Origin of the sequence: Oceanitalea stevensii, assembly GCF_014837105.1 — a bacterium.
In the GTDB taxonomy this organism is placed as follows: domain Bacteria; phylum Actinomycetota; class Actinomycetes; order Actinomycetales; family Actinomycetaceae; genus Oceanitalea; species Oceanitalea stevensii.
Genome location: NZ_JACSPO010000006.1, coordinates 1 through 109,129, shown reverse-complemented (window position 1 = coordinate 109,129; position 109,129 = coordinate 1). Strand labels below are relative to the sequence as shown.

Annotated in this window: 82 protein-coding genes and 1 riboswitch; of the genes, 48 read left to right on the top strand and 34 right to left on the bottom strand. The window is 73.9% G+C overall.

The features are described from left to right. Positions 1 to 55: 55 nt before the first annotated feature. Positions 56 to 514, bottom strand: a complete 459-nt coding sequence (locus tag H9624_RS11545; RefSeq protein WP_251840039.1) for a Dps family protein — start codon at positions 512 to 514, stop codon at positions 56 to 58. Positions 515 to 766: 252 nt separating this feature from the next. Here H9624_RS11545 and leuS point away from each other — a divergent pair, with 252 nt between their 5' ends. After that, the gene (leuS, locus tag H9624_RS11540) at positions 767 to 3,676 is read left to right on the top strand and encodes a leucine--tRNA ligase (RefSeq protein WP_251840038.1); all 2,910 of its coding nucleotides are present in this window, start codon (positions 767 to 769) and stop codon (positions 3,674 to 3,676) included. 63 nt (positions 3,677 to 3,739) lie between these two features. Here leuS and H9624_RS11535 read toward each other — a convergent pair whose 3' ends face one another. Both H9624_RS11535 and H9624_RS11530 read right to left on the bottom strand, forming a co-directional pair. Continuing rightward, on the bottom strand, positions 3,740 to 4,255 hold the full coding sequence (locus tag H9624_RS11535) for a flavin reductase family protein (protein ID WP_251840037.1): 516 nt from the start codon (positions 4,253 to 4,255) through the stop codon (positions 3,740 to 3,742). A gap of 115 nt (positions 4,256 to 4,370) precedes the next feature. After that, positions 4,371 to 6,263, bottom strand: a complete 1,893-nt coding sequence (locus H9624_RS11530; RefSeq protein ID WP_251840036.1) for an HNH endonuclease signature motif containing protein — start codon at positions 6,261 to 6,263, stop codon at positions 4,371 to 4,373. A 114-nt stretch (positions 6,264 to 6,377) separates the two neighbouring features. Further along, positions 6,378 to 6,502, top strand: a riboswitch (SAM riboswitch). A gap of 284 nt (positions 6,503 to 6,786) precedes the next feature. Between H9624_RS11530 and H9624_RS11525 the strand changes: the two genes are divergently transcribed. Next, complete coding sequence (locus H9624_RS11525) at positions 6,787 to 7,761, top strand: LLM class oxidoreductase (protein WP_251840035.1); 975 nt, start codon at positions 6,787 to 6,789, stop codon at positions 7,759 to 7,761. A gap of 63 nt (positions 7,762 to 7,824) precedes the next feature. Here H9624_RS11525 and H9624_RS11520 read toward each other — a convergent pair whose 3' ends face one another. Beyond that, positions 7,825 to 8,445: a DEAD/DEAH box helicase family protein gene (locus tag H9624_RS11520; RefSeq protein WP_251840034.1), complete on the bottom strand. Its 621-nt coding sequence runs from the start codon at positions 8,443 to 8,445 to the stop codon at positions 7,825 to 7,827. 59 nt (positions 8,446 to 8,504) lie between these two features. On the opposite strand from H9624_RS11520, the gene H9624_RS11515 reads away from it, so the two are divergent. From H9624_RS11515 to H9624_RS11500, 4 genes are all read left to right on the top strand, one after another. Then, positions 8,505 to 9,404, top strand: coding sequence for a DegV family protein (locus H9624_RS11515; RefSeq protein ID WP_251840033.1), 900 nt, complete (start codon positions 8,505 to 8,507; stop codon positions 9,402 to 9,404). Positions 9,405 to 9,517: 113 nt separating this feature from the next. Then, positions 9,518 to 10,468, top strand: a complete 951-nt coding sequence (locus tag H9624_RS11510) for a ComEA family DNA-binding protein (RefSeq protein WP_251840032.1) — start codon at positions 9,518 to 9,520, stop codon at positions 10,466 to 10,468. Then, positions 10,465 to 12,831 carry a ComEC/Rec2 family competence protein gene (locus tag H9624_RS11505; RefSeq protein WP_251840031.1) on the top strand — a complete coding sequence of 789 codons (2,367 nt, stop codon included), beginning with the start codon at positions 10,465 to 10,467 and terminating at the stop codon, positions 12,829 to 12,831. Before H9624_RS11510 ends, H9624_RS11505 begins: the two co-directional genes overlap by 4 nt. A gap of 106 nt (positions 12,832 to 12,937) precedes the next feature. Continuing rightward, positions 12,938 to 15,223, top strand: coding sequence for an amidase family protein (locus H9624_RS11500; RefSeq protein ID WP_251840030.1), 2,286 nt, complete (start codon positions 12,938 to 12,940; stop codon positions 15,221 to 15,223). Positions 15,224 to 15,317: 94 nt separating this feature from the next. Here the strand turns inward: H9624_RS11500 and H9624_RS11495 are convergent, their stop codons facing one another. From H9624_RS11495 to H9624_RS11475, 5 genes are all read right to left on the bottom strand, one after another. Next, positions 15,318 to 15,827: an NUDIX domain-containing protein gene (locus H9624_RS11495; RefSeq protein WP_251840029.1), complete on the bottom strand. Its 510-nt coding sequence runs from the start codon at positions 15,825 to 15,827 to the stop codon at positions 15,318 to 15,320. Then, positions 15,824 to 16,822: a DNA polymerase III subunit delta gene (gene holA / locus H9624_RS11490; protein ID WP_251840028.1), complete on the bottom strand. Its 999-nt coding sequence runs from the start codon at positions 16,820 to 16,822 to the stop codon at positions 15,824 to 15,826. Before holA ends, H9624_RS11495 begins: the two co-directional genes overlap by 4 nt. A gap of 64 nt (positions 16,823 to 16,886) precedes the next feature. Beyond that, on the bottom strand, positions 16,887 to 17,846 hold the full coding sequence (locus H9624_RS11485) for a DMT family transporter (RefSeq protein ID WP_251840027.1): 960 nt from the start codon (positions 17,844 to 17,846) through the stop codon (positions 16,887 to 16,889). Positions 17,847 to 17,934: 88 nt separating this feature from the next. After that, entirely contained in the window at positions 17,935 to 18,195 is a 261-nt protein-coding gene (gene rpsT / locus H9624_RS11480) for a 30S ribosomal protein S20 (protein ID WP_110850608.1), read from the bottom strand. Between the two features lie 186 nt (positions 18,196 to 18,381). Next, positions 18,382 to 20,109, bottom strand: coding sequence for a BCCT family transporter (locus tag H9624_RS11475; protein WP_251840026.1), 1,728 nt, complete (start codon positions 20,107 to 20,109; stop codon positions 18,382 to 18,384). Between the two features lie 97 nt (positions 20,110 to 20,206). Between H9624_RS11475 and H9624_RS11470 the strand changes: the two genes are divergently transcribed. After that, positions 20,207 to 20,770, top strand: coding sequence for a hypothetical protein (locus tag H9624_RS11470; protein ID WP_251840025.1), 564 nt, complete (start codon positions 20,207 to 20,209; stop codon positions 20,768 to 20,770). A gap of 97 nt (positions 20,771 to 20,867) precedes the next feature. On the opposite strand, the gene H9624_RS11465 is transcribed toward H9624_RS11470, so the two are convergent. Continuing rightward, the gene (locus H9624_RS11465; RefSeq protein ID WP_251302837.1) at positions 20,868 to 21,008 is read right to left on the bottom strand and encodes a hypothetical protein; all 141 of its coding nucleotides are present in this window, start codon (positions 21,006 to 21,008) and stop codon (positions 20,868 to 20,870) included. A gap of 129 nt (positions 21,009 to 21,137) precedes the next feature. On the opposite strand from H9624_RS11465, the gene lepA reads away from it, so the two are divergent. Both lepA and hemW read left to right on the top strand, forming a co-directional pair. Continuing rightward, positions 21,138 to 23,012 carry a translation elongation factor 4 gene (lepA, locus tag H9624_RS11460; protein ID WP_307784957.1) on the top strand — a complete coding sequence of 625 codons (1,875 nt, stop codon included), beginning with the start codon at positions 21,138 to 21,140 and terminating at the stop codon, positions 23,010 to 23,012. Then, positions 23,009 to 24,247, top strand: coding sequence for a radical SAM family heme chaperone HemW (hemW, locus tag H9624_RS11455; protein WP_251840024.1), 1,239 nt, complete (start codon positions 23,009 to 23,011; stop codon positions 24,245 to 24,247). The genes lepA and hemW overlap by 4 nt, the downstream gene beginning before the upstream one ends. Before the next feature lie 245 nt (positions 24,248 to 24,492). Here hemW and H9624_RS11450 read toward each other — a convergent pair whose 3' ends face one another. Genes H9624_RS11450 through H9624_RS11440 form a run of 3 tightly spaced genes read right to left on the bottom strand, consistent with a single transcriptional unit; the run spans position 24,493 to position 26,810 of the window. Then, positions 24,493 to 25,125, bottom strand: a complete 633-nt coding sequence (locus tag H9624_RS11450; RefSeq protein ID WP_251840023.1) for a dihydrofolate reductase family protein — start codon at positions 25,123 to 25,125, stop codon at positions 24,493 to 24,495. A 49-nt stretch (positions 25,126 to 25,174) separates the two neighbouring features. Then, positions 25,175 to 26,191, bottom strand: a complete 1,017-nt coding sequence (locus H9624_RS11445; RefSeq protein ID WP_251840022.1) for an RNA polymerase subunit sigma-70 — start codon at positions 26,189 to 26,191, stop codon at positions 25,175 to 25,177. Positions 26,192 to 26,204: 13 nt separating this feature from the next. Then, positions 26,205 to 26,810 carry a dihydrofolate reductase family protein gene (locus tag H9624_RS11440; protein ID WP_251840021.1) on the bottom strand — a complete coding sequence of 202 codons (606 nt, stop codon included), beginning with the start codon at positions 26,808 to 26,810 and terminating at the stop codon, positions 26,205 to 26,207. Between the two features lie 75 nt (positions 26,811 to 26,885). On the opposite strand from H9624_RS11440, the gene H9624_RS11435 reads away from it, so the two are divergent. Then, positions 26,886 to 27,410 carry a DUF4825 domain-containing protein gene (locus H9624_RS11435; RefSeq protein ID WP_251840020.1) on the top strand — a complete coding sequence of 175 codons (525 nt, stop codon included), beginning with the start codon at positions 26,886 to 26,888 and terminating at the stop codon, positions 27,408 to 27,410. Between the two features lie 16 nt (positions 27,411 to 27,426). On the opposite strand, the gene H9624_RS11430 is transcribed toward H9624_RS11435, so the two are convergent. Together H9624_RS11430 and H9624_RS11425 are read right to left on the bottom strand one after the other, a co-directional pair. Continuing rightward, complete coding sequence (locus H9624_RS11430) at positions 27,427 to 29,733, bottom strand: DEAD/DEAH box helicase (RefSeq protein ID WP_251840019.1); 2,307 nt, start codon at positions 29,731 to 29,733, stop codon at positions 27,427 to 27,429. Continuing rightward, a complete protein-coding gene (locus tag H9624_RS11425) occupies positions 29,730 to 30,629 on the bottom strand; it encodes a DUF3097 domain-containing protein (protein ID WP_251840018.1) in 900 nt (299 codons plus the stop codon). The genes H9624_RS11430 and H9624_RS11425 overlap by 4 nt, the downstream gene beginning before the upstream one ends. A 138-nt stretch (positions 30,630 to 30,767) precedes the next feature. Between H9624_RS11425 and hrcA the strand changes: the two genes are divergently transcribed. The 8 genes from hrcA (at position 30,768) to era (ending at position 38,825) form a co-directional block, all read left to right on the top strand. After that, positions 30,768 to 31,784 carry a heat-inducible transcriptional repressor HrcA gene (gene hrcA, locus H9624_RS11420; protein ID WP_251840017.1) on the top strand — a complete coding sequence of 339 codons (1,017 nt, stop codon included), beginning with the start codon at positions 30,768 to 30,770 and terminating at the stop codon, positions 31,782 to 31,784. 46 nt (positions 31,785 to 31,830) lie between these two features. After that, positions 31,831 to 32,949 (top strand): molecular chaperone DnaJ, encoded by a 1,119-nt coding sequence (gene dnaJ / locus H9624_RS11415; protein ID WP_251840016.1) that lies wholly within the window; start codon positions 31,831 to 31,833, stop codon positions 32,947 to 32,949. After that, complete coding sequence (locus H9624_RS11410; protein WP_251840015.1) at positions 32,949 to 33,707, top strand: 16S rRNA (uracil(1498)-N(3))-methyltransferase; 759 nt, start codon at positions 32,949 to 32,951, stop codon at positions 33,705 to 33,707. Before dnaJ ends, H9624_RS11410 begins: the two co-directional genes overlap by 1 nt. A 121-nt stretch (positions 33,708 to 33,828) precedes the next feature. Beyond that, positions 33,829 to 34,869 (top strand): PhoH family protein, encoded by a 1,041-nt coding sequence (locus tag H9624_RS11405; RefSeq protein WP_251840014.1) that lies wholly within the window; start codon positions 33,829 to 33,831, stop codon positions 34,867 to 34,869. A 100-nt stretch (positions 34,870 to 34,969) separates the two neighbouring features. Continuing rightward, positions 34,970 to 35,989, top strand: coding sequence for an alcohol dehydrogenase catalytic domain-containing protein (locus H9624_RS11400; RefSeq protein ID WP_251840013.1), 1,020 nt, complete (start codon positions 34,970 to 34,972; stop codon positions 35,987 to 35,989). Between the two features lie 175 nt (positions 35,990 to 36,164). Further along, positions 36,165 to 36,617, top strand: a complete 453-nt coding sequence (gene ybeY / locus H9624_RS11395; RefSeq protein ID WP_251840012.1) for an rRNA maturation RNase YbeY — start codon at positions 36,165 to 36,167, stop codon at positions 36,615 to 36,617. A gap of 1 nt (position 36,618) precedes the next feature. Further along, positions 36,619 to 37,923: a hemolysin family protein gene (locus tag H9624_RS11390; protein ID WP_251840011.1), complete on the top strand. Its 1,305-nt coding sequence runs from the start codon at positions 36,619 to 36,621 to the stop codon at positions 37,921 to 37,923. Then, a complete protein-coding gene (gene era / locus H9624_RS11385; protein WP_251840010.1) occupies positions 37,920 to 38,825 on the top strand; it encodes a GTPase Era in 906 nt (301 codons plus the stop codon). Before H9624_RS11390 ends, era begins: the two co-directional genes overlap by 4 nt. 98 nt (positions 38,826 to 38,923) lie before the next feature. Here the strand turns inward: era and H9624_RS11380 are convergent, their stop codons facing one another. Continuing rightward, complete coding sequence (locus H9624_RS11380; protein ID WP_251840009.1) at positions 38,924 to 39,988, bottom strand: hypothetical protein; 1,065 nt, start codon at positions 39,986 to 39,988, stop codon at positions 38,924 to 38,926. Between the two features lie 226 nt (positions 39,989 to 40,214). On the opposite strand from H9624_RS11380, the gene H9624_RS11375 reads away from it, so the two are divergent. From H9624_RS11375 to H9624_RS11305, 15 genes are all read left to right on the top strand, one after another. Continuing rightward, positions 40,215 to 41,696, top strand: a complete 1,482-nt coding sequence (locus H9624_RS11375; RefSeq protein WP_251840008.1) for an alpha/beta hydrolase family protein — start codon at positions 40,215 to 40,217, stop codon at positions 41,694 to 41,696. Positions 41,697 to 41,752: 56 nt separating this feature from the next. Further along, on the top strand, positions 41,753 to 42,556 hold the full coding sequence (locus H9624_RS11370; RefSeq protein ID WP_251840007.1) for a PP2C family protein-serine/threonine phosphatase: 804 nt from the start codon (positions 41,753 to 41,755) through the stop codon (positions 42,554 to 42,556). Further along, on the top strand, positions 42,553 to 44,580 hold the full coding sequence (locus tag H9624_RS11365) for an FHA domain-containing protein (RefSeq protein ID WP_251840006.1): 2,028 nt from the start codon (positions 42,553 to 42,555) through the stop codon (positions 44,578 to 44,580). The genes H9624_RS11370 and H9624_RS11365 overlap by 4 nt, the downstream gene beginning before the upstream one ends. Continuing rightward, positions 44,577 to 46,082, top strand: coding sequence for a serine/threonine-protein kinase (locus tag H9624_RS11360; RefSeq protein ID WP_251840005.1), 1,506 nt, complete (start codon positions 44,577 to 44,579; stop codon positions 46,080 to 46,082). The genes H9624_RS11365 and H9624_RS11360 overlap by 4 nt, the downstream gene beginning before the upstream one ends. A gap of 8 nt (positions 46,083 to 46,090) precedes the next feature. Then, the gene (locus H9624_RS11355; RefSeq protein ID WP_251840004.1) at positions 46,091 to 46,801 is read left to right on the top strand and encodes a hypothetical protein; all 711 of its coding nucleotides are present in this window, start codon (positions 46,091 to 46,093) and stop codon (positions 46,799 to 46,801) included. A gap of 168 nt (positions 46,802 to 46,969) precedes the next feature. Continuing rightward, complete coding sequence (locus tag H9624_RS11350; RefSeq protein WP_251840003.1) at positions 46,970 to 53,146, top strand: Ig-like domain-containing protein; 6,177 nt, start codon at positions 46,970 to 46,972, stop codon at positions 53,144 to 53,146. Between the two features lie 49 nt (positions 53,147 to 53,195). Further along, entirely contained in the window at positions 53,196 to 54,191 is a 996-nt protein-coding gene (locus H9624_RS11345; RefSeq protein WP_251840002.1) for an AAA family ATPase, read from the top strand. 3 nt (positions 54,192 to 54,194) lie between these two features. After that, complete coding sequence (locus H9624_RS16940; RefSeq protein ID WP_251840001.1) at positions 54,195 to 55,466, top strand: DUF58 domain-containing protein; 1,272 nt, start codon at positions 54,195 to 54,197, stop codon at positions 55,464 to 55,466. Next, positions 55,463 to 57,721 carry a transglutaminase-like domain-containing protein gene (locus tag H9624_RS11335; RefSeq protein WP_251840000.1) on the top strand — a complete coding sequence of 753 codons (2,259 nt, stop codon included), beginning with the start codon at positions 55,463 to 55,465 and terminating at the stop codon, positions 57,719 to 57,721. Before H9624_RS16940 ends, H9624_RS11335 begins: the two co-directional genes overlap by 4 nt. Beyond that, positions 57,721 to 62,148, top strand: a complete 4,428-nt coding sequence (locus H9624_RS11330) for a type VII secretion EssC family protein (protein ID WP_251839999.1) — start codon at positions 57,721 to 57,723, stop codon at positions 62,146 to 62,148. The genes H9624_RS11335 and H9624_RS11330 overlap by 1 nt, the downstream gene beginning before the upstream one ends. 202 nt (positions 62,149 to 62,350) lie before the next feature. Continuing rightward, a complete protein-coding gene (locus H9624_RS11325; RefSeq protein ID WP_251302816.1) occupies positions 62,351 to 62,647 on the top strand; it encodes a WXG100 family type VII secretion target in 297 nt (98 codons plus the stop codon). An 82-nt stretch (positions 62,648 to 62,729) separates the two neighbouring features. After that, on the top strand, positions 62,730 to 63,911 hold the full coding sequence (locus H9624_RS11320; RefSeq protein WP_251839998.1) for an FHA domain-containing protein: 1,182 nt from the start codon (positions 62,730 to 62,732) through the stop codon (positions 63,909 to 63,911). A gap of 1 nt (position 63,912) precedes the next feature. Then, positions 63,913 to 65,202 (top strand): FHA domain-containing protein, encoded by a 1,290-nt coding sequence (locus H9624_RS11315; protein WP_251839997.1) that lies wholly within the window; start codon positions 63,913 to 63,915, stop codon positions 65,200 to 65,202. Between the two features lie 214 nt (positions 65,203 to 65,416). Beyond that, positions 65,417 to 67,174 carry a 2-isopropylmalate synthase gene (leuA, locus tag H9624_RS11310; protein ID WP_251839996.1) on the top strand — a complete coding sequence of 586 codons (1,758 nt, stop codon included), beginning with the start codon at positions 65,417 to 65,419 and terminating at the stop codon, positions 67,172 to 67,174. 92 nt (positions 67,175 to 67,266) lie between these two features. Beyond that, positions 67,267 to 68,496, top strand: a complete 1,230-nt coding sequence (locus H9624_RS11305; RefSeq protein ID WP_251839995.1) for an MFS transporter — start codon at positions 67,267 to 67,269, stop codon at positions 68,494 to 68,496. 51 nt (positions 68,497 to 68,547) lie between these two features. Here H9624_RS11305 and H9624_RS11300 read toward each other — a convergent pair whose 3' ends face one another. Both H9624_RS11300 and H9624_RS11295 read right to left on the bottom strand, forming a co-directional pair. Further along, positions 68,548 to 69,027: a GyrI-like domain-containing protein gene (locus H9624_RS11300; protein WP_251839994.1), complete on the bottom strand. Its 480-nt coding sequence runs from the start codon at positions 69,025 to 69,027 to the stop codon at positions 68,548 to 68,550. Beyond that, the gene (locus H9624_RS11295; RefSeq protein ID WP_251839993.1) at positions 69,024 to 69,557 is read right to left on the bottom strand and encodes a flavodoxin family protein; all 534 of its coding nucleotides are present in this window, start codon (positions 69,555 to 69,557) and stop codon (positions 69,024 to 69,026) included. The genes H9624_RS11300 and H9624_RS11295 overlap by 4 nt, the downstream gene beginning before the upstream one ends. Positions 69,558 to 69,692: 135 nt before the next feature. Between H9624_RS11295 and recO the strand changes: the two genes are divergently transcribed. After that, positions 69,693 to 70,424: a DNA repair protein RecO gene (gene recO, locus H9624_RS11290; protein ID WP_251839992.1), complete on the top strand. Its 732-nt coding sequence runs from the start codon at positions 69,693 to 69,695 to the stop codon at positions 70,422 to 70,424. Then, positions 70,421 to 71,200: an isoprenyl transferase gene (locus H9624_RS11285; protein ID WP_251839991.1), complete on the top strand. Its 780-nt coding sequence runs from the start codon at positions 70,421 to 70,423 to the stop codon at positions 71,198 to 71,200. Before recO ends, H9624_RS11285 begins: the two co-directional genes overlap by 4 nt. Positions 71,201 to 71,483: 283 nt before the next feature. Here the strand turns inward: H9624_RS11285 and H9624_RS11280 are convergent, their stop codons facing one another. Genes H9624_RS11280 through H9624_RS11260 form a run of 5 tightly spaced genes read right to left on the bottom strand, consistent with a single transcriptional unit; the run spans position 71,484 to position 75,045 of the window. Then, positions 71,484 to 71,975 carry a DedA family protein gene (locus tag H9624_RS11280; protein WP_251839990.1) on the bottom strand — a complete coding sequence of 164 codons (492 nt, stop codon included), beginning with the start codon at positions 71,973 to 71,975 and terminating at the stop codon, positions 71,484 to 71,486. Continuing rightward, entirely contained in the window at positions 71,968 to 72,369 is a 402-nt protein-coding gene (locus H9624_RS11275) for a Fur family transcriptional regulator (protein WP_504740253.1), read from the bottom strand. The genes H9624_RS11280 and H9624_RS11275 overlap by 8 nt, the downstream gene beginning before the upstream one ends. Next, entirely contained in the window at positions 72,366 to 73,271 is a 906-nt protein-coding gene (locus H9624_RS11270; RefSeq protein WP_251839988.1) for a metal ABC transporter permease, read from the bottom strand. The genes H9624_RS11275 and H9624_RS11270 overlap by 4 nt, the downstream gene beginning before the upstream one ends. Then, complete coding sequence (locus H9624_RS11265) at positions 73,268 to 74,044, bottom strand: metal ABC transporter ATP-binding protein (RefSeq protein ID WP_251839987.1); 777 nt, start codon at positions 74,042 to 74,044, stop codon at positions 73,268 to 73,270. Before H9624_RS11265 ends, H9624_RS11270 begins: the two co-directional genes overlap by 4 nt. 26 nt (positions 74,045 to 74,070) lie before the next feature. Continuing rightward, positions 74,071 to 75,045, bottom strand: coding sequence for a metal ABC transporter substrate-binding protein (locus tag H9624_RS11260; RefSeq protein ID WP_251839986.1), 975 nt, complete (start codon positions 75,043 to 75,045; stop codon positions 74,071 to 74,073). A 135-nt stretch (positions 75,046 to 75,180) separates the two neighbouring features. Between H9624_RS11260 and H9624_RS16935 the strand changes: the two genes are divergently transcribed. From H9624_RS16935 to dusB, 5 genes are all read left to right on the top strand, one after another. Beyond that, a complete protein-coding gene (locus tag H9624_RS16935) occupies positions 75,181 to 77,130 on the top strand; it encodes an ATP-binding protein (RefSeq protein ID WP_251839985.1) in 1,950 nt (649 codons plus the stop codon). Continuing rightward, on the top strand, positions 77,130 to 81,248 hold the full coding sequence (locus H9624_RS11250; protein ID WP_251839984.1) for an eCIS core domain-containing protein: 4,119 nt from the start codon (positions 77,130 to 77,132) through the stop codon (positions 81,246 to 81,248). Before H9624_RS16935 ends, H9624_RS11250 begins: the two co-directional genes overlap by 1 nt. A 131-nt stretch (positions 81,249 to 81,379) precedes the next feature. Beyond that, positions 81,380 to 82,768, top strand: a complete 1,389-nt coding sequence (locus tag H9624_RS11245) for a glycine--tRNA ligase (RefSeq protein WP_251839983.1) — start codon at positions 81,380 to 81,382, stop codon at positions 82,766 to 82,768. 178 nt (positions 82,769 to 82,946) lie between these two features. Further along, complete coding sequence (locus H9624_RS11240; RefSeq protein ID WP_251839982.1) at positions 82,947 to 84,128, top strand: YibE/F family protein; 1,182 nt, start codon at positions 82,947 to 82,949, stop codon at positions 84,126 to 84,128. A 103-nt stretch (positions 84,129 to 84,231) separates the two neighbouring features. Beyond that, complete coding sequence (gene dusB, locus H9624_RS11235) at positions 84,232 to 85,389, top strand: tRNA dihydrouridine synthase DusB (protein WP_251840117.1); 1,158 nt, start codon at positions 84,232 to 84,234, stop codon at positions 85,387 to 85,389. Between the two features lie 72 nt (positions 85,390 to 85,461). Here the strand turns inward: dusB and H9624_RS11230 are convergent, their stop codons facing one another. The 3 genes from H9624_RS11230 to H9624_RS11220 form a co-directional block, all read right to left on the bottom strand. Next, positions 85,462 to 86,289: an ABC transporter permease gene (locus H9624_RS11230; protein ID WP_251839981.1), complete on the bottom strand. Its 828-nt coding sequence runs from the start codon at positions 86,287 to 86,289 to the stop codon at positions 85,462 to 85,464. Then, the gene (locus H9624_RS11225) at positions 86,286 to 87,272 is read right to left on the bottom strand and encodes an ATP-binding cassette domain-containing protein (protein ID WP_251839980.1); all 987 of its coding nucleotides are present in this window, start codon (positions 87,270 to 87,272) and stop codon (positions 86,286 to 86,288) included. The genes H9624_RS11230 and H9624_RS11225 overlap by 4 nt, the downstream gene beginning before the upstream one ends. Before the next feature lie 167 nt (positions 87,273 to 87,439). Further along, positions 87,440 to 89,245, bottom strand: coding sequence for a glycoside hydrolase family 13 protein (locus H9624_RS11220; protein ID WP_372435137.1), 1,806 nt, complete (start codon positions 89,243 to 89,245; stop codon positions 87,440 to 87,442). A gap of 170 nt (positions 89,246 to 89,415) precedes the next feature. On the opposite strand from H9624_RS11220, the gene H9624_RS11215 reads away from it, so the two are divergent. Next, positions 89,416 to 90,954, top strand: coding sequence for an asparaginase (locus H9624_RS11215; RefSeq protein WP_251839979.1), 1,539 nt, complete (start codon positions 89,416 to 89,418; stop codon positions 90,952 to 90,954). 220 nt (positions 90,955 to 91,174) lie between these two features. Here H9624_RS11215 and H9624_RS11210 read toward each other — a convergent pair whose 3' ends face one another. After that, positions 91,175 to 92,188, bottom strand: coding sequence for a LacI family DNA-binding transcriptional regulator (locus H9624_RS11210; RefSeq protein ID WP_251839978.1), 1,014 nt, complete (start codon positions 92,186 to 92,188; stop codon positions 91,175 to 91,177). 174 nt (positions 92,189 to 92,362) lie between these two features. On the opposite strand from H9624_RS11210, the gene H9624_RS11205 reads away from it, so the two are divergent. The 3 genes from H9624_RS11205 to H9624_RS11195 all read left to right on the top strand — a co-directional run bounded on the left by H9624_RS11205 (position 92,363) and on the right by H9624_RS11195 (position 96,204). Then, positions 92,363 to 93,607, top strand: coding sequence for a sugar ABC transporter substrate-binding protein (locus tag H9624_RS11205; protein WP_251839977.1), 1,245 nt, complete (start codon positions 92,363 to 92,365; stop codon positions 93,605 to 93,607). Positions 93,608 to 93,689: 82 nt separating this feature from the next. After that, a complete protein-coding gene (locus tag H9624_RS11200) occupies positions 93,690 to 95,303 on the top strand; it encodes an ABC transporter permease subunit (RefSeq protein ID WP_251839976.1) in 1,614 nt (537 codons plus the stop codon). Between the two features lies 1 nt (position 95,304). Further along, on the top strand, positions 95,305 to 96,204 hold the full coding sequence (locus H9624_RS11195; RefSeq protein WP_251839975.1) for a sugar ABC transporter permease: 900 nt from the start codon (positions 95,305 to 95,307) through the stop codon (positions 96,202 to 96,204). A 6-nt stretch (positions 96,205 to 96,210) separates the two neighbouring features. Here the strand turns inward: H9624_RS11195 and H9624_RS11190 are convergent, their stop codons facing one another. From H9624_RS11190 to H9624_RS11180, 3 genes are read right to left on the bottom strand one after another with little or no spacing between them, the layout of a single operon-like run. Next, on the bottom strand, positions 96,211 to 97,398 hold the full coding sequence (locus H9624_RS11190) for an alpha-amylase family protein (RefSeq protein WP_251839974.1): 1,188 nt from the start codon (positions 97,396 to 97,398) through the stop codon (positions 96,211 to 96,213). A 4-nt stretch (positions 97,399 to 97,402) separates the two neighbouring features. Beyond that, entirely contained in the window at positions 97,403 to 98,014 is a 612-nt protein-coding gene (locus H9624_RS11185; RefSeq protein WP_251839973.1) for a GNAT family N-acetyltransferase, read from the bottom strand. Between the two features lie 4 nt (positions 98,015 to 98,018). Continuing rightward, complete coding sequence (locus tag H9624_RS11180; protein ID WP_251839972.1) at positions 98,019 to 98,438, bottom strand: pyridoxamine 5'-phosphate oxidase family protein; 420 nt, start codon at positions 98,436 to 98,438, stop codon at positions 98,019 to 98,021. 78 nt (positions 98,439 to 98,516) lie between these two features. On the opposite strand from H9624_RS11180, the gene H9624_RS11175 reads away from it, so the two are divergent. Then, on the top strand, positions 98,517 to 99,773 hold the full coding sequence (locus H9624_RS11175; protein ID WP_372435136.1) for a deoxyguanosinetriphosphate triphosphohydrolase: 1,257 nt from the start codon (positions 98,517 to 98,519) through the stop codon (positions 99,771 to 99,773). 34 nt (positions 99,774 to 99,807) lie between these two features. Here the strand turns inward: H9624_RS11175 and H9624_RS16930 are convergent, their stop codons facing one another. Both H9624_RS16930 and H9624_RS11165 read right to left on the bottom strand, forming a co-directional pair. Beyond that, positions 99,808 to 101,289 carry a PP2C family protein-serine/threonine phosphatase gene (locus tag H9624_RS16930; protein ID WP_251839971.1) on the bottom strand — a complete coding sequence of 494 codons (1,482 nt, stop codon included), beginning with the start codon at positions 101,287 to 101,289 and terminating at the stop codon, positions 99,808 to 99,810. Between the two features lie 4 nt (positions 101,290 to 101,293). Next, positions 101,294 to 102,001, bottom strand: coding sequence for a GAF and ANTAR domain-containing protein (locus H9624_RS11165; RefSeq protein WP_251839970.1), 708 nt, complete (start codon positions 101,999 to 102,001; stop codon positions 101,294 to 101,296). Positions 102,002 to 102,291: 290 nt separating this feature from the next. On the opposite strand from H9624_RS11165, the gene dnaG reads away from it, so the two are divergent. Both dnaG and H9624_RS11155 read left to right on the top strand, forming a co-directional pair. Beyond that, positions 102,292 to 104,307 (top strand): DNA primase, encoded by a 2,016-nt coding sequence (gene dnaG / locus H9624_RS11160; protein WP_251839969.1) that lies wholly within the window; start codon positions 102,292 to 102,294, stop codon positions 104,305 to 104,307. A gap of 122 nt (positions 104,308 to 104,429) precedes the next feature. Beyond that, the gene (locus tag H9624_RS11155) at positions 104,430 to 106,352 is read left to right on the top strand and encodes an amidase family protein (protein WP_251839968.1); all 1,923 of its coding nucleotides are present in this window, start codon (positions 104,430 to 104,432) and stop codon (positions 106,350 to 106,352) included. Between the two features lie 43 nt (positions 106,353 to 106,395). Here H9624_RS11155 and H9624_RS11150 read toward each other — a convergent pair whose 3' ends face one another. Further along, a complete protein-coding gene (locus tag H9624_RS11150; protein WP_251839967.1) occupies positions 106,396 to 107,169 on the bottom strand; it encodes an endonuclease/exonuclease/phosphatase family protein in 774 nt (257 codons plus the stop codon). Positions 107,170 to 107,226: 57 nt separating this feature from the next. Between H9624_RS11150 and H9624_RS11145 the strand changes: the two genes are divergently transcribed. After that, complete coding sequence (locus tag H9624_RS11145) at positions 107,227 to 107,793, top strand: nucleotidyltransferase family protein (RefSeq protein ID WP_251839966.1); 567 nt, start codon at positions 107,227 to 107,229, stop codon at positions 107,791 to 107,793. Between the two features lie 99 nt (positions 107,794 to 107,892). On the opposite strand, the gene H9624_RS11140 is transcribed toward H9624_RS11145, so the two are convergent. Beyond that, positions 107,893 to 108,549: an SMI1/KNR4 family protein gene (locus H9624_RS11140; protein ID WP_251839965.1), complete on the bottom strand. Its 657-nt coding sequence runs from the start codon at positions 108,547 to 108,549 to the stop codon at positions 107,893 to 107,895. Positions 108,550 to 109,129 lie beyond the last annotated feature (580 nt).

Here is a 109,129-nt window from a genome sequence, read left to right as displayed (position 1 = left end):
CAGCCGGATTCCTCCGCGGAGGAATCCGGCTGTCGGCGTAAGGGGGCGGGGGTGGTCAGCTGGCGTCGCCGCTGGCGGCGCGGAACATCCAGGCCTGCTTCTCGAGGCCGCTGGCGACCGTCACGAGGAGGTCGTGGCTCAGCGGGTCGCTCTCCTCGACGTCGTCGAGCTTGGACTTGATGCGGTCGGCGACCGACTGGAGGCGCTCCTCGAACTGGCGGATGACCTTGTCGTCGGGGAGGCGGCCGCCCGAGAGCGACTCGACCTGGGTGGAGCTCGCCACGGTGGAGGCGCGGCCGTCCGGCTCACCGCCGATCGCCACGAGCCGCTCCGCGACGTCGTCGGAGGCGAGGCGGACCTCGGCGGTGACCTCGTCGAGCTGGAGGTGGACGGAGCGGAAGTGGGACCCGTAGATGTTCCAGTGGGCCTGCTTGGCCTGCAGGGACAGGTCGATGAGGTCGACGAGGGTCTCCTGAAGGCTGGTGAGGACCTTCTCCGTGGGCTTGGCAGCCATCTGCTCTCTCCCTTCCGCGGCGCACGTCCTGTGCCCGCGATGACGATGACGAACGCTGTCGAGCATATGGCGGGGCCTGGTCGGCCGCCTCCCGCAGCCGCTGCGGTAAGGTGGCCCACATGTCGCGACGGGTCCTCCTTACGCAGCCGCGCTGACCACAGCGGGCGCCGACGGCGCCGCATCAGCGCGGCCCACCTCCCTGCGGGGAGGTTTTCTCATGCCAGGAGCGACCACCCCCACCGTGAGGATCACATGAGCACCGAGACCCCCGTCCCCGCGGAGCCCCGCTTCCGCTACACCGCCCGGCTGGCGAGCGAGATCGAGCAGGCCTGGCAGGACCGCTGGGAGGAGCTCGGCACCTTCCACGCGCCCAACCCGGTCGGCGACCTCGCCGGGGACACGACGGACTCGACGTTCTACGTGCTCGACATGTTCCCCTACCCCTCGGGCAAGGGCCTGCACGTCGGGCACCCGCTGGGCTACATCGCGACCGACGTCGTGGGCCGCTACCAGCGAATGAAGGGCAAGAACGTCCTCCACGCGCTGGCCTACGACGCCTTCGGCCTGCCCGCGGAGCAGTACGCCGTGCAGACCGGGCAGCACCCCCGGATCACCACCGAGGAGAACATCGCCAACATGCGCCGCCAGCTGCGGCGCCTGGGCCTGGGCCACGACGACCGTCGCTCCTTCGCGACGACGGACACCGAGTACGTCCGCTGGACGCAGTGGATCTTCCTCCAGATGTACCACGCCTGGTACGACGAGGACGCCGAGCGTCCCGGTGGCGGCCGTGGCGCGGCCCGCCCGATCAGCGAGCTGGAGGCCGCCTTCGCCGACGGGACCCGGCCCACGCCGTCGGGCCGGGCCTGGGCCGACATGGACGCCGACGCGCGCGCCGCCGCCCTGGACGCCCACCGCCTCGCCTACGTGTCCGACGCGCCGGTCAACTGGTGCCCCGGGCTGGGCACCGTGCTGGCGAACGAGGAGGTCACCGCCGACGGGCGCTCCGAGCGCGGGAACTACCCCGTCTTCAAGCGCAACCTGCGCCAGTGGATGATGCGGATCACCGCCTACGCCGACCGTCTCGTCGACGACCTCGACCACATCGACTGGCCGGACAAGGTCAAGACGATGCAGCGCAACTGGATCGGCCGCTCCGAGGGCGCGATCGTCACCTTCGCGCTGCCCTCCCGCGTGAGCGCGGGGGAGGCGCCCGGCGGCTCCGCCGAGCTGGCGCTGGACGTCTTCACGACCCGGCCCGACACGCTCTTCGGCGCGACCTTCATGGTCCTGGCCCCCGAGCACCCGCTCCTCGACGACGCCGTGCCCTCCGCCTGGCCGGCAGGCACGCAGGAGTCGTGGACCGGTGGGCACGCGAGCCCGGCCGAGGCCGTCGCCGCCTACCGGGCGCAGGCCGCCGCCAAGACGGACGAGGAGCGGCAGGAGGAGGGACGCGCCAAGACGGGTGTGTTCACCGGCGCCTTCGCGACCAACCCCGTCAACGGCGCCCAGCTGCCCGTGTTCGTCGCCGACTACGTGCTCATGGGCTACGGCACCGGCGCGATCATGGCCGTGCCCGGTGGCGACGCACGCGACTACGAGTTCGCCCAGGCCTACGGGCTGGACGTCGTCCACACCGTGCAGCCGCCCGCCGAGCACGTCGAGGGTGCCTGGACCGGCGACGGCGAGATCATCAACTCCGCCAACGACGAGATCTCCCTCAACGGCCTGGGGGTGGCCGAGGCCAAGGCCACGATCACCGAGTGGCTGCAGGCCCGCGGCCTGGGCGAGGCCCGCACGACCTACCGGCTGCGCGACTGGCTCTTCTCCCGCCAGCGCTACTGGGGCGAGCCCTTCCCCGTCGTCTACGACGAGGAGGGCCGCGTCCACGCACTGCCCGAGGAGATGCTCCCGGTCGACCTGCCCGAGGTCCCGGACTACTCCCCGCGCACCTTCGACGCCGACGACGCCACCTCCTCCCCGGAGCCCCCGCTCGGGCGGGCCGAGGACTGGGTCAACGTCGAGCTCGACCTGGGTGACGGCGTCAAGACCTACCGCCGCGACACGAACACGATGCCCAACTGGGCCGGTTCGTGCTGGTACGAGCTGCGCTACCTGGACCCGAGCAACACCGAGCGCCTCGTCGACCCGGCCAACGAGCAGTACTGGATGGGCCCGACCGGCGAGAAGTCCTGCGGTGGCGCCGACCTGTACGTCGGCGGCGTCGAGCACGCCGTGCTGCACCTGCTCTACGCGCGCTTCTGGCAGAAGGTGCTCTTCGACCTCGGGCACGTCTCGAGCGTCGAGCCCTTCCACAAGCTCTTCAACCAGGGCTACATCCAGGCCTACGCCTTCGCCGACGCCCGCGGCCAGTACGTGCCCGCGGACGAGGTCGAGGAGGTCGCGGCCGAGGACGGCTCCGGGGAGGTGAGCTACCGCTGGCAGGGCCAGGAGGTCACCCGCGAGTACGGGAAGATGGGCAAGTCCCTCAAGAACATCGTCACGCCCGACGACATGTACGAGGCCTACGGCGCCGACACCTTCCGGGTGTACGAGATGTCGATGGGGCCGCTGGACCTGTCGCGACCGTGGGACACGCGCGCCGTCGTCGGCTCCCAGCGCTTCCTCCAGCGGCTGTGGCGCAACGTCGTCGACGAGGAGACCGGGGAGCTGCTCGTCACCGACGAGCCGGCCGACGAGGAGACCCGCCGCCTGGTCGCGCGGACGATCACCGACGTCGAGACCGAGATGGCGGCGATGCGCGTCAACACGGCCATCGCGCGTCTCATCGTGCTCAACAACCACCTCACCGGGCTGGCGGCGAGCCCTCGCGAGGCCGTCGAGCCGCTGCTGCTCATGCTCGCGCCCGTCGCCCCTCACATCGCCGAGGAGCTGTGGCGGCGGATCGGGCACGAGGGGTCGCTGGCCCACGAGCCCTTCCCGGTCGCCGACCCCGCGCTGCTGGTCCAGGACACCGTGACCTGCGTGGTCCAGGTGGCCGGCAAGCTGCGCGACAAGCTCGAGGTGCCGGTGTCGATCGACGCCGCGGAGCTCGAGCGGCTGGCCCTGGAGACGCCGGGCGTCAAGCGCGCGCTGGGTGAGCGGGGGATCCGCAAGGTCATCGTGCGGGCGCCCAAGCTCGTCAACATCGTTCCGGCCTAGCCGGCCGTTCACGCGCCGAGAGCCGGACCCCTCCTCGCGAGGGGTCCGGCTCTCGGCGTCTGCTCAGGCCTCGAGGCGCGGGAAGGACCGGTCGAGGTAGACGAGCGGCTGGGCACCGTCCTCGCGGTGGGCGAGGACCGCACGCAGGGTGATGAGCAGGCTGTCCCCGACGGGGACGCGCTGCTCGACGACGCCCCGGACCCAGGCGGTGGTGCCGGGCAGGACGGGCTCGCCGGTGGGCAGCGAGCAGTGCTCGAGCCCGGCGAAGCGGTCGGCGCCGCGGGCGGCGAAGCGGCGGGCGAGGTCCTGCTGGTTCTCGCTGAGGAAGTTGACGACGACGCTCGGGGCGCTGTCGAGGACCCGGCGCGAGGTGGAGCCCGCGGCCACGGAGAAGGCCAGCATCGCGGGGTTCGCGGCGACGGAGATAACCGAGGTGGCGGTGAAGCCGGCGGGCCCGTCCGGGGTGGCGCAGGTGATGACGGCGACGCCTGCCGGGTGGCGGCGGAAGACGGCCTTGAACTCCTCGCTGTCCACCGACACGGGCAGGGCGGTGGGGGAGGAGGGCTGCTCGGCGGTCATGAACGGTCCTTCGCGGTCGAGTCTGGGGCTCTCCCCATTGTCGGCCAGCCGCGGCCGCCGTGGGCGCTCAGCGGGTGTGACCTCCCAGTCCTTGGACGCGCCCGAGCCACCCGTCTCAGAAGGGCGGCTCGGCAGCGTCTGCGCCGGCGGTGCCGGTCCGCACCCAGGTCACCCGGCCGTGGTGGTCGCGCTGGTAGACGTGCCCGCTCGGCGTGGTCCAGCGGAAGGTGCCGCCTCCGAGGTGCTCGAGGCGGAACTGGCCGAGGGTCTTGATCACGTGGTCGGGCCGGCATCCCGCGCCGAGGTTGACGGCACTCGTGGGGCCTTCCGGGAAGGGCACGACGTGGTCGAGGTCGCAGCTGTGGGCCGGGGTGGAGCAGCCCGGGACGACACAGCTGCGGTCACGGGCCCGGACGAACTCGGCCAGGGCGGCGGGCGGGCGGTAACGGGTACGGCCGACGTCGAGGACCTCCCCGCTGAGCGGGTCGGTGACGAGCCGCTGCCAGGTGCCTGCGCTCATCGCCAGCGCGCGGGCGACGTCCGGGGTGATGGGGCCGTAGCCCTCGAGCTCGGCCACCTCTGCCATCGGGAGAGGCGCGTCGTCGGCAGGGCTGTCCCCTGGAGGGTCGTGGACAGGGCTCGCCCCTGGGGCGTCGTCGGTGTCTCCGGTGAGGTGGTCCCAGCACTCGCCGTACGCGGGGAAGGCACCTTGTGTCTCCGGTGGGAGGACGAGGACCGAGAGTGGCACGTCCACCCGGATGACGGCACGCCTCCCGCCGATGGTGCCCACCGGCATGTGGAGCATCCTCAGGTAGTCACTGACGGGCTGGAGGTCGGGCGTGCCGGTCGCGGCCGACGGGGCCACGGGCACGCCGTCGTCGGCGTCGTCTCCCTGGGGGTTCCCGTCGCCCGCCCCCGCGGCGAGTGCCGCGTCCACTTCCGCCGCGGGTGCCGCGTCCGTGTCGCTCTGCTTCGGCAGCCCGACGTAGCCCTGCTCGAGGGCGGTGTGGCCCATGAGGGCGAGGACGTCGGCACGCAGCTGGTCGATCGTGCGGCTGTCGCCGGAAGCCTTGGCGCTGCGGGCAGCGGCCTCGAGGGCGAGGTCGAGGCCTGCGGCGTCCGTGGCGGGAAGCAGTGCGTGGATCGAGGCCATGCCGTCGGGCAGCGGACGCGGGTGGTCCACGCGCCGCTGCTCGCGCGCCCGGCGGTGCCGCTGCGTCGCCCGGCTGGGGTCGATCGCGATGACCGCCTTCTCCACGGCGCGCGCGAGCTGGCTGGGTGTCTGGTGCGGGGCGTCGGGCAGGACGACGCGCTGGACCTCCCAGGCGACGTCCGCCGGCTGCTCCGCCAGGTGGCGCGAGAGCACGGCAGCCTTGGCCGGGTCGATGAGCCCCTGCTCGAGGGCGTCCGCCGTCTGGTCGAGCTTGTCCCGGAAGAGCCGTGCGCGGTCGACCATCCGCCGCGCCGTGAACCGCGTGATCCCCAGCCGTGGGGCGAGCTCGGCGGCTGCCGAGTCGGCCGCGATCTTCCCGCCGGGGAGCGGGTGGTGCGGGTTGATGCCGGGACGCCCGGCGAGGCGGCCACTGAGCTCGGTGACCCGTGCTGTCGCCCACGAGGCGACCCGCTGGTAGCCGGCGACCATCTCCACCAGCGCGTACAGGTCGACGGTGCGTGGGTCGAGTGCCTCCAGCGTTTCCGCGAGGGCCGGTCCCGGGGCCAGGGAGGTGAGCAGGCCGCCCAGCTCTGCGCCGTCGTCGTCGTCGATCCCGACCGCGTTCACGCGCCGGCCCGCCGGGGCGAGCGGGTCGGGAGGGAGGGGAGGGAGCTCGGACGGGCCGTCGTCATCGACCGGGATCTCCTCGGCCCAGCGCTCGTCCGGACCGGCCCACGGCGGCAGAGGGTCTGGCGGAAGGGGAGGGAGCACGGCGGGGCCGTCGTCGAGCACGAGCCAGGGCGGGGGACCGGCGAGGTCGGCCGCGCTCAGCCACTGGCCCTGCGTCGCCGCCATCTCGCTCACCACCTCGGTGCCGTGAACCTGATGACTCCACCGTATGACCGACCACTGACATTCGACCGGGTGACAGTTGACACATGAAGTGTGGCGCCGCTAGCGTCTGCGACAGGTTCAGAGCACCAGTGCGTACCTCGAGTGCGCTAAGCCCCGGCTTGCTGGTCGGCAACCCGCCACGTGCGGTGGGTGCCCCGGGTGATGACCTGGTCCCGCGACCGTCGGGACAACGGAGCGCACCGCGAGGGTGCCAGCACGCGAAGGACGTACCAGGATGACCACGCACCTCAGCCCCCGGCAGATCACCAGCCGTTGCGGCAGCAGCATGTGCATGTGCGGTCGTCCGTGTATGTCGGTCTGAGACATACGGAAGCGACGCCCTCGGCGCGAGCCGCGCTGACGCGTCACCCCTGATCCAAGCCCCCGAGCCGCCGGCGAGTGACACGCCAGGCGCCGGATCCGGCGTATCAGGTCTCACGTCCTTCCCTGCGCCCCAGGCGCTGCGACCTCGATAGGTGCTGCCATGACTGCTGCGTTCCTGCCCACCCGTACCACCGCGACGACCTCGACCACCGCGACGATCGCCCTCGACCTCTCCGGCCTGGGCGCCCCCGCCCACGACCGTGAGGCGGCTGCCGGTCTGCCCGCCGAGCAGGCGAACCTCGTCCGCCTCGCCTCCTACGCCCGCGCCGCCCACAAGGGCGGGGTCTCCTTCGTCACGCTCGGCGAGGACTTCCGCCTCCGCGCCGACGCCGCGCCGCGCGCCAACGCCTGGCTCGACCCGGTGATCGCCGCCCGCCGCATCAGCCCCAGCGCCGGCGGCACGGGCCTCGTGCCCACCGTCCAGCTCGGTCGCGCCGACTCGGCCGTGGCCGCCGAGCTCGCGCAGTTCAACCGCAAGAGCGGCTCGTGGGCCGGCCTCCAGGTGGCCCGCGGCGAGCGGGCGCCGGTGGCCGCGCTGCCCCAGCTCGGCGACCTGCTCGAGGAGCTCGTGCGCAGCACGGAGGCGCGCTCCAGCCAGCGCCCCACCGTCGTCGTCCCGCTCGAGGAGGAGGCCGACCTCGCCGCAGCCGGTGAGCTCGCCGACGTCGTCCGCCTCCGCGAGGCCGACCTCAGCTGGGCGCGCGAGCTGCGCTTCGCCGTCCGTTCCGCCGCACGCGCCGCCGGCCGCGGCCCCGTCCGCGTCCTCGTCGACCTGCGCACCGTCATCGCGTCCGACTACGAGTCCGCCCGCGCCCGCGCCGACCTCCTCACCGACATCGCCGGGGGCGACGCCGGGTGGGCGGGTGCGCTCGAGGCCGTCGGCACGGTGGGCGACGTCGTCGCGACCATCGAGCGGTGGGTCGAGGCCGGCGCCGCGGACGGGTTCGTCGTCCTGCCCGGCTCCATCCCCGCCGACGTCCAGCGGCTGCTGCGCGGGATCATCCCGGCGCTCCAGGCCCGTGGCCTGGTGTCGGTCGCCGGGTCGACCACGGAGGCGCAGCCGGTCCCGGCATGAGCCGGCACGGTGGCCCGACCGCCTAGGCGTGGCCTCGTGGTCTCCAGGGCCAGGAGGCCACACCTAGGACGGTTGGGCGGTGGGCCGCGCCTCGTGGGGACCGTCGAGCCAGGTGAGGATGCGGTCGGCCGCCTCGTGAGGAGCGAGGTCGCGGTTGTCGAGGCGCAGGTGCCGGTGCTGAGCGAGGAGACGGGCACCCGGCAGGGGCGGGCCGCCGTCGGGCTGGGGGCCGGTGTTCATGACGAACCGCTCCATCTCGCGGACGTTGGCGTCGGACCACTCGACGTCCCGCTTGGACCGCTTGTCGGCGAGCCGCAGCTCGGTCCGGTTCCGCTCGAGGCGCGTGTCGAGGTCGGCCGCCAGCTCGACGAACGACACCTCGGCGCCCGCCTCGACATAGGGACGGAGCTGCTGGGTCAGCTCGTCGAGGTCGGACTGCAGGTCTAGGCCCCAGACGTAGGTGAGCAGCAGGTCGGTGCCCGCCACGGCCGCCTCCTGGACGACCCGTGCGCGCCACTCGGTGAGCAGCCGGGTGAACGGGGGCGTGCCGTAGTCGAAGACCTCGAGGAGCGGCTCGATGAGCGCGTGGTTGTGGAACAGGCGGAAGGTGCTGCGCCGGGCGACCTCGCGCCCCACTGTCATCTTGCCCACGGCGGGAGGGCCGAAGATCACCAGCAGGCGCATGGCGTGACTCTGCCACAGGCCGGCGCCTCGTGATCCGGCCGGGGTGCGATGATGGGTCGATGCCCGGCGTCGTGGTCCTCACCGACTCCACCGCCTCGCTGTCCCCGGAGACGGCGGGCCGCCTGGGCATCCGGGTGGTCCCGCTGCGTGTCCTGCTCGACGGCGCCGACCACCCCGACGACGCCCTCAGCCGTGAGGAGCTCGCCGCTCACCTGCGCGCGGGGGGGACGGCGACGACGTCCGGACCGTCGCGGCAGGCGCTCGCCGACGCGATCGCGGCGGCCGTCGACGACGGCGCCTCCGCCGTCGTGTGCGTGCACCTGTCGGCCGAGCTGTCGGGAACCGTCGGGCACGCGCGCCTTGCGGCCGAGGAGGTCAGCGCGCGCCGGGGGACACCCGTGCACGTCGTCGACACGCGCACAGTCGGCGCGGGGACGGGCTTCGCGGCGCTCGCGGCCGCCGAGCGCGCGGCACGCGGCGCCGGCGCCGACGGTGTCCTCGCCGCCGCCCGGGAGACCGCGGCCCGCAGCAGCGTCCTCTTCGCAGTCCCCGACCTTCACCACCTCGCCCGCGGGGGCCGCATCGGCCCCGCGCGAGCCTTCCTCGGCTCGGCGCTCGGGGTGCGCCCGATCCTCGCGCTGCGGGGCGGGCGGCTGGCGGTCGCCGAGACGGCGCGGGGAGCGGCGCGGACGCAGCGCCGCATCGTCGAGCTCGCCGTCCGGGCCGCGGGCGGACCGGGCGCGGCCACGCCACGTGGCGACGGCGGCCCGGTCCGGGTGGCTGTCCACCACTTCGCCGACACCGACGCCGCCGACGCCCTCACCGCGGCGCTCGAGCAGCGCCTGACGGAGACGGGCGCGCGGGTGGCGAGCATCGTCCGCAGCGAGGTCACCGCCGTCGTAGGGGCGCACACGGGTCCGGGGGTCGTGGGCGTGGCCCTCGCCCCGGCGGGCGAGTGACGGCTGCCGTTCCGCGCTGAGCCTGCTCCACAGGACGACGGCGGGACGGCGCCGTCCCCGAGCGGGCGCCTCCTCACGGGGTGGCGTGGGCGGCGGTCCGTACGGTCACGCGCATGGCACCGACGAGGCGCACGGACTCCGCGGCCCGGCTGCGGGCGCTGACCCGCCGCGCCTACACGGCCACGTCCGGGCACCTCGACCTCGACGACGACGCCGGGCGGGAGTTCGACCGCATCGTCAGTGGCGAAGGGGACGAGAGCTGGGGAGACGGCGCGGCGGCAGACCGCACGGGCCGGGACGACGCCGGAGCGGTGGGCCGTGCCGGCGTCGGCCGGCGGTCCGTGGACGCGCAGGGTAGGCCGGTGCGCCGATGGAGCGTCTCTGGCCGGGCGGTGGTCGTCGTGCTGGCGGTGGTGGCGGCCTTCGCGGGCGCGGTCGTGGCGCGCGCGATCGCCCTCGGGCCGTCAGACGCCGTCCCGGTGCCCGAGGTGAGTGCGGTCGTGGAACCGGCCGCGCCGGACGCGTCTCCCGCCGCCTCGCCTCCTCCGTCGGGTGACGCGGCTACCGGCGACCCGCCGGGGGAGCCTGAGCCGACGGCGGAGCCGGCGGGGGTCGTCGTCGTCCACGTCGCGGGGGCGGTCCACGAGCCCGGGGTCGTCGAGCTGCCACTGGGGGCGCGCGTGGCCGACGCCGTCGCGGCCGCCGGCGGTGAGCAGCCGGACGCCGAGCTGGCAGCGGTCAACCTCGCGAGACCGCTCGTCGACGGCGAGCAGGTGTACGTGCCGCAGGTGGGGGAGGAGCCACCGGGCGCCGGGGGACCGCCACCGGACGTGGGCGCGGGACAGGTCGCGGGTGAGCCAGCCGCCGAGGGCGGGGTGGTCGACCTCAACTCCGCCGACCTCGCCGCGCTCGACACCCTGCCCGGGGTGGGACCGGCCATCGCGCAGCGGATCCTGGAGTGGCGCGAGGCGAACGGTCCGTTCCACTCCGTCGAGGAGCTGCTCGAGGTCTCCGGCATCGGGCCGGCCACGCTGGAGAAGCTGCGGGAGCGGGTGCGCGTGTGACCCTCGACCTCCGCCTCGTGCCCGCCGCCCTCGCCGCGTGGACCGCCGCCTTCGTCGGTGTCCTCCTGCCGCCGGACGCCGCCGTCGTCGGGGCCGTGCTGCTCCTGCTCCTCGCGGCTCGGACCGCGTGGTCGCTGCGCGGTGGCGGGCGGCACCGCGACCGGGCCGGACCGACGCCGCAGGCCACCGCGGCGCTCGCGCTCGCCGTCGCCGCGTTCGTGCTCGGGGCGGTCGCCGCCCACGTCCACCAGCGGGCGAGCGGTCTGCTCGTCGAGCTGGTCGAGGCCGGGGCGGTCGTCACGGTGAGCGGGCCGGTCACCGGGGACCCCGCTGTCATCGCGACGCCGCCCGAGCGCGGGGGCGGGGAGCGGGTCACGGTCCCTCTCCGGGCGGACCTCGTCGTGGGCCGGGGGCTGACGGCGCGCGCCCGGGCCCCGGTGCTCCTCCTCGCGCCACCGAGCTGGGCAGGCGTCGAGCTCGGTGCCCGGGTACGCCTCACCGGCCGGCTCGTCGCGACGGAGCCGGGGGAGGACGTCGTCGCGCTCGTCGTCGTCCACGCCGACCCGGAGGTCGTGGCGCCCCCGCCCGCGCACCAGCGGCTCGCGAGCCGGATGCGCACCGGCCTCGTCACCGCCGTGGAGGACGCCCCCGCGCAGGCCCGCGGCCTTGTCCCCGGCATCGCCGTCGGTGACGACTCCCGCCTGCCACCCGAGCTCGACGACGCCATGACCGCGGTGTCCCTCACCCACATCACCGCGGTGTCCGGCGCGCACGTGGCCATCGTCCTCGGCGCGGTGCTCGCGGCGCTCAGCTGGGCACCGCGCTGGGTCCGTGCGGCAGTCGGCGGCGCGGTCCTCGTGTGCTTCGTCGTCCTCGTCCGGCCGGAGGCCAGCGTGCTGCGCTCGGCGACGATGGGCGCCGTCGCCCTGCTCGCGCTCCTCCTCGGCCGTCCCGCGCGTGCCCTGCCGGCGCTGTGCAGCGCGGTCGTCGTCCTGCTCGTCCTCGACCCGTGGCTGGCCCGGTCCTACGGCTTCGTCCTGTCGGTGCTCGCCACGACGGGCCTCGTCGTCCTGTCCGGGCCGTGGGCGGAGGCCCTGTCCCACCGCATGCCCCGCACGCTGGCCCACGTCGTCGCCGTGCCGGCGGCGGCACAGGTGTGCTGCGCGCCGGTCGTCATCCTCCTCGAGCCGGCCGTCGCCACCTACGCGGTGCCCGCCAACGTCCTCGCCGCGCCCGCGGTGCCGCCGGCCACGGTGCTCGGCGTCGTCGCGACCGTCGTCTCCCCGTGGCTGCCCCGGCTCGCCGAGCCGCTCGCGGCGGCGGCCGGCTGGTTCACCGGCTGGATCGCGTGGGTCGCGCTCGGCTGGGCCGAGCTCCCCGGGGCGCGGCTGCCGTGGCTCGGGGGCCTCGCCGGCGCGGCGCTGCTGGCGCTGGTCACCGTCCTGGCGGTCGCCCTCGTCCGCCGTGGCCGGCGCGCCCAGCTGCTCGGGGCGGGCGTCGGTGCCCTCGTCCTCGTGCTCGCCCTCGTCCCCGGTCCGCGCCGGGCGCTGGGCGGGCTCGTCTCGGGCGTCCCGGACGACTGGCTCGCGGTCCAGTGCGACGTCGGCCAGGGCAGTGGCTTCACGCTCCGCAGCGGGCCGCGGGCTGCCGTCGTCGTCGACGTCGGTCCCGCCGGGCCGGCCGCGGCGGACTGCCTGGTCGCCGCCGGGGTGCGCGAGGTCGACCTCCTCGTCCTCACCCACCTCCATGCCGACCACGTGGGCGGGCTGCCGGAGGTCCTCGACGCCGTCGAGGTCCACCACGTCCTCCTCACCCCGCACGACGGCCCGGCCGCCGCCGAGCGGCAGGTGCTCGCGGCGCTCGCCGAGGAGGGGGCCACCGTCGAGCGGGTCGGCGCCGACAGCGCCGGTGAGGTGGCCGGGGTGCGGTGGCGGGGGATGTGGCCCACACCGCGGGCCGTCGAGCTCGCCACCCCCGGTGACGACGAGTCCGCCAACGACCTCTCCCTCGTCGTGCGCCTCGAGACCCCGGACCTGTCGGTGCTCGCCCTCGGCGACCTCGAGCCGGACGGCCAGCGCGGCCTGCTCCGCGAGCTCGCGACAGGCGGCGCGTCGGCAGGGCCGGGCGGCGTGGACGTCGTCCTCGTCCCGCACCACGGCTCTGCGGCCCAGCTGCCCGCCCTCGCCGAGGCGGTCGGCGGGCGGCTCGCGCTCGTCGGCGTCGGCGCGGACAACGACTTCGGGCACCCGGCGGCGTCGACCCTCGAGCTGTACGGGCGCGGCGGCGCCCTCGTCCTGCGGACCGACGAGTGCGGTGCCGTCGTCGTCGTGCCGCGAGCGGGCGGGCTGGCCGCTCGGTGCTGAGCGGGGCATGCGCGCCGTTGAGCGCAACGTGGCGGAAACACCCCGGACATCGCTGCTCCCTAGCGTGCGCCAGGTCGGAGTGTGACACCAGACCTTGGAGACGACCTTGAAGATCAGACGACTTGTCGCCACAGCATCGGTGATGACCTGCCTGGCGGTGGGGACGACCGGCGCCGCGGTGGCCGCCCCCGCCCCCTCGCCGTTCCACGTCGACGAGACGACCATCGCCGACATCCACGCCGCCTTCGCCGACGGCACCCTCAGCTGCGTCGATCTGGTCGGCGAGTACCTGGCGCGCATCGCGGCCTACGAGGACACCGGACCGGCCATCAACTCGCTGGTCACCGTGGCTCCGGACGCCCTGGACCAGGCCCGCGCCCTGGACGCCGCCTACCGCGACGGGGACGTCGGCGCCCTGCACTGCATCCCGGTGGTGCTCAAGGACAACGTCGAGACGGCGGACATGCCGACCACCGGCGGGTCGAAGGCTCTTGCCGGCGATGTGCCGCCCGAGGACGCCTACATCACCGGGCGGCTGCGGGAGGAGGGAGCCATCATCCTGGGCAAGGGCAACATGGACGAGTGGGCCCACGGTGGCCAGGCGGGCTACAGCTCCGTCAACGGCCAGACCCTCAACCCCTACGACCCCAGCCGGTCGATCGGTGGGTCGAGCGGCGGCCCCGCGGCGGCGGTCGCCGCGAACTTCGCCGTGCTGTCCATCGGTACGGACACCCTCGGCTCGATCCGCTCGCCCGCCAACGCCGCGTCGCTCGCGGCGGTCAAGCCCACCCTCGGACTGGTCAGCGGCACCGGCATCATCCCGTTCGCGCTCACCTTCGACGTCGCCGGTCCGATGACCCGGACGATCCGGGACAGCGCGGAGATGCTCAACGTCGTCGCGGGTGTCGACCCGGAGGACGAGCGCACGCTCGCCGCTGCCGGCAACACCCCCGAGGACTACACGGCGTTCCTGCGGGAGGACGCCCTCGACGGCGTCAGGGTCGGTGTGCTCCGCACGTCCGTGCCCAACCGCGAGACGGCAGTGGTCGACGCGGCACTGAAGGAGATGGAGGGGCTGGGCGCCGAGATCGTCGACGGGATCCAGGCGCCGGAGTCGATGCGGTCCCTCTCCGGGCAGTACTACACCTTCATCTCCCAGACGGAGTTCAAGACGCAGCTCGGTGAGTACCTTCAGGCGCGCCGCCCCGGTGCCCCGGTCCAGTCCCACGCCGAGGTGCTCGCGGCCAGCGAGGAGGAGGGCTTCGGCATGGCGGACGCCGTGCTCGCACGCCTGCGCACCGAGGCGACCCGCGGCTCGATGGAGGACGCCGACTACCTCGAGGCCGTGAGCGAGGGGCCCGCCGCGATGCGCGCCGAGATCACCGCGCTGCTCGAGCAGAACGACGTCGACGTCCTCGTGCACTCGGCCGGGAGCGGCTCGGACATGGCGAGCCTCTCGGGCTTCCCCTCGGTCATCGTCCCGGCAGGCACTGGCGAGGCCGGCGTGTCTGTCGGCATGTCGTTCCTCGGCGCGGCCTTCACGGAGGGGCCGCTGCTCGGCTACGCCTACGCCTTCGAGCAGGCCACCCAGCACAGGCAGCTGCCGGGCACGACCCCGCCGCTGCCCCGGCCTGTGGAGCCCACGGAGCCGACCGATCCCGAGGACCCGCCGGTCCAGCCCGGTGGCCCGAGCAGCACGACGACCGGGTTCTTCCTCAACGACGGGTGGGGCGCCGTGGCCAACCGGGTGTTCCAGTACGGCCGGTTCGGTGACGAGGTCCTCGTCGGCGACTGGGACGGTGACGGCACCGACACCATCACGCTGCGCCGTGGACGGGACTTCTTCGTCAACAACAGGCTGGCCGGTGGGGCGGCCGAGCGGGTCGTCACCTACGGCCGCCCGGGGGACCGGATCGTCGTCGGTGACTTCGACGGCGACGGCGTGGATGGCATCGCCGTCCGTCGCGGCGCCGGCTACCACATCCTCAACGACCTGGACGCGGCCGGTGGCCCCGCTGACGAAGTCGTCGTGTACGGCCGCGCCGGCGATCAGGTCGTGGTCGGTGACTGGGACGGCGACGGCACCGACACCCTCGCGGTGCGCCGGGGTGCGACGTACTTCGTCAAGAACTCCATCGCGTCCGGCTCGGCCGACGCGCTGGTCGTGTACGGCCGCGCCGGCGACGTGACCCTCGCAGGGGACTGGGACGGCGACGGCACGGACACCTTCGCGGTGCGCCGGGGCGCTCGCTACCACGTGCGTAACAGCATCAGCGGGGGACCGGCCGACCTGGTCCGGGCGTACGGGCGCACGGGGGACGAGGTGTACACCGGTGACTGGAACGGTGACGGCCGGGACACGCTGGGGGTGCGCCGGGCCCCCAGCGCCTGACAAGCGGTCGACCGCCCCAAGGGCGCCGACAGCGTGAGGTCCCGCTCCCTGGTCGGGGAGCGGGACCTCGTCGTTCTGGGCGACCGCCTGCCGCTCAGTGCTGAGCGAAGCCGAAGGCCGTCACGGGCGCGAGGGTGCCGGCAGCGAGGCCGTCGAGGACCTGCCGCTCGTGGGGGACCACCGGCTCCGCGAGGGAGTCGAGCGCGTCGAGGCGGACCCAGCGCAGGTCCGCCGCCTTGTCCTCCTGCAGACGCGGGTCGCCGCGCCAGCGGCGGCACGAGAAGAAGACGTCGACCCGCTCGTCGATCGCCAGTCCCGTGCCCTGGGTGCGGTGCATGACGGTGAGGGGCAGCAGCCCGGCGGTGTCGACCTCCACGCCGAGCTCCTCGGCCGCCTCGCGCACCGCGGCAGCGAGCACGCTCTCCCCGGCCTCGACGTGCCCGGCCGCGCCGCACGCCCAGTGCCCGTCCATGAAGCCCGTCCCCGTGCGCAGCTGGAGGAGCGCGCTGTCGGAGCCGTCGGCCTCCTCGCGGAGGAGGAGGACGTAGGCGGCGGGCACCACCCGGTAGCGGTGGATCGGGCCGTCGCCGGACGGGTCGCTCACCGCCGGCCCCGGCTGGCGACGATGCGCAGCACCGCCCGCTCGACGGCGAAGACGGGGTCCCGGCTCAGGCCCTTGACCTCGGCGTCCGCGGCGGCGACGGCGGTGATCGCGCGGGCCAGTCCCTCCGGTCCCCAGCCGGCGAGCTCGCGTCGCGCCTGGTCCACCTGCCAGGGCGCCAGGCCCAGGCCGCCCGCACCGCCGCGGCCGGACATCGCCTCGACCTTGGCCATGGTGCGGAGCTTGACCGCCAGTGCCGCCACGAGCACCACGGGGTTCGCACCAGTCTCGACGGCGTGGCGCAGCAGCGTGACGGCCTGCCCGGCGTGGCCGGCGATGGCGGCGTCGGCGACCTTGAAGCCCGTCGCCTCCACGCGACCCCCGTGGTACTGCTCGACGACGTCCGCGCCGACGCGGCCGGTCGTGTCGGCGATCAGCTGGGTGCACGCGGCGGCGAGCTCGCGCAGGTCCGAGCCCAGCGCCTGGACGAGGGCCTGGACCGCGTCCTGGTCGATCTGGCGCCGGGCACGCTTGAACTCCGCGGCGACGAAGGCGGCCTTCTCGGCGTCGCGCTTGACCGGCTCGCAGGCGACGACGGGGTGCCCGGCCTTGGTCACGGCGTCGAGCAGGCGCTTGCCGCGCACGCCGCCGTTGTGCTGCAGGACGAGGGTGACGTCGTCGGCGGGGGCGCGCAGGTAGGTGATCGTGTCGTCGATGAGGGCGTCGGTGCAGCTCTCGACGCCGTTGATGACGATGCAGCGCGCCTCACCGAACAGGGACGGGCTGGCGAGCATCTCGAGGCGCCCGAGGTCGTAGGCGGCGGCGTCGAGGCGGGTGACCTCGGTGCCGGCGTCCGCCTCGCGGGCCTGCTCGACGATCCGCGCGACGGCGCGGTCGCTGAGCACGCCCTCGGCGCCGCGCACGAGCACGACCGGGGCGAGCGGGGCCTCGTCCCAGCTCAGTCCGGACGGGGCGCTGCGACGGGTCTTCGGGGGCACACCCCAAGCCTGCCACGGACCGCCCACACCGCCCGCACCGTCCGCGGCGGCGGGGCAGCGGTCGCTACCGCCGCACGCCGCGCCGGGGGAGGGAGGCGAGGGAGATCGCGACGAGCGCGAGCAGCGTCCCGGCCACGGTCGTCGGGCTGACGGTGGAGCCGGCCACCGGCGCAAGGAGGTCCAGCGCGAGCGAGCCGATGAGCTGGCCGGCGATCGAGCCCAGCCCGAGGACCAGCACGCCGGTCCGCGGCACGATCGCCGCCGAGCCGGCGATGAAGACGATGCCGTAGAGCCCGCCGGTGTAGAGCCACCACTCGCCGGGCAGCTCGTCGGGCAGCCCGTGGCCGCGCACGAGGACCGCGACGACGAGCGCGACCGAGCCGGCGACGAAGTTCGCCACCGTCGCCGTGAGCGGCGAGCCTCCCACGGCCCCCACGCGTGCGTTCGCTGCGTGCTGGAAGCCGGTGAGGAGTCCGGCCACGAGCGGCAGCAGGGCCGGCAGGAGCAGCTCCTGCCACGGCCTGTCGCCGGTGAAGGAGGAGGACGCCGCGAGCGCGACCGCCACGAGCACGAGCCCGGCACCCACGAGCCGCTGCGGCGTCGGCCGGCGGCGCACGTCCTGCGCGAAGCCGATCGCGTCGGTGAGCAGCCCGCTCAGCGTCTGCCCCGCGACGACCGCGACGGTGAACACCGCCACCCCGATGACGGCGACGACGGCGGACTGGGTGAGGACGAGGAGGGCACCGATGGTGCCCGCGAGGAGGTAGGCGGGCGGCAGCTCGCGCCGTCGGACGGCTCCCGGCAGCCGCAGCACCCCGCGGCGCACCCGCGGCAGCACGAGCGCGAGGGCGACCATGACGACCAGCCCACCGCCGAAGCTCATCGCCGCAGCGAGGACCGGGTCCTCCAGCTGCGCGCCGAGCTCGCCGTTGACGCGCGACTGCACGGGCACGACGGCGCCGATCGCGGCAGCGAGGAGTGCCGCGAGCCAGACGGGCAGGGCGGTGGTGGTCCGGTGGGGCATCGGCTCTCCTCGAGCAGGGCTGGCAGGACGACGACGGCGCCGCTCCCCGGGTTGGGGGAACGGCGCCGTCGTTGGGAGGGCCGGGTCTTTACAGGCCGGCGACCTGCTTGGCCAGCTTGGACTTGCGCTGCGCGGCCTGGTTGGCGTGGATGACGCCCTTGCTCGCGGCCTTGTCGAGCTTGCGCCCGGCGGACTGGAGCGCGGTGGCCGCGGTCTCCTTGTCACCGGCGGCGACAGCCTCGCGGACCCGACGCACGTGCGTCTTGAGCTCGGACTTCACGGCCTTGTTGCGGAGACGCGCCTTCTCGTTGGTGAGGATGCGCTTCTTCTGGGACTTGATGTTCGCCACGTGTGGACTTCTCCTACATTTCGCCGAAGCGATCAGACAATGGGTCGGTGAGGGCTGTGCCAGCGACCGGGACTGGGGAGTGGGGACACCCGTGGTCGGCCGCAAGCCGGCCCCCGCACGACCGGCGGAGGCTCAGCGAGGTACTTTACCAGGTACCCGGCCGGAGCGGTGCACGTGTGGCGCCCGTCATGGACGAGGCGGCTCCGCCGTCGCCGACTCGTCGTCGTCCTCGGCGAGGATCGGGTCGACCGGGATCGGCTCCTGACCCGGCTCGATCTCCGGGACCACGGTGAAGGTGTCGTTGTCGTACTCCTCGTCCTCGGTGCGGCGCGCGGCCTCCTCCGGCGGCAGCACCCGCCGCCAGCGCAGCGCCCGCACGGGCGGGGACTCCCCGGCATCCTCCTTCAACGCCGCGAGGATCGTGTAGATCATCACGTAGCCGATGATGAAGAACGGCAGGCCGACGACGATGATCACCTGCTGCAGGGCCGCGAGACCGCCCTCGCCGGTGGCCGCGAGCATGGTCGCGGCGACGGCGCCCATGGCGATCGTCCAGAAGATCCGCTGGCGGGCCGGTGCCTCCTCCTCGTAGCCGTTGCTGATCGAGTCGATGACCAGCCCGGCGGAGTCGACCGACGTCGTGAAGAAGACGACGACGAGGACGACGGCGAGGATCTGCGTCACCGTCGTCAACGGGAAGTTCTCGAGGAAGACGAACAGGGCCGTCGCGACGTCACCCTGCTCCACCACCGGGCCGACGAGCTCACCCGGCGTCTCCTGCTCGATGCCGAAGGACGCCCAGCCGAAGACGCCGAACCACACGATGCTGAAGAGCACCGGCGCGGCCAGCACGCCGCTGACGAACTGGCGGATCGTGCGGCCCTTGGAGATCTTGGCGATGAAGATGCCGGTGAAGGGCGACCACGAGATCGTCCACGCCCAGTAGAAGACCGTCCACTGGTCCTGCCAGCCGGAGCTGTTGGCGGTGTCGTTCCAGAAGGCCAGCTGCGGCAGCGCGGAGGCGTAGATGCCCACCGACTCGATCGTCCCCTTGACGAGGAAGAGGGTGGGGCCGGTGGCGACGACGAAGCACAGCAGGCCCACGGCGAGGACGATGTTGAAGTTCGACAGGCGCTTGATGCCCTTCTCCAGCCCCACGCTCACCGAGACGACGGCGATCGCGGACACCGCGACGATGATGAGCACCTGGATCAGCCGGCTCTCGCCCAGGCCCCACAGCGTGTTGAGCCCGCTGTTGATCTGCAGCGTGCCCAGGCCCACGGAGACGCCGACACCGAAGATCGTGCCGACGACCGCGACGACGTCGATCGCCGCGCCCACCGGGCCGTGGATCTTCTCCCCGAGGAGCGGCTGGAAGATCGAGCTCACCCGCGGGGGCAGGTTGCGCCGGTACATGAAGTACGCGAAGCCGAGCGCCGGCAGCGCGAAGATCGCCCACGTGTGCAGGCCGAAGTGGTAGAGCGTGAAGGCGATGGCCTCGCGCGCGGCCGCCTGGGTCCGGCCCTCGACGTCCTGCATCGGCGGGTTCGCGTAGTGGTTGATGGGCTCGGCCACGCCCCAGAACATGAGGATCGAGCCGATGCCCGCGGCGAAGAGCATGGCGAACCACGCCAGGCCGGAGTGCTCGGGCTTCGTGTCACCGAGCCGGACCCGCCCGAAGCGGCTCGCCGCGAGGTAGACGAGGAAGAGCAGGAAGACCGTGACGCCGAGGATGTAGAACCACCCGAGGTTCGACATGATCCACCCCGAGGCGCCGGCGAAGGCCGCGTCCACCTGGTCGGTGAACAGGATCGTCCCGACGACGAAGATGATCGCGACGAGCGCCGCCGGGAAGAAGATCCGGGGACTCGTGCGCAGTCCCAGCGCGTCGTGCATCCGGTCGAGCGGCTTCATGGGGAGAGAGCTCCTGCCTCGGGAACCAAAAAGGACGCCCCGACGTTATCCGGGGGCCCGGGGGACCGCCTCCCGGGCAGCGTGGGAGGCTGGATCCATGACTGCGACCAACGACGCGATGAACCAGATCGTCGTCAACGTCGTGCGCCTCGCGCGCCGGCCGGGGTACCTCCTCCTCGTCGGCGCCGCGGTGCCCGTCGGGGTGTTCCTCCTGTTCGGCCTGCTCCTGGGCCTGGACGCCGAGTCGTGGGGCGGTTGGGTCCCCTTCGCCCTCGGGCTCGTGCTCGCGGTGCCCGTCGCCGTCCTCGCGGTGCGCCGCGAGCGGCTGCAGCGCACGACGGCGGACATCGGCGACGGTCCGGTGACGACGGCGGGTGGCGTCGTCGTCGTGACGGGGGAGCCGACGCAGGCCGCCCTCGAGGAGGAGCTCACCACCCTCACCGAGGCGATGGACGAGGGACGCGTCCGCACGGCCCGCTGGCTCCCGCGCGTCGAGGCCACCCAGCGCGCCCTGCTGCGGGCGGCGGGTGGCCCCGTGCGGGCGCCGTACCTGCGGGACGACCTGCGCATCACGCTCGTCGCCTTCCTCGGCACGGTCGCCGCGATCCCGCTCGCGATCCTCGGCGCCTTCATGAGCGCCTTCGCCCTGCTGCTGTCCTGAGCCGGAGGAATCCGGCTGTCGACGAAGGGGGGAGGGGGTACCCCTCCTTCCGCCGAGAGCCGGATTCCTCCGTGGCCACGGTGCGAGCGGGCGGCGGCTACGTCGGGTTGGCGCGCAGCTCGTCGGCGATCTCCTCCTCGGGCCGCGGCGGGACGGTCTCGTCCTCCTCGAGCACGACGGGGTCCTCGTAGCGGGCGGGCGGCTCCGAGCCGGTGGGCTCGTCGGGCAGTGTCGACATCGTGCTTCCTCTCCTCGGCGGGACGGGCCCCGGCCGGAGGCGCCGGTTGTCGCCGCCTCGTGGGACCATGGAGGCAGTGTGTCCTCGCGGAACGTGTTCCGCGCGTCGTCGTCGCTTGAAGGAACGTGAGTGTCCCCGATCCCCAGCCCCGCGCTGACCGCAGCGATCGCCCCCGCGGCGACCGCGCCCGAGCTGCTGCGCAACTTCTGCATCATCGCGCACATCGACCACGGCAAGTCCACCCTGGCCGACCGCATGCTCCAGCTCACCGGGGTCGTCGAGGACCGGGCGATGCGTGCCCAGTACCTCGACCGGATGGACATCGAGCGCGAGCGCGGCATCACGATCAAGTCCCAGGCCGTGCGCATGCCGTGGCAGGTGGGCGAGACCGCCTACGCGCTCAACATGATCGACACGCCCGGCCACGTCGACTTCACCTACGAGGTCTCCCGCTCGCTCGCGGCCTGTGAGGGCGCGCTGCTCCTCGTCGACGCCGCGCAGGGCATCGAGGCGCAGACCCTCGCCAACCTCTACCTGGCGATGGAGAACGACCTCACGATCATCCCGGTCCTCAACAAGATCGACCTGCCCGGCGCGCAGCCGGAGCGCTACGCCGAGGAGCTGGCGAACCTCATCGGTGGCGAGCCGGAGGACTGCCTGCAGGTCTCGGGCAAGACCGGCGTCGGCGTGCCCGCCCTCCTCGACCGCCTCGTCCGCGACATCCCCGCCCCGGTGGGCGACCCGGACGCCCCCGCGCGGGCGATGATCTTCGACTCGGTCTACGACACCTACCGCGGCGTCGTCACCTACGTGCGCGTCGTCGACGGCGCGATCAAGCCCCGCGAGAAGCTCACGATGATGTCGACCGGCACGAGCGTCGACCTCCTCGAGATCGGCGTCAGCTCCCCGGAGCCCAAGCCCACCAAGGGTCTGGGCGTCGGCGAGGTCGGCTACCTCATCACCGGCGTCAAGGACGTGCGCCAGTCGCGCGTCGGTGACACGGTGACCAACGCCGCCCGGCCGGCCACCGAGGCCGTCGGCGAGTACCGCGACCCGCAGCCGATGGTCTACTCCGGCCTCTTCCCGGTGGACGGCTCGGACTACCCGGTGCTGCGCGACGCGCTGGACAAGCTCAAGCTCAACGACGCGGCCCTGGCCTACGAGCCGGAGACCTCCGTCGCGCTGGGCTTCGGCTTCCGCTGCGGCTACCTCGGCCTGCTCCACCTCGAGATCGTGCGCGAGCGCCTCGAGCGCGAGTTCGACCTCGACCTCATCTCCACCGCGCCCAACGTCGTCTACAACGTCGTCACCGAGGACGGCACGCGCACCCAGGTGACCAACCCCAGCGAGTACCCCGACGGGAAGATCTCCGAGGTCTACGAGCCGGTCGTCCGCGCGACCATCATCACGCCGGCCGAGTTCATCGGCACGGTGATGGAGCTGTGCCAGCAGCGCCGCGGCGTCCAGGACGGGATGGACTACCTCTCCCCGGAGCGGGTGGAGATGCGCTACCACCTGCCCCTGGCCGAGATCGTCTTCGACTTCTTCGACCAGCTCAAGTCCCGCACCCGTGGGTACGCCTCGTTCGACTACGAGGCCGACGGCGAGCAGGCGGCCGACCTCGTCAAGGTGGACATCCTGCTCCACCACGAGCAGGTCGACGCCTTCAGCGCGATCGTCCACCGGGACAAGGCCTACTCCTACGGCGTCGAGATGGCCGGCAAGCTGCGCGAGATCATCCCCCGGCAGCAGTTCGAGGTGCCGATCCAGGCCGCCATCGGCGCCCGGATCATCGCCCGCGAGACGATCCGCGCGCTGCGCAAGGACATGCTCGCCAAGTGCTACGGCGGTGACATCTCCCGTAAGCGCAAGCTCCTGGAGAAGCAGAAGGAGGGCAAGAAGCGGATGAAGTCGATCGGCCGGGTCGAGGTCCCGCCGGAGGCCTTCATCGCCGCCCTGTCCTCCGACACCCCGACGGGCAAGGACGCCAAGGCCAAGAAGTGAGCCCTGCCCTTCCCGCGGGCGACCCGGTTCCCGCCGACGGCGCCCTGCCGGCGTCGGCGGCGGCCGGTTCGGCCGAGCGCGCCTTCGGCGTCTACCTCCACGTGCCCTTCTGCCGGGTCCGGTGCGGGTACTGCGACTTCAACACCTACACCGCCACCGAGCTCGGGGGAGGGGCGAGCCAGGCCGCCTACGCCGACACCGCGCGGCGGGAGATCGACCTCGCCGCGGGCGTGCTCGAGCGGGCGGGCGTCGCGCGGCGGGAGGTCTCGACCGTGTTCGTCGGCGGCGGCACGCCCACGTTGCTGCCCGCCGGTGACCTCGCCGCGATGCTCGCCCACGTCCGCGCGACGTGGGGGCTGGCCGACGGCGCCGAGGTGACGACGGAGGCGAACCCGGACTCGGTGACGCCGGCGTCCCTGGAGGAGCTGGCCGCCGCCGGCTTCACGCGCGTCTCCTTCGGGATGCAGTCCGCCGTCCCGCACGTCCTGGCCACCCTCGACCGCACGCACGACCCGGCGCGCCTGCCCGACGTCGTCCGCTGGGCGCGCGACGCGGGCCTCGGCGTCTCCGTGGACCTCATCTACGGCACCCCGGGGGAGTCGGCCGCCGACTGGCGGACCAGCCTGGAGACCGCCGTCGCCCTCGAGCCGGACCACGTGTCCGCCTACGCGCTCGGCATCGAGCCGGGCACGAAGATGGGCGCGCAGGTCCGCCGCGGCGAGCTCCCCATGCCCGACGACGACGACGCGGCCCTCAAGTACGAGGCCGCCGACGACGTCCTCACCGCGGCCGGGCTCTCCTGGTACGAGGTGTCGAACTTCGCGACGGCGCCGGAGCACGCGTGCCGCCACAACCTCAACTACTGGCGCGGTGCCGACTGGTGGGGGGTCGGGCCCGGCGCGCACAGCCACGTCGGCGGGGTGCGCTGGTGGAACGTCAAGCACCCGCGCGCCTACGCCCACCGCCTGGACCAGGGACTGAGCCCGGGCGCCGGGCACGAGGTGCTCGACGACACCGCCCGCGAGCTCGAGCGGGTGCTCCTCGGCGTCCGGCTGGCCGAGGGCCTGGAGCTCGCGCCGGGGACCGGCCGCGTGCCGGAGAAGCACCGCGAGGCCGTGGCCGGGCTCATCGCCGAGGGCCTCGTCGACATGCCCGCCGCCCGGTCGGGCCGGATCCTCCTCACCCGCCGCGGCCGTCTGCTGGCCGACACGGTCGTCCGGGCGCTCACCGACTGAGCCCCGGTTCCCCTCGCGCCGAGCGCTGAGTCGTTCACGGGTCCCCCGGTTCCCCACGCGCCGAGCGCTGAGTTGTTCACGAGTCCCCCGGTTCCACTCGCGCCGAGCGCTGAGTTGTTCACGGGTCCCCCGGCTCCCTCGCGCCGAGCGCTGAGTTGTTCCCCGGAACAACTCAGCGCTCGGCGCATACGGGTGCCGGGAACAACTCAGCGCTCGGCGCATACGGGGGCCCGGGACGGTGGAAGTCAGGTGGCGTCGGAGGGGGCGTCGGTCGGGTCCGTCGGTGCGCGCGGGCCGCGGTCGCCGGTGGCGTAGACGAGCAGCACGTGGTCCGAACCGGCGAGCCGGTGGGTCTCCCGCAGCCGCAGCCCGACGGGGAGGCCCGCGGTGAAGGCCGGCACGCCGTCGCCGAGGACACCGTTGCCGACCATGACGTGCAGCTCGTCCACCAGGCCCGCGGCCAGCAGGTCGTTCCAGACCGGGATGCTGCCGAAGACGAGGATGTCCGCGCCGTCCTGCGCCTTGAGCCTGCGCACGGCATCGTGGGCGGCTGCACGCCGGACCAGCTCCGACTCACCCCAGCCGGAGAGGTCCTCGGCGGAGAGCGAGTCGGACACCACGACCTTGTGCGCGGCGGTGTTCCGGCGGGAGATCTCGCGCTCGACGGCGGGCTGCTCGGGGTCGGCGGCGACCGGGGGCCAGTAGGAGCGGAACCCCAGGAAGGTCGTCCGGCCGAGCAGCAGGGTGTCGGCGGCGCGCAGCCGCTCGAGGTTGTAGGCGCTGAACGACTCGTCCAGGGGCATCGCCATGAAGTCCCCGCCGGGGCCGGCGGCGTACCCGTCCAGGGAGATCAGGATGGTGACGACGAGCTTGCGCATGGTCGGCTCCTCTCGGTGTGCTGGGGCGCGGAGCTCGCACCCTCATCCGTCATGAGCCGCCGACCGTGCCGAACTCATCGGTCCGCGCGAGCACGTCCTCGGCGAGTGGGGGGAGGAAGCAGGTGAGCGCGCTGATGCGCGCGCCGTCGAGGGTGAGGACGGTCAACGCGCCCGGGGCGTAGGTTGCACCGTCGGCGGAGCCCTGCCAGCAGACCAGCGCGGGCTGGGCGTTGGCCGAGGTGACCCGCAGCCGCCACGGGGTCTGCAGCATCCGCGTCACGAAGGCCCGGACGGACGCGGCGCCGTCGAACCAGGCGGGCAGCGGCGGCATGGACAGCCGCACGTCCTCGGCGAGGAGCGCGACGAAGGCCCCGACGTCCTGCGCCTCCCAGGCCGCGACGAGGTCGGCGACCAGGCGCCGCTCGGCCTCGGTGCCGAGCTCCGCGCGCACCGCCTGCTGGCTCCGGTCCGGCAGCCGGCGGGCGAGCGTCGCGCGAGCGCGCTGCAGCTGGCTGTTGACGGCCGCGACGCTGAGGCCGAGGGTCTCGGCGGCCTCGCTCGCCGAGAAGGTGACGACCTCCCGCAGGAGCAGGACGGCGCGCTGGGACGCGGGGAGGTGCTGGAGCGCGGCGACGAAGGCGAGCTCGACCGTCTCACGCGCCTCGTACGCCGTCGCGGGATCGGCGCTCAGGGCGTCCACCCGGCCGCCGGTGTAGGGCTCGACCCACACCGGGCCCTCGAGCGGGTCACCGAGGGCGTAGGGGTCGGTGCACGCGGGCCCGACGTCGAGCGAGAGCTGCCGTGCGGGCCGCCTGGCGCCGACCCGCAGGGCGGCGTTCGTCGCGATGCGGTACAGCCAGCCGCGCAGGGACGACCGCCCCTCGAAGCCACCCATCCCACGCCAGGCCCCGATCAGCGCCTCCTGCAGCGCGTCGTCGGCGTCGTGGGCGGAGGCGAGCATCCGGTAGCAGTGGGCATGGAGCGCGGCGCGGTGCGGCGCGACGAGCTCCTCGAACGCCATGGCATCCCCGGCGCGGGCGCGCTGCAGCAGAGCGGACTCGTCCATCGCATGCGCACGGTCACCGAGCGGTGGCGAGCGGCGGGTGCTCGAGCACCCGGGGCCGGTACTCGACCAGCTGGATCCGGCCGTCGAAGGTCCGGTGCTCGGTCATCTCGAGGGCGACGTCCGGGTAGCCGTCGTAGATGCGTTCGTCTCCCGTGGCGCCGGTGATCACCGGGAACATGACGACCCGGAAGCGGTCGACGAGCCCGGCCGTCAGCAGGGACCGGCACAGGCTGATGCTGCCGATCGTGCTGAGGAGTCCCGAGCCACCGGCCTTCATGGCGCGGACCGTCTCGACGGCGTCGTCGCGGACGAGCGTCGAGTTCTCCCACGTCAGCGGCTCCTCGAGGGAGGAGGAGAACACCACCTTGGGCGCCTGGGTGAGCTCGTCGACCGACTCCTCCTCCTCGGCCCTGAGCCCGTCCTGGCCACCAGGGACCTCGCCCGCGGCGAAGCCCGACATCAGCCGGTAGGTGTTCGCTCCCATGAGGTAGGTGACCTCGGGCTGCTCCCCGAGCCAGGCGAGGTACTCCGGGCCCTCGAGACCCCAGAACCCGGGCCACCCCTCGCCCGAGGCGTAGCCGTCGAGGGAGGTGATGAAGTCGACGAGAAGCTCTGACATGGCGGTGTTCCTTTCCTCGGGTCGTACGCGTGTGGACCCGCCCCGGGTCCGGAACTCATCTGGGATGCTCGGCCCATGAGGAGTCCCGGTCGTGTGGTGGCGGTCAGCGGTGCGTTGCTCGTGCTCGCCGGATGTGCCGGCGACGGCACGGAGGAACGCGCCGACGTGACGATGGACTCGGCGCTCTCCGAGGCCGTCGACGTCGCCTCGCTGGAGGAGCACCGCACGCCCCACCTCGGTGACAACAGCCGGGTGGTCGCCCTCGTCGGCGCGACGAGTCCGCACGCCGTGGGTGAGTCGACGCTCGAGCTGCGGACCGACCAGCGGCCCTACGGGCTGGTGCTCAGCTTCTCCGCCGTCGCGGACGGCGTCACGGCCGACGTCGCTGACGACCTCATGACCGACCGGGCCACCCTCCTCCTCGCGACGATCGACAACGTCGACGAGGTCCGTTGGACGCTGCCCGAGGACGTCGACCAGGGCGATGGCGGCGTGCTCACCCGGGCGGAGGCCGACGCGCTCGTCGGGTTCTCGGTCGCCGACGTCGGGGCGACGGCGGAGGGCCTGGAGGAGCTGGTCTCGCGTCTCGAGGAGGGCTAGCGCGGCCGGCGGGCCGTCATGCGTCGCGCGACCGGCCCTCCGGCGCACCCGGCTCGGTCGCCGAGAGCTCGTCCCACACCGGGCCGTAGCCGAGCCGCGCCTGCTCGGCCGCGACGACCTGCGTGGCGAGCTCGGCCTCGGTGACGTCGACGGCGCCGAGTGCCTCCTGCGCGAGGCTCGACTCCCCGGCGAAGGCGTCGAAGACCTGCCGCTTGCCCGCGAGCAGCTCCTCGATGCGCTCGTCGACGCTGTCCTCGGTGAGGAGGCGATGGACCTGCACCGGGCGCTGCTGGCCCATCCGGTGCACCCGTCCGACCGCCTGGTCCTCCACGGCCGGCACCAGCTGGGGCTCGGTGATGACGACGACGCTCGCCGCCTGGACGTTGAGCCCCACCCCACCCGCGCCGATCTGGCTCACGAGGACCGCGCCCGCCGGGCCGGCCGTGAAGGCGTCGACGATCTCCTGCCGCTCGGTCGCGGGCACCGAGCCCGTGATCGGCCCGAAGGCACGCACCCCGTCCAGCCGTTCCACCTGCTCGGCCACCCGTGCCACGACGTCGAGGAAGAAGGAGAAGACGACGACGCGCTGCCCGCCGTCACGGGCCTCCTCGACGATCTCGAGCAGCCGCTCGAGCTTGGCGGAGTCGGCCGGGTCGGGCACGGTGAGGTCGGCCCGCCGCATCGCCATGAGGTTCCCGGAGGCGACGGCGTCCCGGTAGCGCCGCTCCGCCGTCGGCGTCATGGTCTCCCACTCGTCCGTCACCACCCGGGGCGGCAGCTCGACGAGGACGTCGTCGAGGGTACGGCGCAGGTAGACGGGCGCGAGGTGGCGCCGGAAGGCGTCGGCGCCGGCGAGCCCGAGGTGCGGGGGGAGGGAGGCGAGGAGCTCCGGCTGCAGCATGCCGGCGAGCGAGCGGAGCTCCTCGACCCGGTTGAGCAGCGCGGTGCCGGTGAGGAGGAGCGCCCGCGGGGTGCGCTCGGCCCACGCCGCGACCTGCCGGCTGCGCTGCGCCCGGGGGTTCTTCACGTAGTGGGCCTCGTCGACGACGAGGAGGGCAGGTGCCGGCGGTAACAACTCAGCGCTCGGCGCGAGGGGGAGGGGCGTGAGGGGTGACAACTCAGACGTCGGCGGGGAGGGGGTGGGCGGCGGGAGGGGGATGGCCGGGAGGGTGGCGAAGGTCGTGACGGCGACGCCGCCCTCGCGCTGCCACGCGGCCAGCGCCTCCTCGCGGCCGGGGCCGTGGACGCGGTGGACGCGCAGCTCGCTGTGGAGCGCCACCTCCCGGCACCAGTTGACGACGACGCTCGCCGGGCAGACGACGAGCGCCCGGTCCTCGCCCGTCGCCGCCAGGTGCGCCATGACGGCGATCGCCTGGACGGTCTTGCCCAGGCCCATCTCGTCGCCGAGGAGCGCGCGCCCCTGGTTGAGCGCGAACTTCGCCCCGAAGACCTGGTAGCCGCGCAGCCGCGCCCGCAGCAGCGACTCGTCGAGCGGGAAGGCGCTGATCCGCTCGACGAGCTCGGCGGGCAGCGTGCCCTGCGCGGCGGCCCCGCCCAGGCCGGGCACGACCTCGTCGAGGAGCGCGTAGTAGCGGGGCGTGTGCTGCTCGAGGTCCTCCCACACGGTGAGCGGCCCGGGCTCGGCGAGCAGCGCACCGAGCTCGCGGACCGTGCCGGGCAGACCGGTGGCGGCGAGCCACGGCTCCCACCGCGCCAGCGCCTCGACCGCCGCGAGGGCCCGGGCCCGGGTGCGCGGCGTGCGCAGGAACAGGCCGACCCGGCTGCGCGCGGGCGCCGCCTGCCGCACCTGCACGGACACCGTCGAGGCGAAGTCGGCCAGCTCGTCCCGGTGCTCCTCGAGCGGCCCGGACAGCCGGTGCAGCCGGTAGAGGAGCGAGGCGAGGCCCAGGCCGAGCGGGCCGCCGCCGCGCGGCTCGATGCGCACCGGCACGCCCGCCCGCAGGGTCTGCGCCAGCCGCTCCGCCGCCGCGGCCGCTGCCCGCGCGGTGTGTGGGCCCACCCCGGGCAGGGCCTCCAGCCACTGCGGCCCGGCGTCCAGGACGTCGCGCACCGTCCGCACGCCGGCGTCCTCCAGCGCCTGGAGCCGCAGGTTGCGCTCGGTGGTCTCCCGCAGCCGGCCGACCTCGATCCCGCCGAGCTCGGTGAGCACCCGCTCGTCGCGGTAGTCGTCGACGACGGCGACGACACGCTCGCGCAGCGCGGCCTCCTCGCGCAGGACGGCGGCCGCGGCGTCGGCGAGGGCCGCGCGGTCCGCGAGGAGCTGCCGGGCGTCGGCGCCGGGCCGGACCGCCGTCGTCGTCATGCCTGTTCCGGCACCTCGGTGACGAAGTCGATGAGCTCCTCCATCCGCCCGAGCAGGGCGGGGGAGAGGTCCTTGTAGCTGCGGACGGTGCCGAGGATGCGCTTCCAGCCGCGGGCGACGTCGGCCTGGTCGGCGTGCGGCCAGCCGAGCGCGGCGAGCGTGCCCACCTTGATGTCGGTGCCGCGGGGCACGTCCGGCCACGCCTTGATCCCCACCCGCTCGGGCCGCACGGCCTGCCACACGTCGACGTAGGGGTGGCCGAGCACCTTGACGTGCCGTGCCGAGCGCCCGAGCGTGCGCAGCGCCTCCTGGACGAGCCGCGTCTCCTTGGACCCCTGGACGAGGTGGTCGACGAGCACGCCGGCCCGGCGGGTGGGCCCGGGCGCGAAGTCGGCGAGCACCTCGGCGAGGTTGTCCACGCCCTCGAGCAGCTGGACGACGACGCCCTCCACCCGCAGGTCGTCGCCCCACACCCGCTCGACGAGCTCGGCGTCGTGCCGTCCCTCGACCCAGATCCGCGAGGCGCGGGCCACCCGCGCGCGGCTCGTGTCGACGGCGATCGAGCCCGACGCCGTGAGCCGCCGGCCCCCGGCCGTCACCGGGCCGCGGGGTGCTGCCCTGCGCGCGGGCGGCACGAGGTGCACCGGCTTGCCGTCCACCCAGAAGCCCGAGCCGAGCGGGAAGGTGCGGGTGCGTCCGCCTCGGTCCTCGAGGACGACGACGTGCATCCCGCCGGACTTCTCCACGGCCGTCACCGCGCCGACCCAGCCGGTCTCGACGTCCTCGACGACGAGGCCGAGCTCGGCGGGCTCGTCGCGGACCGTGGGACGGTGGGCGTAGGAGCCGGTGCGGTGGGGGTCGGAGGACAGGACGTCCGAGCCGTAGCGATCCTTCACCCCCGCAGGGTAGGCGCGCGGTGGGGGAGGTCACGAGACACCCGGGGGCGTGGCGCGTAGAATTAGCACTCCGGACCGGTGAGTGCTGACCGCCGGCCCACGCCGACCCGGCCCCGAGCGCCGTAAGGAGGGAACCCGTTGGCTGACCGCCGACTCGATGTGCTGAGAGCGATCGTCGAGGACTACGTCCACACGCGTGAACCGGTGGGCTCCAAGGCCCTCGTCGAGCGCCACTCGCTCGGTGTCTCACCGGCGACGATCCGCAACGACATGGCCGTCCTCGAGGAGAGCGGGTACATCCACCAGCCGCACACCTCCGCCGGACGCGTGCCCACCGACAAGGGCTACCGCCTCTTCGTCGACCAGCTGTCCACCTTCAAGCCGCTGTCCCCGGCCGAGCGGGGCGCGATCCAGCACCTCCTCGAGGGCGCCGTCGACCTCGACGACGTCGTCGAGCGCACCGTGCGCCTGCTCGCCCAGCTCACCCACCAGGTCGCCGTCGTCCAGTACCCCTCGCTGCGCAACTCCGCGCTGCGGCACGTCGAGCTCGTCCCGCTGTCCGAGCACCGGCTGCTCGTCGTCATCATCACCGACGCCGGGCGCGTGGAGCAGCGGGCGCTGGAGGTCGACACCCCGCTCGACCTCGGGGTCGTCGCCGAGCTGCGCGCACGCATCAACGCCGGCAGCATCGGGCGCCGCGCCGCCGACATCGGCTCCGCGCTCGAGCACACCTCCGGCCGCTTCGCCCCCGAGCACCGCCCGCTCGTCGTGCGCGTCGTCGAGGCGCTCACCGAGACGCTGCGGATGGACGCCGAGGAGCGCATCGTCATGGCGGGCACCGCGAACCTCGCCCGCTCCGACGTCGACTTCTCCCGCACCATCGGCCCCGTCCTCGAGGCCCTCGAGGAGCAGGTGGTGCTCCTGCGGCTCCTCCAGGAGATGGCCGAGGACGACGCCGTCGCCGTGAGCATCGGTGAGGAGAACCGGCACGAGTCGCTGTCCGAGGCGTCGATCGTGGCGACCGCCTACGGTGGGGGGAGTGGCGAGGGGGTGGCCCGCCTCGGTGTGCTGGGCCCCACGCGCATGGACTACCCCTCGGCCATGACCTCCGTGCGGGCCGTGGCCCGCTACCTGTCGCGGATCCTCGCCGGCTGACCGGCCCTCGACACCCGCCCGAAGAACCCCCACAGGAAGTGACCTGGTGAACGACTACTACGAGATCCTCGGCGTGCCGCGTACCGCGACGCAGGAGGAGATCAAGCGCGCCTACCGCAAGCTGGCGCGCAAGCTCCACCCGGACGTCGCCGGGCCGGAGGCCGAGGACCAGTTCAAGGAGGTCGGGCGCGCCTACGAGGTCCTCTCCAACCCCGAGAAGCGGCAGATGTACGACCTCGGCGGGGAGTCCGCGCTCGGCGGCAACGGCGGGGGCGGGGCCGGCTTCGGCTTCTCCGACATCTTCGAGACCTTCTTCGGTGCGGCCGGCGGCGCCAGCCGTGGCCCCGCGCCGCGCGGCCGGCGCGGCCAGGACGCCCTCATCCGCCTCGAGGTCGAGCTCCGGGACGCCGTCTTCGGCGTCGAGGAGGAGGTTCAGGTCGACACCGCCGTCCTGTGCGGCACCTGCAACGGCACGTGCACCCGCCCGGGCACGAGCGTGCAGACCTGCGCCGTGTGCCACGGCCGCGGCTCGGTCCAGCGGGTGGCGCGCTCCTTCCTCGGCAACGTCATGACGACCTCGCCCTGCTCCGCCTGCGGCGGCCACGGCACGACCATCCCCGACCCCTGCCCCGAGTGCTCCGGCCAGGGACGCGTGCGCAACCGCCGCACGATCCCCGTCTCGGTGCCCGCGGGCGTCGACACCGGCAACCGGATCAAGCTCACCGGCAGCGGTGAGGTCGGCCCCGGCGGCGGCCCCGCCGGCGACCTCTACGTCGAGCTCCGCGTCCGTCCCCACCCCGTCTTCGCCCGCCGCGGTGACGACCTCTACGCCCGCGTCGAGGTCCCGATGACCGCCGCCGCGCTCGGCACCGTCCTCCACCTCGAGACCTTCGACGGGCCCGAGGAGATCGACATCGCCCCCGGCACCCAGCCCGAGGAAGTCATCACTCTCGAGGGCCTGGGCGTGGGCCGCCTCAACGGCCCCGGCCGCGGCGACCTCAAGGTGCAGGTCGACGTCGAGGTGCCCTCGGCCCTGGACGACCGTCAGCGCGAGCTCCTCCTCGAGCTCGCCACGCTCCGCGGGGAGGAGCGGGCCGAGCCCCGCCTCACCCCCGCGTCGAGCGGCGTCTTCTCCCGCCTGCGGGACCGCTTCTCCGGCCGCTGATGAGCGCGCCCGTCTTCCTCGGCGCGCCCGCCGACCTCGCCGCCGCAGCGGCGGGGTCGGTCCTCACCGTCCGCGGCCCCGAGGCGCGCCACGCCGTCTCGGTGCGACGCGTGCGGACCGGTGAGGTCGTCGACGTCGTCGACGGCGAGGGCACCCGCGCCCGCGGGGAGGTCACCACCGCCGCGGGGGAGGAGCTCTCCCTCCACGTCACCGAGGTGACCCGCGAGCCCGCCCCCGCGGTGCGGCTCGTCCTCGTCCAGGCGCTGGCCAAGGGCGGGCGCGACGAGCAGGCCGTGGAGACCGCCACCGAGGTGGGGATCGACGCCGTCCTGCCGTGGCAGAGCGAGCGCTGCGTGTCCGTGTGGGCCGGGAAGAAGGCCGCCAAGGGGCGCGAGCGCTGGCAGTCCGTCGCGCTCGCCGCGACCAAGCAGTCCCGCCGCGCCCGCCTGCCGGAGGTCGAGGAGCTCCTCGTCGGCAAGCAGCTGCTCGCCCGCGTCGCGTCCGTCGTCGACGGTGGGGGCGCCGTCGTCGTCCTCCACGAGGAGGCGACCGTCCCGCTGTCCACCGTCGCGCTGCCCGAGGCGGGCGAGGTGCTCCTCGTCGTCGGCCCCGAGGGTGGCCTGAGCCAGCGGGAGGTGGCGGACCTCGCCGAGCGGGGCGCCGTCGTCGTCCGCCTCGGCCCGCACGTCATGCGCACCTCGACCGCCGGCCCGGTGGCCGCCGCGCTCCTGGCGGACCGTCTGGGCCGCTGGTCCTGACAGTCCCGAGCCCGCCTGGTCCAGCCCGTGCCGGGATCGGGAAGTTTCGGCTGGCCCTCGCCGTTATGCTCGTGCGTACGTTCTCACCCACCCAGGAGGAACCGGGGCCGCGCCCCTGCCCATGCCACACAGCGACGACGCGTCCAGGCCGGACGCGATGCTCCAGCACCAGATCACGATCCCCGACGACGTGCCCATGGTCTTCCTCCTCGGCCAGCGTGACGAGGTGCTCCGGGCGGTCGAGTCGGGCTTCCCCGCCGTCGACATCCACGTGCGCGGCAACGTCGTGTCCTTCGCCGGCCCCGCCGGTGACGTCGCGCTCGCCGAGCGCCTCGTCGACGAGCTCGCCGAGGTCGCCCGCAACGGGCAGGCGCTGACCGCCGACGCCGTCGAGCGCGCCATCCGCATGCTCACCGCGCCCACCGCCGAGCGGCCCGCGGACGTCCTCACCTTCGACATCCTCTCCAGCCGCGGCCGCACCATCCGGCCCAAGACGCTCGGGCAGAAGTCCTACGTCGACGCGATCGACGAGCACACCATCACCTTCGGCGTGGGCCCGGCCGGCACCGGCAAGACCTACCTCGCCATGGCCAAGGCCGTGCACGCCCTGCAGTCCAAGCGCGTCAACCGCATCGTCCTCACGCGCCCCGCCGTCGAGGCGGGGGAGCGGCTGGGGTACCTGCCCGGCACGCTCAACGACAAGATCGACCCCTACCTGCGGCCGCTGTACGACGCGCTGCACGACATGCTCGACCCCGAGTCGATCCCCAAGCTCATGGCCGCGGGGACCATCGAGGTCGCGCCGCTCGCCTACATGCGCGGGCGCACCCTCAACGACGCCTTCATCATCCTCGACGAGGCGCAGAACACCTCGCCCGAGCAGATGAAGATGTTCCTCACCCGGCTCGGCTTCAACTCGCGCGTCGTCGTCACCGGCGACGTCACGCAGGTCGACCTGCCGAGCGGCACGGCCTCCGGGCTGCGGGTCGTGGAGGGCATCCTCGACGGCATCGAGGACGTCGCGTTCTGCCGCCTCACCTCCGCCGACGTCGTCCGCCACCGTCTCGTCTCGGAGATCATCGACGCCTACGAGCGCTGGGACGCCGGACCGAGCGGGAACCGGGCCGACCGGCGCGCGACCCAGCGCCGCAGCTCCCGCTGACCTCACCCGTCCGTGGACGATGGTCCCGCCCTCGCGGGTGCCGGTACGACGACGATTGTCGTAGACAGCCGACACCGAGCGAAGGACGACAGTGGACACCATGCGTGCGTACCGGATGATCGAGTGGGGCCGCGCCCCTGAGTTCCAGGAGGTGCCGGTCCCCACGCCGGGCCCCGGACAGGTCGTGGTGAAGATGGCCGGTGCCGGCCTGTGCGGCAGCGACCTGCACGTCATGCACGCCCCGCCCGGGTTCTGGCCCCAGGACCCGCCCTTCACCCTCGGCCACGAGAACGCGGGCACGGTGAGCGCCGTCGGCTCCGGCGTCCTCGACCTGTCCGAGGGCGACGGCGTCCTCGTCTCCGGCGTCGGGTTCTGCGGCAGCTGTGACCGCTGCGTGGCCGGGCTGCAGAACGAGTGCCGCCACCTCGTCATGGCCGGCTACGGCATCGGGCGCGACGGCGGCCTCGCCGAGTACATCCTCGTCGACGCGCACCACGCGGTCCCGATCGGCGACCTCGACCCCAGGCTCGCGGCGCCACTGGCCGACGCCGGCGCCACCTCCTACCACGCGGTCCGCGAGCAGCTCCCGCGCCTGCGGCCCGGCAGCACCGCCGCGGTCATCGGCGTCGGTGGGCTCGGTGCCTACGCGGTGCAGTACCTCGAGAAGCTCACCGCCGCCCGGGTGGTGGCCCTGGACACCGTGGACCACCGCCTCGCCGACGCCAGGCGTCTGGGCGCGGAGGAGACGGTGCTCTCCGGCGCGGACGCGGCCGAGCAGGTCCGTGACGTCATGGGCGGGCCCGTGGACGTCGTCTTCGACTTCGTCGGCGCGACGCCCACCCTGCGCACCGCGATCGACATCATCGGCGTCGGTGGACGCGTCGTCGTCGCCGGCATCGGTGGCGGTGAGGTGCCGATGGGCTGGGAGAAGCTGCCGATGAACGGCCACTTCATCAACTCCACCGGCTTCACCCCGGCCGAGTACCGCGAGATCGCCGCCATGGCGGCGGCCGGCGACCTGGAGCTGCGCTCCACCGAGTTCGCCTTCGACGACGTCGAGAAGGGCTTCGCGGCCCTGCGCGAGGGCACCGTCGAGGGCCGCGCCCTCGTCGTGTTCTGAGCCACGCGACAGCGACGGCCGGTCACCAGCACGGTGGCCGGCCGTCGCCGCGTTGATACCATCGGTCGACCGCACACCGGGTGCGGCCCACCCTGCCGAGGAGATGTTCGGGCCCTCGCGCCCCGCCCATGCCGCTACACCCCGCCACCCCGACCGTGCCCCGCGGAACCCACCGATGAGCACCGAGGTCGCCAACGAGTCCGGCTACGAGGTCGACGAGGCGGAGTTCTCCGCCCTCGCGAGCTACGTGCTCGAGCAGATGCACGTCCACCCCCAGGCCGAGCTGTCGATCATGTTCGTCACCAGCGACGTCATGACCGAGCTCCACGTCAAGTGGATGGACGAGCCGGGCCCCACCGACGTCCTGTCCTTCCCCATGGACGAGCTGCGCCCCGGCCAGCCGGGCGAGGAGCCCGTCGAGGGCATGCTCGGTGACATCGTGCTGTGCCCCGAGGTCGCCGCCGCGCAGGCCAAGGCCGCCGGCCACAGCACCGCCGAGGAGCTGCTCCTCCTCACGACGCACGGCATCCTCCACCTCCTCGGCTATGACCACGCCGAGCCCGAGGAGGAGAAGGAGATGTTCGCGCTGCAGCGCAAGCTGCTGCTCACCTTCCTCGCCGAGCGCTGACATGGACGGACTGCTCTCCGACATCCCCGAGTGGTGGCTGCTCGTCCTCGCACTGGTCATGCTCGTCCTCACCGCCGTGCTCGTCGCGGCCGAGGCGGCGCTGCGGCGCATCGGGCGCACCGCGCTCAGCGAGCTGCACGTCGCCGACCGGCCGCGCGCCGACCGCGTCGAGCAGCTCGCCGACTCCCGCGAGGCCGCGCTGCCCGCGCTGGCCCTGGCGCGCGTCCTCGCGGAGATGACGACGGCGGTCGCCCTCACCCTCGTCGTCGCCGACCTCCTGCCCGAGTGGTGGCAGGTGCTGCTCACCGCCGTCGCCGTCACCGCGCTGCTCGTGGCCGTCGTCGCCGGCTCCGGGCCGCGGCGCCTGGGCACCCGCCAGCCCGGCCGCGTGCTCCACGCGCTGCTGCCCCTCGTCGGTGTCGTCCTCGCCGTCACCCGGCCCGCCGTCGTCGTCGCCCGGGCGCTGACGCCCAAGCCGACGCTCACGGAGGCCGAGGCGCGCGAGGAGGCCGCGGAGGACCTGCGCGACATGGTCGACCGCGTGAGCCAGTCCGAGCAGCTCGCCGACGAGGAGCGCTCGATGCTCCAGTCGATGTTCGAGCTCGGCAGCACCCTCGTGCGCGAGGTCATGGTGCCGCGCCCTGACATGGTGACGATGGACGCCGACCGCCCGCTCACCAAGGCGCTGGCCCTGTTCGTGCGCTCCGGCTTCTCCCGCGTGCCGGTCGTGGGGGAGTCCGTCGACGACGTGCGCGGCATCCTCTACCTCAAGGACGTCCTGCGCCGCACCCACATGCGGCCCGACGCCGGCTCCGACCTCGTCGAGTCCGTCGCCCGCGAGGCCGTCTTCGTGCCCGAGACGATCCTCGTCGACGACCTCCTGCGCGACATGCAGGCGAAGAACTTCCACATCGCGATGGTCGTCGACGAGTACGGCGGCATCGCCGGCCTCGTCACCATCGAGGACCTCCTCGAGGAGCTCGTCGGTGAGCTCACCGACGAGCACGACCGCGCCGAGCCCGTCGTCGAGGAGCTCGACGGCGGCCTCGTCCGGGTGCCCGCCCGGCTGCCCGTCGACGAGCTCGGTGAGCTCTTCGGCCTCGAGCTCGACGACGACGACGTGGACTCCGCGGGCGGCCTGCTCGCCAAGGCACTGGGCAAGGTCCCCATCCCCGGGGCCGAGGTCGAGGTCGCCGGACTGCACCTGCAGGCCGAGCGCGCCGGCGGACGACGCCGCCAGATCGCCACCATCCTGGCGCGGGCCGTCGAGGCGCCCGACCACGACGAAGAGGACGAGAGCTCATGACGTACTCGTGGCCCGAGGGCTACCGAGCGGGGTTCGCCTCGATGGTCGGACGCCCCAACGCGGGCAAGTCGACCCTGACCAACGCGCTGGTCGGCCAGAAGGTGGCCATCACCTCCGGCCGTCCCCAGACCACCCGGCACGCCGTGCGCGGCATCGTCCACCGCGAGGACGGGCAGCTCGTGCTCGTCGACACCCCGGGCCTGCACCGCCCGCGCACCCTGCTCGGCGAGCGGCTCAACGACCTCGTGCGCGACACGATGGGCGAGGTCGACGTCGTCGTCTTCTGCCTGCCCGCCGACGAGAAGATCGGTCCCGGTGACAAGTTCATCGCCCGTGAGCTCGCCGAGCTGCACACGCCCGTCGTCGCCGTCGCGACGAAGAGCGACAAGGTGAGCCGCGAGCGGCTGGCCGAGCATCTCCTCGAGATCGACGCGCTCGGGGACTGGGCGGAGATCGTGCCCGTCTCCGCCAAGCGCGGGGACCAGGTCGACGTCCTCGCCGACGTCCTCCTCGGGCAGATGCCCGAGTCCCCGCCGCTGTACCCCGAGGGGGAGCTCACCGACGAGCCGGAGGTCGTCATGATCGCCGAGCTCGTCCGCGAGGCCGCCCTCGAGGGCGTGCGCGACGAGCTGCCCCACTCGCTGGCCGTCGTCGTCGAGGAGATCGTCGAGCGCGAGGGCCGCAAGGACATGCTCGACGTGCGCGTCAACCTCTACGTCGAGCGCGACTCGCAGAAGGCGATCGTCATCGGACGCGCCGGCTCGCGCCTGCGCGAGGTCGGTACCCGCAGCCGCCGCGGCATCGAGATGCTCCTCGGTACCCGGGTGTACCTCGACCTCCACGTCAAGGTGGCCAAGGACTGGCAGCGCGACCCCAAGCTCCTCGGCCGCCTCGGCTTCTAGCCCGCGCCCCCGCCGCCTGGGACGCACACCCGGTCGTCTCGACGCCCCTCCCGCCACTTCCCGGAGTACTGGAGGTGCGTACCAGTCGAGTGGGGCGATCAGCGGCGGGTCCGGGTCGGGCCGGCGAGGAGCTCGGCGACCGGCCGCAGGTCCGCTCGGACGTTGCGCGGCACGGCGGCGAGGAGGCGAGCGAAGGCCGCGGCGGGATCGTCGAGCTCGCTTCTCGAGAAGCGCAGCATGACCGTGCCCGGGACCTCCCGCACGAGGTCCTCGCGCCGCTTCTCGGCCACGACGGTCGCCGAGGACTCCTCGACGCTCGAGACGAGTCCCCCGCCGGGCAGGTACTTGAGCTCGCCGTCGTACTCGAGGAGCACCGTGATGAACGTGACGGCGCCGTCCGGCAGCACGACCCGCCAGCGCCAGCCCAGGTCCGCGTAGAACGTGCCGCCGCGGGTGCGGACCTGCAGCTGCGTGGTGGGCGGAGGAAGCCCGCGGGAGACGGCGACCCACCGCAGCGTGGTCTCCATCGGGGACTCCGAGTACGGATCCGCCGCCTGGATGACCGCGCGGGCGCGTCGTCGGCCGTGGCCCGGTCCCTGGCCCACGAGCGCGAGCAGGCGATCGCGCAGGCGCTCGACGGCGTCGGCCTGGTGGGTCCGTCTGAAGCGGTTGGCACCGACGAGCGTGCGCATCCCGCTGTCCGCCACCACGAGCGCGTCCCGCGGGTGCATGCGTCGGGCACAGTCGACGATGGTGCGCTCGATGGTCGTGACGCGCAGGTCGCTCACCGTCGTCACGTCCTCCGGCGCGAGCTCGGCGCGGTGGCGTCTGAGGGTGCGCGCCCCGTGCGCGTTGGGCCTCGACCGCTGGGTCACCTCCGGCACCTCCGGCACGGACCAGAGCCACAGCCCGTGGAGCAGCGCTGCCGACGCGTGGCTGAACACCGCTCCGTTCCGCAGCCTCCGTGCCGCCGAGGCGATCATCGCCAGCGCACGCTCCTCGTCCTTCGCCCACCGGGTCGTCGCCGTCGGCGCCGGGACGAGCGCCCCGCGGCGGACGACGGCGAGCTCACCCGCCGCGACGGCTGCCCGGGCGGCACTGCGGCTGAGCTCGGAGCTCAGGTAGGCCGTGGGCACCGGGCGCGGCGTGATCTCCAGTCCCATGGGGTGATGCTGGCGTCCGCGGGCGGACGGCGGTCCCGGCACCACCGCTCCCTGTGGACCCACCGTCCCGCGCGCCGCACTGTGGAGCACGGCGCCTCGCCCCGTCCTCTCGGTCGCACCTCCGGTACTCCTCGAGGTGTCCGCAGGTGCTCCCAGCCGACGAGAGGTGCGTCCCAGACGGGGGGAGTGAGGCCGGTGACCGGCGGGCTGCGTCTACCCTGGCTCGGTGAGGTCGTGGAGAGTCGCCGTGACGGTGGTCGCGGTCCTGCTGTTCGGGCTCATCGGCACCGTCGCGGGCCCCGGCTGGCACCCGCAGCCGCTGGATCAGACGCTCGTCGTCCAGACCCCCGACGTCGCCATCGGCGGAGACGTCGCCACCGACCCGCTCGGCACGTACGAGACCCGCACCGAGACCTTCACCGTCGAGCTCGACGGCGCGACCGTCCGGGCGACCGTCCACGAGCCCGTCGGCGCGCCGGGTCTGCGCCCCGGCCTCGTCTTCATGCACGGCGCCGGCACCGCCACCCACGACAACTTCTGGCAGATCAGCGAGGCGCTCGCCAGCGCCGGGGTCGTCGCCATGGTCCCGGACAAGCGCATGGACACCTACAGCGCCCGCTACCGCGACTACCCGGCGATGGCCGAGGACTACATGCACAGCTTCCGGGAGCTCGCGGCCCGGCCCGGCGTCGACCCGGACCGCGTGGGCTTCTACGCCGAGAGCGAGGGTGCCTTCATCGCCCCCGTCGCCGCGGCCGAGCACCCCGAGGTCGCTCACGTCGTCCTCGTGTCCGCGCCCGTCGTCCCGGCGCGCGAGCAGTTCGCCCTCGCCACCGACACCTACCTGCGCAACCTCGGCGCCCCCGAGCAGCTCCTGCGCGCGGTGCCCCGGCTGCTCGGCAGCGAGATCCCCGGCGGCGGCTTCGTCTACGCCGACTTCGACGTCAGCCCCTACCAGCAGCGCATGGACCAGCCCGTCCTCATGGTCTACGGCACCGAGGACGTCTCGATGCCGGTGGTCCAGGCGCCGGCGAAGGTCGTCGCCGACCTCGCGGAGGCCGGCAACGGTGGCTACACGGTGCGCTACTTCGAGGGTGCCAACCACGGCATCCGCATCGACGGCGAGCTCGCGCCGGGCTTCCCGGAGGTGCTGGCCCGGTGGCTGCAGGGCCTGCCCGAGACCGCGGACGCCCAGCCGCGCATCGCCGGCGGCCAGCCCGACCAGCGCTTCCGCGCCGAGCCGGTCGACAGCCCCCGCTGGTACGCCTCGGGCGACATGATCGTCCTCACCCTCGTCGGCCCGCTCGCGCTCCTGGCGCTGGGACCCGTCCTGTGGCTGCTCACCCGGCTCGTGCGCCGCCCCAGCGAGGCCCTGCCCTCGCCGCTGGCCCGCACCACCGCGGCGCTCGCACTGGGCGTGCTCGCCGTGTGGACGCTCTTCGTCTCCTACCTCCTCGTCGTCGCGGACCTCGCGCTCAACTACGAGACCAACCCCTTCGCCGTCCAGGGCGGCTGGCTCGGGGTGCAGGTCGTCGCCATCGGGACGACGGCGGTGGGTGTCTGGTCCGCCACCACCTGGCTGCGCGTGCGCCGCAGCGGCGTGCGCACGGGGACCGTCGGCACGATCACGCTCGTCGGCGTCCACCTGGGGGCGCTCGTGCTGCTCCTCGCCGCCGGCTACTGGGGCGTCTTCCCCACGGTCTGGTGACCGCGGGGCGCTCCGCGCTCCCGTAGGATCCCCCTCGGAACAGCGAGAGGAAGCGGATGCAGATCCACTGGGGCGTGGCCACCGACGCGGGCGGCCGACGCCAGGCCAACGAGGACTCCGTGCTGGCGCAGCCTCCCGTCTTCGCCGTCGCGGACGGCATGGGCGGGCACGCGCGCGGCGACATGGCCAGCCGCACGGTGGTCACCGAGCTCGAGGGCCTGGCCCGCTCGGACCGGCCGCTGCGCCCGGAGGACGTCTCCGCCGCACTCGTCCGCGCCGGCGAGCGGATCCGCGAGACGATGGCGGGGGAGGACGCGGTGGCCGGCACGACGGTGGCCGGCGCGATCCTCACCGAGGAGGACGGGCAGCCGTTCTGGCTCGTCTTCAACGTCGGTGACTCCCGCGTCTACCGCTGCACCGCCCAGGACCTCGAGCAGGTGAGCGTGGACCACTCCCTCGTCCAGGAGATGGTCGACTCCGGCACGATCAGCCGCGCCGAGGCCCGCCGCCACCCCCAGCGCAACGTCATCACCCGGGCGGTCGGCACCGGCAGCGTGCCCGAGATCGACTTCTGGATGCTCCGCGCCGGCGGCCCGGACCGGCTCGTCCTGTGCAGCGACGGCCTGTTCGGCGAGCTCGACGACGGCGAGATCGCCGAGATCGTCGCCTCCGCCGCCCACCCGCACGAGGCCGCCGCCACCCTCCTCGACCGCGCCGTCCAGGGCGGGGGAGCGAACGACAACGTCTCCGTCGTCGTCGTCGCCGCCGGCGGGGACGACGACGTCGACAGCACCGAGCGGCGTGCCGGCGAGGACCACGGGTCCACGATCCCGCGCGCCGAGGCAGGAGCCGGTCGATGACGGCGCACGAGTACCAGACGGGCGGCTGGACGGCGCTCGTGACCGACGGCGCCCTCGCGCTGCTCCACCCCGGCGTGGCCGACGACGTCGCCCGCGAGCTGTGGCAGCTGACGACCACCGGGCGGCGCCTGGGTGCGTGGGTCGAGTACCTCGCCTCGCGGGGCATCGCCACGCTCCCGTCCTTTGCCATGGTCGAGGCCCACCCCGAGGGCCTGCGGGTGCTCGTGCGCGGTGAGGTCGACGTCGAGATCGCCGGCCGCACCGTGTCCGCCCGCGGCTACGCGACATGGCGCGAGGAGGTCGTGCCCGCGGCCACCGACGTCACGATCCGCGCCGCGGCCGACGACGGCGGCTGGCTGCCCCTCACCGGCGGCATCGTCCGCGCCGCCGCCGTGCGCCTGGCCGTGGACCAGGAGGTCCCCGCCGCGCCGCTCGAGGAGGAGGACGACGACGTCGAGCTCACCGTGGCCCGCATGCCCGCCCTGGCGGCAGCGGTCGCCGGCGCGTCCGCGGCCACGCCTGCCGAGGCGCCCGACGCGTCCACCGAGCTCTCCACGCCGGATGCCTCGACCGAGCTCGCTCCGCCCGCGACCGCGCCGGTCGGCGCCGCCACCGCAGCCGGTGCGGACGACAGCGACGAGGACACGGAGGGTGCCCCTGCACCGACGGCCGAGGCGCCCTCCGGGGTAGCCGGCTCCGGCGAGGCGCCCGCTCCCTGGGGCCTCGCGCCGGCACCCGGTGCGCCGCCCGCCCCGCCGCTGACGAACGTCCCCGCCGTCGGGACGCCGCCTGCCGTCGTGCCCGCCTGGCTGTCCGGGGCCCCGCGGGAGGAGCCGCCGGCACCGGCCGCCACGAACGAGTCGGCGCCTGCTGCTGCCATGAACGAGCCGGCACCCACGGTCGGCGCGGCCGGGCATGCACCCGCCGCCGCCGCTGCCGAGCCGGCGCCCGCTGCCGCGCCCGGTGCGGCCGAGCCGGCACCCGCTGCCGCGGCCGAGCCGGCCGAGCCGGGACCTGCTGCCGCTGCCGAGCCCGCACCCGCTGCCGCGGCCGAGCCGGCCCCCGCCGCCGCCATGAACGAACCGGCACCCGCCACCGCCGCTGCCGAACCGGCACCCGCCACCGACGCTGCTGAGCCGGCACCGGGCATCCCGGACGACCCGCCCGTCCCGGGTCCCGCCGCCGCGCCCGGTGCGCCGCAGGACGGCGCTGCCACGCCCGCGGACACCGACGAGGAGGACCCGGAGGACTCCGACGACTACGACTTCCTCCTGTGGTCCACCGAGCAGGTCCAGGCCCGCGAGGAGACACCGGCCCCCCGGCCCGCGGCTCCCGAGCCGGAGCCCGACGTCGAGCCCGAGCCCGTGCCCGAGCCCGTCCCGGTGGACGACTTCGGCCACGCCGACCTCGAGGCCACCCGCGAGCCGGAGCCCGAGGAGCACGGCGGGACGACCGGCGGCATCATCGACTCCGTCCCCGGCCGCCTGCGCCCCGCGGGCCCGCCGTCGGCGCCGGGCGCTGTGCCCACCCCTCCGGCCGCGCCGGTCGGCGCACCGGTGGACCTGCCGCCGCCGCCCACCGACGACGGCGACCACGACGGCGAGACGATCCTCGCCTCGGACCTGCCGGTCACCGACCTCGAGATCGCCGTGGAAGCGGTCGAGCGCCCCACGCCGCTCCTCGAGCTCGTCCTGTCGACAGGGCCGCGCATCGAGATGGACCGCCCGGTCCTCCTCGGCCGCGCGCCCGAGGCGGCGCGCTTCGCCGGCACCGAGGTGCCGCGCCTGGTGAGCGTGTCCAACCCCGAGCGCGACATCTCCTCCACCCACGCGGAGATCCGGCCGGCGGGCGGGCACGTCGTCGTCACCGACCTCAACTCGACCAACGGCACGGTCGTCCACCGCCCCGACCAGCCCTCCGTGCGGCTCCAGCCGGGCACCGGCGTGCCCGTGGGGGCGGGGGCCGTCATCGAGCTCGGCACCGGCGTCACGGTCACGGTCGAGCGGCCCGAGGGCGCGCAGTGAGCCCACGGCGCCAGCCCGCCCCGGCGCCGGACCTGCCGGGCTACACCGTCGAGCGGCTGCTCGGCTCCGGCGGCTTCGCCGACGTCTACCTGTACTCCCAGCGCATGCCGCAGCGGCAGGTGGCGATCAAGGTCCTCACCCACGAGGCGACGCGGGACCAGCCCCGGGAGCAGTTCGCCGCCGAGGCCAACCTCATGGCCCAGCTGTCGACGCACTCCTCGATCGTCACGATCTACCACGCGGACACCGCCGCCGACGGGCGCCCCTACCTCGTCATGCAGTACTGCCCGCTGCCCAACCTCGCCGAGCGCGTCAAGGTGCGGCCGCTCGGCGTGCCCGAGGTGCTCGGCATCGGGGTCCGGCTGGCCGGCGCCGTCGAGACCGCCCACCGCGCGGGCATCGTCCACCGCGACATCAAGCCCGCCAACATCCTCACCACCGAGTACGGGCGTCCCGCGCTCACCGACTTCGGGATCGCCGGGCTCACCGGCGCCGACGAGTCCGGTGGCGTGTCGATCCCGTGGGCGCCGCCCGAGGCCGTCGAGGGCCAGTCCGCCGGGGTGGCGGGCGACGTCTACTCCCTCGCCGCCACGCTCTACACCCTCCTCGCGGGCCGCTCGCCCTTCTCGCGGCCCGGCGGCCCCAACTCGCGCCTCGACTTCACCCTGCGCATCAAGCGCGACCCGGTGCCGCCGATCGGGCGCACCGACGTCCCGGCCTCCCTCGAGCAGCTCCTCGCGCGCGCCATGGCGAAGTCGCCGGCCGCCCGGCCCGCCAGCGCGCTCGAGCTGGCCCGCGCGCTCCAGGTCGTCGAGCAGGAGCTGCGCCTGGCGATGACCGACATCGAGGTGCCCGACACCTCGTGGCTCTCACCGGCCGCCCCCAGCCCCGACGACTCCGACGAGGGCCGCACCGTCGTGCGCGCCGTCACCGAGGTCGACCCCACCGGCGCGCCGCCACCGCCGCCGCCCGCGGACGACGAGCCGCACACCGTGCTGCGTCCCGTCCGCGACGGGTGGGAGCCCGAGGACCTCACCGAGAGCACCCGCAGCCGCCGGGCCGTCGCCACCGACGCCGACGACGCCGCCCCCGAGCGCCGCCGCCCCGGACGTCGCTGGGTGGTCGCGGGGGCCGCGGCCGCCGTCGTCGTCGTGGGCGGGATCGTCGTGGCGGGCCAGCTGCGCGGGGAGGAGGAGCCCGAGCCGGCACCGACCTCGACCATCGGCACGGTCGTCCTGCCCGACGTCGTCCCCAGCCCCGTGGACCTCAGCGGTGAGCGGGTCAACGACAGCCAGGTCGAGTTCACCTGGACGGCGCCCGACGTGCCCGGGGAGGTCACCTACTCGTGGGTGCGGACCGACGGCAACAAGGTCGGGGAGAGCCAGCCGGTGGACGAGCCGCCGCTGGCGCTCGAGTCGAGCGGGCGGGTGTGCGTCGAGGTGCGCACGATCACCGAGCAGGGCATGGTCTCGGCCGAGCCGGCCGAGGCGTGCGTCGAGTGAGGGAGACGATGAGCGAGGACAGCACGCTGCAGCTGGAGTTCTGCGGGGAGTGGTTCCCCATCACCCGCGACGAGCCGTTCTACATCGGGCGCGAGGGCGCCCTCGAGATCGACGACAACCCCTACCTCCACCGGCGCTTCCTCCGGATCGCCTTCGTCGAGGACCTGTGGTGGATCGAGAACGTCGGCGCCCGGCTGTCGGCGACCCTCGCCGACAGCGAGGGCAACACCCAGGCCTGGCTCGCCCCGGGCGCGCGCCTGCCGCTCGTCTACGCCGGCACCACGATCCTCTTCACCGCCGGGCCCACGACCTACGAGATCAACCTCGTCAACCCCGACCCGACCTTCGCGCCCGCCAAGGCCGAGCCGGTCCACGTCGGGGACACGACGATCGGGCCGGTCGCCCTCACCGAGTCCCAGCACCTCCTCGTCCTCGCGCTCGCCGAGCCGGTGCTCTCGGGCCGGGGGAGCGCGGCGATCCCCACCTCCGCGCAGGCCGCCGAGCGGCTGGGCTGGGCGCTGACGAAGTTCAACCGCAAGCTCGACAACGTCTGCGACAAGCTCGACCGCAACGGCGTCCGGGGGCTGCGCGGCGGCCCGCAGCAGCTGGCGGTCAACCGGCGCGCGCGGCTCGTCGAGCACGCCGTCGCCTCGCGCATCGTCAGTCCCGACCAGCTCCCGGGGCTGGACGAGGAGAAGGCGCGGAACGCCTCCGCATGAGGGTGGGCAGTTCTCCCCATCCTTCGGTAGGACCTTCGTCTCCTGCCTTTGTTAGTCTGCGGAGCGGCGCCGGGGGCCCACGGAGGTCGTCGGCCCCCAGCATGCCTCCACACACGACGTAGGGCGGGACACGTGCGACTCGGACGCGGGCGGAACAGTGGTACGGACGTGCCAGACGTCCCCACGGGCCGGCGCACACGCCGGGCCGACTCGACCCCCCGGCGCAAGGGCCGCGCCGCGGACCCGAAGCGGCGCCAGCGCGTCGTCTCCACCGCGACGGTCACCGTCCTCGGGGCGGGGCTCGTCGTCGCCGGCGTCCTGTACGACGGCGTCGCCACGGCGGACGTCGACCTCAACGACGGCGGCGTGTGGGTGACGAGCCAGGAGCACATGCGCCTGGGACGCCTCAACAGCCAGGTCCAGCTCCTCGACGGCGGTCTCGCGGCCCGCAGCGCGAGCTTCGACGTCCTCCAGGACGGTGGCCACGTCTTCCTCGTCGACGAGGGCGCGGGCGTCCTCCAGCAGGTCGACCCCGCGACGGTCCTCACGACGACCACGGTGTCCCTGCCCGGCCCCCGCCAGATCGAGATGAGCGGTGACACCCTCGCCGTCCTCGACTCGCGCAGCGGCCAGCTCCACACCGCCCCCGTCCTCGGTGGCGGCGGGCTCGCCGACGAGGAGCGCGAGCCCACCGTGGGCCTGGGCGCCAACGCCGTCATCGCCGTCGGCGTGGACGGGACCACCTACGGCGTCTCCCCGGGCGACGCCACCCTCGTCACCATCCCCGCCGGCTTCGACCCCGAGGGCGAGGAGGAGCCCGCCGTCGCGGAGCTCGGCATCGACCCCGAGCGCCTCACCGACGCCGAGATCCAGGTGAGCGCCGTCGGCGACGAGCCGGTCGTCCTCGTCCGGGACGAGCAGGACCGGGTGACGCTCCTGCGTCCGGAGACCGAGCCGCTCGAGGTCACCGACCTCGCCGACACCGCGCAGGTGGCCCTCCAGGCACCCTCCGCCGCCGCGCGCGACGTCGTCCTCGCGGCCCGTGACGGCCTCGTGCGCGTGCCCCTCGGCCGCGGCGAGCCGAGCGTCGACCGCGTCTCCCAGCCGGGCACGCCGACCGAGCCGGTCGTCGTCGCCGGCTGCAGCCACGGCGCGTGGGCCGGCGCCACCGGCGTCTACCAGTCCCGCTGCGGCAACGGCGAGGTCGCCGAGCAGCCCATCGACAAGACCCTCACCGACGCGAAGCTCGTCTTCCGCGTCAACCGGGACGTCGTCGTCCTCAACGACCTCGTCGCCGGCACCGTGTGGCTGGTCAAGGACGCGATGGAGATCGTCGAGAACTGGGACGACGTCGTGCCGCCGCAGGCCGCGAGCGACGACGAGGAGGAGTCCCAGCAGCAGATCGAGGAGCAGCTCCCGCTCGACCGCGAGCAGGAGAACCGCGACCCCATCGCCCAGGACGACGAGCTCGGCGTCCGCGCCGGGTCGACGACCGTCCTCGAGGTGCTCGCCAACGACACCGACCCCGACGGCGACCTCCTCACCGTCTCGTCCTTCGACGCGCCCGGGGAGTCCTTCGGCACCGTCCGCCCGATCATGGGCGGCCGCGCGCTGCAGATCGCCGTCGCCGACGGCGCGAGCGGCGCCTTCGCGATGCGCTACTCGGTGAGCGACGGGCGCGGGGGAGAGGCCGAGGCCGTCGCGCGCGTCACCGTCGTGCCCGCCGAGGCCAACCGGCCGCCCGAGCAGGTCCGCCCGGCCGCCCTCACGCTCGTGTCCGGCGCCACCGGCAGCGTCAACGTCCTCGACACCGTCATGGACCCCGACGGCGACGAGCTCGTCGTCGTCGGCGCGACCGCCAGCACCGACGACATCGTCCGCTTCACCCCCGACGGCGCGGTCACCTTCGTCGACTCCGGCGTCACGCCCGGCATCAAGCCGGTCGCGGTCGAGGTCTACGACGGCACCGACACCGCCGAGGTCGAGCTCGACGTCGACGTGCGGCCCGCCGGCGCGCTGCCGCCCACGCCCGTCTTCGACTTCGTCACCGCGATCGCCGGCGAGGAGACGGTCGTCGAGCCGCTCGCCAACGACACCGACCCGGGCGGCGAGGCCGAGCCGCTGCGCCTGGCCGACGTCCAGCAGGTGCCGGGCGCGACCGTGGTCCCCGACTACGACGCCGGTGCCTTCCGCTTCTCCGCGGAGGCCGCGCAGACGTACTACCTCACCTACATCGTCGTCAACGACGCCGGGGCCTCCGCCACCGGCCTCATCCGCGTCGACGTGCGCGAGCCCGCCGAGGCGGCGCCGGTCGCCGTCCAGGACGTCGGGCTGCTCCCCGCCGGGGGCCAGGTGCTCGTCGACGTCCTCGCCAACGACGAGGACCCGAGCGGTGAGCTGCTCGCCGTGCGGCAGGTCGACGTCCCCGAGGGCTCGGGGCTCACGGTCGCCGTCCTCGAGCACCGCATCCTCAAGATCACCGCGAGCCAGGACGTCCAGACGACCCAGCGCCTCACCTACGAGGTGTCCAACGGCGAGTCCAGCGCCACCGGCGAGGTCGTCGTCATGCAGGTCCCCCCGGACGCGCTCGTCCAGCCGCCGGTCGCCCGGGCCGACGTCGCGAACGTCCGCGCCGGCGACTTCGTCACGATCCCCGTCCTGTCCAACGACTCCCACCCGGCGGGCCTGGAGTTCGAGCTGTCCTCCGAGCTCGTCGAGGAGCCGCAGGCCGGGCACCTCTTCGCCTCGGGCGACACGCTGCGCTTCCGCGCACCGGAGCAGCCGCAGACGATCAACGCGGTCTACGAGGTCGTCGACGAGTCCGACCAGCGCGCCTCCGCGCAGGTGACGATCTACGTCCAGGCCGACGACGGCGAGCGCAACGCCCCGCCGCAGCCGCTGCCCGTCGAGTCGCGCGCCTTCGCCGGCGAGCGGGTGCGGATCCAGGTCCCGCTCTTCGGCATCGACCCCGACGGCGACTCCGTCCAGCTCCTCGGCGCCGACCGCGCACCGACGAAGGGCCGCATCGTCGAGGTCGGGCCCACGTACATCGACTACGAGGCCTACTCCCGCTCGACCGGCACCGACTCCTTCACCTACGCCGTCCGCGACCGCATGGGCACCTACGCCTCGGCGACGGCGCGCGTCGCCGTCGTCCCGCCGCCCGACCTCAACCGGGCCCCGCAGGCCCTGGACGACGAGGTGACCGTGCGGCCGGGCCGCGTCGTCGACTTCGACCCGATCGTCAACGACACCGACCCCGACGGCGACCCGCTCTACCTCGGCGACCCCGCCGTCGACGAGGTCGAGGAGCTCGAGGTCGAGCAGCTCGACAGCGGCCGCCTGCGCATCACGACGCCGGAGCAGGAGGGCACCTTCGCCCTGCCGTACCACGTGAGCGACCAGCGCGGCGGGACCTCGACGGGCATCATCACCGTCCGGGTCGACCCCGACGCGCCGCTCCAGGCGCCCGTCGCCGTCGACGACCTCGTCCGGGCGATCACGATCCTCGACCAGGAGCGCGTGACGATCCCGGTCCTCGACAACGACTCCGACCCCGACGGCAGCCGTGAGGACCTCACGGTGGGCCTCGAGGGCTCCCCGGAGAACGCGACCGTCGTCGGCGAGGAGATCCAGGTCGACGTGCTCGCCTCGCGGCAGGTGCTCACCTACTCGGTGACCGACCTCGACGGCCTCACGTCCTACGCCTTCGTCGACGTCCCCGGCCTGGAGGACTCCGGCCCGGTGCTGCGCACCGACGTCGACCCGATCGTCGTCGCGACGGGGGAGACCCGCGCGCGCGCGCGCGCGGACTACGTCATCGCCCCGAGCGGCAAGGAGGTGCGCCTCACCGACGCCGAGCAGGTCCGCGCGACGAACTCCGACGGCAGCTCGCCCGTCGTGGGCCCCACGACCCTCACCTTCACCTCCGCGCCCACCTACGCCGGGCCCGCCACCCTCACCTTCGAGGTGACCGACGGTCAGAGCGCCGAGGACCCCGAGGGCCTGACAGCGGTGCTCACCCTCGACATCACCGTCGAGTCGACGGAGAACACCGCGCCGACCTTCGACGGCGCCGCCATCGAGGTGGTCCCCGCGGAGGGGCCGGTCGGGCTCAACCTGCGCCAGCTGTCGGAGGACCCGGACACGGGCGACTACAACCAGCTGAGCTTCGAGCTCGCCGGGGTGCCCGAGGGCGTCGACGCGAGCCTCGACGGCCCGAACCTCACCGTCTCCGCGCCCGTGGACACCCCGCGGGGGACGGCGGGCAACATCCAGATCACCGTCTCGGACTCCAAGGCCGAACCGGTCCCCGGCGTCATCGAGGTGACGGTCGCGGCGTCCAACCGGCGTCTCGCCTCGGTCAACGACCACGACCTCGGCGAGATCGAGCAGGGCGAGTCGGACTCCGTCAACGTGCTCCAGGGCGCCTTCAACCCCTTCCCGGGCGAGCCGCTCACGGTGGTCTACGCGCGCAGCGAGACGGGTGGGCCCGAGCCCGTCACCGACGGTGACACGGTCACGGTGACGGCGGGCGCGGACTTCGTCGGCCGTGCCACCGTGCGCTACGCCGTCCAGGACGCCACCGGCGACCCGCTGCGCGACGTCGAGGGCCGCATCACCTACTCCGTCATCGGTGTCCCCGAGCGGCCCTCGCCCCCGCGCGTGGAGGAGGTGCGGGACGAGACCGTCGTGCTCACCTGGTCCGCGCCCGCCGACAACGGCGCGCCGATCACCGGGTACCGCGTCGAGGCCGACGGCGTGAGCCAGGAGTGCCCGACGACGACCTGCACCATCGGCGGGCTCACCAACGACGTCGAGTACACCTTCACGGTCACCGCCGTCAACAAGGTGGGCGACTCCGAGCCCTCCGGCCCGTCCGCGGTCGCGCGGCCCGACGTCAAGCCCGAGCGGCCCGCGGCGCCCACCCTCACCTTCGGTGACGGCCAGCTCGAGGTCGACTGGCAGACCCCGGTGAGCCGCGGCTCGGACGTCACCTCCTACGACCTGCAGATCGCGCCGTCCCCCGGTGGCGGGCAGATCTCGGTGAGCGGCAACTCCCACACGTGGACCGGCCTGCAGAACGGGCAGTCCTACACCGTGCGGGTGCGCGCCCACAACGACGCCCCGGACCCGAGCGAGTGGTCGGAGTGGTCGGCGCCCGAGGTGCCCGCGGGCGTCCCGGAGCAGCCGGTCGCGCCCGTCGCGCAGCGCGTCGACTCGCCCGTCAACGCCCAGATCACGGCCTCGTGGACGGCGCCGGCGGACAACGGCGACGCGATCGCGTCCTACGACGTCGTCATCCGCCGGGACGGCTCGGCCTTCAAGTCCTTCACCCTGCCCGGCGGTCAGACCTCCTTCACGGAGGACGCGCCCGCCGGCAGTGACTACACGGTGACCGTGTCGGCGACGAACAAGGCGGGGACCTCCCCGGTGAGCCCGGCGTCGGCGTCCGTGCGGTCCTTCCTCCAGCCGGACCGCGTCCCCAGCGTCACCGCTCGCGCGACCGGTCAGGACGGTGTCGTCGAGCTGTCCCACCAGAACCCCGCCGACAACGGTGACCCGATCCGCCGCTTCGAGGTGAGCGTCAACGGCGGCGGGTGGAGCCAGCTGCCCTCGAACAAGGTGATGACCGGCCTCAACGACGGCTCGAGCTACACCTTCTCCGTGCGCGCCTGCAACACCTACTGCGGGGAGGCGAGCCCCGCCTCGGCGGCGGCGGTGCCCTTCGGCCCCTTCGCCCAGGCGACGATGTCCGGGCAGCGGCACGGTGCCCACAACGGCTACATCGACACCATCTCCGAGCAGCCCGGTGCCACCTTCACCTGGACCACGCCGGACGGCAACGGGCGCGAGGTGACGAGCGTCCAGCTGAAGATCGGCAACGGCGGCTGGGAGAACGTGCCCGCCAACGGCAGCCGCAAGATCAACGGTGACTGGGGCACCACCTACCGGGCCGAGATCCGTGCCCAGCGGGCCGACGGCGAGGTCCGTACGGCGAACGCCTCCGTGCGGACGATCGACGCGCCGGTGCGGCGCCCGCCCCCGCCGCCGCCGGACCCGTCGGTCCGGATGCTCAAGGGTGACCCCGTGAGCAACACGCAGTGCAACCACAGCTCGTGCGCCTTCCTGAAGTTCTCGTGGGCGGACATGCCGAGCGGCAGCTACACGGTGCGCTTCACGGCGTCCAACGAGCCCGGCGACGACCACTGGCGCACCTACACGAGGTCGCTCTCCGGATCCGGCAGCTGGCAGACCCCCACGTTCCGCGGTCAGCCGGGGGAGCGCGTCGGGGTGTGCGTGACCGGCAACGGTGTCAACGCCTGCGACACGATCACGTGGTAGTCCCCATCCCCTCCCTCCCGCACGACCGCCCCAGAGACACGGAGCCCGCATGACCACGACCGAGCAGCAGACCACGATGACGCCCGAGCAGGCGGCGTGGTTCGCCGACACCTTCGAGAAGATCGTCTCCGCCGTCGGCGGGGCCGTCGTCGGCAAGGCCAACGTCATCCGGCTCGTCGTCACGACGATGCTCAGCGGCGGCCACGTGCTCCTCGAGGACGTCCCGGGGACCGGCAAGACGCAGCTGGCCCGGTCGCTCGCGGCGGCGGTGCAGACCTCGAGCTCACGGATCCAGTTCACCCCGGACCTGCTGCCCTCCGACGTCACCGGCGTGTCGATCCTCGACCCCAAGACCCAGCAGTTCGAGTTCCACAAGGGCCCGATCTTCGCCTCCGTCGTCCTCGCCGACGAGATCAACCGCGCCTCGCCGAAGACGCAGTCCGCGCTCCTGGAGGTCATGGAGGAGGGGCGCGTCACCTTCGACGGCGTGCCCTACGACGTCGGGCGTCCCTTCATCGTGCTCGCCACCCAGAACCCCATCGAGCAGGCCGGCACCTACCGGCTGCCCGAGGCGCAGCTCGACCGCTTCCTCATGAAGACCTCGGTCGGCTACCCCGACCACAACGCGACGGTGAGCATCCTCGCGGCCGCCTCCACCCGGGACCGCGCGGGCGGCGTCACGCCCGTCATCACCGGGACCGCCGTCGTCGAGATGATCGAGCTCGCCGGCACCGTCCACGTCGACGCCGCCGTCCTCGAGTACGTCTCACGGATGGTCGCCGAGACCCGCCGTGCGGAGAACGTCACGGTCGGCGTCAGCGTGCGCGGCGCCATCTCCCTCATCCGCGCCGCCAAGACCTGGGCCGCCGCGCACGGGCGCAACTACGTCGTCCCGGACGACATCAAGGACCTCGCCGAGCCCGTCCTCGCCCACCGCATCGTGCTCGACGCCGAGGCGGAGTTCGAGGGGGCGACGGCGGCCGGGGCGATCCGCGGCGTGCTCGCCGAGATCGCCCCGCCCACCCGCCGCGGCGGCGACCAGTAAGCCGTGAGCGAGCCCTCCACCACCACCCGGGGCCGCGCCGCCCTCTCCGAGCGACTCTCGGAGACCAGTGCGCTGCGGTCCCTGGTCGAGCGCACCCGCGGCCCCCGTCTCGGGATCGAGCGTGCCGCCAAGGCGGTGAGCGTCGCCGGCTGGGCGGTGCTCGTCGTCGGCCTCGTCGCCTGGGTCGCCGGGCGGCGCCTGGGCTGGGTCGAGCTCGTCGTCCTCGGCGCCACCCTCGTCACGACCTTCGTCGCGGCCCTCGTCTTCACCCTCGGCCGCCACCCCTACGAGGTGAGCCTGCGCCTCAGCGACCGCCGCGTCGTCGTGGGGGAGCGGGCGATGGCGGGCGTCATCGTCCGCAACGCGGCCGCGCACCCGGTGCTGCCCGCCCGCGTCGAGATGCCCGTCGGCGCCGCCCAGATCGGCTTCCACCTGCCCGGCCTCGGGGCGGGTGAGGAGCACGAGGAGATCTTCGCGATCCCCACGAGCCGCCGCAGCGTCATCCAGGTCGGCCCGGTCCGCACGGTCCGCGGCGACCCCCTCGGCCTCATGCGCCGCGGCGTCGCCTGGGGCGACCCGCAGGAGCTCTACGTCCACCCGCGCACGGTCGTGCTCAGCTCCTCGGCCGCCGGCTTCATCCACGACCTCGAGGGCCGGCCCACCCGTGAGGTGACGAGCGCCGACCTGTCCTTCCACGCCCTGCGCGAGTACGTCCCGGGCGACGACCGCCGCTACGTCCACTGGCGCACCTCCGCGCGCGCCGGCAAGCTCATGGTCCGCCAGTTCGAGGAGACCCGCCGCTCCCACCTCGTCGTCGGGATGAGCCGCAACGAGCGCGACTACGGCGACGACGAGGAGTTCGAGACCGCCGTCTCCACCCTCGGCTCCCTCGCCCTCCAGGCGATGCGCGAGGAGAAGGACCTCACCACCCTCACCAGCCACGAGACCCTGCGGGCCGTCTCCCCGGGCCAGTACCTCGACTCCCTCACCCGGACCGAGCGCGACGGCGGCCCCACCGGTGTGGTGTCGATCGCCCACCAGATCAGCCGCGAGGTGGAGCGCGCCTCGATGGTCGTCCTCGTGTGCGGCTCGACCGTCACCCCCGACCAGCTGCGTGCCGCCGGCGCCGTGCTCCCCGTCGATGCGCGCGCCTTCGCGGTCCAGGTGGTCAGCGGCGCGGAGACCGCGGTCCACACCGTCGGCGTCGTCACCGTCCTCACGATCGGCGAGCTCTCCGAGCTGCGCCGCGGATTCCGGAAGGCCGAGCGCCGGTGAGCGACTACCTCGCGCTGCTGCGCGCCCGCTGGGTCGACGTCCTCGTCCCCGTCGGGCTCGTCCTCCTCGCCCTCGTCCCGCTCCTGCCCGTCTACGGCAGCGCCCGCCTCGTCGCGGCCGCGGTCGGCGGAGCGGTGCTCGGCACCCTCGTCGCCACGTTCGGCGCGTGGCGCCGCTGGACCACCCTCACGGTCGTCGCCGCCACGCTGGGCGCCACCGTCCTCGGCTCCTCCCTCGGGGCCCCGACGACGGCGCTGGCCGGGATCGTGCCCACCCCGCAGACCCTCGGGGCGGTCGGCAGCGGCGCGGTGACGTCGTGGAAGCAGGTCGTCACCCTCGCCCCGCCGCTCGGGGCCGTCGGCAACACGCTGACCGCGCCCTACCTCCTCGCCCTCCTCGCGACGCTCGTCGCGGTGACGGTCTCCCTGCGGACCCGCCGGCCCGCGTGGGCGCTGCTCGCGCCCGCCGTCGTCCTCGCCGGTGCGATCCTCCTCGGCACGGCCCACGAGGTCCTCGCGCTGCCGCTCGCCCTGGTCGGCGCCCTCGCCGGCCTGCTGTGGGCGACGTGGCGCACCGGGCGGCTGCAGCAGGGGCGGCCCGTGGCCGTCCTCGTCCTCGTCGCGGTCGCCGCGGCCGGTGGCACCGGCGTCGGCCTCCTCGCCCCCGGCGACACCCACCGCGTCGTCCTGCGCGAGGTCATCGAGCCGCCGCTCGACCCGCACGACTACCCCAGCCCGCTCGCCGGCTTCCGCGCCTACCTCAAGGACCACCGCGAGGACACGATCCTCACGGTGAGCGGCCTGCCTGCCGGCGCGCCCGTGCGCCTCGCGACGATGGACGCCTACGACGGCACCACGTGGGCCGTCGCCGGCAGCGCCGACGGCAGCGCCGCCGGCTCGGGCACCTTCACCCGCATCGGGGAGCGCGTCGAGGCCACCGTGCCCGACGACGCCGCCACGGTGGAGGTCGAGCTCGGCGAGTACGCGGGGGTGTGGCTGCCCACGGTGGGCCGCACCTACGACGTCGAGTTCGCCGGTCCGGACGCCACCGAGACCGCCCGCAACCTCTACTTCAACCGCGCCTCCGCGACCGGCATCGTCACGAGCGGGCTGCGCAAGGGCGACAGCTACTCCCTCCTCGCCGCGCCCGTCGTCGAGCCCCCGGTCAGTGCCCTCGAGGGCGCGCCGCTCGGCCGCGTCGACCAGCCCGAGCTCTCCGGCGTGCCGGAGATGGTCGTCGCCGAGGCGTCGGCCATGGTCGCCTCCGCCGAGACCCCGCTCGCCCGGGTCCAGGCCCTCGTCGGCGGTCTCCAGGAGGGCTACTTCTCCCACGGCCTCGAGGGCGACGCGCCCTCCCTCGCCGGCCACGGCGCCGCCCGTCTCGCGCAGATGGTGACCGAGGAGCTGATGATCGGGGACGAGGAGCAGTACGCGGCCCTCATGGGCCTCCTCGGCCGCGCCGTCGGCCTGCCCACCCGCGTGGTCATGGGCTTCGCGCCCGAGGCCGCCGGCAGCAGCGGCCCGGTGGAGATCACCGGCGACGACGTCACCGCCTGGGTCGAGGTCGCCTTCGAGGACCACGGCTGGGTGCCCTTCTACGCGACGCCGGACGAGGACCGCATCCCCCAGGTCGAGGAGCCGGAGCCGCAGGACCGCCCGCAGCCCCAGGTGCTCCAGCCGCCGCCGCCCGCGCAGGAGCCGCCCGACGCGCCCCCGATGGACCGCGACGAGGTCGACGCCGACGAGGAGGACGTCCCGGAGGACGAGCCCATCAGCTACACCATGCTCATCGTCATCGGCGTGGGGGCCTCGATCCTCGTCCTGCTCCTCCCGCTCCTGCTCATCGTCCTGCTCAAGGTGCTGCGCCGGCGCCGGCGGCGCACCCGTGGCAGCGGCTCCGGGCGGGTCGCCGGCGGCTGGGCGGAGGTCGTCGACCGCGCCCGGGACCTCGGCGTCCCGGTCACTCCCTCGGGCACCCGCCACGAGCAGGCCCGCGACCTCGAGGACAGCCTCGCCGGCGGGCGCAGCACCCGGCGCCGCGGCGCGAGACCGGTGGACATCTCCCGGCTGGACAGCGCCTCGCTCGCGCGGCACGCCGACGCCGGCGTCTTCGGCCCGGTGCTGCCGGACGAGGGGGCGGTCACCGGCTACTGGGAGCACGTGCAGTCCACCGAGGGCCGCCTGCGCGCGGCCGTGGGCCGCCGCCGCTGGCTACGCTCACGGATCTCGCTCACCTCACTGCGAAAGGGCCGCTGATGCGGATCAAGCTCACGCTGCTGCGGACCTCTGCCGAGCCGGCCGACCTCGCGGTCACCGTCGACGGCACCGCCACGGTCGCCGAGCTCGCCCGCGCGCTCGCCGAGACCGACCCCGTCCCCACGCTGCTCTCCGAGCAGGACCGCCGCGAGCTCACCCTGCGCATCCACGGCACCCCGGGCTCGGAGGACCGCACCACCCGGCTGCTCCTGCCCGAGGACGCCGCCGCCGAGACCGTCCGGTCCGGCTCGGTCGTGTCGCTCGCCCAGGCCGCGGCCCGTTTCGACGGCGCGGGCGGGGACCTGCCGGCCGCGGCGCGCCTCACCGTCATCGACGGTCCCGACGCCGGCCTGGAGGTCACCCTCCCGGAGGGCACCTCGATCATCGGCCGCGGCAAGGGCTGCGACGTGCGGCTCTCGGACCCCACGGTCTCCAAGGAGCACGCGCGCCTCGCCGTCACCGACATCATCGAGCTCGTCGACCTGCGCAGCGCCAACGGCCTGCTCATGGGCGACGGCCTCGTCCAGCGCGCCGCGCTGCTGCCCGAGGACACCGTCACCCTCGGTGACACGACGATCCAGGTGACCCGGATCGCGGCCAGCAGGCACGCCGCGCCCGGGGCGGCGCACGTGGACTTCAACCGGTCCCCGCGGCTGGCACCCGTCTACGAGGGCGAGGAGCACGAGGCGCCGAAGCCGCCCGAGCCGCCCAAGCCGACGAAGTTCCCCATCGTCATCCTGCTCATCCCGCTGCTCATGGCCCCGATCTTCCTCATGGTCGGCCGTGGCGCCCTGGGCATGGTCTTCATGCTGATGATGCCGCTCATGGTCATCGGCAACTACATCGACAGACGGGTGACCGGCAAGCGGGAGTACCAGGCCGCCATCGAGCAGTTCGGACAGTCCGTCGATCTCATGCGCACCGAGATGGAGGTCGAGCGCGAACGCGAGCGGACGACCCGGCTGGGGGAGTCGCCCGCCGTGCAGGACGTCCGCGTCTCCGCCCTCGCACTGGAGCCGCTGCTGTGGACCCGGCGCCCCGAGCACGAGGCCTACCTCGACCTGCGCCTCGGGCTGGGCACGCTGCCCTCCCGCGCCACGGTCAAGATGCCCGCCCGCAACGACGCCGTCCCCGAGCACTGGCAGATGGTGAGCGCCCTCAAGGAGGACTTCCGCGAGATCGACGGCCTCCCCGCCACCGTCCAGCTCCGCGAGAGCGGCGCGCTCGGCCTGGCCGGCCCGCGCCACGTCCTGGACGACGTCGCGCGCGCGGCCGTCGCCCAGCTCGTCACCCTCCACTCCCCGGCCGAGCTCATCCTCACCGTCGCCACCTCAGCCGCCAGCGCCGCACGCTGGGACTGGACGAAGTGGCTGCCGCACGTCGGCTCTGTGCACTCCCCGCTGGAGGGCGCGCACATCGGTTCGAACCAGGCCGGGGTGATCCAGCTCGTCGGCAAGATCGAGGGTCTTCTCGACGCCCGCCGCCGCGCCGCCGGGGCGTCCCGCACGCTCCAGCTGCCCACGCTCGTCCTCCTCGTCGAGGACGACGCCCCCATCGAGCGCGGCCGGCTCGTGCGGATCGCGGAGGAAGGCCCCGCCGTCGGCATCCACGTCCTGTGGTGCGCGCCTTCGCAGGAGCGCCTGCCTGCCGTGTGCCGCACCTTCCTCACCGTCTCGACGACGGCGGACGGCGCGACGGCGGGCTACGTCAAGCACGGGGCCGCCGTCCGCCCGCTCGCGTGCGACACGGTGAGCGAGGACCAGGTGCTCGCGCTGGCCAAGCACCTGGCCGCCGTCGTCGATGCCGGTGCGCCGGTCGACGACGCCTCCGACCTGCCCGCCCGCGTCTCCTACCTCGGCCTCCTCGGCCCGGAGACGGCCGAGGGTCCGGCCGCCACCCTCGAGCGCTGGCGGGAGAACGGCTCGCTCACGCCCCGCGACGGCACCCCGCCGCAGCGGCGTCGGCACGACGCGAACCTCCGCGCCCTCATCGGCCAGGCGGCCACCGAGCCCTTCACCCTCGACCTGCGCACGCAGGGCCCGCACGCCCTCGTCGGGGGGACCACCGGCGCCGGCAAGTCCGAGTTCCTCCAGTCCTGGGTGCTCGGCATGGCCGCCGCGCACAGCCCGGACCGGGTGACCTTCCTCTTCGTCGACTACAAGGGCGGCTCGGCCTTCGCGGACTGCGTCGACCTGCCCCACACCGTCGGGCTCGTCACCGACCTGTCCCCGCACCTTGTGCGCCGGGCGCTCACCTCCCTGCGCGCCGAGCTGCACTTCCGCGAGCACCTCCTCAACCGCAAGGGCGCCAAGGACCTCCTGGCCCTCGAGCGGACCGGTGACCCCGAGTGCCCGCCGAGCCTCATCATCATCGTCGACGAGTTCGCGGCCCTCGCCACCGAGGTGCCCGAGTTCGTCGACGGCGTGGTCGACGTCGCCCAACGCGGCCGCTCCCTGGGCCTGCACCTCGTGCTCGCCACCCAGCGTCCCGCCGGTGTCATCAAGGACAACCTGCGGGCCAACACCAACCTGCGCGTGGCGCTGCGGATGAACGACGAGTCCGACTCCAAGGACGTCCTCGGCCTGCCCGTCGCCGCCGGTTTCGACCCCTCCCTCCCGGGCCGCGGAGCGGCCCGGACCGGCCCGGGGCGCGTCACCATGTTCCAGACCGGCTACGCCGGCGGCCGCTCGACGACGGCGCGGCCCAAGCCGCAGGTCGAGGTGGAGACCCTCGCGATGGGGGCCGGCACCCGCTGGGAGCGCCCGGAACGGGCCGAGGAGGTCGAGTCGGCCGGCCCGGTCGACGAAGGGCCTACCGACATCCGGCGGGTGGTCGACTCCATCGGGGCGGCCGCCGTCAGCGCCGGTGTGCCCGCGCCCCGCAAGCCGTGGCTGCCCACGCTCGCCGAGGTCCAGGACCTGTCCGCGCTCCACCCGCGCACCGACTCGGCGCTCCCGCTCGGCATCGTCGACGACCCCGCCCACCAGCGGCAGACCACCACCTACTACCGCCCCGACGTCGACGGCAACATCGCCTTCTACGGCGGCAGCGGCGCGGGCAAGTCCACCGCCCTGCGGACGCTCGCCATCGCCGCGGGCATCACGCCCAAGGGCGGGCCGGTCCAGGTCTACGCCCTCGACTTCGCCTCCGGCGGGCTCACCGCGCTGGAGAGCCTGCCGCACGTGGGCTCGGTCATCGACGGGGACGACGCCGAGCGCGTCCAGCGCCTGCTGCGCCGGCTGCGCGAGACCGTCGAGGAGCGCTCGGCACGGTACGCCGAGGCCCGTGCGAGCACGATCGACGAGTACCGCGAGATCGCCGGCCGGCCCGACGAGCCGCGCATCCTGCTCCTCATCGACGGCTACGGCGCCTTCCGCAGCGAGTGGGAGTCCATCGGTGCCCGGATGCCCTTCTACCAGCTGTTCCTCCAGCTCCTCGTCGACGGCCGAGGTGCCGGCGTGCACGTTGCCGTCACCGCGGACCGCGCCGGGTCCATCCCGTCCTCGGTGGCCGGCAGCCTGCCGCGCAAGGTCGTCATGCGGCAGGTCGACACCAACGCCTACGCGATGCTCGGGGCGCCCAAGGACGTCCTGGACGAGTCCTCCCCACCCGGGCGCGCCATCGCCGGCGGCCTGGAGATGCAGGTCGCCGTGCTCGGCGGCTCGCCGAACCTCGCCGAGCAGGTCCGCGCGATCGAGAAGCTCGCCGGCACCCTGCGCCGGGCGGGGGTGCCCGAGGCCCCCGTCGTCCGGCGCCTGCCCGAGATCATCCCGGCCGACACGATGCCGCGGTCCCTGGCCGGGCGGCCGGTGGTCGGCGTCGCCGACGACACCCTGGAGCCGGTGGGCATCGAGGCACTGGGCACCTTCCTGCTCGCCGGCCCGCCGCAGTCCGGGCGCACCAACGCCCTGCACTGGCTGGTCAGCTCGATCCAGCGCGCCCACCCCGAGGCCCGCTTCCTATACTTCGGGGCCCGCCGCTCCGGGCTGCGGAGCCTGGACCTGTGGGACGAGGCGGCCACGGGCCCGGCGGACGTCGCCGAGCTCGCCAAGGCTGTCGTCGGGGACCTCAAGGAACCGCCGCCGGAGGGCCGGGTGGGGACCGTCGTCGTTATCGAGGCGCTCGCGGACTTCCTCACCAGCCCGGCCGACCAGCCCCTCGTCGAGGTGATCAAGGCCGTCAAGCGCAACGAGCACCTCGTCATCGGGGAGGGCGACACGAGCACCTGGGGGGCTTCCTGGCCGCTGATCGCCGAGATCCGCAACGGCCGCCGGGGGCTGGCGCTGCAGCCGGACCAGATGGAGGGCGACTCGCTCTTCCGCACCTCCTTCCCGCGCGTCCAGCGCAAGGAGTTCCCGGTCGGGCGGGGCATGCTCGTGGACAAGGCCAAGGTCCGCCGCGTCCAGCTCCCTCTCCTCGGCGGCTGACCCCTCCACGACCCCGCATATGCGCGATTCTGGCGGCCCGGGTGCCCGTCGGGCCGCCAGAATCCCGCATATGCGTGGAGGGGTGGGGGCAGGGGAGTTCTCCCCATGGCCGGGGCGCGACAAGGAGGGGGCGCAGCCGGTATCAATGTCCTGTGAGACCTCGCCGGTGGGCGGTGGGGCACCAATGTGAAGGAGACACCTCGTGGCCAACATCAACGTGACCTACGAAGAGATGGACAACGCCGCCAGCTACCTGGTGACCAACAAGGAGGAGGTCCAGACGACCCTCTCCGCCCTGCGGGACTACATCGAGAACCTGGTGAACTCCGGCTTCGTCACCGACCAGGCCTCCACGGCGTTCAACCAGACGTACCAGGACTTCACCACGAACGCCACCGAGGTCATCGAGAACCTCACCAACCTCGGCAACTACCTCACCAGCGCTGCTGAGCAGATGCGGGCCACCGACGAGGCCCTCGCCGCCCAGGCGCGCGGCTGACACGACGTCTCCGCCGGGTACGGGTCCACGGGCCCGTGCCCGGCGGTGTGCGTTGCACACACCACTCGAGAGGACGACGACGGTGCGCGAGGCGCTCCTGCCGAGGGCGGCGCTGCCCTACCTGGACGTGGCGGTCCCTGCGCACACCCACCACGCCGAGCTCGCCCCGCTGCGGCGCGAGGCGCTCGACGTCCTCGCCGCCGGCTACCGCTCCACCGGCCGGACCCTCCTCGGCCTCCTCGCCTGGGCGCTGACCGCCGCGGGAGCCACGCTCCTCGCCGTGCTCCCGTGGCAGGGCCTCACGACGACGACGACGGCGGCCCTCGCCGTCGCCGGGGCGCTCGTCCTGGCCGCCGGGCTGTGGCTCACCACCGGCGTGCTGCGCGCCGGGCGGCGCCTCACCGGCGCGGCGGCCGCGTGGCTGCGCGTGCCCGCCGCGGGCGCGAGCGACACCGACGCCGGCGGGCTGCTCGCCGTCCTGCGCTGGCGGGCCGCGCTCGGCGCTGTCGCGGCCGCGTCGGCCGTCGCGCTCACCGTCACCCTGGCCTGGGCGCTGGCCCGCACCGGCACCCTCGGCGGCGCGTACCTCGGCGCCTCCGGCACCGCCGCCGTGCCGGACGCCACCCGCGCCGTCGTCATCGCGGTCCTCGCCGTCGCGGCACTCACGGCCGCCGGCGTGGCCGTGGGCACCTTCGGCGGCGTGCGCGTCGTCCTCGAGGCGGCCTGGACCCGCCCCACCGTCGCGAGCGAGCCGGCCGCCACGCCCCGCCACCCGGCGAGCTTCGCACCGCCGCCTGCCGCCGTCCCCGCCGCCCCGCCCGCGCCTCTCGGGCCACCGACCGTCGAGCTCGACCTCTCCTCGGTCCGTGCCGCGCTCGCCGGCCCGGAGAGCGCCGCGCCGGGGGGTGCCGACGAGCCCCGCGTGGAGGTCGTCCTGCCCGACGGGCGCCGGCTGCGGCCGGGCACCACGCTCGTCGGCCGCCGGCCCCAGACCCGGCCCGAGGACCTCGTCGACGACGTCGTCGTCCTCACCGACCAGACCGTGACGAAGACGCACGCCGCCATCACCGTCGAGGGCGCCCAGGTGCGCGTCGTCGACCGCGCGTCGACGAACGGTACGCTGCTCGAGGCTCCCGACGGGTCCCTCGTCCGCTGCCGCCCGTGGCAGGTCACGACTGTCCGGGCACCCGCGATCATCCACCTGGGACGGACCCGGCTGCACGTGCGAGCCGGCGCCGCCCGACGTCCGCTCGAGGTCGCCTGACATGCCGTTGACGCCCCCCGCCGCCCGCCCCTGGCTGGGCCCGGACTCCCGCAACCGCCCGTGGCCCGGCCACGGCGCGATGATGATCCGCCGCGCCGAGGCGCTCGGAGACCTCTCCGCCGCCCTCGGCTCCTGGGCCCGCCTCGGCCTCGCGGCCCTCGCCTGGGTGCTCGCCGCCGGGGGAGCGGTGCTCGTGGGACGCGGGGTCGCCGACGGCGGGGAGGGTTCCTCGTCCGCCGTCGGGATCGGGCTCCTCCTGGCCGCCACGGTGCTCGGCGGCATCCTCGTCGCCACCGGCTCGGCCCTGGCGCGCGCCACCGCCGCCTGGTGGACCCTGGCCACCGCCGTCCGTGCCGACGGCGGCCGCGTCGACGCGACGACGGCGGACCCCGACACCCTGCGCGCGCACGAGGAGGCCGTGACGGCCGACCGCACCTCCGGTGCCGGGGAGCTGTGGCGCCCGCCGCTGCTGCCGCGCACCCTCGTGGTCCTGCTCCTCGCCGGGGCGACCGTCGCGCTGGCCGTCCGCGCCGTCCTCGGCTACGGGGAGGCCTCCACCCCCTACGCCGCCGACGACGTGCGGGGCGCGTGGCTGACCCAGGCACTCCTCACGCTCGCGTGCCTCCTGCCGGCGCTCCTCACGGCGAGCGGCCTGCGCCGGGTGCACCGCGCCCGGATGCACCGCGTCGCCCACGACGAGCCGGCCTCCGCCGATTCCGGCGTCGCCGGCCTCACCCCGGCGGTGGGCAGCGGCTCGATCGTCGTCGGCGGCCGCGTCCACGGCCAGGCGGGCCCGCCGCCCGCCCCCGCACGGCCCGGCCCGCCGCCTGCGGCGCCCGACGTGACGGTGCCCCAGGAGGCGGCCGCGGCGCCTGCCGCGCCCGCCGCCGGCCCGGTCCCGACGGCCGCCGAGCCGGGCGAGGCGACGCACCCCGCGGTGCGCCTGTCCGACGGTCGCGTCCTCGCGGCCGGCCGCACCCTCGTGGGGCGCGCGCCGCAGCCGCGTGCCGGGGAGGAGCCGGCCGCGCTCCTCGCCGTCGCCGACGAGCGCGTCTCCAAGACCCACCTCACGGTGACCGTCGAGCCCGGCCGCGTCGTCGTCCTCGACCGCGGGTCCACGAACGGCACCGTCCTCCACCTGCCGGACGGCCGGAGCCGTCCGCTGACGCCCGGTGAGCCGGTCCAGCTCGGCGACGGCGACGTCGTCGTCCTCGGCGCGACGACGCTGACGGTGGGCGACACCGACGTCGAGCACACCGTCCTGCGCGAGCCCGGTGACCGGCGGGGCTGACCGAGCGAGGTCCTCACCGGTCCGGACGCGTGCGCGTGAGACGTCGCGTGAGACGTCGCGAGGGCCGGGCGCGTCGTGCGCTAGAGTCGGTGGCGTGCACCACCTCGGGAGTCTTCTCCTCCTTCGCTGCCGCGGCGAGGCCCTCTAGCAGCCGGCCCCTCGTCGCGGTGTCTCTCGTGCCCGGCGCACCAGACAACAGCGAAGTGGATGAACGATGAAGACCCGTACCCCCTCCAACGCCCAGCAGTCCTCGCGGATGCCGATCGGCAAGTACCGCCCCTTCCACGAGGTCAACGGCATCGACCTGCCGGACCGCCAGTGGCCCTCGCGTCGGATCACCCAGGCGCCGCGCTGGCTGTCGACCGACCTGCGTGACGGGAACCAGGCGCTCATCGAGCCGATGGACCCGGCCCGCAAGCGCCGCATGTTCGACCTCCTCGTCTCGATGGGCTACAAGGAGATCGAGGTCGGCTTCCCGGCGGCGAGCCAGACCGACTTCGACTTCGTCCGCTCGATCATCGAGGACGGCGCGATCCCCGAGGACGTGACGATCTCCGTCCTCACCCAGGCCCGCACCGAGCTCATCCAGCGGACGATCGACTCCCTCGTCGGCGCCGCCCGCGGCACCGTCCACCTGTACAACGCGACGGCACCGGTGTTCCGGGACATCGTCTTCCGCAACGACCGCGAGGCCACCAAGGAGCTCGCCGTCGCGGGCACGCGCGAGGTCATGGCCTACGCCGAGAAGGTCCTCGACCCCGAGGCGGTCTTCTCCTACGAGTACTCGCCCGAGATCTTCATCGACACCGAGATCGAGTACGCGCTGGAGGTGTGCGAGGCCGTCATGGACGTGTGGCAGCCCGACGCCGGCCGCGAGATCGTCCTCAACCTCCCGGCCACGGTCGAGCGCGCCACCCCGAACGTCTACGCCGACCAGATCGAGTGGATGAGCCGCAACCTCTCCCGCCGGGAGTTCGTCGCGCTGTCCGTCCACCCGCACAACGACCGCGGCACCGCCGTCGCCTCCGCCGAGCTCGCCGTCATGGCCGGCGCGGACCGCGTCGAGGGCTGCCTCTTCGGCCAGGGCGAGCGCACCGGCAACGTCGACCTCGTCACCCTGGGCATGAACCTCTTCAGCCAGGGCATCGACCCGCAGATCGACTTCTCGGACATCGACGGGATCCGGCGCACCGTCGAGCAGTGCACCCAGATGGACGTCCACCCCCGCCACCCCTACGGCGGCGACCTCGTCTACACCGCCTTCTCCGGCTCCCACCAGGACGCCATCAAGAAGGGCTTCACGGTTCGTGAGGAGCGCGTCGCCGCTGCCGGTGGCGACGCGACCGCCGTGCCGTGGGACGTGCCCTACCTGCCCGTCGACCCGCTGGACGTGGGCCGCAGCTACGAGGCGGTCGTGCGCGTCAACTCCCAGTCCGGCAAGGGCGGGGTGGCCTACCTGCTGGCCAGCACCCGCAACCTCGACCTGCCGCGCCGCCTGCAGATCGAGTTCTCCGGCGTGGTCCAGAAGGTCACCGACGCCTACGGCGGGGAGATCAGCGCCGAGCGCCTGTGGGACATCTTCTGCGACGAGTACCTGCCCGCGCCGGCCGGCTCCGGCCTGGCCCCGTGGGGACGTTTCGCGCTGCGCGGCACCACCCTCACCTCGGGCGGTGAGGGGGAGCGTGCGACGCTGTCGATGGAGATGGTCGACGGCGGCACCTCCAGGCAGCTGACGACGACGGGCAACGGCCCGGTCGACGCCTTCACCAACGCCTTCGCCGAGCTGGGCGTCGAGGTCAACGTCCTCGACTACGCCGAGCACGCGCTGTCGACCGGTGGGGACGCGACCGCCGCCGCCTACGTCGAGTGCGAGGTCGACGGCCAGGTGCTGTGGGGCGTGGGCATCGACCCGTCGATCACGACGGCGTCCTTCCAGGCCATCGTCTCCGCCGTCAACCGCGCGGTGCGCTAGCCCGTCGGCCGCTGCGCCGTCCGCCCGCGGCGCCCCGCCCGGCGCTGGTGGCGAGGGCGGGGTTTCGCGGCCGTCGGCCTAGCATCGGAGAAGTGGCCTCTCTTCCCTCCCCGGCTCGTGCCGACGCGACGGTCCGTCGCGTCGTCCCCTGGGCCGTCGTCGTCGGTGTCGTCCTCGTCGCTCTCAACCTCCGCGGGCCGATCCTCGCGCCCGCCCCGGTCCTCGGGCTGCTGCGCGAGGACCTCGGGCTGTCCTCGACCACCGCGGGCCTGCTGACGAGCCTGCCGGTCCTGTGCTTCGCCCTCGCCGGGCCGCTCGTGCCGCGCCTCATCCGCCGGGTCGGTCCGGACGGCGCGGTGCTCGCCTGCCTCCTCGGCGTCCTCCTCGGCACGGTCGTGCGCTCGTCGGGGGGCACGGCGAACGTGTTCCTCGGGACGGTGGTCATCGGCGCCGCGATCATGATCGGCAACATCGTCGTCCCGGTGATCATCCGCCGCGACGTGCCCTACCACCGGGCCGCCGCCGTCACCGGGCTCTACACCGCCTCGCTCAACATCGGCGGGACCCTCACCTCGCTGGGCACCGTGCCGCTGGCCGACGCCGCGGGCTGGCGCTGGGCGCTGGCGCTGTGGGGCGTGCTCGCCGTCGTCGGCCTGCTCTACTGGGTGCGCCTGCGCGCGCGCCGGTCGGCCGCCGTCGCGGAGGCGGACGAGGCTGCCCGCGCGGGTGGCGGGTCGGCGCGCGTCTCTCCGTCGGTCAGCCGCATCGCCTGGCTGCTCGTCCTCGCCCTGGGCTGCCAGACCTTCGCCTACTACGGCCTGTCCGGCTGGCTGCCCACGCTGCTGACGGACACGCAGGGACTGGACCCGGCAGCGGCCGGCTCGGCCGCGTCCCTCTTCCAGCTCTTCTCCGTGCTCGGTGCCCTCGGGGTGCCGCTGCTGGCCGCCCGCACCCCGGGGTGGGTGCCGATGGCCGTCATCGCGGTCAGCTGGGTGGCCATGCCGGTGGGCCTGCTCCTCGCGCCGGGCGCCTTCGTCCTCTGGTCGCTCTTCGGCGCGATCGGCCACGGCGGCGCCTTCACCGCGATCCTGTCGATCATCGCGCAGACGAGCGGCAGCGACCGGGAGGCCGCCACGGTCTCCGCCCGCGTCCAGACCGGCAGCTACGTCGCCGCGGCCTCCGCCGGCCCGGTGGTCGGGGCCCTGAGCTCCGCGACCGGCGGGTGGACCGGGCCGCTGCTCCTCGTCCTCGGGGCCGTGCTCACCTTCAGCGCCGCGGGCGTGAGCGCCGCCGTGCTGGCCCAGCGCCACCGCCGCGCCTGAGCGCCCCGGGCCCGGCGCGGGCGCCCGCGCCCCCGGTCCCGCGGGGCGCCGTCAGCCGGCGTCCACCTCCGGCACGGCCACCGGCCAAACGATGTGGGTGCGCCAGGTGTCCGGGTCCGGGTCGGAGCTCGGCCCCGCCTCGTAGAGCTCCCAGCTCTCCTCCTGCACGTGGAGGTCGTGCTCCTCGACCCAGCGCTCGATCTCCTCGTAGGTCTCGCGGAGCCGCGCGTAGCCGCCGCGGTGGGTGGCCTCGACCGCGCGCGCGGCCGGCAGCGTGCCGGCCACGAGGTCGCCAGCCCCGGCCCAGGGCTCGGTGAGCGGGAACCCGGCCTCGACGTCGACGACGTCGCTCGAGACTCCCCGGTACCGGGCGAACGGCGCACCGGCGAGGTGGGCGCCGGCGCTCTCGACCTGCGAGGCCACCGTGTCGAACACCTCCTCGAGGAAGGCCGGCAGGTCCGCCACCGGCACCCGGCGGCGGATGCCGACCGTGGGCCGCTCCTCGACGTCGATGAGCGAGATCTCGGTCATGTCTTCTCCTCGGGTGAGGGCGTACCGGCCGCGGGCTCGCGGGCGGCGAGGGCACCGATCCGGCGGCCCCAGTCCCGGGCGCGTTCCAGCTCACCGGGCAGCAGCGGCCCCTCGGCGTGCCGGACGTAGAAGCTCTCCGGCTCGGTGAGGAGCTCCGCGCCCAGGCGGAGCAGGACACGTGCGGCTCCGCGACCCGCGTGACCCGGGAGGTCGGGGTGGCGCACGTGGGTGTCGAAGGCCGTCACCGCGAGGCTGAGCGGGCCCGAGCTCGCGAGCCACTCCCGAATACCCGTCGTGACGACACGCCCGCCGCGGGCTGCCGCGTCGCGGCGGGTACTGGGGCGGCTCATGCCGAGAGCGTGTGTGGGGCCACCGACGACGAGGACCTCCGCCACGATCTCGTGAGGTGCTGGGGCGGCGTCGACATCGAGGAGCTCGACGTCGAGCGTGGTGCTCAGGCCCTCGGTGACGGCGCGCGCGACAGCGGCGGTGTTCCCCAGCTCCGACTCGTACACGACGACCGCGCCCATCCTGGCCACCTCCACCTGCGCAGGTCTTGCTGCGAGGCTAGCGCCTGCCGCGCCCGGGGAGAAGGGACCTTGGGCTCCTCGGGAGACCGGCGAGCCGGGTCGCTGCCGGGGCACCGGGCGGGGGAGAATGGACCGGTGAAGCTCTACCGGGACGAGGCCGTGGTGCTGCGCACCCACAAGCTCGGTGAGGCAGACCGGATCATCACCCTGCTCACCCGCGCCCACGGCCGGGTCCGGGCGGTGGCCAAGGGTGTGCGCCGCACGAGCTCGAAGTTCGGCGCGCGGCTGGAGCCCTTCTCGCTCGTCGACGTCCAGCTCCACATCGGGCGCAGCCTCGACATCATCACCCAGGTGGAGTCCCAGGCCGCCTACGGGCGCTCACTGGGCTCGGACTACTCCCTGTACACGACGGCGACGGCGATGGTCGAGACCGCCGAGCGGCTCACCGAGGAGGAGGCCGAGCCCGCGCCGCAGCAGTACCTCCTGCTCGTCGGTGCCCTCCACGCGCTGGCCACGCGGCGCCACCCGGCGAGCCTCGTCCTCGACTCCTACCTCCTGCGCTCCCTCGCCGTCGCCGGCTGGGCGCCGAGCTTCGACGACTGCGCCCAGTGCGGCCGGCCCGGCCCGCACCACGCCTTCCACGTCGCCCAGGGCGGCGCGGTCTGCGCCCGCTGCCGCCCGCCGGGCTCCTCCGCGCCCGCGCCGCAGACCCTCGAGCTGCTCGGCGCGCTCCTCTCGGGGGACTGGCCGGCCGCCGAGTCCGCCGCCCAGCGCGAGCGGGACGAGGCCTCCGGTCTCGTCGCCGCCCACCTCCAGTACCACCTCGAGCGCCAGCTGCGCTCCCTGCGACACGTGGAGCGCGTGTGAGCCCGGTCCCGCCCCCGCCGCACCCCTCCGGCGCCCGTCCGCCCGCGATCGACGCCCGCTTCGTGCCCAAGCACGTCGCGGTCGTCATGGACGGCAACGGACGCTGGGCCAACGCGCGCGGGCTGCCACGCGTGGAGGGGCACAAGGCGGGGGAGGCGAGCCTCCTCGACCTCGTGGCCGGCGCCATCGAGATCGGCGTCACCCACGTCTCCGCCTACGCCTTCTCCACCGAGAACTGGAAGCGCTCCCCCGAGGAGGTGCGCTTCCTCATGGGCTTCAACCGCGACGTCCTGCGCCGCAGGCGCGACCAGATGCACGAGTGGGGCGTGCGGGTGCGCTGGGCAGGGCGCCGGCCCCGGCTGTGGCGCTCGGTGATCTCCGAGCTCGAGGAGGCCGAGCGGCTCACCGCCGGCAACGACGTGTGCACGCTGACGATGTGCGTCAACTACGGCGGGCGCGCCGAGATCGCCGACGCCGCCAAGCAGATCGCCCGCGAGGTGGCCGCCGGCCGGCTCAACCCGGAGAAGGTCACCGAGCGGACCGTCGCGCGCTACCTCGACGAGCCCGAGCTGCCCGACGTCGACCTCTTCCTGCGCACGTCCGGCGAGCAGCGCACCTCGAACTTCATGCTGTGGCAGTCCGCCTACGCCGAGATGGTCTTCCTCGAGGAGCACTGGCCCGACGTCGACCGCCGCAGCCTGTGGCGCGCCGTCGAGATCTACGCCTCCCGCGACCGCCGCTACGGCGGCGCCGTCGACGCCACGACCACCGAGTAACCCGCCCCCTTCCTTGCGCCGAGCGCTGAGTTGTGACGGCGACGCCAGGAACAACTCAGCGCTCGCGACCACCACCCGCCTTGCGCCGAGCGCTGAGTTATTACGGCGGCGCGAGGAACAACTCAGCGCTCGCGACCACCACCCGCCTTGCGCCGAGCGCTGAGTTATTACGGCGGCGCGAGGAACAACTCAGCGCTCGCGACCGCCACCCGCTGCGCCGAGCGCTGAGTTCTGACGGCGACGCCAGGAACAACTCAGCGCTCGCGACCACCACCCCGGGTGGTCATCGGTGGCGGCGGCGGTGGAGGACGACGGCGGCCACGACCGCCGCCGCGAGCACGACGAGCACCGCGATGCCCACCGGTGAGCCCGCTGCCGCGGCCAGCGCCGCGTTCCACACCGCGAAGCCGACGGTGGAGTAGATCGTCGCCCACGCGAGGGCGCCCGGTAGCTGCGCGACGGTGAAGCGCGGCCACGGCACGTGGAGGATCCCGGCGCCGGCCATCACCATGCTCTGCAGGCCGACGGTGAGGTAGGCGACGGGGACCGCGACCAGCCCCCAGCGGCGGACCAGCTCGACGCCCCGCTGGGCGCCCTGCCCGCTCAGCGCCCGGTGGGCCCGCAGCCGCCAGCCGCCTGTGGGGTGGGTGTGGCGCAGCGCCTGGACGGTCACCAGGCGCCCGAGCCAGTAGATGCCCTGACCACGCAGCATCGCGCCGGAGAAGAGGAAGGCGAAGACCAGCCAGAAGGGCCAGCCGGTGAGGAGCTCAGGCACCGGCGGGCCGGCGGGAGCACTGCGCGCACAGCCCGAAGAGGTCGAGGGTGTGCTCAATCGCGGTGAAGCCGTGCCGGGCGGCCATCTCCTCCGCCCAGGCCTCCACGCCGTCGCCGCTGATCTCCACCGTCGTGCCGCACTCGCGGCACACGAGGTGGTGGTGGTGCTTGACGCTCTCGCAGCGGCGGTACAGGGCCTCGCCGTCGTCGGCCCGCAGGACGTCCACCTCGCCGGCCTCCGCCAGCGCCTGGAGCGTGCGGTAGACGGTGGCCAGGCCCACGGAGTCGCCGGCCTCGCGCAGCGACTCGTGCAGCTGCTGGGCCGAGCGGAAGTCGTCGGTGCGCTCGAGCAGGTCGCTGACCGCGGCGCGCTGCCGCGTCATCCGGGGTCTCATGAGGCCTCGCGAAGCTCGACGTCGTCCTGGACGTCCGGGTGCGGGTCGGCCGCGGGGCTGCGGCGCCCGAGCAGCGGACGTGCCAGCGATACTACGCCGAAGACCCCGATCGCCAGCATGACGATGGTCGCGCCGGGGGAGAGCGGGTACACGTAGGTGACGGACAGACCCGTCACGCTGACCGCCAGTCCGATGACCATCGCGGCCGCCATCGTCCCGCGGAAGGAGCGGGTGACGAGCTGGGCCGTGGCCACGGGAACGATCATGAGCGCGGAGACGAGCAGGACGCCGACGACGCGCATCGCCACCGACACCGTGAGCGCCGCGAGGACGGCGACGACGATGTTGAGCAGCCGCACCGGCAGCCCGCTCGCGCGCGCGAACTCCTCGTCGTGGGAGAGCGCGAAGAGCGCCGGCCGCAGCCCGATCCCGACGGCGAGGATCGAGACCGCCAGCCCCATCGTCAGCCACAGGTCGGTGAGCGTGACCGTCGCGATGGAGCCGAAGAGGTAGCCGTTGAGGTTGGCGGTGGTGCCGCCGGCGATGCCGATGAGCAGGACGCCGCCGGCGATGCCGCCGTAGAAGAGGAGCGCGAGGGCGAGGTCGCCGCTCGTGCGGCCGCGCTCGCGGACGAGCTCGATGACGACGGCGCCGATGATCGAGGCGACGACGGCGCCCGGGACGGCGAGCGCGTCGTGCGGGGTGACGCCCAGGGTCCCGCCCACGAGCCAACCGACGGCCACGCCCGTGAGCGCCATGTGGCCGATGCCGTCACCGAGGAGGGACAGGCGCCGCTGGACCAGGTAGGTGCCCATGACGGGAGCGACGAGCCCGACGAGCACGGCGGCGATGAGCGCGCGCTGCATGAGGGGGCTGGCGAGCATGTCGAGCAGGACGGTCATGACAGCTCCAGCCGCAGCTCGGGGTTGTGCGGGTCGATCGGCTCGTCCTCGTGGGAGTGGTGGTGCTCGTGGTCGGGGTCGCTGTGGCCCGCGGCGGCCGGCGGCGGCGGGCCGTCGTGGACGACGCGCCCGTGGCGCAGGACGACGGCGCGCTCGAGCAGGCCGGCCAGCGAGCCGAGCTCGTGGAGGACGGTGAGGACGCTCGTGCCGCGCTCACGCAGGCCGGTGAGGGTGGCGGCGAGGGACTCCTGGGAGTCACGGTCGATGCCGGTGAGCGGCTCGTCGAGGACGAGGAGCTCGGGCCGGCGGACGAGGGCGCGGGCGATGAGGACACGCTGCTGCTGGCCGCCGGAGAAGACGCTGACCGTCTCGTTCGCGCGCTCGGCCAGGCCCACCTCGTCGAGGGCGGACAGCGCGAGGTCGCGCCAGCCGCGCGGCGGACGGAGCCGGCGGTTGTCGAGCAGGCCGGAGGCGACGACCTCCAGCGCCGTCGCCGGGGTGCCGGACGCCGCGCCCACCCGCTGAGGGACGTAGCCCACGCGGCGCCACGGCACGCGGCGACGGTCGGCGACGTCGGTGCCGAAGATCGCGACGCTGCCGCGGCTCACGGGCACGACCGACAGGAGGGCCTTGACGAGGGTCGACTTGCCCGAGCCGTTGGCGCCGAGGAGGGCGACCATCTCACCGCCGCGGACGTCGAGGTCCACGCCCTGGAGGATGCGGGCGCTGCCCAGGGTGACGTGGAGGTCGCGGGCACGCACGGGCAGGGCCATGGGTCCGTATGCTCCCACGTCGCCCGTCACGCGGCGGTGCACCCGAGGGCCTCCTGCAGCGCGGCGAGGTTGGCGCGCATGACGTCGAGGTAGTCGGCCGTCGTGTCCTTCTGGTTCTCCAGCGGGTCGAGGACGGCGCTGCGCAGGCCGAGGTCCTGCGCCAGCGCCTCCGAGACGGCGGGGCTGAGGAGCGACTCGACGAAGACGGTGTCGACGTCGTGCTCCCTGACGACCTCGGCGATCTCCGCGAGACGGGCGGGGGAGGGCTCGGTCTCCGGGTCGATGCCGGACAGGCCCTCCTGGTGGAGCCCGTGCGCGTCGGTGAGGTAGCCGTAGGCCTCGTGGGCGACGACGATCGTGTCGCGCTCGCAGGTGGCCAGGCCGGCGGTGATGTCGGCGTCCAGCTCGGCGAGCTCGGCGGCCACGCGCTCGGCGTTCGCGCGGTAGGCCGAGGCGCCGTCGGGGTCGATCTGCGCCAGCTCCTCGCCCAGGGCTGTGCCGACCTCGGCGAGCCGGACGGGGTCGAGCCACAGGTGGGGGTCGAGGGCCTCGCCCTCGTGGTCGTGGGCCTCCTCGGCGTGCTCGGCGTCGTCGTCGTGCGCGTGGCCGTGGTCGTGGCCGTCCGCGGGGAGGAGCTCGGTGTGCTCGGCGGCGTCGAAGGCGCGCACGCCGGTGGCGGCGACGGCGTCGTCGACGGCGGCCTGGAAGCCCGAGACGTGGACGACGAGCCCGGCTGCGCCCATGTCGGCGACGGTGCGCGGGGACAGCTCCAGGGTGTGCGGGTCGACGTTCGGCGGGGTGAGCGAGCCGACCGAGACGCGGTCCCCGCCGATCTCCTTCGCGAGATACTCCAGAGGGTAGACGCCGGTGAGGACCGTGACGGTGCCGCCGGCCGACGTCGCCGCGGTGGCGCCCGCGCCGGTGTCCTGGTCCTGGAAGGCCGCGCACCCGGAGAGGGCGAGGACGGCGAGGACGGCGGACAGCGTGCGCGAGCGACTCATGAGACTCATTCTCAAGAGTGATGAGAACCGTTGTCAACTCGGGTGCATGCCACCTCGCGTGCGCGATCGGGCAGCCGTTCGTGCGGGGCGCTCCCCGCGGCGTCGACGCGGTCGGACCGGCGGTATAACGGGAGAGTGGTGGGCGACGGGGTCACCTGGGAGGAGTTCGCCGACGTGGCGCTCCAGCGTGAGGCAGCCCTGTGCCGCCTCGCGGCGGGGGTGCCGCCCCGGGACTACGCCGGCCTCGTCGTGGACGACGCGGACGTCTCCCGCGCGCTGCGCTCCTTGCCCGGCCTCGACGGCCCTCCGGCGGCCGAGGCCGAACGCGTGAGGGCGCTGTTCGCCCCGCGCTGGGCGGCTGCCCGCGCGGCCCTGGCCGAGTGGCTGCGGGCCGGGCTCGACCCGCTCGCCCTCGCCGCGCGGAACGCAGGTCTCGGCCCGCCCGGTGCCGAGGCGCTCGCCCTTGCCTGCGCCGTGGAGGTCGAGCCGCAGCGGCAGCGGCTCGTCGCCTACGTGCAGGACTCCGTCCGCCTCGACCGGCCGACTCTCGCGGTCGTGGACCGGATCCTGGGCCGCGAGGCGACCTTGGCGCTGGCGCCCGGAGCGCCCCTGCGGACGAGCGGGCTGGTCGACGTCCGCGACGACGGCAGCCCGTGGGCGGTCCGCATGTGCACTGTGGCACCGCGGCTGGTCTGGGCCACGCGAGGGCACCACGGCTGTGACCCCGCGCTCCAGCCGGGCGCGACCGTGCGCCACCCGCGAGGCGCGACGTTCCATCTGCCGTCCGGTGACTCCGACGCCGTCCTCCTGCTCGTCCACGGCGCCGACGCCGAGAGCCGCCGTCGTGCCGTCGCCGAGCGGCATCCGGCACGTCCGCTGCTCGTCACACCGGTGCCCACCTCGACGGAGGCGTGGGCAGCCACGGCGCGGGAGGCGACCATCCGGGGCGCGGTCGTGCTGGTGGAGACGGACTCGGCGCTGGACGAGCGCACGGCGGTGCAGGTCGCGCGGCTGCGGCACCTGGCCGTGGCGATCTCCTCACCGCGCGAGCTGCCCCTGGAGAGCGTGCCGGCGCGGCGGGCTCTGGAGGTCGCCGTCCGCGACGGCGAGGCCGACGAGCAGGACTGGCGCGAGCGGATGGGGTCGGAGCCGCCGGACGGGTTCCACCTGAGCCGGGAGCAGCTGCGCCTCGCCGCGGGCGTCGCCCACGGGGACGCCTCCCGGCTCCCGGCCGCCGTGCGGCGCCTGGCCGGCGGTCACCTGGAGGGTCTGGCCACCCGGGTGCACGCCCAGCGCGGCTGGGCCGACCTCGTGCTCCCCTTCCCTCAGGAGCGCCTCCTGCGTGAGCTCGTCGTGAGGTACCGGCGACGCCGCACGGTGTTCACGGACTGGGGCTTCCGGCCGATCCCCTCGAGCGGGGTCGTCGGGCTCTTCGCCGGCCCGTCGGGGACGGGCAAGACCCTCGCCGCCGAGGTGGCGGCGGCCGAGCTGGGGCTGGACCTGTACAAGGTGGACCTGTCGGCCGTGGTGAGCAAGTACATCGGCGAGACGGAGAAGAACCTCGAACGCATCTTCACCGCGGCCGCCGCCGGTGACCTCGTGCTCTTCTTCGACGAGGCGGACGCCCTCTTCGGCAAGCGCTCGGAGGTCGGCAGCGCGCACGACCGGTACGCCAACATCGAGGTCGCCTACCTCCTCCAGCGGCTGGAGTCCTTCGACGGTGTCGCGGTGCTCGCCACCAACCTGCAGCGCAACGTCGACGAGGCGTTCCTGCGCCGGATGTCCGTGGTCGTGTCCTTCGCGGCGCCCGACGAGGAGCAGCGGCGGCGGATCTGGCAGCTCTCCTTCCCACCGCAGGCTCCCGTCGAGGCGGTGGACGTCGACTTCCTGGCCCACCAGTTCACCGTCACCGGTGGGACGATCCGCAACGCGGCGCTCGGCGCCGCCTTCGCCGCTGCGGAGGCGGGCACCGCGATCACCATGGAGACGGTGGTGCGCGCCATGCAGCGCGAGTTCCTCAAGCTCGGCCACCTGTCCACCGAGGCGGAGCTGGAGCGCTACCTCGACGTCCTCCGGACCCGGTGATGACCACCACCCGCCTGCGCGAGCGGGTGATGCACGAGGACACCGAGGACGTCACGCGGTCGGTGGCGTCCCGCCGCCACGACCGCCCACCCGCGGCGTCCAACGCCGCCCTCGCCCGGGCGGTCCACGGCGCCGGGGACGTCCCCCCGGCCGTCGCCACCCTCTCCGTCAGCCACCCCGGTGACCTCCTCGAGCGCGAGGCGGAGGCGCTCGCCGCCGCCGTCGTGCGCAACCCCGGTGGAGGGCCGGGACCCAACCGTGCCGACGGGGCGAGCCCGGCCCCGGGCACGCCGGCCGGCCACTCGGCGGGCGCCGACGGACGCACACCCGCCCGCACCGCCGACGGGGGCCCGGCGCCCGGCAACGGCCGCGCCGGTGTCGCCCGCGCCGCCGACGCAGGACCCGCACCCGACGTCGTCGCCGCCGGCGGCGAGGTGCCCGTGTCCGAGCAGGTCACCTCCGTCCTCGCGGCGCCCGGCGCGGGGGAGGCGTTGCCCGGCGGCGTGCGGGCGAGCGTCGAGCCGCACCTGGGCGTCGACCTCGGAGGCGTGCGCGTCCACCGCTCGACGGCGGCACGTGCGGCGGCGGTGGAGCTGCAGGCCAGGGCGTTCACCGTCGGGCGGGACATCTTCCTCGGGCCGGGGCAGTCGCCCGCCGACCTCGCGCTCATGGCCCACGAGACCGCCCACGTCGTCCAGCAGGGCGGCGCGCGAGCGTCGCGCTACCCGCTCATGCGCGACGTCGAGGTCAGCGACCTCATCCCGGACTTCATCCTCGACGGCGTACGGTCCGGCGCCCGCAGCATCCCGGGCTACTCGGTGCTCGGGGCGATCCTCGGCAAGGACCCGCTCACCGACGCGCCGCTGCCGACCGGCCCGACCGCCTTCGTCGAGCAGCTGCTCACCCTCGGGCCGTTCGGGAGCGCCGTCGGTCCCGTGCTCGACGCGATCGACATCGCCGGCGACGTCGTGCGCCTGCTGCGTGACGGCCTCGCGGCGCACGACCTCACCGCCGAGCGGATCACCCGCGACATCGGCGCCGCCTGGGACGAGCTGTCCGTGACGGAGGGCGTGAGCGGCAACCTGGCGATCATCGAGCGGTACGTGGACGCCATCGTCGCCGACGTCCGCGCCTTCGTCATCGGCATCGCCGACGCCGTGATCGCCAAGGTGCGTGCCGTCGCCGCCGACGTCGCCGAACCGCTGGTGCGCCGTCCGGAGGTCGCGCCGTACTGGGACCTGGCGGTCAAGGTCTTCCACCACGACCCGCTGCGCGGGACGGAGGTGAACGCGCCCACCGTCGAGATCCTCGCCGACTTCCTCACGCTCATCGGCAAGGGCGACGTCGTCGCCCAGATGACCGAGCGGGGGACCCTCCAGGAGACGGCGGACTGGCTCGACACCCAGTGGGCGCGGTTCGCCGGGCTGCTGGTCCGGGCGGTCCAGCTGTTCTCCGACGCCTGGGACGCCGTCAGCCCCGAGCACCTGCCCGACCTCCTCGACAACCTCGGCGCGCTCGCCGAGCGCGCGATCGCCCTCGTCCGCGACATCGGCGACTTCGCCTGGGACGTCCTCGAGCAGGTGCTCGTCCTGGTCAAGCGCTCGCTGCTCGGGATGCTCGCCGAGCACGCGAACAAGGTTCCCGGGTTCCACCTGCTCACCGTCATCCTCGGGCGCAACCCGTTCACCGGCGACGACGTCCCGCGCACGGCGCAGAACCTCATCCGCGGGTTCATCACCCTGCTCCCGGGCGGGGAGCAGACGTACGCCGAGCTCAGCGAGTCCGGTGTGGTCCCGCGGGCGGCGGCCCGCATCGAGGCCGAGCTGGTCAGGCTCGAGATCACCCCGGACCTCGTCAGCTCGACCTTCCTCGGGATCTGGGACTCGGTGACCCTGGAGGACCTCGCGGCGCCGGGCGACACCTTCGACCGCATCGTCGACGCCTTCGGCGAGCCGCTGGCCCGGATCGTGGAGTTCGCGGCGGTCGTCGTCGAGGAGGTCGTCGGCCTCATCCTCCGGCTGATGAACTTCCCGTCCGAGCTGCTCGGCAACATCCTCGCCAACGTCGCCGCCGCCGCCCAGCAGATCCAGCGCGACCCGGTCGGGTTCCTCCGCAACCTCGTGACGGCACTGCGGATGGGCTTCGAGGGCTTCTTCACCCGGATCGCCGGTCACCTCCTGCGGGGGCTGGGGGACTGGCTGTTCCGCGGGCTGCGCTCCCTGGGGATCGCGCCGCCGGCGGCGCTGGACCTGCAGTCGATCCTCACCCTCGTCCTCGAGGTGCTCGGCGTGACCGTCGAGACGCTCTGGGCGAAGCTCGCGAAGAAGATCGGCCCGGAGAACGTCGCCCGGATCCGGGGCGCCATCGACAAGCTCACCGGGGCCTGGGCGTTCGTCAAGGACGTCCAGGAACGCGGCGTCAGCGCCGTGTGGGACCTCCTCGCGGAGAAGCTCGGCGACCTGTGGCAGACGGTCCTCACCATGGCCAGCAGCTGGATCATGAAGGAGATCGTCGAGAGCGCCGTCGTCAAGCTGCTCTCGTTCCTCGACCCCACCGGGATCATGGCGATCATCAACGGGACGATTGCCTTCTTCAACGCCGTCCAGTCCGCCATCGACTACTTCCGCGACATGCTGGAGATCCTTGACCGGTTCGTCGGGACGATCGCGTCCGTCGCCCGCGGCGACACCGCCCCGGCCGCCGCGCGCCTCGAGCAGGGGCTCGCCTCTGCGGTCCCGGTCGCGATCGGGCTGCTCGCCTACCAGGTGGGGCTCGGCAACGCCCCGGAGAAGGTGCGCGACATCATCGAGCAGCTCCGCGCGCTCGTCGACGAGGCCCTCGAGTGGCTCATCGACAAGGCGTGGCAGCTCGGGCAGAGCGTGCTCAGCGCCCTGCGGGGAGAGACGCCGGAGGGCGCCGCGGAGGGGGAGGGGACCGAGGGTCCGGAGACCCCGCAGAGCCGGCAGGTCAAGGACAAGGCCAAGGCGCGCATCGCCGAACGAACGGCGCGCCCCTTCGCGTCGATGGCCGACCTGCGTGCCGTGCTGGACGAGATCCTCACCGAGCTCCAGCCCGAGGGGCTCAAGCAGATCGGCACCGAGGTGAGGCCGGACGCGCCGGGCAAGGCGCACATCACGGTCGCGGCGAGCGAGGCGGAGGACGCCGGTGACGTCCAGGTCCCCGTCGACGAGGCGGTCCGGCAGCAGGTGCTGGCGGCCCTGAGGCCGCTCGTTCCCCACCTGGAGCAGAACGTCATCGATGCGGAGGTCGCCACGCTGGCCGCGAGGACGGCAGGCAACCCCAAGCTGCCGGATGCGATCAACGCGGCCGCCAGGGCACTGGTCGACCCGGACGCCATCGCGACCGTCCTCGCCCAGATCGCGAAGCGAGCGGAGGCGTTCGAGCAGGAGGAGATCACCTTCACCCTCCGGGTGGTGCGGGCGGAGACACGCACCGGGTCGGGCAAGATCAAGACCCCGCCCGGCCCCACCGGGGAGACGGCGACGTTGACGCTGAAGAAGGGCGAGCGCGACGAGGCCCGGCTCGCCGCCCTCCTCGACATGTCCGAACGTGCCGGCCGCGGCGAGGGCACCCGCGCGCACGTCACCGTGCTCCTCCCCGGCAAGGCGAAGAAGGACAACAACTTCCGGCCGGAGACGTTCTTCGAGCACGTCGTCCACCAGGGGTACCGGTTCCTGGACGTCGCGATCGTCCAGCAGGACGCGGCGACGGCGGAGCACGGCGCGGCCACCCACCTCGTCCAGGACCTCGTGGTCGACGGCGCGGTCAAGCAGTTCGGGATGACCGCCGAGACGCTCCGTCCACTGATCTCGCCGGACCTCTGGCTCGTCATGTACGACCAGATGACCACGGCGGTGAACGCGGCGGGGGAGCGGACGAACGCGATCATGAACGACCCGAACCAGCTCTGGCCGCAGCTCCGGGAGGTGGTCGGGGACCTGGACCGGGCCCTGCGCGAGGCCGACCGGCTGCTCATCGCCGACGCCGCCGCCGCGCCGCCCCCGGCGGACGGTGCGCCGCCGCCGGCGGAGGCGGCTCCTCCGGCGGAGCCGCCCGCTCCACCTCCCGTCCCGGACGGCGGCGGCCAGGGCGGCTAGGGCGCGCGGCCGCGTGACCTGCTCCTCGTGCGTGGCCAGGTAGGTTGGTCCGGTGCTCGCGCCAGCCAGGCGCGGGTCTGACCAGTTCGCACCCGCCAGGTGCGGACGCACAACAGACTGGAGTGATTGACGTGGCCGCTGCGCCTTCCCGACTGGATTCCGTCATCAACCTCGCGAAGCGGCGAGGCTTCGTCTTCCCCTCCGGGGAGATCTACGGCGGTACCCGGTCCGCGTGGGACTACGGGCCCCTCGGCGTGGAGCTGAAGGAGAACATCAAGCGCCAGTGGTGGCGCACCGTCGTCCAGGCACGTGAGGACGTCGTGGGGCTGGACTCCTCGATCATCCTGCCGCGCCAGGTGTGGGTCGCCTCCGGCCACGTCGGGGTCTTCACCGACCCGCTCACCGAGTGCCTCTCCTGCCACAAGCGCTTCCGCGCCGACCAGATGGAGGAGGAGTTCGAGGAGAAGAAGGGCCGCGCCCCCGAGGGTGGCCTCGCCGAGATCTCCTGCCCCAACTGCGGCACCCGTGGCCAGTGGACCGAGCCGCGCGACTTCAACATGATGCTCAAGACCTACCTCGGCCCCGTCGAGGACGAGTCCGGGCTGCACTACCTGCGCCCCGAGACCGCCCAGGGCATCTTCGTGAACTTCGGCCAGGTCATGACGACCTCCCGGAAGAAGCCCCCGTTCGGCATCGCGCAGATCGGCAAGTCCTTCCGCAACGAGATCACGCCGGGCAACTTCATCTTCCGCACCCGCGAGTTCGAGCAGATGGAGCTGGAGTTCTTCGTCGAGCCGGGCACGGACGAGGAGTGGCACCAGCGCTGGATCGACGCGCGCACCGAGTGGTACACGAACCTCGGCATCAAGCCCGAGAACCTGCGCCACTACGAGCACCCGCAGGAGAAGCTCTCGCACTACTCCACGCGCACTGTCGACATCGAGTACCGCTTCGGCTTCGCCGGCAGCGAGTGGGGCGAGCTCGAGGGCATCGCCAACCGCACCGACTTCGACCTCAAGACCCACACCGAGCACTCGGGCCAGGACCTGTCCTACTTCGACCAGGCCAAGAACGAGCGCTGGGTGCCCTACGTCATCGAGCCCTCCGCAGGCCTCACCCGCTCGCTCATGGCCTTCCTCGTCGAGGCCTACAGCGAGGACGAGGCCCCCAACGCCAAGGGCGGGGTCGACAAGCGCACCGTGCTCAAGCTCGACCCGCGCCTGGCGCCGGTCAAGGCCGCGGTGCTGCCGCTGTCCCGCAACGAGCAGCTCTCCCCGGTGGCCCGCAACCTCGCCACCGAGCTGCGCCAGTACTGGAATGTCGACTTCGACGACGCCGGTGCCGTGGGCCGTCGCTACCGCCGCCAGGACGAGATCGGCACGCCGCTGTGCGTGACGGTGGACTTCGACACCCTCGAGGACCAGGCCGTGACGATCCGCGACCGCGACACCATGGGCCAGGAGCGCGTGGCGCTCAGCCAGGTGCGCAGCTACCTCGCCGAGCGCCTCGTCGGCGCCTGATCGCCAGACGGCGGCCGCTGACTGCGGCCGCCGCACGCACCGTGCGCCCGTCGGTCCACCGTGCGCCCCGTCTACCGGGCGCACAGTGGCATCGACGGGCGCACAGTGCGTCTGGCGGAGGGCGCCGGCGGGGTGTCGTGCGGCCGGCGGCGCCACCGGCCGGGTTAGGTTCGCCCCGATGACCCACACCCACGTCCTCGACCAGACGCCCGCGCAGCTGCCGCCCGACCAGGCCCGCCGCGCCCGGGTCGTGCTCGCCGCGATCGTCGTCCCGCTGCTCCTCGCGACCCTCGTCGGGCTCGTGTGGATGTGGCCCACCGGGGAGACGCCGGTCGGCTCCCAGCCGCTCGTCGCCGAGGGGATGTCGATCGAGACGGCGACGGTCGTCGAGGTGACCGGCACGCCGGGCGCGGAGGTCCGCGCCGAGCTGCTCACCGGGCAGGGCGAGGGCCAGGTCATCCCGGTCCAGGTCCCGCCGGAGATCCTCGAGAACGGCACCGACGAGGGTGACCGCATCCGGCTGCTCTTCACGCCCGCGGCGCTCGGCTCGGGGGTGCCCTACGTCTTCTGGGACTTCGAGCGGTCGGCGCCGATCGGGTGGCTGGCCGCCCTGTACGCCGTCGTCGTCCTCCTCGTGGCACGGTGGCGCGGACTGGCAGCGATGGCGGGGCTGGGCGCCTCGCTCGCCGTCGTCGTCCTGTTCGTCCTGCCCGCGCTCATGACCGGCGCCCCGCCGCTCGCCGTCGCGCTCGTCGGGGGCAGCGCGATGATGTTCTTCTCCGTCTACCTCGCCCACGGCGTCTCCATCCGGACGACGACGGCGCTGCTCGGCACCTTCATCGGCCTCGCCGTGACGACGGGGCTGGCCCTGTGGGGGACCCGCGCCGCGAACCTCACCGGCACGACGTCGGAGACCTCCCTCATGCTCTTCGGCACCTACCCGGGGCTGCGGCTGCAGGACCTCCTCCTGTGCGGGATCGTCATCGCCGGCCTCGGCGCCCTCAACGACGTGACGATCACGCAGGCGTCGGCGGTGTGGGAGCTGCACGCCGCGGACGGGACGATGGGCCGGCGCCGGCTGTGGGCGGGCGGGATGCGCATCGGGCGCGACCACATCGCCTCGACCGTCTACACCCTCGCCTTCGCCTACGTCGGCACCGCCCTGCCCGTGCTCCTCATGGCCGCCTCCTACGACCGCGCCTTCCTCGACACGCTCATGGCGGGGGAGCTCGCCGAGGAGGTCGTGCGCACGCTCGTCTCCTCCGTCGGCCTCGTCCTCGCCATCCCCGCGACGACGGCCATCGCCGCCGCCCTCGTCCGCGTGAGCACCGCCCGCGCCGAGCCCGCCGCCCGGGCGTGAGGTCACCCACGGTGACGGCCTCGCCGCGGCCTGGGAGAATGCCCGGGTGACCTCCCTCCAGATCGGCCCGGTGTCGGTGGGCAGCCCGGTGGTGCTGGCCCCGATGGCCGGCGTCACCAACCCGCCCTTCCGACGGCTGTGCCGCGAGGCCGGCCTCGCTGCCCTCGACGAGGACGCGCGCGCCGCCGCCCGCCCCGGCGAGTACGCGCCGGCGGGCCTGTACGTCACCGAGATGGTCACCTCGCGGGCCCTGGTCGAGCGCACGCCGGAGACGATGCGGATGGTGAGCGCCGACCCGCTCGAGCCGGTCCGCTCCGTCCAGCTCTACGGCGTCGACCCGGCGACCGTGACCGCCGCGGTGCGGATCCTCGTCGAGGAGGACCGCGCCGACCACGTCGACCTCAACTTCGGCTGCCCCGTCCCCAAGGTCACCCGCAAGGGCGGCGGGGCGGCGCTGCCGTGGAAGCGCGACCTCTTCCAGGCCATCGTCACCGGCGCGGTCGCCGCCGCGCGCGAGGGCTCCCGTCACCGCGACCGCGAGGTCCCGGTGACGGTGAAGATGCGCATGGGCATCGACGACGACCACCTCACCTACCTCGACGCCGGCCGCATCGCTGAGCAGGCCGGCGTCTCCGCCGTCGCGCTCCACGCCCGCACCGCCGCCCAGCACTACTCCGGCGAGGCGCGCTGGGAGTCGATCGCGCGCCTCAAGGAGGCCGTCCGCAGCGTCCCGGTGCTCGGCAACGGGGACATCTGGTCCGCCGAGGACGCCGTGGAGATGGTGCGCCAGACCGGCTGCGACGGCGTCGTCGTCGGGCGCGGCTGCCAGGGGCGGCCGTGGCTGTTCACCGACCTCGTCGCCGGGTTCGCCGGGTCCCCGCTGCGGGTGCGCCCGGGGCTCACGGAGGTGGCCGCCGTCATCCGCAGGCACGCCGAGCTCATGGTCGAGCACTTCGAGTCCGAGACCAAGGCGCTGCGCGAGCTGCGCAAGCACATGGCCTGGTACCTCAAGGGCTACGTCGTCGGCGGGGACGCCCGGCGCGAGCTCGGCCTCGTGAGCACCCTGGCCGAGCTCGACGAGCGCCTCGCCGTCCTCGACCTCTCCCAGCCTTACCCGGGCGAGGGCGCCGAGGGCCCGCGCGGGCGCGCCGGGTCCCCGAAGGTCCCGCACCTGCCCGAGGCCTGGCTGGAGAGCCAGGACATCGACGAGCGGCTGCGCCGGCTCCTCACCGAGGCCGAGCTCTCCATCTCCGGCGGCTGACCCTCCTACCACCGAGAGCTGAGCTGTTCCGCGGAACAACTCAGCTCTCGGCGACGGAGCGGTGGGAGTGCCTCAGCCGCGCGTGCGGTAGATGTGCATGGTGATCGGCGCGAAGACCGCGGTGAGCGCGGCCGAGGCGATGAGCACCCAGCCGACGTCGGAGAACGTCGCCCCGCCGCTCATGAGCCCCCGCACCGCCGTGACGAGGTGGCTCACCGGGTTGAGCTCGACGACCGTCTGCAGCCCCGAGGGCATGGTCCGCGGGTCGACGAAGATGTTCGACGCGAAGGTCAGCGGCATGAGGACGAGCATCGACACGCCCATGACGGCGTTGGGGCTGCGCATGACGAGGCCGAGGATCGTGAAGATCCAGCTGAGCGAGAAGGCGAAGACGAGCAGGAGCAGGACGGCCATGAGGACGCCGCTCAGCCCGCCCTCCGGGCGGAAGCCGAGGAGCAGCCCGAGCACGAGCGTGACGCACGAGGCGATCGTGTACCGGACCGTGTCCCCGAGCAGCGCCCCGACGATCGGCGCGGGCCGCCAGATGGGCAGCGAGCGGAAGCGGTCGAAGACGCCCTTGGTGATGTCGGTGTTGAGCGTGAAGCCGGTGTACACGCTGACGACGAGCACCGTCTGCACCATGATCCCCGGCAGCAGGAACTGCAGGTAGGTCCGGGTGTCCCCGGCGATCGCACCACCGAAGAGGTAGGTGAACATCAGGGTGAAGATGATCGGGGTGAGCGTGACGTCGAAGAGCTGCTCGGGCACGTGCTTGATCTTGAGCAGCGCCCGGTGCGCGAAGGTGAGCGTGCTGCTGACGGCCGAGGCGCGGCTGGGCCGCTCCAGGACCTCCACGGCCTCGCGCAGGGCGGTGTTGGAACCGATGTCGAGGGACCTCATGACGTGGCCTCCGCTGTCGTCTGCTCGGCCGGCTCCTCGGCCGGGCTGCCGGTGAGGGCGAGGAAGACCTCGTCCAGGCTGGGCTGGCCGAGGGAGAACTCCGGCACCGTGACCCCCGCCGCGTGGAGCGCGACGAGCGCGCGGGCCGGGGAGTCGGGGGCGTGGTCGGGCACCCGGGCGCTGAGGCCCAGGCCGTCGGGCAGCTCGGTGACGGGGGTGCCGAGGACGTCGTCGAGGACGGCGGCGGCACGCGGCCGCTCGGCGCGCTCGGCCACCCGCAGCGTCACCGTGCCCGTGCCGACGGACGCCTTGAGCTGCGGTGCGGTGCCCTCGGCGATGAGCCGGCCGTGGTCGATGACGGCGATCCGGTCGGCGAGCTGGTCCGCCTCGTCGAGGTACTGGGTGGTGAGGAGGACGGTGGTGCCCTGGGCGACGAGCAGCCGGATGATGTCCCACACCTGGTTGCGGCTGCGCGGGTCCAGGCCCGTGGTCGGCTCGTCGAGGTAGAGCACCCGCGGGCTCATGACGAGGCTCGCGGCGAGGTCGATGCGGCGGTGCATGCCGCCGGAGTAGTTCTTCACCTGTTTGCCCGCGGCGTCCGCGAGGTCGAAGGCGGCGAGCAGCTCGGCGGCCCGCTGCTTGGCCCGGGCGGCGGAGAACCCGTACAGGCGGGCGAGCACGACGAGGTTCTCCGTGCCGGTGAGGTCCTCGTCCACCGAGGCGTACTGCCCGGTGAGGCCGACGTCGGTACGCACGGCGTCCGCCTGGGTGCGGATGTCGTGCCCGAGGACGCGCGCCGTGCCGGCGTCCGGGACGAGGAGTGTGGCGAGCATCCGCACGATCGTCGTCTTGCCGGCGCCGTTGGGCCCGAGCAGGCCGAAGACGGTGCCGCGCTCGACGGTGAGGTCGACGCCGTCGACGGCGGTCGTCTCCTTGAAGCGTTTGACGAGGCCCTCGGCCTCGATGGCTGGTCCGTTTCCCATGGTGGCTCCTTCGCGTGGTTGGTCGGTTGGACCTGTGCCGGACCCGGAACTCATCGCTGGGGCGAGGCTACGCCCGGCCACCGACACCCGAACAGGACTTTTCGGGCACGCGAACGGTGAGAGCCGGCCCCCGCGAGGGGGACCGGCTCTCGGCGGGACGCGCGGGCTCAGGCCTGGGCGCGCAGCCAGACGGTCGTGTCGGTCGGCAGCGCGCCACCGGCGAGCGGGCCGCTGGCGACGAGGACCTCGTGGCCCTCGGGCAGCGCGACCGGCTCGGTCCCGAGGTTGGCCATGACGACGACGGCGGGGCGCTCCTCGCCGGTGTTGCGGACGGCGACGACGTCCTCGCCCGCCGTCACGAGGTCCATCGCGCCGGCGCCGAGACGGTGCTCGGCGCGCAGGGCGAGGGCCCGGCGGTAGAGGCTGAGCGTGGAGTCCTCCTGCTGCTCCTGGACGTCCGGGGCGAGCGCGGCCCAGGACTCGGGCTGGGGCAGCCAGGTGCGCCCGGTGGGGGAGAAGCCCAGGCCCGGGGCGTCCGAGCGCCACGGCAGCGGCACGCGGCAGCCGTCGCGGCCCTTCTCGGCGTGGCCGGTGCGCCACCACGCCGGGTCCTGGCGCAGCGAGTCGTCCAGGGTGGTGTGCTCGGGCAGGCCGAGCTCCTCGCCCTGGTAGACGTAGGCGCTGCCGGCGAGGCCGAGCATGAGGAGGGAGGCGGCGCGGGCGCGGCGCAGGCCGAGCTCGGCGTCGGGCTGGGTGTCCTCGGCGCCGATCCCGTTGGGGCCCTTGCCGGTCTCGGCCAGACCCAGGCGCGAGGCGTGCCGGACGACGTCGTGGTTCGACAGCACCCACGTCGTCGGGGCACCGACGGCGTCGTTGGCGGCGTAGGACCCGGTGATCGACTCCCGCAGCTCGGCGGGGCTCCACCGCGTGACGAGGAAGTTGAAGTTGAAGGCCTGGTGCATCTCGTCGGGGCGGACGTAGAGCGCGAGCCGCTCGAGCGGCTCCACCCAGGCCTCGGCGACGAGGATGCGGTCACCGTCGTACTCGTCGAGCACGGCGCGCCACTCGCGGTAGATCTCGTGGACGCCGTCCTGGTCGAACATCGGGCTGCGGCCGGTCTCGACGTCGTCGCTCGCGTCGGGGGCGAGGACCTCGTCCTCGGCCGCGGCGAGCCCCTCCTCGACGTCGGTCCCCTCGACCATGCGGACGTGGCCGGCCCAGTCCGGCAGCCCGGCCGCCTTGACCAGGCCGTGCGCGACGTCGACCCGGAAGCCGTCGACGCCCCGGTCGAGCCAGAAGCGCAGGATGCTGCAGAACTCCTCGTGGACCTCGGGGTGGTCCCAGTTGAGGTCCGGCTGGCTGCTGTCGAACAGGTGGAGGTACCACTGGCCGTCACGCTCCCAGCTGCTGCCGGGGGCGTCGGGCCGCTCGCTCACGCGCGTCCACGCCGAGCCGCCGAAGACCGACTGCCAGTTGTTCGGCGGCTCCTCGCCGTACTCGCCGGCGCCCTCGCGGAACATGTAGCGGGCCCGGGCCGCCGAGCCGGGGCCGTCGGCCAGCGCCTGGCGGAACCAGGCGTGCTGGTCGGAGGTGTGGTTGGGCACGAGGTCGACGACGACGCGCAGGCCCAGCTCGTGCGCGCGGGCGATGAGGGCGTCGGCGTCGGCGAGCGTCCCGAAGAGCGGGTCGACGTCGCGGTAGTCGGCGACGTCGTAGCCGGCGTCCTTCTGCGGGGAGCGGTAGAAGGGGGAGAGCCACACCGCGTCGACACCCAGCCGGGCGAGGTGCTCCAGCCGCTCGGTGACGCCGGGCAGGTCACCGATCCCGTCGCCGTCGGCGTCCCCGAAGGAGCGCGGGTACACCTGGTAGATGACGGCGGTGCGCCACCACTCGGCGTCGGCGGTGGGCTGGTGCACGACCTGTCCGGTCAGGGTCTGGGGCAGGTGAGGGCTGGCGGTCACAGGCGCGTCCATCTCTCGGCGGGGTGGAGGGGGTCCGCAGTACGTTACCCGCGCTCCCGAGCCGCGCCCAACGGTCCGCGAAGTCGAAACGTGACCGACGCGGGGGTGCAACGGTCGTGAAACACCTCGTTGGGAGCGTGTGCCCACCGGGCGCCCGCCCGGCCACACACGCGAGGAGCCACATGAACACGACTCACCCACGGGCCCGTGCACTCACCGCCCTCACCTCCGTCGCGCTCGCGGCGGGTGTCCTGCTCGCGCCCGCAGCGGGCGCGGCCCCCGAGGAGGACCTGCCACGCGTCACGGTCGTCGCCACCGGCGGCACGATCGCCGGCAAGGCGCAGGGCCGCGACACCTTCACGAGCTACCGAGCCGGGACCTACCCGATGGCGGACATGGTCGCCCAGCTCGAGCCCGAGATCGGGGCCTTCGCCGACGTCGACGTCGTCCAGTTCGGCAACTCCGGGTCCGGCGGCTACACGATCGAGCAGTACCGCGAGCTCACCGCGACGGTGGAGGAGGCGCTGGAGGAGTCCGACGCCGTCGTCGTCACCACCGGCACCGACACGATGGAGGAGTTCGCCTACTGGCTCGACCTCACGGTGCAGAACCGCAAGCCGGTCATCCTCACCGGCGCCATGCGCCCGTGGGCGGCGGGGGAGACGGCCGGGGAGGCCGGCGTCATCGGTGCCGACGGCCCGGCCAACCTGCTCCAGGCCGTGCGCCTGGGCGCGAGCCAGAAGACCTTCTGCTTCGGCACGGTTCTCATGCTGAACGACGAGATCCACGCCGCCCGGGACGTCACCAAGGGCAACACGACGCGCAACGACACCTTCGTCACCCGCCAGCTCGGTGCCCTCGGCTGGATCGACGGCGCGAGCGTCCACGTCCAGCGGGCCCCGGCGCGCGTCCTCGACTGCGTCGACGAGGACTGGTTCACGCCCTTCGACCTCGACGAGCTCGGCTCGGCCGCGCTTCCCCGCACCGAGGTCTTCTACAACTACCAGCAGGCCGGTGGCGAGGCGATCACCGCCTTCACCGAGGCCGGGGTCACCGGCATCGTCACCGCGGGCACCGGTGCCGGCGGCATCTCCTCCGCGCCGGGACAGGCGCGCCGCGCCGCGATCGCCGAGGGCGTGTGGTTCGTCAGCACGAGCCGCACCGGCAGCGGCACCGTCGACGGCGGCGGTGAGGGCATCATCGCCGGCGGGGACCTGCTGCCGCAGAAGGCCCGCCTGCTGCTCCTCCTCAGCCGCGCCTTCACCGAGGACATCGAGCAGGCGCGCGAGTGGTTCGCGACGCTCGGCACGCCGAGCTTCGACCAGTCCGCCCTCGCCGGCACCGTGAGCCCCACCCCCGGCGGGGAGCCGGGGGAGGAGCCGACGACGGAGCCCACCACCGCGCCGACGACGCCGCCCGCGACTCCCGGCACGGGTGAGGAGCCGGCCGGCGAGGAGCCGGCGGGTGAGGTGCCCGCCGGTGAGGAGCCGGCGGGCGAGGTGCCTGCCGGGGAGCAGCCCGCCGGTGAGGAGCCGGACGGCTCGGAGGACGGGACGGACACCGCCGCCGGCGTCGGCGGTGGCGGGAGCGGCGGCGGTGGGCTTCCCGCCCTCGGTGCGCCGGTCCAGGCCGCGCTGACCGCCGCGGCGCTCGCGGTCCTCGCGGGCGGCACGCTCTACGCGCTGCACCGCCGCCGGACCTGGGCGGTCGCCGGGGAGTGAGACCAGCGCCGCGGGGAGGGGTCGGGCGGCTCCTCCCCGCGGCGCGCTCGTTGCGGCGGTGGTGAGCCTCCCCTTCGGCTCGCCTACGTGCAGCAGCCGTCGCTGATCTGCGCACAGGTGCGCGACACGCCGGCGACACGCCGGGACGGGTGTCGCTCGGAGATTCCGGTGCGGAACCTGTGCGCAGGATCCGTGCAGGGGCAGCGGGCCGGCCGGGCCGTCAGGAGCGGGGCGCCGCCGCCGTGGAGCCCCGGACGATGAGCTCGGCGACGAAGAGGAGCTCGCTGCGCGGGGCGCGTGAGCCGCTGATCTCGGCGACGAGGGACGTGACGGCCGCGTGGCTCATCGCGTCCACCGGCTGACGCAGCGTCGTCAGCGGCGGGTCGGTGAAGGCCATGAGCGGGGAGTCGTCGAAGCCGACGACGGAGACGTCCTCGGGCACCGAGAGCCCGCGGCTGCGCGCGGCGCGGACGGCGCCGAGCGCCATGAGGTCCGAGCCGCAGATGATCGCGGTGCAGCCCTGGTCGAGGAGGATGCCGGCGGCGGCCTGGCCCCCCTCGAAGGTGAAGAGGGTGGGCACGACGTACCCGGCGCCGTCGGGGAGCAGGGCGGCGACCGCGCGCTCGAAGCCCGCGCGCTTGCGCTGGGCGGGGACGAAGCGGTCCGGTCCGATGGCCAGGCCCAGGCGGGTGTGCCCCTGGGAGACGAGGTGGCGCACGGCCAGCTCCATGCTCCCGGAGTCGTCGGTGGAGAAGGCGGCGGCGTCGAGCTCACCGGTGTAGCCGTTGACGAGGACGAAGGGCACGCCCTTGGACCGCAGCCGCTCGTAGCGGTCGACGTCCGCCTCGGTGTCGGCGTGGAGGCCCGAGACGAAGACGATGCCGTCGACGCCGTGGTCGAGGAGCATCTCCACGTACTGGTCCTCGGTCGTCCCGCCGGGGGACTGGGTGCACAGCAGCGGCGTGTAGCCGAGCGTCGAGAGCACCGACTCGATGGACTGCGCGAAGGCGGGGAAGACCGGGTTGGTCAGCTCGGGCACGACGAGCCCGATGAGCCCCGCCGACCGTGAGCGCAGCCGCTCGGGCCGCTCGTAGCCCAGCATGTCGAGGGCGGCGAGGACGGCCTTGCGGGTCTCCGCCGCGACCTCCGGCTTGCCGTTGAGGACCCGGGACACGGTGGCGGTGCTGACCCCGGCCTGGTCGGCGACGTCTGTCAGTCTGGTGCGTCCCTGCATCGCAGACTCCTCCCTGCTGTCCTGTCTGTCCGATGTGCGGGTGCAATCGTTGCATGAAAGTTACTGCAACGTGTTGCACTCCGTTGCCGGAGCGGCTTACGCTGCGCCGAAACGGCACAGCGACGCGGCTCTGACGCCGGCGTCGCCTCGGCCCCGACAGAGGAGAGATACCGGATGCGCCGTAGCATCGTGATCACCGCAGCCGTCGCACTGACGCTCGGACTCGCCGCTTGTGGCAGCGAGTCGGAGGAGCCGGAGGAGACCACCCCCGAGGCCTCGCAGGACTCCGAGGAGCCCACCGCCGCTGAGGGCGGCGCCCTCACCATCTGGGTCGACGACACCCGCGAGGCGGCCGTCGCCGCCGCGGCCGAGGCCTTCGAGGCCGAGACCGGCACCACCGTCGAGCTCGTCCAGAAGAACTTCGACGACATCCGCCCCGACTTCCTCGCCCAGGTCCCCACCGGCGAGGGCCCGGACATCACCGTCGGCGCCCACGACTGGCTCGGCGAGCTCACCGCCAATGGTGTCGTCGCCCCCGTCGAGCTCGGCGACAAGGCCGGCGAGTTCGAGGGCGTCGCCGTCGAGGCCTTCACCTACGAGGGCCAGGTCTACGGCCTGCCCTACGCGATCGAGAACATCGCCATCTACCGCAACACCGCGCTCGTGGACGAGACCCCCGCGACCTTCGACGAGATGATCGCCATGGGCGAGGAGTCCGGCGCGGAGTACCCCTTCCTCGTCCAGATCACCGAGGTCGGCGACCCGTACACGATGTACCCGTTCCAGACGTCCTTCGGGGCGCCGGTCTTCGAGACGAACGCGGACGGCAGCTACACGGCCGAGCTCGCCCTGGGCGGCGAGAACGGCAACGCCTTCGCCCAGTGGCTCGCCGAGCAGGGCGAGGCCGGCACGCTCAACACCTCGTGGGAGTACGACATCGTCGTGGAGGCCTTCGCGAACGGCGAGGCGGCCTACCTCCTCGGCGGCCCGTGGATGCTCGCCTCCTTCGAGGGCCTCGACGTCGCCGTCGACCCGATCCCGTCCGCCGGTGGGGAGCCCGCGCAGCCCTTCACCGGTGTCCAGGGCTTCTACGTGAGCGCGCAGAGCGACAACGCCCTGCTCGCCACGGACTTCCTCGTCAACTACATGGCCACCGAGGAGGCGCAGATCGCGCTGTACGAGGCCGGTGACCGCACGCCGGCGCTCACCGCCGCCGCCGACACCGTCTCGGAGGACCCGGTCGCGGCCGGCTTCCGCGAGGTCGGCGCCGACGCCGTGCCCATGCCCTCCATCCCCGAGATGGGCGAGGTGTGGAACTTCTGGGGCGTCACCGAGGGGCAGATCATCTCCGGCCAGCTCGACCCGGTCGAGGGCTGGGAGAAGATGGTCTCGGACATCCAGGCCGCGATCGGCGGCTGACGCACGCGCGCGGCACGCCCGGTGACGGGCGTGCGGCGCACGTGCCCCCACCCCCTCGCCTCTTCGCCCCGGAAGGCACGCGATGTCCCAGCCCCAGGCCCCTCAGCTCTCGACGGCGGACTCGGAGCCCGAGACGCTCCACGTCCGGCGCACGCCGCACTCGCGGACGTACACGCCGGGCTTCTTCGTCAAGGTCGCGCTCATGGCGCTCGTCAACGCCCTCGGCGTCTTCATCGTCATCCAGGCGTGGGTGGCGGAGTCGTGGGGCGTGCTCGCGGCCATGGTCGCGCTCCTCGTCGCCGCCGACTACGTGTACTTCTCGCGCCGCTCGCTGCCGATGAAGTACATCCTCCCGGGGCTGGCCTTCCTCCTCGTCTTCCAGGTCTTCACCGTCGCCTACACCGGCTACGTCGCGTTCACGAACTACGGGCAGGGCCACAACTCCTCCAAGGGCGACGCGATCGAGGCGCTGCTCATCCAGAACGAGCAGCGGGTGGAGGGCTCCAGCTCCTACCCGCTCGCCGTCGTCGAGCGCGACGGGGAGCTGGGCTTCGCCGTCGTCGACGACGGCACCGTCCGGGCCGGCACCGCCGAGGAGCCGCTCGCGGACGTCGACGGCGCCGTCGTCACCGACGGGGCGGTCACCGAGGTCCCCGGCTGGGAGCTCGTCGACCGGCAGACGGTCATCACCCGGCAGAACGAGGTCGTCGAGCTGCGCGTCCCGGTGTCCGACGACGCCGAGCAGGGCTCGATCCGTACCCAGGACGGGCGCAACGGCTTCGTCTACCGCTCGGTCCTCGAGTACGACGAGGCGGCGGACACGATGACCAACCTCGAGACCGGCGTCGTCTACCGCCCCAACGACACCGGGCAGTTCGAGGCGGAGGACGGCTCCACCCTCAACGTCGGCTGGCGCGTGCCCGTGGGCCTGGACAACTTCACCACGGCCTTCGGCGACTCCCGGTACGCGGAGCCCTTCCTCCAGGTGCTCGTGTGGACCTTCGCCTTCGCGATCCTCACCGTCGGCCTCACCTTCTTCCTCGGCCTGTTCTTCGCGCTCGTCCTCAACGACGAGCGGGTCCGGGGGCGCAAGGTGATGCGGGCGCTGCTCATCCTGCCCTACGCCTTCCCCGCGCTCATGTCCTACCTGCTGTGGCGCGGCATGCTCAACACGGACTTCGGGTTCGTCAACCAGGTGCTGCTCGGCGGGGCGGAGGTGCCGTGGCTGACCAACGAGTGGCTCGCCCGCGCCGTCGTCCTCGGCGTCCAGCTGTGGGTGGGCTTCCCCTACATGTTCCTCATCACGACCGGTGCGCTGCAGTCGATCCCCAGCGACGTCATGGAGGCGGCCCGCATCGACGGCGCCGGGCGGCTGCGGATCTTCCGCTCGCTCACCCTGCCGCTCCTGTTCATCGCCGTCGCCCCGCTCCTCATCTCGTCCTTCGCCTTCAACTTCAACAACTTCAACGGCATCGAGATGCTCACCGAGGGCGGACCACGCTTCCAGGACACCTCGGTGCCCGTGGGCGCGACCGACATCCTCATCACGATGGTCTACTCGATCTCCGGGCTCGACGGCCGGGCGGCGACCAACTACGGCCTCGCCTCCGCGCTGTCCCTCGTCATCTTCCTCATCGTCGCGACGATCTCGGCGATCACCTTCCGCAAGACCCAGGCGCTGGAGGACATCAGCTGACATGGCCACCACCACCGTCCCCACCGGGCGCACCGCCGCCCCGCAGCACCGCCTCAGCCGCCGCCGCTGGTGGAGCGAGGTCGGCTGGCGCTACGTCGTCGCCGTCGTCGCGATCGTCTACGCCGTGTGGCCCATCGTCTACATCATCTCGGCCTCGCTCGCCGAGCGCGGCACCCTCACCGGCTCGAACGCGCTCTTCGCCGACGTGAGCGCGGCCAACTACGGCAAGCTCGGCGACACCTACTTCTGGACGTGGCTCGCCAACACCCTCGTCATCGCGTCGACGACGGCGGTCGGCACGGTCCTCATGGGTGCGGCGGCCGCGTACGCCTTCTCCCGCTTCCGGTTCCGCGGGCGCCGCGGCGGGCTCATCGCCCTCCTCATCATCCAGATGTTCCCGCAGCTGCTCGCCTTCGTCGCGATCTTCCTGCTGCTGCTCGTCCTGGGCGAGGTCACCCCGGTGCTCGGGCTCAACTCCCGGGTCGCGCTCATCATGGTGTACCTCGGCGGGGCGCTGGGCGTGAACACCTTCCTCATGTACGGGTTCTTCAACACCGTGCCACGGGAGCTGGACGAGGCCGCGAAGATCGACGGCGCCACCCACGCGCAGACCTACTGGACGATCATCCTGCGCCTCGTCGCGCCGATCCTCGCCGTCGTCGCCCTGCTGTCCTTCATCTCGAGCTTCTCCGACTTCCTCCTGGCCAAGCTCGTCCTGCAGTCGGAGTCGAAGTGGACGCTGGCGGTGGGGCTCTACGGGTGGGTCTCGGACCAGCTCTCGGCGAACTGGGGCCTCTTCGCGGCCGGTGCGACGATCGGCGCGATCCCGATCGTGCTCATCTTCCTCTTCCTTCAGCGCTACATCGTCTCCGGCCTCACGGCCGGGTCCGTCAAGGGCTGAGCGACCTCAGCGGCGGACGCGGGGGTCCTTCTCCCGGGGCTGCGGCTCCAGCCACTGCCACACCGCGGTGCGCGGCGGCAGCATGAGGCGACCGCCCTCGCCGGTGGCCAGCGGCGCGGAGGACAGCAGCACCTCGCGCTCGGGGGCCAGGGGCACGTCGTCGTCGCCGACGTTCGCGACGACGAGCATCTCCCCGCTGAGGAAGGCGAGCACGGTGTCCGGCACGGGACCGTCGAGCTCGTCGACCCAGGCGAGCGGCGCGAGGCCCAGCCGGTGGTCCCCGCGCAGGCGCAGGGCGGCGCGGATGGTCTCGAAGCACGAGCCCGTCTGCCCGCGCTGCTCCTCCTTGAGCCGGGCGGCCAGCGCGAGGCGCTCCGGCTCGGCGTGCTGGGTGGTCTTCACGGGCATGCCGAGCTCGATGCCCTGACGCAGGTAGACCGCGCCGGGCATCGCGAGGACGACCAGTGCCGTCGCCAGCGCGAGCTCGGGGGAGCCGGCCTCGAGGACGTCGGGGACCAGCCAGGCGCCGGCGCTGCCGAGCGCGTCACGGATGCGCAGGCTCTCCGTCACCGACTCCACGACCTGCGCGGGGTCGCCGACGTCGAGGAGGTCGGCGTCGACGAGGTGGTGCAGCCAGTCCTCGTGGAGCATGTCCGCCACCCGGGACTGGGTGGCGGGGCTGAGCCGGGTGGACAGGATCGGGTCCTCGTTGCGGGCGTGCTCGGCGAGCACGGCGTGCAGCTCGCGGTAGCGCGCGTGGGAGACCGGCTCGGACTCGGTGACCGGGCCGAGGTCGAGGCCGTCCGCGCCGCGGCTGAGCCAGTAGCGGGCGCACGCCTCCTCACGCGGGTCGAGCGGGTCGATGCGCAGGACCACGCGCAGGCCCGTGCGGTGGGCGCGGGTGAGGAGGCCGACGACGGCGTCGATGGTCTCGTCCGGCGCCTCGCCCGGCAGGGGAGGGCAGCCGATGCGCACGGCCTGGACGCCGAGACGGGACACCGCGCGGATCTGCTCGACGCGCTCGGCGACCTCCGCGAGGGTGGTCGTGCCGCTCACCAGGGGCGGCTCGTTGACGTAGACGACGGCGGAGCGCCACCACTCCGGTGAGCCGACGGCGGCGCGGTGGACCAGGCGGGTGGTCACCGTCCCCGTCGTCGCGGCCGTCGTTGGCGCGCTGGGTGCGGGGTCGGTCATGGCGTCATTGTGGCACCAACGGCGGGGCCGGGACGCGCTGACGGGCGGCCCACTCGGGCCGCAGGACCGACATGAGGAGCTGGTCGACGCGTGCGCCGTCGTAGCGCAGTGCCTCCCGCTCCCGCCCCTCGACGACGAAGCCCGCCTTCTCGTACACGCGCTGGGCGCGCGGGTTGAAGGCGTACACGCCGAGGGCGATGCGGTGGAGGGGGAGGTGGGTGAAGGCGTGGTCGAGGAGGAGGCGGGTGGCCTCGCTGCCCAGGCCGCGGTCGCGGCCGCGCGGGCCGAGAAGGATCCGGAAGTTGCACGACTCGTTGCCGGGGTCCCAGTCGTTGAGCACCACCTCGCCCACCCAGGTGCCGGTGTCCCTGTCGACGACCATGAGGTCGAGGCGGTCCTCGCGGGCCGCGAGGCCGGAGTACCAGCCGTGCAGCTGCGCGGCGTCGTGCGCGGCGGCGCGGGCCTCCTCGTCGCTGTGGACGCTGCCGGTGAGGCGCAGCAGCTCGGGGTCGGCGAGCGCCTCGAGGATGTGCGGCAGGTCCTCGTCGAGGTAGGGGCGCAGGGTGGTGAGGCTGCCGGTGAGGACGGGCTCGTGCGCCCAGGGGGAGGGGACCACGGCGCTACCCGAGGTCCGCGCTGAGCCAGCGCTCGGGCTGCATCTCGATGACGACGTGGCCGCCCAGCTCGCGGCGAGCCATCGCGAGGTAGCCCTCGGCGGCCTCCCCGGACAGGTAGCGGGAGGTCATCTCGACGAGGTGCTCGTCGGTCTGCGGCAGCACGCCGGTCACCGGCCCCTCGACGGAGACGTAGCGGACGGTGGGGGTGACGCGCTCGGCCATGAGGCTGAAGCGGCCGGCGTCCTCGATGAGGCGGGCCTTGCGCGACTGCCCGCCGGTGAGCACCCACAGCCGCCCGCCGGGCGTGTACTGGTACCAGATCGGCACGACGAGCGGCGCCCGGCCCGGCTCGGCCGTCACGGACAGCGCGCCGATGTGCGGCTCGGCCAGGAACTGCTCACGGTCCTCACGGGTCAGTGCCATGGCCCCACGCTAGTCCGGGGGGCCGACACCGGGCGGATGAACACGGCGTTGCCGCCGATCCGCCATAGGCTCGGGCTCGTGGAGGACTTGTACGCCCCGTACGGCGATGCCGACCGCGAGCGCTGGTGGCAGGAGGAGCCGAAGAACCCCAACCGCACCGCCTTCGAGCGGGACCGCGCCCGCGTGGTCCACTCCTCGGCGCTGCGGCGCCTGGGCGCGAAGACGCAGGTGCTGGGGCCCTCGAGCGACGACTTCGTCCGCACCCGGCTCACCCACTCCCTCGAGGTGGCGCAGGTGGGCCGCGAGCTCGGCAAGACGCTGGGCTGCGACCCCGACGTCGTCGACACCGCGTGCCTGGCCCACGACCTCGGCCATCCGCCCTTCGGGCACAACGGCGAGCGGGCGCTGGACGACGCGGCCGCGGACATCGGCGGCTTCGAGGGCAACGCGCAGACGCTGCGGCTGCTCACCCGCCTCGAGCCCAAGGCCTTCACCGCCGACGGCACGCCCGTGGGGCTCAACCTCACCCGCGCCAGCCTCGACGCCGCCACGAAGTACCCGTGGCCGGTGGAGGAGGCCCCGAAGAAGCCGGGCGGGCGCCCCTCGCGCAAGTTCGGCGTCTACGCCGACGACCTGCCCGTCTTCACCTGGATGCGGCAGGGCGCCCCGGACCGGCGGCTGTCCATCGAGGGCCAGGTCATGGACCTGGCCGACGACATCTCCTACTCGGTGCACGACGTCGAGGACGCCGTCGTCGGGGGGCGCATCGACCTCGCGGTGCTGCGCCGGGCGGACCAGCAGGCCGCCGTCGTCGCCCAGACCCGCCAGTGGTACAACCCGGCCGTGTCCGACGACCTGCTCGGCGCGGCCCTCGAGCGGCTCGTCGCGCTGCCGGTGTGGCTGGGGACGTGGAGCGAGAGCCGGCGCGACCGCGCGGCGCTCAAGGACATGACGAGCCAGCTCATCGGCCGCTTCTGCAACGCCGCCCACGACGCCACCCGCGAGCGCTTCGGCGACGGCCCGCTCACGCGCTACGGCGCGGACCTCGTCGTCCCGGACGACACGCTCGCGGAGATCGTCGTCCTCAAGGGCGTCACCGCGCACTACGTCATGGCGCCGCGGGAGAGCGAGCCGGTCTACCAGCGGCAGCGGACGATGCTCACCCAGCTCACCGAGGCGCTCCTCGCGGCCGGGCCGGCCGAGCTCGAGACGACCTTCGTCGCGGACTGGGAGGAGGCAGGCGACGACGGCGCCCGGCTGCGCGTCGTCGTCGACCAGGTCGCCTCCCTCACCGACACCAGCGCCCAGGCCTGGCACCAGCGGCTCTGCCGGTAGCCCGCCGAGCGGTGAGGCCCTGGTGCCGCGGTCGTCACGTCCGCAGCAGCGTCGGGTCCAGGTCCGCCTGGCCCTCGGTCGTCCACTGGACGAGGACGAGCGTCGCGTCGTCCTGCAGGACGCCCCGCTGGTGCCGCAGGAGGGACTGGAGGACCGAGCGGGAGATCTCCGGGAGCGGCTTGCCGTCGGCGGCCGCCCGCTCGATCGTGTCGATGAGCCGTCTGGTCCCGTAGAACTGGCGCTCGGAGTCGCGGGCCTCGGGGATGCCGTCGGTGTAGATGACGACGATGTCGCCGGCCTCGAGCCGCTCCTCGCCCAGGGCGGCGCTCGAGACGTCGAGCCCGAGGAGCGCGCGACGGCCCTCGTCGAGCGCCTTGACGACCTTGCCGCGGCGCAGGAGCAGGGGGGCGGGGTGCCCTGGGACGAAGTAGCGCAGACGCCCGGTGTCCAGGTCCAGGTCGCCGAACACCCCGGTGGCGAACACGTACTGCCCGCCGAAGTGCTCCGCCAGCGTGCGGTGCACGGCCTCCGCCTGCGCGAACAGGCCGTGGCCCTGGCGGCGGGCGTTGCGGTAGGCCGCCAGGCCCACTGCGGCGGCCATCCCGGCGCGGAGGTCGTGCCCGGTGGCGTCGACGACGGCGAACTGGGCGTGGGTGGGGGACAGCGAGTAGTCGAAGACGTCGCCGCCGACGGCGTGAGCAGGCTCGAGCCGGCCGCTGAGGAGGACCTTGTCGGTGCCGGCGGTGAGCGGCGGGAGCAGGCTCCACACGAGCTCCGCCTCGATGCTGCGCGGGTGGGTGCGCCGGACGGCGTCGATGGTGTCGCCGAGCACCTCCAGCGCCGTGACCAGGTGGCCGAGGTAGTGCGACACCATCCACATCTGGCGGTGCAGGACGGGGTCGTGCAGGTCCAGGGAGTCCTCGACCATGACGTCGAGCACGCCGATGCGCTCGACGCCGTCGAGGATGGGCATCCAGATGCGGGCCTGCCCGTGGCTCACGGTGGGCTGCGCCCTGACGTACCGGTAGGCCCGACCCGGGAGGGTGGTGTCGATCCTCATGGGTGTCCGGTCGGCGCCGTGCCGGCCCGGGAAGGGGACGAGGAGCTCGTTGGCGTAGTCGGCGAGGTACATCACCGTCGTGAACCCCAGGTGTGCGGCCGCGGCGTCGAGTGCTGCCGGGAGCAGGTCCGGTGGCGCGAGGTGGGTGCCGCGCAGGAGTGCCCGCAGGGCGGCGAGGGCGGCGTCCTGGTCCCCGGCCGAGCGCAGCGGGCGGGAGTACGGCGCGCGCACCTTCCCGGCGAGCGCGTCGATGTGCTCGTTGATGGCCAGCGCCACCCGGTCGCGCTGCTCGGCGGGGAGGTCGAGGGCGCCGTTGAGGTAGGCGTCCAGCTCGAGGGGACCCGCGGTCCCGCCGACGGCGAAGTACCGCCTCCACAGCTCGTCCGTGCTCAGCCGGGCGCTCACCTGGGCGTGCCGGCACAGCTGGCGCTGACGGCCCGGGGTGAGGGCGGCCACGGGCCTAGGTCCCCGTGCTCGCGGAGCGCAGCAGCCGGGCGGCGGCCTCGTGGAGAGGCGTGCCCTCACTCTGCGCGCGGCTCATGAGGTAGCTGAACGCCCGGTCCTCGGGCACCTTCTCGCGCCCCATGATGAGCCCGGTCGCCCGGGTGACGGTGTCCCGCTCCCGGAGCGCGGCCTGCACGTCCTCCCTCAGGTGTCCGGCACGCTCGGAGGTGCGGGCGCCGTTGACGAGGAGCGCCGCCTGCGCGGCGAAGAGGACCAGTGCGGACCGGTCGGCCTCGTCGAAGGCCGCCGGCTCCGTCGAGTACAGCTTGATCGCCCCCACGGAGGCCTCCCCGGCGACGAGCCCGGCGCTCGCCACGGAGCGCAGGCCGAGCTCGGCGGCCAGCGGCGCCCACCGGGGCCACCGCTCCTCCGCGGTGAGGTCGTCCGCCACGATGTAGCGACGCTGGTGCCACGCGTCGAGGCAGGGCCCTTCGTCGAGCTCGTACTGCAGCGCGTCGGCCCTCTCCACGAGGGGGTCGGTGCCCGCCGTCGTGGTCACGGAGCCGTCGGCACCCAGCAGGGTGATGCCGGAGCCGACGGCCGCCGGCACCACGTGCAGCGCCGTCGCCGTCAGCAGCGGCAGCACCGCGTCCACCACACGGCCGGACAGGAGGAGGCCGGAGGCACGAGCCATCACCGGTCCCAGCTCCTCATCCAGCCTCATGTCCATGGCGTCGCCGCGCCGGTGGACGGGCGGCGGCGCGGGCGCGCGCGAGGGGGCGAAGTCGACATCGGGTCCTCCTGGGCGCTCGGGCTGGTCTCGACCCAGGTCCCCACTCGGAGACGGCCGCCGCCCCAGGGAACGCTGGGCCGCGCCTGGGGGAGAGCGGAGCGCTCGTGACGGCTTGCCACCACGGTATACCGGGAGTGACGTGGCGCACGGTGGAACAGGTGTCGACCTTGGGGCGTGTGGAGGCCGCTCGGGGGCCGGCGCGGACGACCTACACTCGGGGCGTGGCAGGGCTGATCAAGCGGGAGGACATCGCGACCGTCCGCGAGCGTGCCCGCATCGAGGAGGTCGTGGGCGCGCACGTGACGCTCCGCCAGGCGGGCGTCGGCTCGATGAAGGGCCTGTGCCCCTTCCACGACGAGCGCACGCCGAGCTTCCACGTCCGTCCCCAGCTCGGCCTGTGGCACTGCTTCGGCTGCGACGAGGGCGGGGACGTCATCTCCTTCGTCCAGAAGATCGACAGCCTCACCTTCGCCGAGGCCGTGGAGCACCTGGCCAGCCGCACCGGGATCCAGCTGCGCTACGAGGACGGCGGGCCCGCCCGCCCGGGCGGTGACCACGGCCGCCGCCAGCGCCTCATCGACGCCCACCGGGTGGCCGAGGAGTTCTTCCGCGAGCAGCTCCTCACCCCGCAGGCGCAGATCGGGCGCCGCTTCCTCGCCGAGCGCAGCTTCGACGAGCAGGCGGCCGCCACCTTCGGGGTCGGCTTCGCCCCCCAGGGCTGGGACGGCCTGCTGCGCCACCTGCGCGGCCGCGGCTTCACCGAGCCCGAGCTCATCGCCTCCGGGCTCGTCAGCCAGGGCAACCGCGGCGTCTACGACCGCTTCCGCGGCCGGCTCGTGTGGCCGATCCGCGACGTCACCGGGGACACGATCGGCTTCGGAGCGCGTCGCCTGTCCGACGACGACCAGGGACCCAAGTACCTCAACACCCCCGAGACGCCGATCTACAAGAAGTCCTCCGTCCTGTACGGCATCGACCTCGCCAAGCGGGCGATCGCCAAGGACAAGCGGGTCGTCGTCGTCGAGGGCTACACCGACGTCATGGCCGCCCACCTCTCGGGCGTGGGGACGGCGATCGCGACGTGCGGCACCGCCTTCGGTGCCGACCACGTGCGCATCGTGCGCCGGCTGCTCGGGGACAGCGGCGACGCCGCGTCCGGCGTCATGCTGTCCTCCGGCGCCACGCGCGGCGGGGAGGTCATCTTCACCTTCGACGGCGACGAGGCCGGCCAGAAGGCGGCGCTGCGGGCGTTCGGGGAGGACCAGAAGTTCGCCTCGCAGACCTTCGTCGCCGTCGAGCCCAGCGGCATGGACCCGTGCGACCTGCGCCAGCAGCGGGGGGAGGCGGCCGTCCGGGGCCTCGTCGACAGCCGTGAGCCGCTGTTCGCCTTCGCGATCCGCTCGGCGCTGCGGCGCGTGGACCTCAACACCGCCGAGGGCCGCGTGGCCGGGCTGCGGTCCGCCGCGCCCGTCGTCGCCGGCATCCGCGACCGCGCCCTGCGCGCGGAGTACGCCCGCGAGCTGGCCGGCTGGCTCGGGATGGACGAGGTCGCGGTGCGTCGCGCCGTCGGCCAGGCCGAGCGCAGCGGCGGGGGCGCCACCGAGGCCCCGCAGCGTGGGCGCGGCGAGCAGAGCGGCCGCTACGGCGGCTCCTCACGCGGGAACGACGGCGGACGGCACCCGGCCGAGTCCTCCTCCGCCCGTCAGGCGAACCGTCCGGGCCGCGAGGACCCGGTGGCACGCCTCGAGCGGCAGGTGCTGGAGGTCGTCCTCCAGCTGCCCCACCTGGCGCTCGGCGCCGGCTTCGACGACCTGCCGCCGGACACCTTCACCGTCCCGGCCTACCGCGGCGTCCACGACGCGATTCGCGCGGCCGGCGGCACCCGGGCGTACGGGGCCGAGCTCGACCGGGCGAGCCAGGAGCGGGGCCGCGCCGACGGTGAGCGTCACGCCGCCAGCTGGTGGACCGAGACGCTGCGGGAGAACTCCGTCGGGCCCGTCGCCGGCGTCATCACCGAGCTCGCCGTCGCGCCCCTGCCCGAGGACCGGCCCGAGGCGCTGGGCAACTACGCCCGCGGTGTCCTCACGTCCCTCATCCAGATGGGGCTGACCCGGCAGATCGCCGACCTCAAGGGCCGCCTGCAGCGCACCCCCCCGGACAGCGAGGAGGCGGTGGCGCTCTTCGGTGAGCTCGTCGCCATGGAGAACCGGCGCCGCGCGCTGCGCGAGGACGGCTGAGCGCGGGTCGTCACCCGACGAAACGCGGGCGCAACTGCCGCGAAACACGCCGCTCCTAGCGTGCGGGACAGGGCCCCGGTGGCCCTCGCGCCCCATGCGCGTCCCGCGAGACGAGGAGCACCATGCGCACACCCGACACGAGACCAGGACGCGCCCGACGGCGCGTCGGCGTTCTGGCCGCGACCGCGAGCGTCGCCTGCCTGAGCGCCGCCGCGCCGGCGGCCTTCGGCGTCGTCCCCGCACCCGACCCCCACCCCGCCGTCGTCGAGCTCGGGGTGGCCGACGCCGCCGCGCTGCTCGACTCGGGGGCGACGACGTCCGTCGCCCTCGTCGAGCGCTACCTCGAGCGCATCTCGATGTACGACGACGCCTACGACGACCAGCCCGGGCTCTCCTCGGTCATCACCCTCAACGAGAACGCGCTGGCGGAGGCGGCGGCCCTCGACGCGGAGCGCGCCGCGGGTACGGTCCGCGGGCCGCTCCACGGGGTGCCGATCGTCGTCAAGGACAACTACGACACCGGGGACATGCCCACGTCCAACGGCTCGGTGGCGCTCGCGGACTTCCAGGCGCCCGACGACGCGACGCAGGTGGAGCGGCTCCGTGCCGCCGGCGCGATCGTCATCGCCAAGACCAACCTCCACGAGTTCGCCGCCGGCATCACGAGCATCAGCTCCCTCGGCGGGCAGACCCGCAACCCCTACGACCAGACCCGCAACCCGGGCGGCAGCAGCGGTGGCACCGGGGCGAGCGTGGCGGCCAGCTTCGCGACGGCGGGGCTCGGGTCCGACACGTGCGGCTCCATCCGCATCCCGGCGGCGCAGAACAACCTCGTGGGGCTGCGCCCGACGATGGGCCTGCTGAGCCGCGACGGGATCGCCCCGATGTCCGACACCCAGGACGTCGGTGGTCCGATCGCCAAGACGGTCGAGGACGTGGCGATCTTCCTCGACGCCACCGTCGGCTACGACCCCAAGGACCCGGTGACCGCGCGTGCGGAGGGCCTGGTCCCCGAGTCCTACCGCGACGTGCTCGACGACGGCGCGCTCGAGGGCCGCACCATCGGCCTTCTCGTCAACCCCCAGTACCTCGGGGTCACGCCGGCCGAGGAGCCCACGAGCGCCCTCGTGGTGGCGGCGACCGCGGACCTGGAGGAGCAGGGGGCGACCGTCGTCGAGGTCGAGATGCCGCAGGAGTACGTCGACGCGATCGCCCAGTCCGGCGTCATCGGGGACGAGTTCAAGCGCGACCTCAACACCTACCTCGCCCAGGACGGCGCCGAGTGGCCCGAGGGCCTGGCGGCGCTGACGGCGCCGGCGGACGAGCTGACGCTCTCCGACGTCGTGGCGAGCGGTGACGTGACGCCGTCGGTGCTCACGAGCATCACGCGCTACGACGCCGCACCCGAGATGCCCACCCCGGAGTACCTCGAGCGGCTGGACAAGCAGGACCGCGCGCGGGAGATCCTCGTCGAGACCTTCGAGGAGGCCGGGCTCGACGCCCTCGCCTACCCCACGATCCGGCAGGTCGCGCAGCCGGTCGGGGAGTCCCAGCCCGGCTCGAACTGCGCCTCCTCGGCGCAGACCGGCTTCCCCTCGCTCACCGTGCCCGCCGGCTTCACCGACGCCGGGCTGCCCGTGGGGCTCGAGCTCATGGGCCTGCCCTTCAGCGAGCCCGAGCTGCTCGCCATGGCCTACGACTACGAGCAGGCGACCGGCCACCGCACCGCCCCGGCGAGCACGCCGGAGATCGCGGCGCCCGAGCCGACCGAGCCGGAGCCGACGGAGCCGGAGCCGACCGAGCCCGCTCCCACCGAGCCTGAGCCGGAGCCGACCACGCCGGAGCCGGTCGAGCCCGCGCCCACCGAGCCGCCCGCCGTCGACCCGCCCGCCGTGGCGCCGGTGGACGTGCCGGCCGGCGGCGCCGGTGGCGGACTGGCCCAGACGGGAGCCGCCGTCGGGGTGCTGGGTGGTGTCGCCGCCCTGCTCCTCGCCGTCGGGATCGCCATCCCGGTCCTGCGCCGCAGGTTCGGTCAGGCAGGCTGAGCCGAGGGAGGGGCGGCCGGGGGTGCGGCCGCCCCTCCCGCGCTCAGCCGTGCCAGCCGCGCTCGACGTCGACGACGAGCGCCCGGTGGTCGGAGAGACCGGTGGCCACGGAGCGGGCCTCCCCGGCGGCGCGGACCGCGCCCTCGGCGAGGATGTGGTCGATCTGCCGGTCGGGGTGGGACACCGGGAAGGTGAGGGCGTCGGCCAGGGACCGCCAGCCGGTGACGACGGTGGGGCGCGAGCCGGCCATGTTGAGGTCCCCCATGAGGACCGCGGGGCGCGGCATCTCGGCGAGGGCGGCGACGAGCCGTTCGAGCTGGACGGTCGCCCAGTCGGGGATGAAGGTGAGGTGGGTGGAGACCGCCGTCATCTGCCCCTCGGGCGTCTCGACGACGGCGACGACGGCGACGCGCGGCTCGTCGGTCACCATCGTCGGCTCCTCCGCACCGTCGAAGACGACCGGTACCGGTCCCTGCATGGCCTCGAGCGGGATGACGGTCCACGAGCGGACGGGCCAGCGCGACAGGAGCGCGACACCGTAGCTCGCCGTGCCCGGCTGGAGGTCGCCGGTGGCCGCCGACCACGTCGTCGGCAGGCCCGCGAGGGTGGCGGCGAAGCGGTGGTCGACGGCGCCCATCGCCTCGGCGGCGATGGTCGTGAGGTCGGCGCCGTGGGAGCGGGGCTGGTCGCGGTCCACCTCCTGGAGGGCGAGGACGTCGGCGTCCAGGGCGCGGACCGCGCGGGCGTACCGGTCGAGGTCCACCGCGTCGTCGACGAGGGAGCGTCCGTGCAGGATGTTGAAGGTAGCCAGGCGCATGACCTCGATTGTGGTTCTCACGGTGCAGGAGCGCACACCCTCGTGTAGACCCTTGCCATGGCAGACGAGGAACGAGAGGCGCTGCACGACGCCCTGCGCATGGCGGCCGTCGCCCTGACGGAGGCCGAGATCCCCTTCGCGCTGTGCGGCAGCTACGCCGCCTGGGTGCGCGGCGCGCCGGAGCCGGAGCACGACGCCGACTTCGTCATCAAGGAGGAGCACATCGACCAGGCGCGGGCCGCGATCGGCGCGGCCGGCCTCGACGTCCACGAGCCGGCAGAGAACTGGCTGTTCAAGGCGTACCACAAGGGCCAGCTCGTCGACGTGCTCTACCGGATGTCCGGGGAGCCGGTGCACGACGAGCTCTTCGAGCGGGCCGACGTCCTCGAGGTGCTGGCCGTGCGGATGCCGGTGCTCAGCGCCACCGACGTGCTGTCCTCCAAGCTCCGGGTGCTGGGGGAGCACTACTGCGACTTCGGGCGGCTGCTGCCCTTCACCCGCGCGCTGCGCGAGCAGATCGACTGGGAGCAGGTGCGCGCCGAGGTCTCCTACAGCCCCTACGCGCGGGCCTTCCTCCAGCTGGTCGAGGACCTGCAGATCATCGACCCGGCACCGACGGGCTGAGGGGCGCCGCCAGCCCACGCGCCTCCCGTCCCGCGCTATCCCCTATCGCCGAGAGCCCGCTTACGCCGCGGGGGAATCCGGCTCTCGGCGCAGGAGCGCCTACGCTTGCTGGGCGAGGCGGGTGAGCTCGACGGGGGAGAGGGGGCGCTCGTAGGGGTCCGGGCGCGGGTCGGGCAGGTCGGGGGAGGCCCAGGCGAGCAGGCGGAGGACGTGCTCCTCGTCGTCGGGAGTCGTCTCGGGCGCGGGTGCGCCGAGCTCGGCCAGGCAGTCCGCGACGGCGGGATCGTCTCCCGGGTCGCCGAGCGGGAGGACGTACGCCGACCACGCGGCGAGGAAGCCGCCGAGGCTGGTGCCGAGGACCGCGAGGCCCGGCTCCTCGGACGGCGAGCCCATGAGCACGACGAGGCTCCGGCGCGCCTCGGGCACCACCCAGACGCCGAGCACCTCCTCCCCGCCGGTGTGCCCGAGGACGACCAACTCCTCCGGCACCGGCCAGTCCCGCTCCCGCAACTGCCGGGACGCCGTGGTGACGCCCTCGCCTCCCGGGCCCGTGAGCGGGTGGAGGACGAGGTCACCGGAGGCGAACGACATCCCGTTGCACGCCCCGTAGAGCTCGCGCACCTCCCGGGGGAGGGACAGGCCGGGCGACGACTCGGCGCGCGCGATCTCGGCCTCCTCGGCCGGCGGCCCGAGGTCGACGTGGGCGCCGGCGGCGCGCCAGGCGCGAAGGACGCGGGCGGTGTCAGGTGTGGTCACGAGAGCAGTGTGCCCGAGGCCCTGCGAGGACGTCAGCGTGCCCTGTCCACGGGGGCGGGTCGACAGCTGTCACGACCTGCCGAGGGGTTTGTCCCGGTATGCCCGGTTGGCGCGGCGATACGCGCGTGTTGTCTGCCACACCTTGCCGCTCCTACTTCCGGAGGAGGGACTGTGCGACTAATGTAGGGGATGCGCCGCCCCGGATCCCGGGTCCCTCCTTCTCCCCCCAGAGGTAGGGACACCGCCCCGGGGCGGCGCCTTCATGTTCGGTCACTGTCCCGCCAGGGCGCGGATCCCGGCCGAAGGCGTGGCAGCCTGACGGTGGAGTCGAGCTCAGCGTGGGCCCGGTCGCAGGCCCGAGAAGGTCAGGGTGACGGTGCCTGCTCTCGGGCCGGTCGCGCTCCCGCTCGGACCGGTTCCTCCTCCTAAAGGAGGAGAAACCCCTCATGCCTGGCCGTCGAGTGCCGATGGAGAAGGTGTGGCGCCGTCCCGCGGCCCCGAGTCGTGACTCCCCCCGGTCGCGACCCGAGCGGGGCGGCGCCCGTCCCGCCCCGGCCTGTGGAGCATCGGTGCTCGTCCT

What these genes read in the sequence shown, in the direction of transcription:
- H9624_RS11485 (WP_251840027.1), bottom strand. Translation starts at nt 17,846, where the DNA reads ATGCCCCACCGGACCACCACCGCCCTGCCCGTCTGGCTCGCGGCACTC.
- H9624_RS11190 (WP_251839974.1), bottom strand. Translation starts at nt 97,398, where the DNA reads ATGACCGACCCCGCACCCAGCGCGCCAACGACGGCCGCGACGACGGGG.
- H9624_RS11355 (WP_251840004.1), top strand. Translation starts at nt 46,091, where the DNA reads ATGAGCGAGGACAGCACGCTGCAGCTGGAGTTCTGCGGGGAGTGGTTC.
- H9624_RS11240 (WP_251839982.1), top strand. Translation starts at nt 82,947, where the DNA reads ATGACCCACACCCACGTCCTCGACCAGACGCCCGCGCAGCTGCCGCCC.
- H9624_RS11215 (WP_251839979.1), top strand. Translation starts at nt 89,416, where the DNA reads ATGAACACGACTCACCCACGGGCCCGTGCACTCACCGCCCTCACCTCC.
- H9624_RS11250 (WP_251839984.1), top strand. Translation starts at nt 77,130, where the DNA reads ATGACCACCACCCGCCTGCGCGAGCGGGTGATGCACGAGGACACCGAG.
- H9624_RS11365 (WP_251840006.1), top strand. Translation starts at nt 42,553, where the DNA reads ATGACGGCGCACGAGTACCAGACGGGCGGCTGGACGGCGCTCGTGACC.
- ybeY (WP_251840012.1), top strand. Translation starts at nt 36,165, where the DNA reads ATGAGCACCGAGGTCGCCAACGAGTCCGGCTACGAGGTCGACGAGGCG.
- H9624_RS11315 (WP_251839997.1), top strand. Translation starts at nt 63,913, where the DNA reads ATGCCGTTGACGCCCCCCGCCGCCCGCCCCTGGCTGGGCCCGGACTCC.
- dusB (WP_251840117.1), top strand. Translation starts at nt 84,232, where the DNA reads ATGGCCGGCGTCACCAACCCGCCCTTCCGACGGCTGTGCCGCGAGGCC.
- H9624_RS11510 (WP_251840032.1), top strand. Translation starts at nt 9,518, where the DNA reads ATGGCACCGACGAGGCGCACGGACTCCGCGGCCCGGCTGCGGGCGCTG.
- H9624_RS11265 (WP_251839987.1), bottom strand. Translation starts at nt 74,044, where the DNA reads ATGGCCCTGCCCGTGCGTGCCCGCGACCTCCACGTCACCCTGGGCAGC.
- H9624_RS11230 (WP_251839981.1), bottom strand. Translation starts at nt 86,289, where the DNA reads ATGAGGTCCCTCGACATCGGTTCCAACACCGCCCTGCGCGAGGCCGTG.
- H9624_RS11370 (WP_251840007.1), top strand. Translation starts at nt 41,753, where the DNA reads ATGCAGATCCACTGGGGCGTGGCCACCGACGCGGGCGGCCGACGCCAG.
- H9624_RS11300 (WP_251839994.1), bottom strand. Translation starts at nt 69,027, where the DNA reads ATGACCGAGATCTCGCTCATCGACGTCGAGGAGCGGCCCACGGTCGGC.
- H9624_RS11275 (WP_504740253.1), bottom strand. Translation starts at nt 72,369, where the DNA reads ATGAGACCCCGGATGACGCGGCAGCGCGCCGCGGTCAGCGACCTGCTC.
- H9624_RS11410 (WP_251840015.1), top strand. Translation starts at nt 32,949, where the DNA reads ATGAGCGCGCCCGTCTTCCTCGGCGCGCCCGCCGACCTCGCCGCCGCA.
- leuS (WP_251840038.1), top strand. Translation starts at nt 767, where the DNA reads ATGAGCACCGAGACCCCCGTCCCCGCGGAGCCCCGCTTCCGCTACACC.
- H9624_RS11475 (WP_251840026.1), bottom strand. Translation starts at nt 20,109, where the DNA reads ATGAAGCCGCTCGACCGGATGCACGACGCGCTGGGACTGCGCACGAGT.
- H9624_RS11155 (WP_251839968.1), top strand. Translation starts at nt 104,430, where the DNA reads ATGCGCACACCCGACACGAGACCAGGACGCGCCCGACGGCGCGTCGGC.
- H9624_RS11330 (WP_251839999.1), top strand. Translation starts at nt 57,721, where the DNA reads ATGCGGATCAAGCTCACGCTGCTGCGGACCTCTGCCGAGCCGGCCGAC.
- H9624_RS11465 (WP_251302837.1), bottom strand. Translation starts at nt 21,008, where the DNA reads ATGTCGACACTGCCCGACGAGCCCACCGGCTCGGAGCCGCCCGCCCGC.
- H9624_RS11435 (WP_251840020.1), top strand. Translation starts at nt 26,886, where the DNA reads ATGAGGAGTCCCGGTCGTGTGGTGGCGGTCAGCGGTGCGTTGCTCGTG.
- H9624_RS11195 (WP_251839975.1), top strand. Translation starts at nt 95,305, where the DNA reads ATGGCCACCACCACCGTCCCCACCGGGCGCACCGCCGCCCCGCAGCAC.
- H9624_RS11400 (WP_251840013.1), top strand. Translation starts at nt 34,970, where the DNA reads ATGCGTGCGTACCGGATGATCGAGTGGGGCCGCGCCCCTGAGTTCCAG.
- H9624_RS11440 (WP_251840021.1), bottom strand. Translation starts at nt 26,810, where the DNA reads ATGTCAGAGCTTCTCGTCGACTTCATCACCTCCCTCGACGGCTACGCC.
- H9624_RS11380 (WP_251840009.1), bottom strand. Translation starts at nt 39,988, where the DNA reads ATGGGACTGGAGATCACGCCGCGCCCGGTGCCCACGGCCTACCTGAGC.
- H9624_RS11545 (WP_251840039.1), bottom strand. Translation starts at nt 514, where the DNA reads ATGGCTGCCAAGCCCACGGAGAAGGTCCTCACCAGCCTTCAGGAGACC.
- H9624_RS11145 (WP_251839966.1), top strand. Translation starts at nt 107,227, where the DNA reads ATGGCAGACGAGGAACGAGAGGCGCTGCACGACGCCCTGCGCATGGCG.
- H9624_RS11180 (WP_251839972.1), bottom strand. Translation starts at nt 98,438, where the DNA reads ATGGCACTGACCCGTGAGGACCGTGAGCAGTTCCTGGCCGAGCCGCAC.
- H9624_RS11200 (WP_251839976.1), top strand. Translation starts at nt 93,690, where the DNA reads ATGTCCCAGCCCCAGGCCCCTCAGCTCTCGACGGCGGACTCGGAGCCC.
- H9624_RS11165 (WP_251839970.1), bottom strand. Translation starts at nt 102,001, where the DNA reads ATGAGGCTGGATGAGGAGCTGGGACCGGTGATGGCTCGTGCCTCCGGC.
- H9624_RS11260 (WP_251839986.1), bottom strand. Translation starts at nt 75,045, where the DNA reads ATGAGTCGCTCGCGCACGCTGTCCGCCGTCCTCGCCGTCCTCGCCCTC.
- H9624_RS11525 (WP_251840035.1), top strand. Translation starts at nt 6,787, where the DNA reads ATGACTGCTGCGTTCCTGCCCACCCGTACCACCGCGACGACCTCGACC.
- H9624_RS11520 (WP_251840034.1), bottom strand. Translation starts at nt 8,445, where the DNA reads ATGCGCCTGCTGGTGATCTTCGGCCCTCCCGCCGTGGGCAAGATGACA.
- H9624_RS11535 (WP_251840037.1), bottom strand. Translation starts at nt 4,255, where the DNA reads ATGACCGCCGAGCAGCCCTCCTCCCCCACCGCCCTGCCCGTGTCGGTG.
- H9624_RS11445 (WP_251840022.1), bottom strand. Translation starts at nt 26,191, where the DNA reads ATGGACGAGTCCGCTCTGCTGCAGCGCGCCCGCGCCGGGGATGCCATG.
- H9624_RS11150 (WP_251839967.1), bottom strand. Translation starts at nt 107,169, where the DNA reads ATGCGCCTGGCTACCTTCAACATCCTGCACGGACGCTCCCTCGTCGAC.
- H9624_RS11295 (WP_251839993.1), bottom strand. Translation starts at nt 69,557, where the DNA reads ATGGGCGCGGTCGTCGTGTACGAGTCGGAGCTGGGGAACACCGCCGCT.
- H9624_RS11205 (WP_251839977.1), top strand. Translation starts at nt 92,363, where the DNA reads ATGCGCCGTAGCATCGTGATCACCGCAGCCGTCGCACTGACGCTCGGA.
- era (WP_251840010.1), top strand. Translation starts at nt 37,920, where the DNA reads ATGACGTACTCGTGGCCCGAGGGCTACCGAGCGGGGTTCGCCTCGATG.
- leuA (WP_251839996.1), top strand. Translation starts at nt 65,417, where the DNA reads ATGAAGACCCGTACCCCCTCCAACGCCCAGCAGTCCTCGCGGATGCCG.
- H9624_RS11430 (WP_251840019.1), bottom strand. Translation starts at nt 29,733, where the DNA reads ATGACGACGACGGCGGTCCGGCCCGGCGCCGACGCCCGGCAGCTCCTC.
- H9624_RS11270 (WP_251839988.1), bottom strand. Translation starts at nt 73,271, where the DNA reads ATGACCGTCCTGCTCGACATGCTCGCCAGCCCCCTCATGCAGCGCGCG.
- H9624_RS11405 (WP_251840014.1), top strand. Translation starts at nt 33,829, where the DNA reads ATGCCACACAGCGACGACGCGTCCAGGCCGGACGCGATGCTCCAGCAC.
- H9624_RS11390 (WP_251840011.1), top strand. Translation starts at nt 36,619, where the DNA reads ATGGACGGACTGCTCTCCGACATCCCCGAGTGGTGGCTGCTCGTCCTC.
- H9624_RS11515 (WP_251840033.1), top strand. Translation starts at nt 8,505, where the DNA reads ATGCCCGGCGTCGTGGTCCTCACCGACTCCACCGCCTCGCTGTCCCCG.
- H9624_RS11225 (WP_251839980.1), bottom strand. Translation starts at nt 87,272, where the DNA reads ATGGGAAACGGACCAGCCATCGAGGCCGAGGGCCTCGTCAAACGCTTC.
- H9624_RS11210 (WP_251839978.1), bottom strand. Translation starts at nt 92,188, where the DNA reads ATGCAGGGACGCACCAGACTGACAGACGTCGCCGACCAGGCCGGGGTC.
- H9624_RS11220 (WP_372435137.1), bottom strand. Translation starts at nt 89,245, where the DNA reads ATGGACGCGCCTGTGACCGCCAGCCCTCACCTGCCCCAGACCCTGACC.
- H9624_RS11450 (WP_251840023.1), bottom strand. Translation starts at nt 25,125, where the DNA reads ATGCGCAAGCTCGTCGTCACCATCCTGATCTCCCTGGACGGGTACGCC.
- H9624_RS11470 (WP_251840025.1), top strand. Translation starts at nt 20,207, where the DNA reads ATGACTGCGACCAACGACGCGATGAACCAGATCGTCGTCAACGTCGTG.
- H9624_RS11530 (WP_251840036.1), bottom strand. Translation starts at nt 6,263, where the DNA reads ATGGCGGCGACGCAGGGCCAGTGGCTGAGCGCGGCCGACCTCGCCGGT.
- H9624_RS11345 (WP_251840002.1), top strand. Translation starts at nt 53,196, where the DNA reads ATGACCACGACCGAGCAGCAGACCACGATGACGCCCGAGCAGGCGGCG.